The organism is Sabulicella flocculans (genome assembly GCF_045449635.1).
Classification (GTDB): domain Bacteria; phylum Pseudomonadota; class Alphaproteobacteria; order Acetobacterales; family Acetobacteraceae; genus Roseococcus.
In genome coordinates, this window is the sequence record NZ_JBJJBR010000014.1 from 1 (window position 1) to 101,572 (window position 101,572).

The following is a 101,572-nucleotide window of genomic DNA, read 5'->3' on the forward strand; positions in this document are numbered from 1 at the left end:
CGCGCCCACATCCGCGCCCAGGGCGCGCCCATCGTGGTGAAGGCGGACGGCCTGGCCGCCGGCAAGGGCGTCGTCGTCGCCACCACGGTGGCCGAGGCCGAGGACGCCATCACGGAGAGGATGGAGCGCGGCGCCCATGGCGAGGCCGGCCGCCGCCGGGGCCAGCCGCGCCGCCACCTCGCCCAGCGCGCCGCGCTTGGCCGCCAGCACCTCGCGCGGGTGGCGCAGCGCCCCGGCGGCGCGGGCCAGGCGCAGGCGGCGCCCGTCCAGGAAGGCGGGCAGGGCGGCGTCCAGCCGCGCCGCGCGGTCGTCCAGCCGCTGGCGCGCCGCCTCCACCATGGAGGGCAGGTCGGGCAGGGCGGCGGCGGCCAGGGCCAGGCGGCCGCGCACCGCGTCCATCCGCGCCTCCATCCGCCCGTCCAGCCGGCGCGCCAGCTGCGCCACGCCGGCCAGCAGGTCGGCCCGCGCCGGGATGGCCATCTCGGCCGCCGCGGTGGGGGTGGGGGCGCGCCGGTCGGCGGCGAAGTCGATCAGCGTGGTGTCCGTCTCGTGCCCCACCGCCGAGATGAGGGGGATGGTGCATTCCGCCGCCGCGCGCACCACCGCCTCCTCGTTGAAGGCCATCAGGTCCTCCAGGCTACCGCCGCCGCGCGCGACGATCAGCACGTCGGGCCGCGGCACCGCGCCGCCGGGCGCGAGGGCGGAGAAGCCGCGGATGGCCGCCGCCACCTGCTCGGCCGCCGCCGCGCCCTGCACCTGCACCGGCCACAGGATGAGCCGCCGGGGGAAGCGCCGCGCCAGGGTGGTGCGGATGTCCTGGATCACCGCGCCGGACTCGCTGGTGACCACGCCGATCACCGCCGGCAGCACCGGCAGCGGGCGCTTGCGGGCGGGGTCGAACAGCCCTTCCTCGCCCAGGCGCTGCTTCAGCAGCTCGATGCGCTTCAGCAGCGCGCCCTCGCCGGCGTATTCCAGGCGCTCGATCACCAGCTGGTATTTCGAGCGGTCGGCGTAGGTGGTGATGCGCCCGGTGGCGATCACCTCCACCCCGTTCTCCGGCTTCAGGCCCAGCTTGGCGACGGCGTTCTTCCACACCACCGCCTCCACCTTGCCGCGCTCGTCCTTCAGCGACAGGTAGACGTGGCCGGAGCCGCCCCAGACCTTCACCTCCGTCATCTCGCCGCGCACGCGGATGCGGCCGAAGGCGCCTTCCAGGGTGCGCTTGATCGCGCCCCCCAGCTCGCCCACGCCATATTCGGGGATGTTGCTTCCGGCACCGTCCATTCCGTGCTTCTAGCCCGCCCAGGCGCGGTTGCGGAGGGTGAAAGCATGAAGGTGCTGGTGGTCGGCTCGGGCGGGCGGGAACACGCGCTGTGCTGGAAGCTGGCGCAATCGCCGCTGCTGGCGAAGCTGTGGTGCGCGCCGGGCAACCCGGGCATCGCCGCCGTGGCGGAATGCGTGCCCCTGGCGGCCACCGCCATCCCCGCCCTGGTCGCCTTCGCCCGCGACAACGGCGTGGGCCTGGTGGTGGCGGGGCCGGAGGCGCCGCTGACCCTGGGCCTGGCCGATGCCTGCGAAGCCGCCGGCATCCCCTGCTTCGGCCCGGTGGCGGCGGCGGCGCGCCTGGAAGGCTCCAAGGACTTCTTCAAGCAGGTGGCCAACGCCGCCGGCGCGCCCACCGCCCGCCACGCCACCTTCGACGACGCGGCGGCCGCCCGCGCCCACATCCGCGCCCAGGGCGCGCCCATCGTGGTGAAGGCGGACGGCCTGGCCGCCGGCAAGGGCGTCGTCGTCGCCACCACGGTGGCCGAGGCCGAGGACGCCATCACGGAGATGATGGAGCGCGGCGCCCATGGCGAGGCCGGCCGCCGCGTGGTGGTGGAGGAGTTCCTGGACGGCGAGGAGGTCTCCTTCTTCGCCCTGTGCGACGGCGCGCGCGCCATCGCCCTGGCCGCCGCGCAGGACCACAAGCGCGTGGGCGAGGGCGACACCGGCCCCAACACCGGCGGCATGGGCGCCTACTCCCCCGCCCCGGCCTTCACCCCGGCGCTGGAGGCGCAGGTGATGCAAACCTGCATCCAGCCGGTGCTGGCCGAGCTGGAACGGCGCGGCGCCCCCTTCCGCGGCGTGCTGTTCGCCGGGCTGATGCTGACGGCGGAGGGCCCGAAGCTGCTGGAATTCAACGTCCGCTTCGGCGACCCGGAATGCCAGGCCCTCATGCTGCGGCTGGAAAGCGACCTGCTGCCCGCCCTGCTGGCGGCGGCGCGCGGCGACCTGTCGGGCATCAGCCTGGACTGGTCCGCCGAGCCCTCCCTGCTGGTGGTGATGGCCGCCGCGGGCTACCCGGGCCCGCCGCGCGCCGGCACCCGCATCGGCGGGCTGGCGGCGGCGGCGGCGGTGCCCGGCGTGCAGGTGTTCCACGCCGGCACCCGGGCGGGCGAGGACGGCGCCGTGCTGGCCGCCGGCGGGCGCGTGCTGGGCATCGGCGCCCGCGCCCCCACCCTGCGCGCGGCGCGCGACGTCGCCTACGCCGCGGTGGACGCGCTGGACTGGCCGGACGGCTTCTGCCGCCGCGACATCGGCTGGCGCGCCCTGGGCTGAGGGCTCAGGCCGGGGCGGGCAGGGCCTGCCGCGCCCCGCAATGGCGGCGCACCAGCCGCGCCACCTCGGCCGGCTGGTCCCAGTGGATGTAGTGGCCGGCGCGCGGCACCCATTCCAGGCGGGAGCCCGGGAAGGCCGCCTGGGCGCGCGGCGCCTGGGCGGGCAGGGTCACCCGGTCCTCCGTGCCCCACAGCAGCAGCACGGGGGCGCGCGGCGCCTCGTCCGGCTCCAGCCCGGGCTGCATCGGCGCGGTCATCATCTGCGCCAGCATCGGGTCGGTGCCCGGCGCCTCGGCCTCGCCCTTGGCCTCGTCATGCGCCAGGCTGGCCTCCACCGCCCAGGGCCGGGCGCAGAACTGCGCGAACAGCAGGGCGCGCGTGGCCGGCAGGGCTGCGATGGCGGGCAGGGCCGGCTTGGCCGCCCGCACCAGGGACAGCCCGGCGGTGATGTTGCCGGCGATCCAGCCGCGCTCCCACCCCATCCAGAAGCCGCCGGGGGCCAGGGCGGCGGCCGGGCCGGCGGCGCCGCGCCGCACCAGCTCCAGCGCCAGCTGCCCGCCCATGGAGAAGCCGGCCACCGCCGCCCCGCGCAGCCCCTGCGCGTCCATGAAGCCCTCCACCGCGTCGGCCAGCACCGGCACCGACAGCGGCGCCGGCGGCAGCGGCGTCTGCCCGAAGCCCGGCAAATCGGGCACCACCAGGGTGAAGTGCGGCGCCAGCAGCGGCAGCAGCGGCCCCCAGCCGCGATGGGAGGAGCCGAGGCCGTGCAGCAGCAGCAGGGACGGACCCTGCCCGAGGCGGATGTGATGCATGCCTCGCCAACGCCGCAGCCCGCCCGGGTGTTGCCGTCATCGAAGCTTCATCGAACTGTCCGCAGCCTTACCAAGACGTGAAGATGAGCGCGCATTAACCGCGTCCCCGGCCTCCACATCGGGAATGCGCGCCATGCTGACCGGCACCACCACCTTCACCGCCAACCACCTGACCAATGGCGGCGCCGCCGGCAACAGCGAGGTGGTGGCGCATGACGCGGCGCGCGGCCTGCTGTTCGTGATGGGCCAGGGCGGGGTGGACGCGCTGGACGCCGCCACCGGCGCGCTGCGCTTCACCATCGCCAAGTCCGCCATCACCCTGCCCGCCGGCGTGACCGGCCTGGGCACGGGCAATTCCGTCGCCGTCTCGGGCGACAACCTGGCGATGACCTTCGACGGCCCGGCCGCCGGCCAGCCGGGCATCGCCGCCGTGTTCACGCTGGATGCCGCCGGCACCGGCGCCAGCTTCCGCGCCGCCGCCACCGTGGGCGTGGTGCCGGACATGATCACCTTCACCCCGGACGGCACCCGCGCCCTGGTGGCGGTGGAGGCCGAGCCCACCGCCGGCTACGCCACCGACGCGCCGGGCGGGCTGGCGGTGCTGGACGTCGCCACCTGGACCTCCACCTTCCACGGCTTCGGCGCCTTCGACGCCCGCGTGGCGGAGCTGCGCGCCGAGGGGGTGAAGATCGCCAACGGCTTCGGCACCGCCAACACCGCGCTTCCCTCGCTCGACCTCGAACCCGAATACGTCACCGTGTCCGGCACCTGGATGGCGGCGACGGCGACGACGGCGCCTATGGCGGCAGCGGCGCGGACACCTTCCGCTTCCACCCCAACACCGTCTACACCCAGGACTGGATTGCCGATTTCCGCAGCGCCGAGGGCGACGTCATCGACCTCTCGCTGTGGGGGATGGGCCCGGCCGCCTTCAACTGGGACGCCGCCTCCGGCCCCATGCGCCTGGTCAGCTTCGCGGGCGCGACCTTCGACTGGGTGAACGGCTACGTGGACGCCGACGACGTGGCCGAGTTCACCCTGGTGGTGTTCCACGGCGGCACCAGCCTGTCGGCGGGCGACTTCATCCTGTGACCAGCGCCTCCGCCCGCACGAAGCCCGCGAATTCCCAGCGGGCGCCGAGCGGGCGGAACACCCCGAAGCTGCCTTCGGGGAACTCCGCCTGGGCCAGCGGCCGGCCCAGCACCATCCCCAGCGGCACGATGTGGCCGACCATCACGCGGTGGCCACCGGCCACCGGCTGCGCCAGCCGGCGGGACACCGCGCGGGCGTCCGCCGCGGCGTCGCCGGGGGTGTAGTCGTCGGCGATCAGGTCGCGCTCCACCCGCACGCGCTCCGCGCCGAAGGCCAGTTCGGCGGTGTCGCGGGCGCGGAACACCTCGCTGCTCAGCACCTCGGCCACCGGGATGGCGTGGCGGCGGAACGCCTCGCCCAGCGCGCGCGCCTGCGCGATGCCTTCGGCGGAAAGGTTGCGCTGCCCGGCGCGGTCGCCCCGCCGCCCGGTGTCCACCTGCGAACGGTCGGTGATGGCGTGGCGCAGGTAGAGGTTCAGCCCGCCCGGCCGCAGCAGCGCCAGCGCCGCCTCCGGCGGCAGGAAGGCGAAGCCTTGCGCCACGGCCGGCGCGGAAAGGAACAGGGCGGGCAGGGCGCGGCGGCGCATGGCGGAAGCTTCCGGGCGTGGGTTGGTCCGCGCCGCAGATGGCCGGCGCCCCGCCGCCCCGCAAGCCTCGCCGCCGGCGGGCGAAGCCTTGCCGCGGGCGGCCGAAGCCTCGCCGCGGGCGCGCGGCCGAAGCCCCGCCGCGGGCGCGCGGCCGAAGCCTTGCCGCGGGCGGGCGGCGGGGATACCTGCAACGGCAACGAACCGGAGGAACCCCCATGACCGCCATCCCCCGCCGCGCCGCCCTGGCCCTGCCGCTGGCCGGCCTCGCCGCCCCCGCCCTGGCCCAGGCCTTCCCCGCGCGCCCCATCCGCATGCTGGTGCCCTGGGCGCCCGGCGGCACGACGGACGTGCAGATGCGTGCCCTGTGCGACCAGGCCTCCCGCCGCCTCGGCCAGCCGGTGGTGGTGGAGAACCGCTCCGGCGCCGGCGGCGTGCTGGGCGCGCAATCCCTGCTGACGGCGCAGCCCGACGGCTACACCCTGTCGCAGATCCCCATCAGCGTGTTCCGCCAGCCGCTGATGAACTCCCGCCCGCTGTTCGACCCGCTGGCGGACTTCACCTACGTCATCCACGTCACCGGCTACCTGTTCGGCACGGTGGTCCGCCCCGACGCCCCCTGGCGCAGCATGGCCGATCTGGTGGAGCACGCCCGCCGCAACCCCGGCGCGGTGAACTACGGCACGCCCGGCGTCGGCACCTCCCTGCACCTGACCATGGAGCAGATCGCGCAGGACCAGCGCATCGAGTGGACCCACGTGCCCTTCCGCGGCTTCGCCGAGAACGCGCAGAGCCTGCTGGGCGGGCAGACCCACGTGCTGGCCGATTCCTCCGGCTGGAGCCCGATGGCCGAGGAAGGCCGGGTGCGCGTGCTGGCCACCTGGGGCAACGAGCGCGCCAAGCGCTTCCCCAACGTGCCCACCCTGAAGGAGCAGGGCATCAACATCGTCTCCATCAGCCCCTACGGCCTGGCCGGGCCGCGCGGCATGGACCCCGGCGTGGTGCGCGTGCTGCACGACGCCTTCCGCGAGGCGCTGTTCGACCCCACCCACGTCGCGGTGCTGGACCGCTTCGACATGGTGCCCGACCACATGGACCCCGCCGCCTACGCCGCCTCCGTGCGGCGCACGATGGAGGAGGAGCGGCGCCTGATCCAGTCGCTGGGCATCCGCCTGTCGTGACGGCGCGTTGGAAGGGGGCCATGCGCCCCCTCCTGCTATCCGTCCTGCTCCTCGCCGCCTGCGCGCCGATGCCCACCTTGTCGGAGCGCCTGGGCGGCTTCGTCGGCATGCCCGAGGCCGAGCTGGTGGCCCGCCTGGGCGTGCCCGACCGCCAGGCGGAGGTGCAGGGCCGCCGCTTCGTCACCTACGCCACCCAGCGCGACGACCTGGTGCCCACCGGCTTCGGCCCCGGCTGGGGCGGCTACGGCTTCCGCCGCTGGCCGGTGGAGCAGGTGGTCCGCACCCGCTGCGAGGTCACCTTCGAGGTGACGGGCGGCGCGGTGCGCGGCGCCTCGCACCGCGGCGACGGCTGCTGGGGCGGGGCGCTGGGCCCGGCCCAGCGCATCACTACACTTCCGTGAAGCGCAGCGCCCGGCCGGCATCGCCGCGCCAGGGGCCGTGGAACAGCTGCAGCATCCGCTCGGCCTGGGTCATGCCGCTGGCCACGATCTCGTGCAGCGGGGCCAGGTAGGCTTCCTCGCCCAGGCCGCGCGCCTTCAGCCCGGCCTCGCTGATGGCCAGCGCGTCGCGCGCCACGTCGCGCAGCGGCCGCCCGGCGATGGTGGCGGCCAGCGCCACCCGCGGCACCTCGGCGCGCAGGGCGCGGATGGCCTCGACGTCCCAGGGGCGCACCAGCGCCAGCGCCGCCTTCTGCGCCGCGTCGTCGTACAGCAGCCCGGCCCAGAAGGCCGGCTGCGCCAGCAGCATGGCGACGGAGCCCGCGTCGCTGCCGCGCATCTCCAGGAACTTCTTCAGCCGCACGTCGGTGAACACGGTGGTGACGTGGTCCGTCACGTCGCCCATGGTGGCGTGCAGGCCGGGGATGGCGCCGCGCATCAGGTCGCGGAAGCTGGCGCCCGCCAGGTCCAGCAGCCGGCCCTCGCGCGCGGCGAAGTACATCGGCACGTCCAGCACGTAGTCGGCGAAGCGCTCGAAGCCGAAGCCGTCCTCGAACACGCAGGCGGGGATGCCGGCGCGGGCGTTGTCCGTGTCCAGCCAGGCGCGCCCGCGCCCGGACAGGAAGCCCGAGGGCGCGCCGTCCTCGAAGGGCGAGGACGCCCAGAGCGCGGTCGCCAGCGGCTGCAGCGCCAGGCCGATGCGCAGCTTCTCGCGCATGTCCGCCTCGTCGGCGAAGTCCAGGTTCACCTGCACGGTGGCGGTGCGCAGCATCATGTCCAGGCCCCGGGAGCCCACGCGTGGCATGTGCCGGCGCATGATGGCGTAGCGGCTCTTGGGCATCCAGGGCATGGCGTCGCGGGTGGCGGTGGGGTGGAAGCCCATGCCGGCGAAGCCCAGCCCCAGCGGCTGCGCCACCGCGTGCACCTCGCGCAGGTGGTCGGCCAGTTCCTCCTTCACCGCGTGCACGTCGGCCAGCGGCGCGCCCGACAGCTCGAACTGCCCGCCCGGCTCCAGCGAGACGGAGGCCTCGCCGCGCGTCAGGCCGATGACGTTCTCCCCGTCCCGGATGGGGCTCCAGCCCAGGGCGCGCAGCCCCTCCAGCATCGGGCCGATGCCGTCGGCGTAGCCGGGCGGGGCCAGCCCGTCGCGGCGGAAGCCGATCTTCTCGTGCTCGGTGCCCATGCGCCACTGCGCGCGCGGCTTGGCGCCAGCGGCGAACCACGCCGCGAGCTGCCCCGCCCCGGTGAAGGGCGTGGGGTCGGCCTGGCCGGGGTTGCTCATGCGGGCCTTCCCGCGTCCCGCGGGAAGGCCCGCGGCATGTGCTGCGCCCTCAGGCGCCGGGCGGCCGCATCCGCGGCCCTGGCTGGCGCCGCGCCGACGGCGCGCCGGTCGCGCGGGCTCATGGGCGGCGGGCCGCGCCGTGCGCGGCCAGGGCCGGGGCTTCCAGGGGGCACATCATCAATCCGCTTCCACCTCAATCGCGTGGAGCGCGAAGGACAGCGCACCCAGGCCCGCCACCGCCGCCGTCTCCGCGCGCAGGATGCGCGGGCCGAGCGATGCCGACGTAACAAAGGGGCGCCGGGCGAGGTCGTCAAGTTCGGCCGGGTCGAACCCCCCCTCGGGGCCCACCAGCAGGGCGGGCGCGGGCAGCAGCGCGTGCAGCGGCCGCGCCGCGCGCCGCTCCGCCGCCGCCAGCAGCGTGCCGCCCTCCCAGCCGTCCAGCACGGCGTGCAGCAGGCGCGATTCGTCCACCTCCGGCACCTCCAGCCGCTCGCACTGCTCGGCGGCGGCGCGGGCGATGGCCTGCAGGCGCTCCCGGTTGGCGTGGGTGGCGACGCAGCGCCGCGTCAGCACCGGGCTGATGCGGGTGGCACCCAGCTCGGTCGCCTTCTCCACCGCCCAGTCCATCGCCTCGCGCTTCAGGCAGGCCAGCAGCAGGCGCAGCGGCGGCGGCGCGGCGGGGGCGCGCAGGCGCGGGCCCAGGCGCATCGCCCCGCGGTCCTTGCGCAGCGCGGTCAGCGCGGCGGCGAACTCGCCGTCGCGGCCGTTGAAGGCGCGCAGCTCCGCCCCCGGGGCGCGGCGCAGCACGGTGCCCAGGTGGTGCGCCTGGGCCGGCGTCAGCGCCACCTCCGCGCCGTCGGCCAGGGGCGCGTCGTGGAACAGGCGCGGGATGGACATGCGCCCCCATGCCGTGCCTCCTGCGCCCATGCAAGGCTACACGGACATCCGGGCGGCCGGGTGGGTGGCGCGGCTGCCCGCCCCCTGGCGCCCCTACGCGCTGCTGGCGCGCTTCGACCGGCCCATCGGCGCCTGGCTGCTCTACCTGCCCGGGCTGTGGTCCATCACGCTGTTCGCCGCCACGCCGGGGCAGGGGCTGTGGCTGGCCCTGCTGTTCCTGGCCGGCGCCTTCGCCATGCGCGGCGCCGGCTGCGTGGTGAACGACCTGTGGGACCGCGATCTGGACCGGCGGGTGGAGCGCACGCGCGGCCGCCCCCTGGCCTCGGGCGCCGTCACCCCGCTCCAGGCGCTGGGCTTCCTGGCGCTGCTGTGCGCGGTGGGGCTGGGGGTGCTGGTGCAGCTCGGCGGCTTCGCCATCGCGGTGGGCGTGGTGTCGCTGGTGCCGGTGGTGCTGTACCCGCTGGCCAAGCGGGTGACGGACTTCCCCCAGTTCGTGCTGGGGCTGACCTTCGGCTGGGGCGCGCTGCTGGGCGCCGCCGCCGCCACCGGGGCGCTGCCGGCGCCGGCCTGGTGGCTCTACGCCGCCGCCATCGCCTGGATCCTGGGCTACGACACCATCTACGCCCACCAGGACCGCGAGGACGACGCGCTGGTGGGCATCCGCTCCACCGCGCGGCGCTTCGGCGCCGCCACCCCGGCCTTCCTGCGGGGCTGCTACGCCGCCGCCCTGGCGCTGCTGGCCGCCTCCGGCTGGTCGGCCGGGCTGTCCTGGGCCTTCTTCCTGGCGCTGTCGGTGCCCGCGGGCCTGCTGTGGCGGCAGGCGAGGGTGCTGGACATCCACGACCCCGCGCAATGCCTGGCGCTGTTCAAGGCGAACCGGGAGGTCGGGCTGCTGGTGGCGCTGGCCCTGCTGCTGGGCCGGCTGTGAGCGCGGAGGCGTTCATCGCCGCCCACACCGCCATCGCCCGCGCCCCCCTGGTGCCGGAGGTGGCGCTGCACCTGGCCACGGAGATCACCCCGATCTGGCGCGCCTCGGAGGAGTTCCTGGCGCGCCACGGCATCGAGCCGCCCTTCTGGGCCTTCGCCTGGCCCGGCAGCCAGGCCCTGGCGCGCGACGTGCTGGACGGGCCGGCGCTGGCCGGCCGCCGCGTGCTGGACTTCGCCGCCGGCTGCGGCCTCGCCGGCATCGCCGCCGCGATGAGGGGCGCCGCGGTGGAATGCGCCGAGGTGGACCCCATGGCCCTGGCCGCCTGCCGCCTGAACGCCGCGCTGAACGGCGTGGCGCTGGGCACGCCGGAAGGCGACCTGGTGGGCAGCCCGAACCGCTGGGACCTCATCCTGGCGGGCGACGTCTGCTACGCCGCGCCGATGGCGGCGCACATCCTGCCCTGGCTGCGCGCCATGGCGGCGGCGGGGGCCGAGGTGCGCCTGGCCGACCCCGGCCGCGCCTACCTCCCGCGCGAGGGGCTGGCGCCGCTGTCCACCCACCGCGTCCCCACCAGCCTGGAGCTGGAGGACCGGGCGGAGCGCGTGGTCACCATCGCCCGCCTCCTGCCATGAAGAAGCCATGCGGGGCGCGGAGGCTTCCCATCATGTGGCCCGCCTTCCTCGCAGCCCTGCTGCTGTCCATCCCCGAAGCCCCGGCGCAGACCCGGCGGGACTACGACTCCGCCGGCCGGCTGGAGGGACGGGCGGAGGATGGCCGCCGCTACGACGCCCAGGGGCGCTTCCAGGGCCGCAGCGAGACGCGCGGCGACGACCGGCGCGACTACGACGCCCAGGGCCGCTTCCAGGGCCGCACCGAGTTCCGCGGCGACTCCGCCCGCGCCTATGACGCCCAGGGCCGATTCCAGGGCCGCACGGAGTTCCGCGGCGACACCGCGCGCTCCTACGACGCGCAGGGCCGCTTCACCGGCCGCTCGGAGGCGTCGGGCGATTCGGTGCGCCACTACGACGCCCAGGGGCGCTTCATCGGCCGCACCGAGCGGCGCTGAGGTTGCAACCCGGGGTGGGGGACCGCACCTTTCCCCGGGCATGCCCGGCCCCTTCGCTTCCCTGTGGTCCTCCCTGGAGGACGCGCTGTTCACCCGCCGCCCCGGCCCGCCCCCGGCGGCCCAGGCCCCGGTCATCTGGCTGCTGGGCAAGACCGGCGCCGGCAAGACCGCCATCATCGCCGCCCTGACCGGCGATTCGCGCGCCGAGATCGGCCGCGGCTACGCCCCCTGTACCCGCTCGGCCCGGCTGTACGACGTGCCGGAGGACGCGCCCCTGCTGCGCTTCCTCGACACCCGCGGCCTGGGCGAGGCGCGCTACGACCCGGCGGAGGACATCGCCTTCGCCGAATCGCAGTCGCACTTGGTGCTGGCGGTGATGCAGGCCGCCGACCCCGACCAGGCCGCCCTGCTGTCCGTGCTGCGCGAGGTGCGGCGCCGCCACCCCGAATGGCCGGTGCTGGCGGCGCAGACCGGGCTGCATCGCCTCTACCCGCCCGGCGCCGCCCATGCCGAGCCCTGGGACGAGGCCGCCGCCCCCGAGGCGCTGCGCCGCGCCCTGGCCGCCCAGCGCGCCGCCTTCGCCGGCCTGGCCGACGGCTTCGTGCCGCTGGACTTCACCCAGGGCACCCACCAGCCCGCCCTGTACCGGCTGGAGGCCCTGCGCGCGGCCATCGCGCAGCATGGCGGCGAGGTCGCGGCCCGGCTGCGCGGCCTGGGCACGGATGAGGGGCAGGACCGGCTGCGCGCCCGCGCCCGGCGCACCGTCAACGGCTACGCCGCCCTGGCCGGCGGCACCGGGGCGGTGCCCATCCCCATCGCCGGCATCGGCGGGCTGGTGGCCATGCAGGGGCTGATGCTGCGCTCGCTCGCCGCGCGCTTCGGCGTGGAATGGACCCGGCGCGACTTCGCCGAGTTCGCCGGCATGGTCGGCGCCGGCGCCCTGGGCGGATTCGCCCTGCGCTACGGCGCCACCGAGTTGCTGAAGCTGGTGCCCTTCGGCGGCACCCTGGCCGCCGGGGCGGTGAACGCCGCCGCCGCCGCCGCCTTGACCAAGGCGATGGGCGAGGCCGCCATCGCCTTCCTGGCGCACCGACGCCTGGGCGCCGCCGTGCCCGCCGGCACGGTGCGCGCCGCCTTCGCCGAGGCGCTGCAAGGGGCCTGGGCCCGATGAGCGCCTGGCTGCGCCAGTGGTGGCGCGAATCGCTGCTGGTGGCGGTGCTGGCCCTGCCCTGGCTTTCCCTGCTGGCGCTGGGCGCGGTGTGGCTGTGGCAGAGCGGCCACGTGCTGGAATGGGCGGTCGGCGCCGCGCTGCTGGCCCTGCTGGCCTGGCCGCTGCGCCGCGCCGTGCGCGCCCGCGCCGCCGCCCGCCTGGCCGCCACCCTGGCCGCCCGCCGCGGCTTCGACCCCGAGGAGGACACGGCGGAGGACAAGGCCGCCCGCGCCCTGGTGGAGGCGCGCATCGCCGCCGCCGGCCCGCTGGACCTCAGCGACCGCGCCGCGGTGGAGGGCAGCCTGCGCCCGCTGGTGGAGGACGTGGCCCGCCACTACCACCCCGCGGCCCGGCGCCCGGTGCTGGAGGTGACGCCGCCCGAGCTGCTGCTGCTGCTGGAGCGCCTGAGCAACCGCCTGCGCCGCTTCATCCGCGACGTCCCCCTGGCCGACCGCGCCACGCTGGACCGCCTGGCCACCGCCGGCGACTTCTGGACCCGGCACGGCGGCACCCTGACCCGCGCCTACGAGGTGGCGGACGCCGCCTGGCGGATGTCGCGCTTCGCCCGCAACCCGGCCTCCGCCCTGCTGCGCGAGGCGGCGCGCATCGCCGACGTCTCGGCCACCGGCCTGCTGTCCGACGCCGCCGCGCAGCAGGCCCACCGCGCCCTGCTGCGCGAGGCGGGCGACGCCGCCATCGCCCTGTATTCCGGCCGCCTGCGGATGAGCGAGGCCGAGCTGGCCGCCCTGGCCGCGCCCCCGCCGGAGGAGCGGCCGCTGCACCTCGCCATCCTCGGCCGGCCGGGGGCGGGGGTGACCACCCTGGCCGCCCTGCTGGAAGCCCCGGCGCGGGAGCGCGGCTTCGTCCTGCTCGACCGCGGCGACTGGGCCAAGGCCGACGCCGTGCTGCTGCTGACCCCCGCCCTGCGCCCGGACCGCGAGCCCGACCGCGCCGTGCTGGAGGCGGTGCGCGCCGCCGCCGGCGCCGCCCCGCCGCCCATCCTGGTGGCGATGACCCACGCCGACGCCCTGCCCCCGGCCGAGCGCGGCCCCGCCTGCCGCGCGGTGGCCGAGGCGCTCGACGTGGCGGAGGTGCTGCCCCTGGCCCTGCCGCCGGGCGGCGCGCCCCAGGGCTTCGAGGCGCTGCTGCCGGCGCTGGAGCGCGAGAAGCCCGCCGCCCGCCGCGCCCGCGGCCAGCGCCTGCGCGACGGCGCCCGCCGGCTGGACCTGGGCGCGGAGGCCGGCAAGCTGCTGCGCACCGGCCGGGCGCTGCTGGATGGGCTGGCTTCCCGGAAATAGGACCCTTCCGCTTGGTTGCCGCCCCGCAAGCCGTGTGTTAGAGCGCGCCCGCCCGGCGGTTCCCGCCCGGGCACCTCCACGGAACAGGACCGGGACCGCCAGGTGGCCGAGACCATTTCCCAAGACACGCCGGTCGCCACGCGCTACGCGCTGGCCCTGCTGGCCCGCGCCGACGAGCTGCGCGCCGCCGACCCGGGGGCGCTGGACGCCATCGCCGCCGGGCTGGACCAGCTCGCCCGCATGGCGGCCGAGGGCGGCGCCTTCGCGGCCTTCCTCAACGACCCGCGCCTGTCCGCCAAGGACCAGCAGGCCGCCCTGCTGGCGCTGGCCGACAAGGCCGGGGTGCACCCGCAGGTGCGCAACTTCCTGGGCGTGCTGGTGAACAACCGGCGCCTGTCCTCGCTGCCGGCCGTGGCCGCCGCCTTCGGCGCCAAGCTGGCCGAGCGGCGCGGCACCCAGGTGGCCCACGTCACCTCCGCCTTCCCGCTCTCCGACGTGCAGCGCGCCCAGATCGTCGCGCGGCTGACGGAAAGCGGCTACTCCGGCGTCCAGCTGAACGAGACGGTGGACCGCTCCATCCTGGGCGGGCTGATCGTGCGCATCGGCTCCCGCCTCTACGACAACAGCATCAAGTCGAAGCTGCAGCGCCTGCAGTACGCCATGAAGGGGGCCGCCTGACCATGGACATCCGTCCCGCCGAGATTTCCGAGATCCTGAAGCAGCAGATCGCCAGCTTCGACAGCGAGGCCAACGTGGCCGAGGTCGGCACGGTGCTGACCGTGGGCGACGGCATCGCCCGCGTCTACGGCCTGCAGAACGTGATGGCCGGCGAGCTGGTGGAGTTCCCCTCCGCCGGCATCAAGGGCATGGCGCTGAACCTCGAGACCGACAACGTCGGCGTCGTGATCTTCGGCAACGACCAGGGCGTGAAGGAAGGCGACACGGTGCAGCGCACCGGCGCCATCGTGGACGTGCCGGTCGGCAAGGGCCTGCTGGGCCGCGTGGTGGACGGCCTGGGCAACCCGATCGACGGCAAGGGCCCGCTGGTGGACGTGACGCGCCGCCGCGCCGAGCTGAAGGCGCCGGGCATCATCCCCCGCAAGTCCGTGCATGAGCCCATGCAGACCGGCATCAAGGCCATCGACGCCCTGATCCCCATCGGCCGCGGCCAGCGCGAGCTGGTGATCGGTGACCGCCAGACCGGCAAGACCGCCGTGATCGTGGACACCATCATCAACCAGAAGGGCGTCAACGCCCAGGGCGACGAGGGCAAGAAGCTCTACTGCATCTACGTCGCCATCGGGCAGAAGCGCTCGACGGTGGCCCAGCTGGTGAAGCAGCTGGAGGAGAGCGGCGCGCTCGAGTACTCCATCATCGTCGCCGCCACCGCCTCCGACCCGGCGCCGATGCAGTTCCTGGCGCCCTACACCGGCTGCGCCATGGGCGAGTTCTTCCGCGACAACGGCATGCACGCCGTCATCTTCTACGACGACCTGTCCAAGCAGGCCGTCGCCTACCGCCAGATGTCGCTGCTGCTGCGCCGCCCGCCGGGCCGCGAGGCCTATCCGGGCGACGTGTTCTACCTGCACTCGCGCCTGCTGGAGCGGGCCGCCAAGATGAACGACGATTTCGGCGCCGGCAGCCTGACGGCGCTGCCGGTGATCGAGACGCAGGCGGGCGACGTGTCGGCCTACATCCCGACCAACGTGATCTCCATCACCGACGGCCAGATCTTCCTGGAGACGGAGCTGTTCTTCAAGGGCATCCGTCCCGCGGTGAACGTCGGCCTGTCCGTGTCCCGCGTGGGCTCGGCGGCGCAGATCAAGGCGATGAAGCAGGTCGCCGGCAAGATCAAGCTGGAGCTGGCGCAGTACCGCGAGATGGCGGCCTTCGCGCAGTTCTCCTCGGACCTCGACGCCTCCACCCAGGCGCTGCTGGCCCGCGGCGCCCGCCTGACGGAGCTGCTGAAGCAGCCGCAGTTCAAGCCGGTGCCGGTGGAGGAGCAGGTGGTGGCGATCTTCGCCGGCACCCGCGGCTACCTGGACAAGCTGCCGGTGAACAAGGTGGGCGAGTTCGAGAGCCGGCTGCTGGGCGAGCTGAAGTCCGCCGCGCCGGACATCCTGAACAGCATCCGCGCCGACCGCGAGATCAAGAAGGAGACGGAGGCCAAGCTCGTGTCCTTCCTCGACTCCTTCGCCAAGTCCTTCGCCTGACGTCCTGAGCGCGAGCCCGCCATGCCCAGCCTGAAGAGCCTGCGCGTGCGGATCAACAGCGTGAAGTCCACGCGGAAGATCACGCAGGCGATGAAGATGGTGGCCGCCGCCAAGCTGCGCCGCGCGCAGAGCCAGGCGGAGGCCGCGCGCCCCTATGCCGAGCGCATGGAGCGCATGCTGGCCTCGCTCGGCGCCTCGGTCGCCGGCAGCCCGGATGCGCCGCGGCTGCTGGTGGGCAGCGGCGGCGACGCCGTGCACCTGCTGGTGGTGGTCACGGCCGACCGCGGCCTGGCCGGGCCCTTCAACACCAATGTGGGCCGCTTCGCGCGCGCCCGCATCCGGGAGCTGGAGGCCCAGGGCAAGACGGTGAAGCTGCTGACGGTGGGCCGCAAGGGCGCCGCCTACCTGAAACGGGAGTTCGCCTCCCGCTTCGTGGGCGAGATCTCCTTCGCCGGCAAGAAGCGGCTGGAGTTCTCCGACGCCGCCGAGGTCGCCGCCCGCATCACCGCGATGCTGGAGGCGGGCGAGTTCGACGTCTGCGCGCTGGTGTACAACCGCTTCAAGAACGTCATCACCCAGGTGGCGACGGAGCAGCGGCTGATCCCCGCGCCGATGCCCGAGGGCACCGCGTCGGGCGACGCCGGCGGCGCCCTGTACGAGTACGAGCCGACCGAGGAGGAGATCCTCGCGCAGCTGCTGCCGCAGAACCTGGCCATCCAGGTCTACCGCGCCCTGCTGGAAAGCGCGGCCGGCGAGCAGGGCAGCCGCATGACGGCGATGGACAACGCCACGCGCAACGCGGGCGAGATGATCAACAAGCTGACGCTGAACTACAACCGCACGCGACAGGCCAACATCACCAAGGAGCTGATCGAGATCATCTCCGGTGCCGAGGCGGTCTGAGGATGCGATCGCAGAGCGCCGAGGGCGCGGCGCGTGAATCGCATCGCCCCAACGATTAAGGAGCCACGACGATGAAGAACAACGTTGGTCAGGTCACGCAGGTTCTCGGCGCCGTGGTGGACGTGCAGTTCCCCGCCGAGCTGCCGGCCATCCTCAACGCCCTGCACGTGGACGTGAACGGGCAGAAGCTGGTGCTCGAGGTCGCGCAGCACCTGGGCGAGCGCACCGTGCGCACCATCGCCATGGACACCACCGACGGCCTGACGCGCGGCGCCCAGGCGGTGGACACCGGCTCGGGCATCTCCGTCCCGGTCGGCCCGGCCACGCTGGGCCGCATCCTCAACGTCATCGGCGAGCCGATCGACGAGCGCGGCCCGGTGGGCGCCACCCAGTTCTTCCCCATCCACCGCGAGGCCCCGGCCTTCGAGGAGCAGGCGACCAGCGCCGAGATCCTGGTCACCGGCATCAAGGTCATCGACCTGCTGGCCCCCTACCTGAAGGGCGGCAAGATCGGCCTGTTCGGTGGCGCCGGCGTCGGCAAGACCGTGACCATCCAGGAGCTGATCAACAACGTCGCCAAGGCGCATGGCGGCGTGTCCGTCTTCGCCGGGGTGGGCGAGCGCACGCGCGAGGGCAACGACCTCTACCACGAGATGGTGGACGCCGGCGTCATCAAGCTGGGCGAGGGCACCACCGAGGGCTCCAAGGTGGCGCTGGTCTACGGCCAGATGAACGAGCCGCCGGGCGCGCGCGCCCGCGTGGCCCTGTCGGGCCTGTCCATCGCGGAGTACTTCCGCGACGAGCAGGGCCAGGACGTGCTGTTCTTCATCGACAACATCTTCCGCTTCACCCAGGCCGGCGCCGAGGTGTCGGCGCTGCTGGGCCGCATCCCCTCCGCGGTGGGCTACCAGCCGACGCTGTCCACCGACATGGGCGCGCTGCAGGAGCGCATCACCTCCACCAAGAAGGGCTCCATCACCTCCGTGCAGGCCATCTACGTGCCGGCGGACGACCTGACGGACCCGGCGCCCGCCACCTCCTTCGCCCACCTGGACGCCACCACGGTGCTCAACCGCTCCATCGCCGAGCTGGGCATCTTCCCGGCGGTGGACCCGCTCGACTCCACGAGCCGCGCGCTCGACCCGCGCATCGTGGGCGACGAGCACTACCGCGTGGCGCGCGAGGTGCAGCGCATCCTGCAGACCTACAAGTCCCTGCAGGACATCATCGCCATCCTGGGCATGGATGAGCTGAGCGAGGAGGACAAGCTGGTGGTGGCGCGCGCGCGCAAGATCCAGCGCTTCCTGAGCCAGCCCTTCCACGTGGCCGAGGTGTTCACCGGCACGCCGGGCGTGTTCGTGAAGCTGGACGACACCGTGCGCTCCTTCGCCGCCATCTGCTCCGGCGAGTACGACCACCTGCCCGAGGCCGCCTTCTACATGGTCGGCACCATTGAAGAAGCCGTGAAGAAGGGAGAAACCTTGAAGCAGGCCGCTTGAACGGCTTCTTCAATGGTTCGTCTTTAGTGCCCTCAGACGCCGGGCGGCGGCGCCGCCGCCTTGGCTTCCGCGCCTGCCACGGGTGCGCCGGCTGGGAAGCCGGTCTGGGCGCGGCGCCGGCGTTGCCGGCGCATCCTCAGTTCGCGGTGCCGGTCCCGGCCGGCCACCTCATCCGGTAGGTCCTTAGGGGGGCTCTGATGGCCAACTTCCAGCTCGAACTCGTCTCGCCGGAAAAGCTGCTCCTCTCGCGCGAGGTGGAGATGGCGATCATCCCCGCCGCCGAGGGCGAGATGGGCGTGCTCGCCGGCCACGCGCCGATGATCGTGGCGCTGCGCGGCGGCACCATCCGCGTGCGCGAGAACGGCGCCGAGACCGAGCGCCTGTTCGTCGCCGGCGGCTTCGCCGAGATCACCCCCACCCGCGTCACCGTCCTGGCCGACGAGGCGACGCCGGTCGCCGCGCTGAGCCGCGCCGAGGCCGACCGCCGCGTGGCCGAGGCCGAGGCCGCCTACCAGGCCGCCGCCATGGACACGCCGGAGAAGCGCGACGCCGCCATGGCCCGCCTGCTGGCGATGCGCGCCATGCGCGACGCCGCCCAGGCGAACTGAACGCGGCCAGTTGAGCCCGCCCGCTTGATTCGGGCCGCGCTTGGGCGCATGTCGCGCCCATGAAGCACTGGACGATCGAGCAGGTGGCGTGGGATCGCTTCGACCCCGCGAAGGTGGACCCCGGCGTCATCACCCTGGTCAAGTCCGCCGCCATGGTCGAGCGCAACGGCGACGACTACGCCGCCTACCTGAAATCGGTCTTCGTGGGCGACCCCGACTTCGCCGCCGCCGCCGACAACTGGGCGGAGGAGGAGAACCAGCACGGCGACGCGCTGGGCAAGTGGGCGATGCTGGCCGACCCCGCCTTCGACTACCGCGCCGCCTTCGCGCGCTACCGCGCCGGCTTCCGCATCGACGTCACCGCCGACGCCTCCGTCCGCGGCTCCCGCACCGGCGAGCTGATCGCGCGCTGCATGGTGGAGACCGGCACCTCCTCCTACTACACTGCGCTGGGCGAGGCGTCGGAGGAGCCGGTGCTGAAGGAGATCTGCCGCCTGATCGCGGCGGACGAGTACCGCCACTTCAAGCTGTTCTACGACCACATGAAGCGCTACCTGCAGCGCGAGAACCTGTCCTTCCCCCGCCGCCTGCGCGTGGCGCTGGGCCGCATCGGCGAGACGGAGGATGACGAGCTCGCCTTCGCCTACCACTGCGCGAACGAGCCGGAATCCATGGCCTACGACCACGGCCGCTGCTCGGCCGCCTACATGGGCCGCTCCATGGCCTATTACCGCTTCCGCCACATCGAGCGCGGCATGGGCATGATCTTCAAGTCCATCGGGCTGGAACCGCGCGGGCGGATGTCCGCCGTGGCGGCCCGCGCCTCCTGGAAGCTGCTGGAATGGAAGCGCGACCGCTTCCTGCGCCAGGCCGCCGCGCTGCCCCGCGCCGCCTGAGCGCCGCCGGGCGTCAGAACTGCAGCCCGGCCATCCAGAACAGGAACAGCAGGAACCCCATGGAGGCGGCGCCCTGCGCGCTGTAGGACAGCAGCGACTGCTGCTCCTCGCGCCGGCGCGGCAGGGACTTCATCAGGGTCATGTTGGTCTGCATGGCGGCGTCCTTCCGGTGTCGCGGCGGGCCACCATCGGCCCTGCCTGCCCGGGGCAATGCAGGGTCCGTGCCAGTCAATGCCCAGGCGTTGCAAGCCAGGGAAAACACGGGTTTGCCCGCGGCGCGCCCCGCCGGGCCAGCCGCGAAGCGCGAATCAGCCCCGCATTTCGCGAATCGCATCCCGCATGCGCCGCACCGCGCCGGCCAGCCCGCCCTCGAACAGCGCCGCGCCGACCAGGAAGTGGCCGATGGACACCTCCTCCACCTCCGGCATGGCGGCGATGGCGCCCACCGTGTCGAAGCCCAGCCCGTGCCCGGCATGCACCTTCAGCCCCAGCGCGGCGGCGGCGCGCGCGCCCTCGGCCAGGCGGGCGGCCAGGGCGGGGCGGTCCGCGGGGGCGGCATCGGCATAGGTGCCGGTGTGCAACTCCACCGCCTGGGCGCCGATCCGCGCCGCCTCGGCGATCTGCGCGGCGTCGGGCTCGACGAACAGCGCCACCTCGATGCCGGCCGCCGCCAGCTCGCGCACTTGGGCTTCCAGGGCGGGGCCGGCGCGCAGGACGTCCAGCCCGCCCTCCGTGGTCAGCTCCTGGCGCTTTTCCGGCACGATGCAGCAGGCGGCCAGGGCGTGGCCGGCCCGCAGGCGCAGGGCGATGGCCACCATCTCCGCCGTGCCGGCCATCTCGAAGTTCAGGCGGGTGGGCACCTCGGCGGCGATGCGGAACACGTCGGCGTCGCGGATGTGGCGGCGGTCCTCGCGCAGGTGCAGGGTGATGCCGTCCGCCCCCGCGTCCAGGCATGCGCGCGCCGCGCGCACCGGGCAGGGGTGGCCGCCGCCGCGGGCGTTCCGCAGCGTGGCGACGTGGTCGATGTTCACCGAGAGGCGCATGGGCGGGTCCTGAGGAGCTGGTCGGCCAGCCGCAGCGCGGCCAGCAGGGAATGGGGGGAGGCGATGCCGCGCCCGGCGATGTCCAGCGCGGTGCCGTGGTCCGGGCTGGTGCGGATGACCGACAGGCCGAGCGTCACGTTCACCCCGCCCTCCATGTCCAGCGTCTTGAGGGGGATCAGCGCCTGGTCGTGATACAGGCAGATGGCGGCGTCGTAGGTCGGGCGGGCGAGCGCGGTGAACAGCGTGTCCGGCGGGTGCGGGCCGGTGGCGAGGATGCCCTCGGCGCGCAGCAGCGCCACGGCGGGGGCGACGATGGCCTGGTCCTCATGGCCCAGCGTGCCGGCCTCGCCGGCATGGGGGTTCAGCCCGGCGACCGCGAGGCGCGGCTGCGCGATGCCGAAGTCGCGCACCAGCGCGGCATGGGTGATGCGGGCATGCTCCGCGATCAGCTCCGGCGTCAGGCGGGCGATGGCCCGCGCCAGGGGCTCGTGCACCGTCACCGGCACCACGCGCAGTTCCGGGCATGCCAGCATCATCACCGGGGGCACGCCGGTGCCGGCGAGTTCGCCCAGGAACTCGGTGTGGCCGGGATGCGGGAAGCCGGCGGCGGTCAGCACGGATTTCTGGATGGGGCAGGTGACGACGGCACCGGCCCGCCCGGCCTGGGCCAGCGCCACCGCCTCGGCGATGGCGGCGATGACGGCGGGGGCGTTGCGCGGCTCCAGCACGCCGGGCGTGGCGGGGGCGGGCAGGGGGCGGTGCAGCACCGGCAGGGCGTGGCCGAAGGCGGCCGCCGCTTCCTCGATGGATGCCACCCGCGCCACCGGCACGCCGGCATACAGCGCGGCATCGCCCAGCACGCAGAAGGGCGGCGCGCCGGCAAGCCACGCCTTGGCCGTCACCTCCGGGCCGATGCCGACGGGCTCGCCCATGCTCAGCGCGATCACGGGTGCAGCCGCGCCAGCAACGCGTCCACCTCGTCGAAGGTCTGGTAGATCCCGAAGCCCAGGCGCAGCCGGGTGCCGCGGCGGTCGGTCACCACGCCGCGCGACTCCAGCCGCCGGTGCCATGCCTCCGCATCCGGCAGGTCCAGGCACAGGAAGTTGCCGCGCATCGGTTCGTCCACGGGCACCACCAGCCGCGCCCCGTCCAGCCCGGTGCCCGCCAGCCCCGCCACGAAGCGCGCCGCCAGCGCCCGGGCATGGGCGTGGATCTCCGCCACCGTCACGCCGCGCTCCTCCAGCCAGCGCAGCGCCGCCACCTGCCGGAACAGCCCCGAGGGGTCGAAGGTCGCGCCCATGAAGCGCATGCCGTCCGCCGCATAGGGCACGCCGCGCTGCGCGCCGGACAGCGCGCCGAAGGCGGCGTACCAGCCGGTGTCGCGCGGCCGCGGCAGCCAGCCGGGGGGCGCGTGCAGGAAGGCGCAGCCCTCGCCCCCCATGGCGTATTTGTAGCCGCCGGAGAGGTAGAAGGCGCGGTGCGCGACGGCGGAAAGGTCGGTCGGGCGGGCCATGAAGCCGTGGTAGCCATCCAGCACCAGCACGGCGTCCGGCCCGGCGGCCTCGGTCACCGCCGCGGGGTCCACCGCCCAGCCCGAGTTGAAGAACACCTGGGACACCCACACCAGGTCGAAGCCCGCCTTCGCCGCCGTGGCCAGCCGCTCCGGCACCGCAGGGCCGGGCTCGGACTCCACGCGGGTGACGGAAACCAGCCCTTCCTCCTCCAGCCGGGCGATCTGCCGGCCGAAGGAATGGAACTCGCCGGTGGTGGTCAGCACGCGCGGGCGTTCCGGCAGGGCGGACAGGATGCGGCCGACGAACTCGTGGGTGTTGGGCGCGAAGCACAGCGTGCCGGGGTCGGGCAGGTTCAGCAGGGCGGCGATGCGCGCCTGCGCCTCCCGCCACAGCGGGCCCAGCACCTCGTCCCACTTGCCGTCCTGCAGCCGCGCCGCGCAGTCCCACGCCGCCAGCTGGGCGGCGCGCGTGGCATCCGGCCAGGGATGGTGGCTGTGCGCCGCGAAATGCAGCCGCCCCGGCTGGCTGCCGAGGAAGTGGGAAAAATCCGCGCGAAGGTCCAGCATGGCCGCCTCATCATGGAGGCAATCGCGGCATGGGCGAAGGCATCACCACCGATTTCAGCGCGCGGATGTCCTATGGCGACTACCTGGGGCTGGACACGCTGCTGGCCGCCCAGCGCACCCTGTCGGGCCATCACGACGAGCACCTCTTCATCGCCATCCACCAGGTGCAGGAGCTGTGGATGAAGCTGATGCTGCACGAACTCTCCCTGGCGATGGACCGCATCCGCGCCGACGACCTCGGCCCCGCCTTCAAGGCCACCGCCCGCGTCGCGCGCATCCAGCACGAGATGACCGATGCCTGGGACGTGCTGGCGACCATGACGCCCAACGACTTCGCCGCCTTCCGCGGGGTGCTGGGCTCCTCCTCCGGCTTCCAGTCCTGGCAGTACCGGCTGCTGGAGTTCCGCCTGGGCGGCAAGGACCCCGCCAAGCTGGCGCCGCACCGCCACCGCCCCGACCTGCACGCGGTGCTGGAGCAGGCGCTGGCCGCGCCGAGCCTGTACGACGAGGCGCTGCGCCTGCTGCACCGCCGCGGCCACCCCATCCCGCCCGAGGTGCTGGAGCGCGACCCGACGCGGCGCCACGCCCCGCACCCCGCGGTCACCGCCGCCTGGGCCGCCATCTACCGCGCCGGCGAGCGGGAGATGCAGCTCTACGAACTGGCGGAGGAGCTGGTGGACATCGAGGACAGCTTCCAGACCTGGCGCTTCCGCCACATGCGCACGGTGGAGCGCATCATCGGCTCGCTGCCCGGCACCGGCGGCAGTGCCGGCGTGTCCTACCTGAAGGGCGTGCTGGACCACCGCTTCTTCCCCGAGCTGTTCGAGGCGCGGACCATGCTGGGCTGAGGCGCCTCAGCCCCCGTCCTGGCGGTCCAGCCAGGCGCGGATGGTCAGGCCGGGCTCGGGCTCGGCCAGGCCCAGCGCGCGCTGCACCGCGGGCGCCAGCAGGGTGATGCGCCGCCGGCCCTCCACGAAGATGCGCGCCTCCTCCTCCAGGTCGTCCACCTCGGCCGTGGCGTCCAGCGGCAGGGTGTTGGTGCCGTCCGATTTCTGCACGTACAGGCCGACCGCGTGCTCGATGCCGCTGAAATCCGCCGGGGCGGCGGCGCAGACGCGCAGCAGCAGGTCGTAGTCCTCCTCCCGCGTCAGCATCGGCTCCAGGCGCAGCAGCCCCTCGGGCAGCCGGGCGCGGTCCAGCAGCCAGGAGTGCAGGGGGGCGAAGTTGGCGCGGAACAGCTCGCCCAGGCTGCGGCCGGTGAAGGGCTGTCGGCGCCCCTGCGCCAGCAGCAGCGGGCCGCTCACCAGGGTGGGCACCGCGGGGGTGCGGCCGAAGGCGATGGCCGCCCCGCTGGCGCGCAGCCGGCCGATGAGGTGCGCGTGCGCGCCGCCCAGCAGCAGGTCGTCATGGTCCAGGAAGCCCAGGTAGCGCCCGCGCGCCCGGGCGATGCCCAGGTTGGCCAGCACCGCGCGGCCGTCCGGTGGCTCAGGCTCCGGGTGGTTGGCCAGCGTCGCCGTCAGCCCCGACCACGCCAGGATGGGCTCCAGCGCGGCGCGCAGCGCGGCCTGCGCCGCCCCGTCGAAGCGCTGCGTGCAGACCAGGACGTGCTGCGGCCGGTGCTCCTGCGCCGCAACCGACAGCACCGCCCGGCGCAGCTCCTCCAGCCGGGAGGGGTCGTGCAGGCGGATGACGGTGTCCACGCCCTCCGCCGCGTGGCGCGGGTCGGCCGGGGCGGTCATCTCCATCGGGCCCCGGCGGCGCTGCCTCCCGCCGGCGGCGGCGCCAGCAGCAGCGCGTGCGGCACCAGGCGCAGCGCGAAGCCCGCCGCCGCGGCGCGCCGGCCCAGCCCCGCTGCCGCCTCCGGGCCGGCCCAGCCGGCGGCCTCCCAGGCGGCGCGCGGCATGGCCCAGCCGTGCGGGGACAGCCAGGGGATGTCGAAGCGGTCCGGGTCGAAGGGGCGGGGGTTCTCGTCGGGAAAGGCCGTCGCCTCCAGCACCGCCCGGCCCTCCGCCGCCAGGTGCGCCTGCGCCAGGCGCCACAGGCACTGCGTGTCCAGCGCCGCGCCCTCCGGCACGGCCATCGCCAGATCCGCCCCGGCCGCGAAGGCGGCCTCCGGCGCCGGGAAGACGCGCGCCCAGCCCGGCAGGCGCGCGGCTGCCAGCGAGGCATGCAGCCGCGCCGACCCACCCCCCGGCGCCACCAGCCCGACGCCGATGGCGGGCGGCGCGAGGTCCAGCCCCAGCACGCGGCGATGCGCCGCCGCCTGGGCTGGGGTGACGGGCAGCGGGGTCAGGGCCGCCGCCCCTGGCGCCCCTGTTGCCGCCGCCGGGGCCGGGGCGGGCGGCGGCAACAGGGGCGGCAGGGGCGGCGGCGCGGCGGGCTCCGCCTCCGCCCGCAGCCGGCGGGTCAGCGCGCGCAGCGGCGCCGAGAGCCGCCAGGAGCGCGAGGACAGCAGGGCGCGGATGACGGCGTCGCGCTGCTCCAGCGCCGCCTGCGCCTGCTCCAGCGCCGCGCGCAGCTGCAGGATCTCCGCGGCCAGGCTCTCGCGCGGGCGCAGGCGCAGGCGGAAGGCGGCGGTCTTGGCCCCCGCCGGAGCTGGCTCTGCCTCTTGCGGCCCGGTCATGGCGTGCAAGCACCATGTTCCCGGCGCCGGCGCAAGCGCGGCGCGCGCCCGCCCGCCGCGCGGTTTGACGTGGCGCAAGGCGCGGCGGCGGCCGCCCTGCCAGGAAGGCGCATGCTGCTGGATTGCCTGCACGGCCTCGCCGCCCTCGGCCCCTCCGGGGTGCCGGCGCTGATGGGCGCGCTGTTCCTGGCCGGGCTGGCCGGGGGGCTGACCCATTGCGCCGGCATGTGCGGCCCCTTCGTGCTGGCCCAGGCGGGCGCGCGGGCGGATGCGGCGCTGTCAGGCGGGGCGCTGCGGCGGCTGGCCGGGGCGGCGCTGTGGCCCTACCACCTCGGCCGCGCCACCGGCTACGTGGCGCTGGGCGCGCTGGCCGGCGGGCTGGGCGGGGCGCTGGCGGGGCTGGCGGGGCTGCGCTTCCTGGGCGCGGGGCTGCTGCTGCTGGCGGCGCTGCTGATGCTGGCCCAGGGCTCGGCGCGGCTGGCCGCCCTGCTGCCCCGCCTGCCGGCGCCCCGGCTGCCGGCGGCGCTGGACGCGCGCATCGGCCCCCTGCTGGCCGCCCCCGGCCCCTGGGCGCAGTACCGGCTGGGGCTGTTGCTCTCGGCGCTGCCCTGCGGGCTGCTGTGGGGCGCGCTGGCCGGGGCGGCGGCCGCCGGCTCGGCCCTGGCGGGCGGGCTGGCCATGCTGGGCTTCGTGGCCGGCACGGTGCCGGCGCTGGTGGGGGTGGCGGCGCTGGGCGGCTTCTTCCGGCGCCTCGCCGGGCCGCGGGCGCGCGTCGCCGCCGGGGCGCTGTTCGTGCTGAACGGCGCGGTGCTGGCCGGGCTGGCGCTGCGCCTGCTGGCCTGAGGGGAAGCGGGCGCCGCAGGCCTCAGCGCGGCACCAGCTCCCGGTAGGCGTGCCAGGTGGCGTGGCCGATCAGCGGCATCGCCACCAGCAGCCCCAGGAAGAAAGGCACCAGCGCCAGCCCGGTGAACACCACGATCAGCCCGGCCCACAGCGCCATGGCGCGCCAGTTCTCCATCACCGCCTGGATGGACACCGTCACCGCCTCCAGGAAGCTCACCTCCGGCCGGTCCACCAGCATGGGGATGGACACGGCGCAGGCGGCGAAGGCGGCGGAGGCCAGCACGAAGCCGAAGCCGGTGCCGATCAGCAGGAAGGGCAGGATGTGGCCGGAGCGCAGCATGGCCACCGGCAGCTCCGCCAGGGTGGGCGAGAAGTTCATGCCGAAGAACAGCGCGAACAGCAGCCCGGCGATGCGGGTCCAGAACAGGTGGATCACCAGCAGCAGGGCGCCGATCATCGCCAGCTGCACCCCGTTGCGGCGGAAGCCGCCCATGGCGTCGGCCAGGCTCGGCCGCTCGCCCAGCTCCAGCCGGCGCGAGGTCTCGTACAGGCCGGCGGCCAGCAGCGGCGCCAGGATGAAGAACCCCGCCGTGGCCGGCAGGATGGCCCAGGGCGTGCCCACCTCGAACAGCAGCAGGACCAGCAGCCAGCCGAACAGCGTCAGCCCTGCGCCGTAGGCCAGGCTGATGGGGCGCGCCGCCTGCAGGTCGCGCCAGCCCAGGGCCAGCCAGGTCCAGGGGCGGTCGGTGGCGACCAGCCTCACCTTGCTGGGCAGGGAAAGCGGCGTGGGGGTGATGTCGATGCTCATGGCCTGCGTCCTCCCGAGGATCATTGCCCGCCAGCAGACCATCCGCCCTTGATTTCGATCAAGGACGATCGGCGCCAGCGGGTCCAAAGGGCCCCATGCGGGGCGAATTGCGCCCTGGATGGCCTAGAACGAGGAGAGACGCATGGCCAGCGCCGCAACCGCCGCCGGCCCGGGAAGCTGGGCCGGGGCAACAGCAAGGACGGAGGTGGCCTACGTCGAGGCGCCGATCCGCGCCTTCGCCATCGCCACCATGTTCTGGGGGATCGTGGGCTTCCTGATGGGGGTGGTCATCGCCTCCCAGCTGGCCTGGCCCCTGCTGAACCTCGACCTCGAGTGGACGAGCTTCGGCCGCCTGCGCCCGGTGCACACCTCCGCCGTGATCTTCGCCTTCGGCGGCAACGCGTTGATCGGCACCAGCCTGTACATCGTCCAGCGCACCTGCCGCGCCCGGCTGTGGGGCGGCGAGGAGATGGGCTGGTACCTGTTCTGGGGCTACCAGTTCTTCATCGTCACCGCCGCGCTGGGCTACGTGCTGGGCGTCACCCAGGGCAAGGAATACGCCGAGCCCGAGTGGTTCTCCGACCTGTGGCTGACCGTGCTGTGGGTGATGTACCTGGTGTCCTTCGTCGGCACGATCATGCGCCGCGAGGAGCCGCACATCTACGTGGCCAACTGGTTCCTGCTGGCCTTCATCATCACCGTCGCGATGCTGCACATCGGCAACAACATCTCGCTGCCGCTGTGGATGGGCTCCACCTTCTCCTACGCGGCGCCCGCGGGCGTGCAGGGGGCGATGATCCAGTGGTGGTACGGCCACAACGCGGTGGGCTTCTTCCTGACCGCGGGCTTCCTGGGCATGATGTACTACTTCATCCCCAAGCAGGCGAACCGGCCGGTCTACTCCTACCGCCTGTCCATCGTGCACTTCTGGTCCATCATCTTCCTCTACATCTGGGCCGGCCCGCACCACCTGCACTACACCGCCCTGCCCGACTGGGCGCAGACCCTGGGCATGGTGTTCTCCGTGATGCTGTGGATGCCCTCCTGGGGCGGCATGATCAACGGAATCATGACCCTGAGCGGCGCGTGGGACAAGCTGCGCACCGACGCCGGGCTGCGCTTCTCCGTCACCGCGGTGGCCTTCTACGGCATGTCCACCTTCGAAGGGCCGGTGATGTCCATCAAGGCGGTGAACAGCCTGTCGCACTACACGGACTGGACCATCGGCCACGTGCATTCGGGCGCGCTGGGCTGGAACGGCTTCATCACCTTCGGCGCCCTGTACTGGCTGGTGCCGGTGCTGTGGCGGCGCGCGGCCATGTGGTCGCAGAAGCTGATCGCCTGGCACTTCTGGCTCGCGACGCTGGGCATCGTGCTCTACATCACCGCGATGTGGGTCTCGGGCATCATGCAGGGCCTGATGTGGCGCGCGTATGACGAGCTGGGCTTCCTCCAGTACTCGTTCATCGAGACGGTGGCCGCCATGCACCCCTACTACGTCATCCGCATGACCGGCGGGCTGCTGTACCTGACCGGCGCGATCCTGATGGCGTGGAACATGTACAAGACCATCACCGTCGGCGAGGCGGTGGCGGAGGAGCGCTACGCCGCGCCCGCCGCCCAGCCCGCCCCGGCCGAGTGAGGAGGGCGCGGCCCATGTTCAAGAACTTCACCCACGGGCACATCGAGCGCAACGTCATCCTGCTCGCGGTGCTCACCCTCATCACGGTGTCCATCGGCGGCCTGGCGCAGGTCGTCCCGCTGTTCACCGTGGAGACCACGATCGAGCGCGTGCAGGGCATGCGCCCCTACACCCCGCTGGAGCTGCTGGGGCGCAACATCTACGTCCGCGAGGGCTGCTACGCCTGCCACAGCCAGATGGTGCGCCCCTTCCGCGACGAGAACGAGCGCTACGGCCACTTCTCGCTGGCCGCGGAGAGCATGTACGACCGGCCCTTCCAGTGGGGCTCCAAGCGCACCGGGCCCGACCTGGCGCGCGTGGGCGGCCGCTACTCCGACGACTGGCACGCCGAGCACCTGCGCTCCCCGCGCGCGCTGGTGCCTGACAGCATCATGCCGCCCTACGCCTTCCTCGACCGCCCGCTCGACTACGCGGCCATCGAGAACCACCTGCGGGCGCAGGCGGCGCTGGGCGTGCCCTACACGGCGGAGATGATCGCCAACGCCCGCGCCGACCTGGAAGCCCAGGCCCGGCCGGACGCGGACGGCACGGCCTTCGCCGCCCGCTACCCCCGTGCCCGCCAGGGCGCCTTCGACGGCAACGCGAACGCGGTGACGGAGATGGACGCGCTGGTGGCCTACCTGCAGATGCTCGGCACCCTCGTCCAGTTCCGCGACGTGACGCCCGAGCAGCTGGACCAGCATTGAGGGGCGGCCGCGGATGCAAGCCCTTCATGCGCTGCAACCCTTGTTCAGCAGCCTCTGGGTGCTGTGGTTCTTCCTGCTCTTCGGGGGAATCCTGTTCTGGGTGCTGAGGCCCTCCCGCAGGAAGCTGTGGGAGGAGCGGGGCCGGATGGTCCTGCGTGACGACGACGACAATTCCGGCAGGGAAGGCCGAAGCTGATGCCGACCAAGATCGAGAAGGACGCCATCTCGGGCCAGATGACCACCGGCCACGAGTGGGACGGGCTGAAGGAGCTGAACACCCCGCTGCCGCGGTGGTGGCTCTGGACGCTCTACGCCACCATCCTGTTCTCGCTGGTGTGGGTAGTGCTCTACCCCGCCATCCCGGGCACCGGCTGGAAGGGGCTGACCGGCTGGACCGCCCGCGGCGACCTGCCGGCCCAGGTGGCGGGCGAGCGCGCGCGCATCGAGCCCATGCTGGCCCGCCTGCGCGAGGCGACGCCCGAGCAGGTGGCGGCCGACCCCGGCCTGCGCGCCTTCGCCCTGGCCGGCGGCCGCGGCGCCTTCGCGCAGAACTGCGCCGGCTGCCACGGCTCGGGCGGGCAGGGGGCCCAGGGCGGCTACCCCAGCCTCGCGGATGACGACTGGATCTACGGCGGCAGCCTGGAGGCCATCGGCCACACCATCCGCCACGGCGTCCGCGCGGGCGAGAGCGACGAGCAGCGCGGCCTCGCCATGCCGGCCTTCCTGGCCACCGGCATGATGACCGCGCCGCAGATCGCCGACACCGCCGAATGGGTGCTCTCGCTCACCGGCCGCAGCACCGACGCCGCCGCCGCCGGCCGCGGCGAGGCGCTGTTCACCGAGAACTGCGCGAGCTGCCACGGCGAGCGCGGCGAGGGCAACCGCGACATGGGCGCCCCGCGGCTGAGCGACCGCATCTGGCTCTACGGCGGGGACAAGGCCTCCATCGTGCGCTCCATCTCCTACTCGCGCGCGGGCGTCATGCCGGCCTGGGCCACCCGGCTCGACCCGGCCATCGTCAACATGCTGACCGTCTACGTGCATTCGCTCGGGGGCGGGGAGTAACCTGAAGATGTCCGTCATGCAGGCCGAGAAGCCCAAGGCTTCGCTGCCCGAGCCCTCGCTCTACGCGAAGCACGTCAAGGTCCAGCCGCGCGCCGTCAAGGGCACGGTCAGGACCGTGAAGTGGGCGGTGCTCGGCCTGCTGCTGGGCCTTTACTACGTCGCGCCCTGGCTGCGGTGGAACCGCGGCCCGGGCGTGCCGGACCAGATGTTCCTGGCCGACCTGACGAACGCGCGCCTGTTCATCGGCCCGTTCGAGATCTGGCCGCAGGAGATCTACTACCTCGTCGGGCTGCTCATCCTAGGCGCCATCGGCCTGTTCGCCGTCACCTCCCTGTTCGGGCGCGTGTGGTGCGGCTTCACCTGCCCGCAGACCGTCTGGACCGACCTGTTCATGTGGGTCGAGCGCCGGATCGAGGGCGACCGCAACGCCCGCATCAAGCTGGACAACGGCCCGCGCGACGCCGCCTGGTGGCGCAAGAAGGTGCTCAAGCACGCCGCCTGGCTGGGCATCGCGCTCGCCACCGGCGGCGCCTGGGTGATGTACTTCGTGGACGCGCCCACCCTGGTGCGCGACATCGTGACCTTCCAGGCCAGCCTGACGGTGCTGGGCTTCATCGCCCTGTTCACCGCCACCACCTACGTGCTGGCCGGCGCGGCGCGCGAGCAGGTCTGCACCTACATGTGCCCCTGGCCGCGCTTCCAGGGCGCCATGCTGGACCCCGACAGCCTCGTGGTCACCTACCGCGAATGGCGCGGCGAGAAGCGCGGCAAGCCCACCGACCCCACGGCGGGCGACTGCGTGGACTGCAAGGCCTGCGTGCATGTCTGCCCCACCGGCATCGACATCCGCGACGGCCAGCAGCTGGAATGCATCGGCTGCGGCCTGTGCATCGACGCCTGCGACGACGTCATGGGCAAGCTGGGCCGCGACAAGGGCCTGATCTCCTTCGAGACGCTGGCCAACCTCTCGGCCTCCACCGCCGCCACCGCCGGCATGGCGCCGGGCCCGCAGCGCAACGCGGTCGGCATGGCCGCGCGCAAGCCGCTGCACCCGGCGCGCCCGCGCGTGCTGATCTACGCCGGCGTCATCACCGCCGTGCTGGCGCTGATGCTGGGCTCCTGGTTCTGGCGCGAGACGCTGACGCTCTCCGTCCAGCCGGACCGCGCGCCGCTCTTCGTGCGGCTGTCCGATGGCGGCATCCGCAACGGCTACACGCTGAAGCTGGCCAACAAGCTGCGCGACGACGCGACGCTGACGCTGGAGATCGCCGGCCCCGCCGGGCTGCAGGTCACGGTGCCCGACGCGCCGGCCGATCCCGATGGCCGCCCGCTGCTGAAGACGCGCCCGGACGCCATCGCGTCCTACCGCGCCTTCATCACCGCCCCGCCCTCGCTGCGCCTGCCCGAGCACGTGGACATCACCTTCCGCCTGCTGGACTCCCAGGGGCGGGTGCAGGCCTCCCACTCCTCCGCCTTCCAGGGGCCCCGCCCATGAGCCAACGCAAGAGCAACTGGATCCCCTGGGTGTTCGTCGGCGGCATGGCGGTGGTGATCGCGGTGAACGCCGTGCTCATCACCTCCGCCGTCACCACCTTCACCGGCACCACCGTCGGGCGCTCCTACGACCGCGGCCGCGCCTACAACCACGTGCTGGAGGAAGCGGCCCGCCAGGACGCGCTGGGATGGACCGCGCAGGTGACGCAGCCGCGCGCCGAGGCGCTGCTGGTGACGGTGACGGACCGCGCCGGCGCCCCCATCCCCGGCCTGCTGGAAGGCGAGCTGCTGCGCCCGCTGGACGGCGAGCGCGTGCCCCTGGCGCCCGTGGCCGGCCCGGGCCGCTTCTCGGTGCCGCTGCCCGAGGGGCTGCGCGCCGGCCAGTGGGAGCTGCGCGCGCGCCTGGTTGCGCCCGATCAAGGACGGCTGGACATCCGGCACCGCATGATGCTGCCGTGAGCTTCATCGAGACCCCCCGCTGCGCCCATTGCGGCGCCCCTTCCGCCGCCCGCTTCTGCTGCGCGGGCTGCGAGGGGGCGCACGCGCTGGTGCAGGGGCTGGGCCTCGACGCCTTCTACCTGCGCCGCGAATCCGCCACCGGCGCCCTGCGCCCGCAGGAGGCCCCGGCCGCCGACTTCGCCGCCCTGTCGCGCCCGAACCGCGACGGCAGCCGCAGCCTGGAGCTGATGGTCGCCGGGCTGACCTGCGGCGCCTGCATCTGGCTGGTGGAGCAGGCCCTGGCCGCCGAGGGCGACGTGCTGCGCGCCCGCGCCAACCTGTCCACCCGCCGGCTGCTGGTCACCTGGCGCGGCCCGGCGGAGCGCGCCGACGCGCTGGCGGCGCTGGTGGCGCGGCTGGGCTTCCGCGTCGCCCCCTTCACCCCCGCCTGCCTGCGCGCCACCGAGGACGCCGAGGGCCGGGAGCTGACCCGCGCCCTGGGCATCGCCACCTTCGGGGCGATGAACGTCATGCTCGTCTCCGTCGCCGTCTGGGCGGGCGGCGAGGAGATGGGGCCGCAGACGCGCCACCTGATGCACTGGCTGGCCGCCCTGATCGGCGTGCCGGTGGTGGCCTGGGCGGGGATGCCGCTGTTCCGCTCCGCCTGGCGCGGGCTGCGGCAGGGCCGCGTCAACATGGACTGCGCCGTCTCGCTGGGCATCCTGCTCACCACGCTGATGTCGCTCAGCGAGACGTGGCGCAACGGCGACTTCACCTGGTTCGACGGCGCCACCGCCCTGCTGGCGCTGATGCTGGCCGGGCGCGTGCTGGACCGCGCCGCCCGCCGCCGCGCCCGCCAGGGCGTCGCCGAGCTGCTGGCCCTGCAGGATGGCGCCGCCACCCTGGCCGATGGCCAGGTGCTGCCGGTGGACCGCGTGCCGGTGGGCGCCACCCTGCTGGTCGCCACCGGCGAGCGGCTGCGGCTGGACGCCACCCTGCTCTCGCCCGAGGCGCTGCTGGACACCGCCGCCACCACCGGCGAGAGCCTGCCCCGCCCCTTCGCCGCCGGCGCCGCGCTGCCGGCCGGCGCGGTGAACATGGGCGCGCCCTTCGGGGCGCGGGTCACCGCCGCCGCCGCCGACGGCTCCCTGGCCGCCATGGCCCGGCTGCTGGAGCGCGCGGAGCAGGCGCGCAGCCGCTGGACCTCCCTGGCCGACCGCGCGGCGCGGATCTACGTGCCGGTGGCGCATGTGGTGGCGCTGCTGACCTTCCTGGGCTGGATGTGGCTGGGCGGCGCGACGTGGCAGCAGGCGCTGGTGCCGGCGGTGGCGGCGCTGATCATCACCTGCCCCTGCGGCCTGGCCATCGCGGTGCCGGCGGTGCAGGTGGTGGCGGTGGGCGCGCTGTTCCGCCGCGGCGTGCTGGTGGCCAGCGAGACGGCGCTGGAGCGCCTGGCCACCGCCGACCACGCCGTGCTGGACAAGACCGGCACCCTGACCGAGGGCAAGCCCGCCCTGCTGCCCGGCGCCTGGACCGACGGCGACCTGCGCGCCGCCGCCGCGCTGGCCGCCGCCTCGCGCCACCCGCTGGCCCAGGCGCTGGCCGCCGCCTGCCCCGGCGTGCCCCCGCTGCCGGGCGTGACGGAGCACCCGGGCGAGGGCATGGCCGCGCCCGATGGCGCGCGGCTGGGCTCCGCCCGCTTCTGCGGCGTGCCGGCCGGGGGCGGCATGGCGCTGCACCTGCTGCGCCCCGGCCAGCCGCCGGTGGCCTTCCGCTTCGAGGACCGGCTGCGCCCGGACGCCGCCGCCGCCGTGGCGGCGCTGCGCGAGGCCGGCCTGTCGGTGGAGCTGCTGAGCGGCGACCAGCCCGACGTGGTGGCCCGCCTGGCCGCCGAGGCCGGCATCGCCGAATGGACCGCCGCCGCCGGCCCGCAGGACAAGGCCGCGCGCGTCGCCGCCCTGGCGGCGCAGGGCCGGCGCGTGCTGATGGTGGGCGACGGCATCAACGACGCCGCCGCCCTGGCCGCCGCCCACGCCTCCGCCGCGCCGGGCGAGGGGACGGACCTGGCCCAGGCGGCCAGCGACCTGGTGCTGCGCGGCGGCGGGCTGCTGCCGCTGGCGCGCGCCATCGGCACCGCCCGCCGCGCCCAGCGCCTGGCGCGGCAGAACATCGCCTTCGCCTTCTGCTACAACGTGCTGGCGGTGCCGGTGGCCATCGCCGGCTACGCCACGCCGCTGATCGCCGCGCTGGTGATGGCCTCCTCCTCGCTGGCCGTGATCGGCAACGCGATGCGCGCGGGGCGCGCCGGAGAGGAGGGCTGAATGGACATCCTGGTGTACCTGATCCCCGCGGCGCTGTTCCTGGGCGGGCTGGGGCTGCTCGGCTTCCTCTGGGCCATGCGCTCCGGCCAGTATGACGACCTGGACGGCGCCGCCACCCGCATCCTGTTCGACGACGACCACCCCAACCGAAAGAACCGCTGAGATGCCCGGCTTCTTCATCGCCTTCCACGCCCTCACCGCCCTGGTGGGCCTGTTCACCCTCGCCGCGGGGGAGGGCTACCTGGCCACCTTCGGCGGGCTGATGACGCTGTTCGGCCTGCTGATGGCCTATGGCGTGGTGAAGCGCCACTACGACGCCCAGGACGCCGCGGCGCACTGACGCCTTCACGGCTTCTCAACCGGCGCCCCGGCACAAGGGGCATCCGCCCAACCGCCGCGGATGCCCCATGCGCCTCATCAACCTGTCCGGCACGCTGCCGGCCACCCTGGCCGAGAACACCGCCCCGTGGGACTGGTTCGGCCAGCTCCGCCTGTCCATCGACCCCGCGTCCATCCGCTTCGTGGACCTCGTCGGCCCGGGGGCGGACTTCTTCGACGTGCGGCTGAACCGCCAGTTCGGCACGCTGGAGATCTCCCCCTTCGCCCGCGCCGACTTCGAGGCGCTGTCCGCCAGCCCGACCCTGTCCTTCACCCTGCGCTTCTTCATGGCCGACGGCTCCATCGCCGAATCGGCCTCGACTTACGCCGTCACGGTGCTCGACCGCGACGACACCCCGCCACAGGCGCTGTGGTTCGCCAGCGGCGGCACGGTGAACGTGGGCGCGCAAGGGGCGGTGATCGGCACGCTGGCCGTCTCCGACCCCGACACCGCCTCGGGCTTCACCTTCCGCCTGCGCGACGACGACGCCTGGATGTTCGAGGTGTCGGGCAGCACGCTGCGGCTGAAGCCGGGCCTGTCGCTCTCGGCCTATGACGGCCCGGTGCGCTCCCTGTTCGTCGAGGCCTCCGACGGCACCCAGTCGGCGGGGTTCGAGCTGCGCATCAACGTGGCCAACCCCGCGCTGCCCGGCGCGCCCCTGGCCAACCTCGTGCTGCCCGGCGAGGAGGCGACGGGCTTCTCCTGGTCCGGCGGCCGGCTGAAGGTGGACTGGGCGCTGGCCGACATCGCCGGCCTGCGCGACTTCGGCCCCAACCTCCGCTTCACCCTGCGCGACGGGCGGGAGCTCTGGGCGCCGCAGCCGCAGCGGCTGGACCTGCTGGACGTGGACGTCGTCTTCGACCCCGCCGCGCCCGAGTCGCGGCTGTGGGCCATCTTCGAGACCGGCCTGAACCGCGAGCCCGACCCGGTGGAGCTGGCGCGGGAGGCGGCGCTGTTCGCCGCCGGCTGGTTCACCGAGCTGGACTACGCGCGCTGGATCGCCAACGGCCCGGTGTTCCGCGCCAGCTTCGGCGCGCTGGACGACGCGGCCTTCGCCCGCCGCCTCTACTCCAACGTGGTGGACTGGGACATCGGCCAGGCCACCGTCACCTGGCACGCCGCGCGCCTCGCCGCCGGCCTCCCGCGCGAGGCGCTGCTGCTGGAGGTGACGCAGTGGCGCCGCGACATCGGCTCGGTGGACGCGCGGCTGGAGCGCGGGCTGGTGACGGGCGACCCCACCATGCGCTCGGTGGACGTGCTGCTGCGCGCCGGGCTGAACGAGCAGCCGAGCGACCACTACCGCAAGCTCGACGCCCTGCTGGACGCCGGGGCGCTGAGCACCCTGTCCCTGTCGCAGCTGGTCACCAGCATCGGCGCCTTCCAGCAGAAATGGGGCTGGATGGACAACGCCACCTTCGCCCGCGCCTGGTACGCCGAGGCGCGCGGCGGCACCCTGACCGCGCACGAGCAGGGCGTCATCGCCGGGCTGCTCGACTCCGGCGCCTGGAGCCGCGCCGACTACATGAACGCCAGCCTGTCCTGGTGGGGCCCCGACGCCTATGTGCGGCTGAAGCCGCAGGGCGACTTCGACTTCGGCTGGTAGGCCGCGCTCACGCCGGGGCGGGGGTGAACACCTGCTTCAGGCAGCGCAGCCCGAAGGCGGTGCGGGTGTGGCGCACCCCGGGCAGGCGGTAGATCTTCTCCCGCAGCAGCTTCTCGTAGCCCGCGGTGCCGCCCACCGCGGCCTTGAGGATGTAGTCGTACTCCCCCGTCGCCAGCCAGGCCTCCACCACCTCCGGCATGGCGGCGATGGCCTCCTCGAAGCGCGCCAGCTGCGCCTCGTCGTGCTTCTCCGTCATCACCTCGATCCACACGGTGTCGGGCAGGCCCAGCGCCGCCTGGTCCAGCTCGGCGCGGTAGCCGCGGATGACGCCCGCCGCCTCCAGCCGCCGCACCCGCGCCCAGCAGGGGCTGGCGGACAGGCCCACCCGCTCGGCCAGCTCGGCGTTGGTCAGCCGCGCTTCCCGGTGCAGGGTGCGCAGGATGCGGCGGTCAATGGCGTCCATCGCGGAAGATCCTTCTGCCCTTTCGGCGGTGCACACCAGAATACGGGATGAAACACGGGGCAGGACAGGCCATCCTTCCCCCAACGAACCAGCCGGAGGTGTCCCCATGACCCGCATCACGCGCGAGGGCCTGTCCCTGGAGGACCGTTGGGAGGCCGCGGGCCAGGAAACCCTGCTGACCGGCACCCAGGCCCTGGTCCGCCTGCCGCTGATCCGCCGCGCGCTGGACGCCCAGGCGGGGCTGGACACCGCGGCCTTCATCAGCGGCTACCGCGGCTCGCCCCTGGGCGGCTACGACCGCGAGCTGTGGAAGCAGAAAGCGCGGCTGGCGGCCGCGCGGGTGCATTTCGAGCCCGGGCTGAACGAGGACCTGGCTGCCACCGCCTGCTGGGGCACGCAGCAGGTCGGCCTGCTGCCCGGCGCGCGGCAGGACGGCGTCTTCGCCATCTGGTATGGCAAGGGGCCGGGGGTGGACCGCTCGGGCGACGTGCTGCGCCACGCCAACGGCGCCGGCACCGCGCCGCTGGGCGGCGTGCTGGCCCTGGCCGGCGACGACCCGGCGTCGAAGTCCTCCACCGTCACCTCCGGCAGCGAGCACGCCTTCGCCGACCTGGAGATGCCGATGCTCGACCCCGCCGACGTGGCGGAGGTGCTGGAATACGGCGTCAAGGCCATCGCGATGAGCCGCCACGCCGGCACCTGGGTCGGCATGAAGTGCGTGGCCGAGACGATGGACGCCACCATGTCCCTGGTGGTGGACCCCGCGGCGCTGGCCAGCGTGGCGCCGGAGGCGGCGGGCGACGTGCACATCCGCCTCAAGGACACGGCGCTGGAGCAGGAGCGGCGGCTGCGCCACGTGAAGCTGCCCGCCGCCCTGGCCTTCGCGCGGCTGAACGGCTTCGACCGCCTGGTGCAGGACAGCCCGCAGGCCCGCTTCGGCATCGCCGTGCGCGGCAAGGCGTGGTCCACCCTGAAGCAGGCCCTGGCCGAGGCCGCCATCACGCCCGAGCTGGCGCGCATCGGCGGGCTGCGCATCTGGAAGGTGGGCCTGGCTTGGCCGCTGGACGCCCAGGGCGCGCGCGCCTTCGCCGCCGGCCTGGAGGCCGCCCTGGTGGTGGAGGACCGCCGCGCCTTCCTGGAGCCCCAGCTGCGCGAGGCGCTGTACGACCTGCCCGCCCGCCCGCGCCTGCACGGCAAGGACGTGCTGAGCGACCTGGCCGAGCTGGACGCCGCGCAGCTGCTGCGCGCCCTGGCCGCCGTGCTGCCCGAGGCGCTGCAGACCGACGCCCTGCGCGCCCGCCTGGCCGAGCTGGACGCCCTGGCCGCCGCCCAGCGCGAGCCGGTGGCGCTGCGCACGCCCTTCTTCTGCCCCGGCTGCCCGCACAACACCTCCACCCGCGTGCCCGAGGGCTCGCACGCGCTGGCCGGCATCGGCTGCCACTACCTGGCCAAGGACATGGGCCGCGACAGCGACCTGTTCACCCAGATGGGCGGCGAGGGCACGCCCTGGATCGGCCAGCGCCCCTTCACCACGACGCGCCACGTCTTCGCCAACATGGGCGACGGCACCTATGCCCATTCCGGCAGCCTCGCCATCCGCGCCGCCGTGGCGGCCCGGGCGGACATGACCTTCAAGGTGCTGGTGAACTCCGCCGTGGCGATGACCGGCGGCCAGGCGCCCGACGCCGAGGTGAGCGTGCCGCGCATCGCCGCCCAGGCGGCGGCCGAGGGCGTGGCGCGCATCGCCATCGTGGGCGACGACCCGGACCGCCACCGGGACGATCCGCTGGTGCCCGCCTTCGCCACGTTCCACCCCCGCGCCGGGCTGGACGCGGTGCAGCGGGAGCTGCGGGAGGTGCCCGGCGTCTCCGTGCTCATCTACGACCAGCAATGCGCCACCGAGCGCCGGCGGATGCGCAAGCGCGGCACCGCGGCCGCGGCGGTGCGGCGCGCCGTCATCAACCCCCGCGTCTGCGAGGATTGCGGCGACTGCTCGCGCGCCTCCAACTGCATCGCGGTGGAGCCGCTGGAGACGCCTTGGGGCCGCAAGCGCCGCATCGACCAGAGCGCCTGCAACCAGGACCTGTCCTGCCTGGAGGGCTTCTGCCCCTCCTTCGTGACCATCGAGGGCGCCGAGCCGCTGCGCCCCGCCCTGCCTGCGCTGGACGGCGAGCCGCCGGAGCCCGCCCTGCCCGAGCCGGCGGCGGACGGCACCTGGAACCTGCTGCTGGCGGGGGTGGGCGGGCAGGGCGTCACCGCGCTGGCGCAGATCCTCGCGGTGGCGGCGCAGATGGAGGGCCGCCCGGTGCGCACGCTGGACATGCTGGGCCTGGCGCAGAAGGGGGGCGGGGTCTACGCCCAGCTCCGCCTCGGCCGCCCGGGCGGCGCCGTGCCCTCGCCGCGCATCGGCGCCGGGCAGGCGGACGCCGTGATCGCCGCCGACCTGATCGGCGCCCAGGGCCGGGTGGCGCGGCCGATGCTGGGGGCGCGCACGCGGGTGGTGGTGAACGCCGACGTCTCGCCCACCGGCGCCTTCGTGCTGGACCCCGAGACGCGGCAGGACCCGGCGGCCATGCTGGACAGCCTGCGCGCCACCGGCGCGGCGGTGACGGCGCTGCCCGCCGCCCGCGCGGTGGAGGAGGGCTTCGGCGACCTCATCTTCCTCAACGTGTTCCTGCTGGGCGCCGCCTGGCAGGCGGGGATGCTGCCGCTGGGCCGCGACGCGCTGCGCCGCGCCATCACGCTCAACGGCGCCCAGGTGGAGCGCAACCTCGCCGCCTTCGAGGCCGGCCGCCGCGCCCGCCCCGCCGCGCCGGAGGCGCCGGAACCGCTGGAGGCGCTGCTGGCCCGCCACGCCGCCGACCTGCGCCTCTACCAGTCCGCCCGCTACGCCGCGCGCTTCGAGGGCGCGATGGCCGCCCTGCGCGCCGCCACCGGCAACGAGGCGCTGCTGCGCGAGGCGGCGCGCCAGGCCTGGCGCGCCATGGCCATCAAGGACGAGTACGAGGTGGCGCGGCTGCACGCCGACACCTCCTGGCTCGATGGCCGCTTCGCCGGCGCGGTGCGCCCCACCTTCCACCTGGCGCCGCCCTTGATGGGCACGCGCAAGCGCGCCTTCGGCCCCTGGATGGCGACGGCCTTCCGCGCCCTGCGCCACGGCAAGGCGCTGCGCGGCACCTGGCTGGACCCCTTCGGCCACACCGCCGAGCGCCGCGAGGAGCGCGCCCTGCGCGAGGAGTTCCTGTCCACCTTGGCGGAGTTCACCCGCCACCTGCACCCGGCCAACGAGGCGCTGCTGCTGGCCTGGCTGCGCGCATGGGCGGGCATCAAGGGCTTCGGCCACGTCAAGGCGCGCCACATCGCCGCCGCGCGCCCGCGCATCGCCGCCGCCGGGCGGGCTTTCCTCGCTTCGGCCGGGCGCTAAGCTGCGGGCGACAGGGAAGGAAGGACCGCCGCATGTTCGAGCTGCCCGAGGCGACGCGCGCCCTGCAGGGCGTGGCGCTGGACTTCGCGAAGGAGCGCATCGCCCCCCACGCCCTGCGCTGGGACGAGGAGCGCCACTTCCCCCTGGACGTGCTGCGCGAGGCCGCGGCGCTGGGCATGGCCGGCCTCTACGTGCGCGAGGAATCCGGCGGCGCCGGCCTGACCCGGCTGGACGCCGCGGTGGTGTTCGAGGCGCTGGCCACCGGCTGCCCCGCCATCAGCGCCTTCCTGAGCATCCACAACATGGTGGCCTGGATGGTGGACCGCTGGGGCAGCGACGCGCAGCGCGCCGCCCAGTTGCCGACGCTGCTGACCATGGAGCGCATCGCCTCCTACTGCCTCACCGAGCCCGGCTCGGGCTCCGACGCCGTGGCGCTGTCCACCCGCGCGGCGCGCGACAACGCGGGCTGGGTGCTGGACGGCGCCAAGCAGTTCATCTCCGGCGCGGGGGCGTCGGACCTCTACCTCACCATGGTGCGCACCGGCGGCGTGGGGGCGGACGGCATCTCCGCCGTGCTGGTGGAGAAGGGGACGCCCGGCCTCTCCTTCGGCCTGAACGAGAAGAAGATGGGCTGGAACGCCCAGCCCACCCGGCAGGTGGTGTTCGAGGGCTGCCGCATCCCCGCCGACGCCCTGCTGGGCGAGGAAGGCCAGGGCTTCCGCTACGCCATGGCCGGGCTGGATGGCGGGCGGCTGAACATCGCCGCGTGCAGCCTGGGCGGCGCGCAGGCGGCGCTGGACATCGCCCTGGCCTACGTGAAGGAGCGCCGGGCCTTCGGCCGCCCCGTGGCCGATTTCCAGTCCACCCAGTTCCGCCTGGCCGAGATGGCGACGGAACTGGAGGCCGCCCGCGCCTTCCTGTGGCGCGCCTGCGCCAAGCTGGACTCGCGCGCCCCCGACGCCACCGCCTTCTGCGCCATGGCCAAGCGCTTCGTCACCGACGCCGGCTCGCGCATCGCCGACGAGGCGCTGCAGCTGCTGGGCGGCTACGGCTACCTGCACGACTACGGGGTGGAGAAGATCGTGCGCGACCTGCGGGTGCACCGCATCCTGGAGGGCACCAACGAGATCATGCGCGTGATCACCGCCCGCCACCTGCTGCGGGGCTGAGGCGGGCGGGGAACCCATGCGCGGCATCTCCCCGGCGCGGATGACGCCGGGGCACGGCACGACCAGGACACCCCCTTCCGCGCCCTTGATTCGCGCCCGCCGTCCCGGCTAGATGCACGCATGCGTTGCATCGCTGCTCTCCTGCTCGCCATGGTCGTCCTGCCGGCGCAGGCCCAGCAGCGCGTGGTGGTGGTGCCCGCCGAGGCCGCGGTCGCCGTCCCGGCCCGCGGCGCCGCCGCCCCGCCCATGGTCGCCGCCACCCGCCCGCGGCTGACCCGCCAGGGGCGGGAAGGCGGGCGGGTCGCCCGCGCCCCGTCCGGCGGCGACGTGACGGTGCAGAACCTCGCCGTGCCCGCCCTGATCGGCCTGCCGCTGCTGGCCGCCGCCGGCGCGGCCACCGCCGCCGCCGTGGCCAATGGCGGCGCGGCGGGCGGCGGCGCCGGCACCGCCCCCGGGGTGTCCGCCCCCGCCAGCACCAGCGCGCCCGTCCGCACGCGCTGATTCAGCGGGGCTTAACCCCGCCGCCGCCATGGTGCGGCGCATGCCCCCCCCGCACCCCGAACCCACCCGCGCCGCCTTCCACGGCACGGTGGAGGAGCGCCGCGCCATCGCCGCCCTGCCCGGCCAGAAGCCGGAGATCCTGGTGCTGCTGGCCGCCGACGCCGATGCCGGGGTGCGCCGCGCGGTGGCGGAGAACGCCGGCGCCCCGCCCCATGCCGACCGCCTGCTGGCGCAGGACGCCGATGCCGGCATCCGCGCCCCGCTGGCCCGCAAGCTGGCCGCCCGCGCGCCCGAATTGCTGGCCGACGAAACGGAGGGCGCCCCCCGCCGCGGCCGCCTGGCGCGCGACGCCCTGCTGCTGCTGGCCCAGGACGTCGAAGCCTGCGTGCGCGCCGCCCTGGCCGACGTCCTGGCCGACCTGCCCGACGCCCCGCGCGAGCTGGTGCTGCTGCTGGCCCGCGACACCGCGCTGGAGGTGTGCGAGCCGCTGATCCGCCTGTCGCGCGCCCTGACGGAGGAGGACCTGGAATCCCTGGTGGAGGACCCCCCCGGCCCCGCGACCCGCGAGGCGGTGGCGCGACGCCTGCACCTGCCCGCCCGGATCGCCCGCGCCCTGGTGCGCTGCGGCGAGCCCGCCCCGGTGGCCGCGCTGCTGCGTAACGGCACCGCCCAGCTGACGCCGGAGATGCTGCATTCCCTGGCCGCCCGCGCCCGCGCCGTGCCCTGGCTGGGGGAGGCCATCTGCGCCCGGCCCGGCCTGCCGGCCCCGCTGCTGTCCGCCCTGCTGCCTGCCCTGGCGAAGGAGGCGCTGGAGCGCCTGTCCCGCCGCCCCGACCTGCCGCCCGCCCTGCGCGCCACGGTGAAGGAGCGCCTGTCGGGCTGCGTGGTCTGGAGCCATTGATGTCACGGAACGGTCACTGAACTGCAACACGGGGGTCGCGACCGCGGCCTACCTCCCGCCGCAACCCTGCCGGAGAGGTCTTCCGTGAACCGCCGTACCCTGCTCGCCGCCACCGCCCTGCTGCCCTTCGCGCCCGCCGCGCGCGCCCAGGGCGTCACCATCACCGGTGCCGGCGCCTCCTTCCCCCGCCCGGTCTATGAGCGCTGGGGCCAGGCCGCCCGCGCCGAGGGCATCCAGCTCAACTACCAGAGCATCGGCTCCGGCGGCGGCATCAACCAGATCACCAACCGCACGGTGGATTTCGGCGCCACCGACGCCCCGCTGCCCGAGGCGCAGCTGCGCGAGCGCAACCTGCTGCAGTTCCCCACCGTCATGGGCTCGGTCGTGCTGATCGTGAACCTGCCGGGCGTGGCGGACAACGCGCTGAAGCTGACGCCCGAGGTGGTGGCGGACATCTTCGCCGGCCGCATCACCCGCTGGAACGACGCCAAGCTGGCCGAGCTGAACCGCGACCTCCGCCTGCCCAACCTGCCGGTCTCGCCCGCCTATCGCGCCGATGCCTCGGGCACCACCTTCGTCTTCACCACCTACCTGTCCCGCGTGTCGGAGGCGTGGAAGAACGGCCCCGGCGCCGCCACCTCCGTGCAGTGGCCGGTGGGCAATGGCGCCCGCGGCAACGAGGGCGTGGCGAATGCCGTGCGCAACACCCCGGGCGCCATCGGCTACACCGAGAACGCCTACGCCACGGTGAACCGCCTCATCACCACGCAGCTGCGCAACAAGGCCGGCGCCTTCGTCACGCCGACCATGCCGGCCTTCGAGGCCGCGGCCCGCGCCGCCGACTGGACGCGCCCGGGCTTCGCCGCCGACCTGGTGGACCTGCCGGGCGCCGACGTGTGGCCCATCGTCTCGCCCACCTTCATCCTGCTGCCGACCAACCCGGTGGCGGAGCGGGTGGAGGCGTCGCGCACCACCATGCGCTTCTTCGACTGGGCCTTCCGCAACGGCGCCGACGCCGCCCGCCGCCTGGAATACATCCCGGTCCCGGATGCGGTGCAGAATGCGGTGCGCGGCGCCTGGGCGCAGGTGCGCACGCCGGCCGGCGCGGCGATCTGGAACGCTTGACGTTCCGCGTGGCGGCGGGCCATCCCGCCGCCGCGACCACCCCGGGGGAGTGCAGGGCTTGTCATCCACCACCATGCCGGCGGCAACTTCCCGCCGGCGCGTCTCCCCCACCGGGGACCGCGTCTTCGAATGGCTGTGCCGCGGCGCCGGGCTGCTGGTGCTGGGCATCCTGGGCGCCATCATCCTGACGCTGTTCATCGGCGGCCTGCCGGCCTTCCGGGAATTCGGCATCCAGTTCCTGTGGTCCGCCGAATGGAACCCGGTCGAGGGGCGGGAGCGCTACGGCGCGCTGGTGCCGGTGATGGGCACCCTGGTCACCGCCGTGCTGGCCATCCTGTTCGCGGTGCCGCTGGCCTTCGGCATCGCCTTCACCCTGACCGAGCTGGCGCCGCCCTGGATGCGCCGCCCGCTGGGCACGGCGGTGGAGCTGCTGGCGGCCATCCCCTCCATCATCTTCGGCATGTGGGGCCTGTTCGTGCTGGTGCCGCTGATCCAGCGCCACATCCAGCTGCCCTTCGGCGAGACGCTGGGCGCGCTGCCCCTGGTGGGCTTCCTGTTCGAGAGCAACAACTTCGCCGGCACCTCGGTCTTCGCCGCCTCGCTGGTGCTGGCCATCATGATCCTGCCCTTCATCGCCGCCACCATGCGCGACGTGTTCGAGCAGGTGCCGCCGGTGTTCAAGGAAAGCGCCTACGGCCTGGGCGCCACGCGGTGGGAGGTGATGACCGGCGTGGTGGTGCCCTACACCCGCGTCTCGGTGGTGGGGGGCATCATGCTGGGCCTCGGCCGCGCCTTGGGCGAGACGATGGCGGTGACCTTCGTCATCGGCAACGCCAACCGCCTGGCCACCTCGCTGTTCGACCCCTCGACCACCATCGCCTCCGTGGTGGCGATGGAGTTCCCGGAATCGCTGATGGGCAGCCTCAAGCAGTCCTCGCTGCTGGCGCTGGGCTTCCTGCTCTTCGTCATCTCCTTCTGCGTGCTCGCGCTGTCGCGCTACCTCCTGCGGTCGAGGCTGAAGTGATGAGCGCCACCACCATCCCCGCCGCGCCCGCGCGCAGCGCCGAGACGGCCCACGCCCTGGGCCGGCGGCGGCGCCGCAAGGACGCGCTGATCCGCTGGCTCTGCCTGGCCGCCACGCTGCTGGGCCTGGCCTTCCTCGCCTCCATCCTGCTCACGCTGCTGTGGCGCGGCCTGCCGGCGCTCGACGGGCTGATCTTCACCCGCGACTTCGAGCCCACGACCTATGGCGACGACACGCTGCCCCGCGGCGGGCTGCGCCACGCCATCCTGGGCACGCTGATGCAGACGGCGCTGGCCACCGCCATCGGCACGCCGATCGGCCTGCTGGTGGGCACCTACCTCAGCGAGTACGCGCGCAACTCCGCGCTCGGCCAGGCGGTGCGCTTCGTGTCCGACGTGCTGCTCTCCGCCCCCTCCATCCTGATCGGCCTGTTCATCTACCAGCTGGTGGTGCTGCCGATGGGCGGCTTCAGCGGGCTGGCCGGCGTGCTGGCGCTGGCGGTCATCGTCATCCCCGTGGTGGTCCGCACCACGGAGGACATGCTGAGCCTGCTGCCCAACACCCTGCGCGAGGCGGTGGTGGCGCTGGGCGCGCCCAAGTGGAAGATGATCACCCTGGTGGCCTGGCGCGCCGCGCTGTCGGGCATCGTCACCGGGGTGCTGCTGGCCTTCGCGCGCATCGCGGGCGAGACGGCGCCGCTGCTGCTCACCTCCTTCGGCAACGGCGTGCTGTCCAACGACCTGGGCCGGGCCATGGCCTCGCTGCCCATCGCCATCTACCAGCAGGCCAACAGCGGCTTCCCCGACCTGATCGCCATCGCCTGGACCGGCGCGCTGCTGGTGACGGCGGGCGTGCTGCTGATCAACATCCTCGCGCGCGTGCTGCTGCGCAAGAAGGGCTGAGAGCCGATGAACGACGCCACCACCGCGAGCATGAGCGGCATCGAGACCCGGCCCGACCGCGGCGCCGCGCCCTCGCGCATCTCCATCCGCAACCTCGACTTCTTCTACGGCCCTGGCATGCCCAAGGCGCTGAAGGGCATCAGCCTGGAGGTGCCTGACCGGCGGGTGACCGGCATGATCGGCCCCTCGGGCTGCGGCAAGTCCACGCTGCTACGGGTGCTGAACCGCATGTACTCCCTCTACCCCGGCCAGCGGGCGGAGGGCGAGGTGATGATGGACGGGCGCAACCTCATCGGCCCGGAGGTGGACATCAACGACCTGCGCGCGCGCATCGGCATGGTGTTCCAGAAGCCCACCCCCTTCCCGATGACCATCCACGAGAACATCGCCTTCGGCGTGCGCCTGCACGAGAAGCTCTCCAAGGCGCAGATGGACGAGCGCGTGGAATGGGCGCTGTCGCGCGCCGCCATCTGGAACGAGGTGAAGGACCGCCTGCACACCTCCGCCATGGGGCTGTCGGGCGGGCAGCAGCAGCGCCTGTGCATCGCCCGCTCCATCGCCGTGCGCCCGGAGGTGATCCTGCTGGACGAGCCGACCAGCGCGCTCGACCCCATCTCCACGCTCAAGATCGAGGAGCTGATCGACGAGCTGAAGCGCGACTTCACCATCGTCATCGTCACCCACAACATGCAGCAGGCCGCCCGCTGCGCCGACCAGGTGGCCTTCTTCTACCTGGGCGAGCTGATCGAGGTGGCGCCGGCGGCGCAGATGTTCACCGCGCCCAGGCACCCCAAGACCCAGGAATACATCACCGGCCGGTTCGGCTGAGGGAGCACGCCATGCCGCAGGACACCCCGGGCCACATCGTTAAGTCGTACGAGGGCGAGCTGAAGCGCCTGCGCGAGATGATCGCGCGCATGGGCGGCCTGGCCGAGCGCCAGGTGGCCGACAGCGCCGAGGCGCTTGTGCGCCGCGACACCGACCTCGCCGCCGAGGTGGTGCAGCGCGACGTCCAGCTCGACGCCATGGAGCGCGAGGTGGAGCAGTTCTGCGTCCGCCTGCTGGCGCTGCGCCAGCCGATGGCGCAGGACCTGCGCCTGATCGTCGCCTGCATGAAGATCTCGCAGGACCTGGAGCGCATCGGCGACTACGCCCGCAACGGCGCCAAGCGGGCCATCGTCGTCTCCCAGCAGGCGCTGACCGGCAGCCTCAACGGCTTCGAGCGCATGGCCGAGCTGGTGCAGGAGAACCTGCAGGGCGCCATCGACGCGCTGGTGGGCGACGACGCCGCCAAGGCCGACGCGGTGTGGCGCAACGACGAGCCCATCGACGGCATCTACAACGGCATCTTCCGCGAGCTGCTGACCTTCATGATGGAGGACCCGCGCAACATCACCGCGGCCACCCACCTGCTGTTCATCGCCAAGAACATGGAGCGCATCGGCGACCACGCCACCAACATCGCCGAGCGCGTGCACTACGCCGTGCTGGGCGAGATGCCGGGCGAGGAGCGGCCCAAGGGCGACAACTCCCATTCCGCCGTGGCGGGTGCGCGATGAGCCCCTCCATCCTGGTCGTCGAGGACGAGGCGGCGCTGCTGACGCTGCTGCGCTACAACCTGGAGAAGCAGGGCTTCCAGGTCGAGGAGGCGACGGACGGGCAGGAAGCCCTGCTGCGCATCGCCGAGAACCGGCCCGACCTCGTGCTGCTGGACTGGATGCTGCCCTCGCTGTCCGGCATCGAGGTGTGCCGCCAGATCCGCCGCCGCCCCGCCACGCGCGACCTGCCGGTGATCATGGTCACCGCCCGCACGGAGGACGCCGACGCGGTGCGCGCCCTGGACACCGGCGCGGACGACTACATCGCCAAGCCCTTCGCGGTGGACGCGCTGCTGGCGCGCATCCGCGCCCTGCTGCGCCGCTCCGCCACCGTCGCCGCCAAGGGGACGCTGGCCTTCGGCGGCCTGTCCATGGACCAGGACGCCCACCGGGTGACGCGCGAGGGCCGGCCCATCCACCTGGGCCCCACCGAGTACCGCCTGCTGGAGCACTTCCTGTCCCACCCGCGCCGCGTCTTCTCGCGCGAGCAGCTGCTGGACGCGGTGTGGGGCCGCGACATCCACGTCGAGCTGCGCACGGTGGACGTGCACATCCGCCGCCTGCGCAAGGCCATCAACGGCGAGGGGGAGGCGGACCTGGTCCGCACCGTGCGCTCGGCCGGGTACGCGCTGGACGTGGATTGACGGGGCTGCCCTGCGGCGGGATGCTCCCTCCCAAAATCCAAGGAGGGATCCGGCCGTGGAGGAAAGCTTCGTCGAGCACGCACGGGATGGCGACATCCACGTGCTGCGCATCGCCAACCCGCCGGTCAACACGCTGCGCACCGGGGTGCGCGCCGGGCTGCACGCGGGCATCGCCGCCTGCCTGAAGGAAGGCGCGCGCGCCATCGTGCTCATCGGCGCGGGGCGCATGTTCTCCGCCGGGGCGGAGATGACCGAGTTCAGCAAGCCCCGCCAGCCGCCCTCGCTGCCCGAGGTGTTCGACGCCATCGAGACCTCGCGCGTGCCGGTGATCGCCGCCATCCACGGCTCGGCGCTGGGCGGCGGGCTGGAGCTGGCGCTGGCCTGCCACGCGCGGGTGGCCGCGCCCACCGCCACGCTGGGCCTGCCCGAGGTCAAGCGCGGCTTCGTGCCCGGCGCCGGCGGCACCCAGCGCCTGCCGCGCCTGATCGGCGGCGAGGCGGCGCTGCGGATGATCGTGACCGGCGAGCCGGTTTCCGCGGCCGAGGCCCAGCGCCTGGGCTTCGTGGACGCGGTGCTGGACGGCAAGCTGGAGCAGGCGGCCATCGCCTGGGCGCGCGAGAACGCCGGCCGCAGCTTCACCCTGGCCCGCAAGCGCGAGGACCGCATCCAGGGCGCCGACATGGCCGCCTTCGACGCCGCGGCCGCCGCCCTGCTGAAGCGCAGCCGCGGGCAGGAAAGCCCCAAGGGCTGCGCCGTGGCGGTGCGCGCCGCCCTGACGCAATCCTTCGAGGACGGGCTGATCGTCGAGCGCGAGCAGTTCCAGCGCCTGGTGGCCGGCGAGCAGAGCCACGCCCTGCGCCACGTCTTCTTCGGCGAGCGCGAGGCGGCCCGCGTGCCCGGCATGCCCGCCGACACCCTGCCCCTGCCGGTGAAGCGCGCGGTGGTGATCGGCGCCGGCACCATGGGCGGCGGCATCGCCATGTGCTTCGCCAATGCCGGCATCCCGGTGACGGTGCTGGAGCAGGACGAGGCGGCGCTGGCCCGCGGCCTGAAGAAGTGCGAAGCGAACTGGGAGCGCACCGTGGCCTCCGGCAAGCTTTCCGCCGAGGAATACGCGAAGCGCCGCGCCGCCCTTTCCGGCACCACCGACTGGGACGCGGTGAAGGAGGCCGACATCGTCGTGGAGGCGGTGTTCGAGGATATGGCGGTGAAGAAGGAGATCTTCGCCAAGCTGGACGCGCTGGCGCGGCCGGGCGTGGTGCTGGCCTCCAACACCTCCACCCTGGACATCGACGCCATCGCCAGCGCCACCAAGCGGCCGGAGCTGGTGGTGGGGATGCATTTCTTCTCGCCCGCCAACGTGATGAAGCTGCTGGAGATCGTGCGCGGCCAGGCATCGTCGTGGGAGGCGATCGCCACCGCGATGGATGTGGGCAAGCGCATCGGCAAGGTGAACGTCGTCGTCGGCAATTGCGACGGCTTCGTGGGCAACCGCATGACCGGCAAGCGCGGCTTCCAGCTGGAGCGCCTGTTGCTGGAAGGTGCCCTGCCGCAGGATGTGGACCGGGTGATGGAGGCCTATGGCATGGCCATGGGGCCCTGCGCGACCGGCGACCTCGCCGGCCTCGACATCGGCGCCGCCGTCCGCAAGGCGCGCGGCACCGTGGCGCCGATCGCCGATGCCATCGTCGCCAAGGGTCGCTTCGGCCAGAAGACCGGCAAGGGCTGGTACCTGTACGACGAGAAGCGCCAGCGCCACCCCGACCCCGAGGTGACGGCGCTGATCGAGGAGGCCAGCGCCCAGCACCAGGTGACGCGCCGCAGGATCGAGGACGCGGAGATCCTGGAGCGCATGCTGCTGCCCATGGTGAACGAGGGCGCGCGCATCCTGGAGGAAGGCATCGCCTCGCGCGCCGTGGACATCGACGTGGTGTTCTGCAACGGCTTCGGCTGGCCCGCCTTCCGCGGCGGGCCGATGTTCTGGGCCGACCGGATGGGGCTGAAGGCGGTGCGCGACAAGCTGGCCCACTACGCCGCGGCGACGGGCGACGCCAACCTCAAGCCCGCCGCGCTGATCGAGAAACTGGCCGCCGAGGGCGGCACCTTCGCCGCGATGGCGCAGAAGAAGGCCGCGTGACCGCGATCGCCGGGCGGCGACGCCCGGCACCCATCGCCGTCAGCAGGGAGACGATCCAATGGAGCTGAAGTTCACCGACGCCGAGCGCGCCTTCCGCCAGGAGGTGCGCGACTTCCTCGCCGCCGAGCTGCCGCAGGAGGTGCGCGACCACATGATCGCCGGCAAGTCCCCCACCAAGCAGATGGTGGTGGACTGGCAGCGCAAGCTGAACGCCCGCGGCTGGGCCGCCCCCGAATGGCCGGTGGAGCATGGCGGGCCCGGCTGGACGCCGGCGCAGAAGTACATCTTCCGCGAAGAGCTGCAGATGTGGCCCGCGCCCTCGCCGCTGGGCTTCAACATCAACATGTGCGGCCCCGTGATCATCCAGTTCGGCACGGAGGCGCAGAAGCAGCGCTTCCTGCCGCGCATGCGAAACCTGGACGACTGGTGGTGCCAGGGCTTCAGCGAGCCCGGTGCCGGCTCCGATCTCGCCGGCCTCAAGACCAGGGCGGTGCGTGACGGCGACGAATGGGTCATCACCGGCCAGAAGACCTGGACGACGCTGGCGCAATACGCCGACTGGATCTTCGTCCTCGCCCGCACCAACCCGGAGGCGAAGAAGCAGGAGGGCATCTCCTTCTTCCTGGTGGACATGAACACGCCCGGCATCACCGTGCGCCCGATCATCACCATCGAGGGCGGGCACGAGGTGAACGAGGTGTGGTTCGACGAGGTGCGCGTGCCGGCGGAGAACCTGGTGGGCGAGGTGGACAAGGGCTGGGACTGCGCCAAGTTCCTGCTGGGCAACGAGCGCTTCGGCCAGGCCCGCGTCGGCGCCTCGCGCGAGCGCATCCGCCGCCTCAAGACCCTGGCGCGCGAGACGGAGGATGGCGGCCGCCCGCTGATCGAGGATCCCGAGTTCCGCCGCCAGGTGACGGAGATGGAGGTGGAGCTGAAGGCGCTGGAGATGACGGTGATGCGCGTCATCGCCAACGAGACCAAGCGCGCCGGCTCCGGCAAGCCCGACCCCGCGACCAGCGTGCTGAAGATCAAGGGCACCGAGATCCAGCAGGGCGTCAGCGAGCTGCTGATGAAGGCCGCCGGCCCCTATGCCTGGGTGGATGGCGACCCCGAGGCGGAAGGCAGCAACGACTGGGACGTGGCGCCGGACTGGGCCTTCGGCCTGGCGGGCATCTACTTCAACTGGCGCAAGCAGAGCATCTACGGCGGGTCCAACGAGATCCAGCGCAACATCATGGCCAAGGCCTTCCTGGGACTCTGACGCACCATGGATTTCGACCTGAACGAGGAGCAGACCCTGCTCCAGGACTCCATCCGCCGCACGCTGGCCGACCGCTACGGCTTCGAGCAGCGCAAGAGCTACATGGCCAGCGAGACGGGCTGGAGCCGCGAGCTCTGGGCGCAATACGCCGAGCTCGGCCTGCTGGGCCTGCCCTTCGCCGAGGAGGATGGCGGCTTCGGCGGCGGCGCGGAGGAGATGCTGATCCTCGCCGAGCAGATGGGCCGCGCCCTGACGCTGGAGCCCTGGTTCGCCACCCTGGTGCTGGGCGGCGGCTTCCTGCGCCACGGCGCCGGTGCCGCCCTGCGCGGCGAGCTGGTGCCGGCCATCGCCGGGGGCGAGTGCCTGCTGGCCTTCGCGCAGGTGGAGCGCGACAGCCGCTATTCCCTGCATGACGTCCAGACCGTGGCCAAGCGCGACGGCAGCGGCTGGGCCATCACCGGCCGCAAGGGCATGGTGTGGCACGGCGACACGGCCGACCACTTCATCGTCACCGCCCGCACCGGCGGTTCGCGGCGCGACCGCGGCGGGGTGGGCGTCTTCCTGGTGCCCAAGGACCAGGCGCAGGTGCAGGGCTTCCGCACCGTGGACGGCCAGCGCGCGGCGGAGGTGGCCTTCGACAACGCCCGCGCCAGCCACTGCCTGGGCGAGGACGCGCTGCCCCTGGTGGACCGCGTGGTGGACGAGGCCATCGCGGCCCTGGCCGCCGAGGCGGTGGGCGCCATGGACGTGGCCCAGGCGATGACCGTGGACTACATGAAGACCCGCACCCAGTTCGGCAAGCCGATCGGCTCCTTCCAGGCCTTGCAGCACAAGGCGGCGGACATGCTGGTGGCGATCGAGCAGGCGCGCTCCATGGCCTTCTTCGCCGCCATGGCCAGCCGCGGCGAGGATGCGGCGGAGCGGCGGCGCGACATGCACGCGGTGAAGGTGCAGACCGGCCGGGCGTCGCGGCTGGTGGGGCAGCTGTCCATCCAGCTGCATGGCGGCATCGCCATGACGATGGAATACGCCGCCGGCCACTACTTCAAGCGGCTGACGGTGAACGAGGCCACCTTCGGCGACACCGACTTCCACCTGCGCCAGCTGGCCGACATGGGCGGGCTGATCGCGGCGTGACCCCGCGCCCGATCGCCGCAGGGCACAGCCCTGCAGCGTGAATCGGCTGCATGAAGCCCATTGCGGCGCGCCGCCGCGCTTGCTTTGCTGTCGCCTCACATTCCGGGGCATGACGGCGATGGCGATCGGGCGGCGTGGGGCGATCCTGGCGGGTGGGGCGGTGCTGGCCGCCCCCGCCGTTCACGCGCAGGGCGAAGGCCCCATCCGCATCGGCGAGATCAACTCCTACTCCTCGCAGCCCGCCTTCCTTGCCCCGTATCGCAACGCCTGGACCCTGGCGCAGGAGGAGGTCAACGCCGCCGGCGGCATCAACGGCCGCCGGATCGAGACGGTGTTCCGCGACGATGCCGGCCGGCCGGAGGACGCGGTGCGCCACGCCGGCGAGCTGCTGAACAACGAGCGCGTGCACCTGCTGTCCGGCGGCTTCCTGAGCAATGTCGGCCTGGCGGTCAGCGACTTCGCCAACCAGAACCGCCGCCTCTTCGTGGCCAGCGAGCCGCTGACCGACGCGCTGGTCTGGTCGCGCGGCAACCGCTTCACCTTCCGCCTGCGCCCCTCCACCTACATGCAGTGCGCCATGCTGGTGGAGGAGGCGGCCAAGCTGCCGATCCGCCGCTGGGCCACGGTGGCGCCCAACTACGAATACGGCCAATCCTCCGTGCGCTGGTTCAAGGAGCTGCTCTCCCGCGCCAAGCCCGACGTGCAGTTCGTGGCCGAGCAGTTCCCCGCGCTGGGCCGCATTGACGCCGGCGCCACGGTGCAGGCGCTGGCCGGTGCCAACCCCGAAGGCATCTTCAACGTCACCTTCGGCGCCGACCTGACCAACTTCGTCCGCCAGGGCTCCACGCGCGGGCTGTTCGAGCGGCGCCGCGTCGTTTCCGTCCTCACCGGCGAGCCCGAATACCTCGACCCGCTGGGCGACGAGGCGCCGGAGAACTGGATCGTCACCGGCTACCCCTGGCAGGAGCTGAACACCGAAGGCCACCGCCGCTTCCGCAGCGCCTACCAGGCGCGCTTCCGCGAGCCGCCGAAGCTGGGCTCCGTGGTGGCCTACGACACCGTCACCGCCATCGCCGCCATGCTGCGCCGCGCGGGCGGCACCGACACCGAGCGCATGGTGGAGGCGATGCGCGGCCTGCGCTTCCCCACCGCCTTCGGCGAGGCGGAGGTCGAGTTCCGCGCCATCGACCACCAATCCACCCTGGGCGCCTATGTCGGCCGCACCGCGCTGCGCAACGGCCGCGGCACCATGGTGGACTGGCGCTACGCCGATGGCCGCAGCTACCTGCCGCCCGATGACGTGGTGCGCACGCTGAGGCCGCAAACCTAGCCTTGCTGGAGAACCTCCTCGTCCAGGGCCTGTCCGGCCTCGCCTCGGCCTCCTCGCTGTTCCTGGTGGCCTCGGGGCTGACGGTGATCTTCGGCGTCACCCGCATCGTCAACTTCGCGCATGGCTCCCTCTACATGCTGGGCGCCTACCTGGCCTGGACGCTGGTGACGGCGCTGCCGCGCGGCCACCTGGGCTTCTGGGGCGGCGTGCTGGGGGCGGCGCTCATCGTCGGCCTCATCGGCGTGCTCATCGAAATCCTGGTGCTCCGCCGCATCTACAAGGCGCCGGAACTGTTCCAGCTGCTCGCCACCTTCGGCGTCGTGCTCATCGTGCAGGACGTGGCGCTCAAGCTCTGGGGCCCGCAGGACCTGCTGGGGCCGCGCGCCCCCGGCCTGCGCGGCGCCACCGAGGTGCTGGGCGTGCGCTTCCCGCTGTATGACCTGTTCCTGATCGCCGTCGGCCCGGCGGTGCTGGCGCTGCTGTGGCTGCTGTTCCACCGCACCCGCTGGGGCATCCTGGTGCGCGCGGCGACGGCAGACCGCGAGATGGTGGGCGCGCTGGGCGTCAACCAGCGCGGCCTGTTCACCACGGTGTTCTTCCTGGGCTCGGTGCTGGCGGGCCTCGGCGGGGCGCTGCAATTGCCGCGCGAGAGCGTGAACCTGCAGATGGACCTCGCCATCATCACCGAGGCCTTCGTGGTGGTGGTGGTGGGCGGGCTGGGCAGCCTGGGCGGCGCCTTCCTGGCGGCGCTGCTGATCGGGCTGCTGCAGGCCTTCGGCATCCTGGTGTTCCCCAAGATCACCCTGGTGCTGGCCTTCCTGGTGATGGCGGTGGTGCTGGTGGTGCGCCCGCACGGGCTGCTGGGGAAGGCGCCCTCCACCCAGCACGCCGCCCACGGCCCCCAACCGCCGCTGGAGGCGCCGCCCGCGTGGTCCCGCCCGCTCTGGCTGGCGCTGCTGGCCGGCGCGGTGCTGCTGCCGCCCTTCGCCGGCGACTTCACCCTGATCGTGCTGACCGAGATGGCGATCATGGTGCTGTTCGCCGCCTCGTTGCACTTCATCATGGGGCCGGGCGGCATGGCCTCCTTCGGGCATGCCGCCTATTTCGGCCTGGGCGCCTATGGCGCGGCGCTGCTGGCCAAGCACCTGGGCGCGCCGATGGAGGCCGGGCTGGCCATCGCCCCCATCGCCGCCGGGCTGGCGGGCGTGGTGTTCGGCTGGTTCTGCGTGCGCCTCTCGGGCGTATATGCCGCGATGCTCACCCTGGCCTTCGCGCAGATCGCCTGGTCCGCCGCCTTCCAGTGGGTGGAGGTGACGGGCGGCGACAACGGCATCCTGGGCGTCTGGCCCTCGCCTTGGGCGCAGGGGAAGCTCGCCTTCTACTACCTCACGCTGCTGCTGTGCGCGGCCGGCGCGTTCCTGCTGCGCCGGGCCATCTTCGCGCCCTTCGGCTTCGCGCTGCGCGCCGGGCGGGACTCGCCGCTGCGGGCGGAGGCCATCGGCATGGACGGCTTCCGCATCCGCTGGGCCGCCTTCGTGCTGGCCGCGGTGATGGCGGGCGTGGCGGGCGGGTTGTTCGCCTATTCCAAGGGCTCGGTCTTCCCCACCATGCTCGCCATCCCGCGCAGCGTGGACGCGCTGCTGATGGTGCTGCTGGGCGGCGTGCAGACGCTGTCCGGCCCCGTGGTCGGCGCCCTGGCCTATACCTGGGTGCATGAGCAGCTGATGCGCCTGTTCGAGCTGTGGCGCCTCATCCTGGGCGGCGTCATCCTCGCGCTGGTGCTGTTCTTCCCGCAAGGCCTGGCCGGCGCGTTTCGGAGGCGCGCGTGACGCTGGAGGTGGAAGGGCTGCGCAAGTCCTTCGGCGGCGTGCAGGCCGTGAAGGGCGTGTCCCTGCGCGTCGCCGCCGGGGAGCTGCTGGCGCTGATCGGCCCCAATGGCGCGGGCAAGTCCACCTGCTTCAACATGCTCAACGGGCAGATCCGCCCGGATGGCGGCACGGTGCGGCTGAACGGGCAGGACATCACCGGCCTGCCGCCGCGGCGCATCTGGCGGCTGGGGGTGGGCCGCACCTTCCAGATCACCGCCACCTTCGGCTCCATGAGCGTGCTGGAAAACGTGCAGATGGCGCTGCTCTCCCACCGCCGTCGCCTGCTGGACCTGTGGCGCCCGGTGTCGCGGGAGGACCCGGCGGAGGCCCTCGCCCTGCTGGAGCGCGTGGGCATGGCCGGGCAGGCCGCGCGGCCCTGCGGCGTGCTGGCCTATGGCGACCTCAAGCGGGTGGAACTCGCCATCGCGCTGGCCAATGCGCCATCGCTGCTGCTGATGGACGAGCCGACCGCCGGCATGGCCCCGGCCGAGCGCGTGGCCCTGATGGAACTCACCGCCGGCATCGCGCGCGCGGGCGGCATCGCCGTGCTGTTCACCGAGCACGACATGGACGTGGTGTTCCGCCACGCCGACCGCATCCTGGTGCTGGACCGCGGCACCCCCATCGCCGAGGGCGCGCCCGCCGCCGTGCGCGCCGACCCGCGGGTGCGCGAGGTGTATCTCGGCACGGGCGCCACGCATGACCACTGAGATGCTGGCGGTGCGCGACCTGCACGCGCATTACGGCCGCGCGCACATCCTGCAGGGCGTCTCCTTCACGGTGGGCGCGGGCGAGGTGGTGGCGCTGCTGGGCCGCAACGGCGCCGGCAAGAGCACGACGATGAAGGCGGTGATGGGGCTGGTGCCGCCCACCTCCGGCTCCGTGCGCTTCCTGGACCGGGAGGTGGCGGGGCGCGAGCCCTTCGAGGTGGCGCGGCTGGGCCTGGGCTACGTGCCGGAGGAGCGGCGCATCTTCACCGACCTCACGGTGCGCGAGAACCTGGAGGCCGGCCGCCGCGGCACCGGCTGGACCGCGGCGAAGGTGGCGGACCTCTTTCCGGCGCTGGGCGCCATGATGGACCGCCCCGGCGGGCGGATGAGCGGCGGCGAGCAGCAGATGCTCACCATCGCCCGCACCCTGATGGGCAACCCGCGCCTGATCCTGCTGGACGAGCCGAGCGAGGGGCTGGCGCCGGTCATCATCGAGCGCATGGCCGAGGCCATCGCGCGGCTGAAGCGCGAGGGCCTGTCCATCCTGCTGAGCGAGCAGAACCTCCATTTCGCCCGGCTGGTGAGCGACCGCGCCCTGGTGCTGGAGAAGGGCGCCATCCGCTGGGAAGGCACCATGGCGGCGCTGATGGCGGATGCGCGGGCGCGGGCGGCGTATCTGAGCGTCTGAGCGGCGGGAAGGAGCCGGGGGTGAAGCAGCCGCAGGGATGCGTCCGGTCGTCGGGCGCCAGTTCCGGGTCCACCAGCCGCCTGGCAGCGTCTGGCCTCCGGGCACCGGCCCGGCGCGGCTCAGCCGCCCGCCAGCGCCCGGGGCAGCGCCGCCGGCTCACCCGCCACCGCATCCGCGCCCTCGCCCGTGCCATAGCCCCAGCCGGCGAACACCGTGCGCACCCCGGCACCGCGCCCGGCGCGGATGTCGTTCTGGTGGTCGCCGATCATCACCGCATCGGCGGGCTCGCAGCCCAGCGCCGCCAGCACCCCGCGCACATGGCCGGGGTCGGGCTTGCGTACCGGCAGGCTGTCGCCGCCCAGCACGGCGGCGAAGCGCCCCTCCAGCCCCAGCGCCGCCAGCAGGGCGCGGGTGGCGGCGATGGGCTTGTTGGTGCAGACCGCCAGCCGCCAGCCCGCCGCCGCCAGCGCATCCAGCGCCGCGGGGATGCCGGGGTAGGGAGCGGTGAGGATGGCGCTGTTCGCCTCCAGATCGGCCAGCAGGGCGGGCAGGGCGTCCTCCGGCACCGCCACGCCGCGGGCGGCGCAGGCCTTGTCCAGCAGCACCTTGGCGCCGTCGCCGATCATGCGCTCCACTTCCGGCAGGGCGAAAGGCGCCAGGCCGGCGGCGGCCATGCGCCGGTTCAGCGCGGCGGCGATGTCGGGGGCCGAATGGACCAGCGTGCCGTCCAGGTCGAAGATCGCGAGGCGCATGGGCCCCGCTAGCCCGGAAACGCCCGGCAAGAAAGCGTCGGGATTGCCCTGGCTTGCGGCGGCGCGGCATGGCCCATAGGAACATGGGCATGCGCGCCGCCATCATCCTCGCCGCCGGTCAGGGCACCCGCATGAAGTCCGGCCAGCCGAAGGTGATGCACGCCCTGGCCGGCCGGCCGATGATCCGCCACCTGCTGGCGGCGGCCGAGGCGGTGTTCGACCGCATCGTGGTGGTGGTCGGCCCCGGCATGGCGGCGCTGGAGCGCGCGGTGGCGCCGCACGCCGCCGTGGTGCAGGCCGAGCGCCTGGGCACCGGCCACGCCGCCCGCCAGGCCGAGGCCGCGCTGGCCGGCTTCGCAGGCGACGTCGCGGTGCTGTACGGCGACAACCCCCTGGTCACCGAGGCGACGCTGCGCCGCCTGCTGGCGGCCCGCGCCGAGGCGGAGCTGGTGCTGCTGGCCATGCGCCCGGCCGAGCCCGGCCGCTACGGCCGCGTGGTGACGGAGGGCCCGCAGGTGCGCCGCATCGTCGAGCACGCCGACGCCACGGAGGCGGAGCGCGCCATCGGCCTGTGCAACGCCGGCGTGGTCTGCGCCGAGGCGCGCCACCTGTTCCGCTGGCTCGGCGCCCTGGGCAACGCCAACCGCCAGAACGAATACTACCTGACCGACGTGGTGGCCCAGGCGGATGCAGAGGGCCTGCGCGTGCGCGCCGTGGAGGCGCCGGAGGCCGAGCTGCGCGGCATCAACAGCCGCGCCGAGCTGGCGGTGGCCGAGGCCGAGATCCAGGCCCGCCTGCGCCGCGCCGCCATGGAGGGCGGCGCCACACTGGTGATGCCCGACAGCGTCCACCTCTCCTGGGACACCCGGCTGGGCCGCGACGTGCTGGTGGAGCCGCACGTGGTCTTCGCCCCCGGCGTGATGGTGGAGGACGGCGCGACGATCCGCGCCTTCTCGCACCTCGAAGCCTGCGCCGTGGGGCCGGGCGCCGTCATCGGCCCCTATGCCCGGCTGCGCCCGGGCACGCAGGTCGGCGCCGCGGCGCATGTCGGCAATTTCGTCGAGCTGAAGGCGACCACGCTGGGCGCCGGCGCCAAGGCCAACCACCTGAGCTACATCGGCGACGCCATGGTGGGCGCGGGCGCGAACATCGGCGCCGGGACCATCACCTGCAACTACGACGGCGTGGCCAAGCACCGCACGGAGATCGGGGAAGGGGCCTTCATCGGCTCCGACACCGCGCTGGTGGCACCCGTGCGCGTGGGCGCGCGCGCCGTCACGGCGGCGGGCTCCGTCATCACCGAGGACGTGCCGGCGGAAGCGCTGGCCATCGCGCGCGGACGGCAGGTGATCAAGCCCGGCCGCCCCGCCAAGAAGAAGGATTCCTGACATGTGCGGCATCGTCGGCATCATCGGCAAGGACGACGCGGCCCCGCGGCTGGTGGAGGCGCTGCGCCGCCTGGAATACCGCGGCTATGACAGCGCGGGCGTGGCCACGCTGGTGGAGGGCCGCATCGAGCGCCGCCGCGCCGAGGGCAAGCTGGGCAACCTGGCGGCGGTGCTGGAGCGCGACCCGCTGCCCGGCGCCACCGGCATCGGCCACACCCGCTGGGCCACCCACGGCGCCCCGGTGGAGCGCAACGCCCACCCGCACGCCACCGCCCGCGTGGCCGTGGTGCACAACGGCATCTTCGAGAACTACGCCGAGCTGCGCACCGAGCTGGAGGCGGAGGGCGCGCGCTTCGAGACCGAGACCGACACCGAGACCTTCTGCCGCCTGGTGGACCACCTGCTGGCCCAGGGCCTGCCCCCGCGCGAGGCCACGGCCGCCGCGCTGGGCCGCGTGCACGGCGCCTTCGCCGTGGCGCTGGTGTTCGCCGGGCATCCGGGCATGATGATCTGCGCCCGCCACGGCGCCCCCCTGGCGGTGGGCTTCGGCGAGGGCGAGATGTTCGTCGGCTCCGACGCGCTGGCCCTGGCGCCGCTGACCCGGCGCATCGCCTACCTGGAGGAAGGCGACCACGCGGTGCTGGACGCCCAGGGCGCGCGCTTCTTCGACGCCGCGGGCGCCGAGGTGGCGCGCGAGGTGCGGGTGACCAGCGTCTCGGGCGCGGCCACCGGCAAGGGCAACTACCGCCACTTCATGGAGAAGGAGCTGCACGAGCACCCGGCGGTGCTGGGCGACACGCTGCGGCAATACCTGGACCCCCGCACGCTGGAGGTGCGCCTGCCGCGCCTGCCCTTCGACCCCGCCAGCGTGCCGCGCCTGACCATCTCCGCCTGCGGCTCCGCCTTCCTGGCCGGGCAGGTGGGCCGCTACTGGATCGAGCAGCTGGCCCGCATCCCGGTGGACGCCGACGTGGCGAGCGAGCTGCGCTACCGCGACCCGCCGCTGGCCAAGGGCGGCGCCGCCATCCTGGTGAGCCAGAGCGGCGAGACGGCGGACACCATGGCGGCGCTGAAGCTGCTGCGCGCGCGCGGGCAGCAGGTGCTCAGCGTGGTGAACGTGCCGGAATCCTCCATGGCGCGCGAGAGCGACGCCACGGTGCTGACGGTGGCGGGGCCGGAGGTCGGCGTCGCCTCCACCAAGGCCTTCACCGCGCAGCTGGCGGTGCTGGCCTGCCTCGCCATCGGCTTCGGGCGCGCCCGCGGCCACCTGTCCGCCACCGACGAGGCGAAGCTGACCCAGGCCCTGCTGGACGTGCCGGAGAACGCCGCCCGCGTGCTGGAGAAGGACGCCCAGATCCGCGCCCTGGCCCAGCAGGTGGCGCAGGCGCGCGACGTGCTGTTCCTCGGCCGCGGCTCGCTGTTCCCCATCGCCATGGAAGGCGCGCTGAAGCTGAAGGAGATCAGCTACATCCACGCCGAGGGCTACGCCGCGGGCGAGATGAAGCACGGCCCCATCGCGCTGATCGACAAGGACGTGCCCGTCATCTCCCTCTGCCCCTCCGGCCCGCTGTTCGAGAAGACGCTGAGCAACCTGCAGGAAGCCGCGGCGCGCGGCGGCCGCGTGATGGCCTTCACCGACGCCAGGGGCGCGCCCGCGCTGTCGCGCTTCGCCGAGGCGGTGGTGGAGCTGCCGGAGGTCGGCGCCTTCGCCCAGCCCATCCTGCACGCCATCCCGGTGCAGCTGCTGTCCTACCACGTGGCGGTGCTGAAGGGCACCGACGTGGACCAGCCGCGCAACCTGGCCAAGAGCGTGACGGTGGAGTGAGCCGCCCTCAGGGCACCAGGCGGTAGTAGTCGTGCGCCACGGCGCGGCCGCCGAAGCCCTCCTTCTGGTCGATCAGGCCGGCGTTCAGCCAGCGCCCCTCCTGCTCGGTGGAGTTGCCGAAGTCGAACCAGCGCTTGCCGGCGAACACCTCGTCCAGCAGGTGCAGGAACAGGCGGTCCAGGCAGCCGGAGGCGAAGCCCGCCGCGGTGGCGGCGGCATATTGCAGGTGCGCCACCTCGTGCGTCTCGTAGATGACGACGCCGCCCTGCAGCGCGCCCGCGGCGTCGCGGCCGGTGAACAGGCGGATGGATTGCGGGAACCGCCCCTGCAGCAGCCGGATCTCCTCCAGGCTGTGCACCGGGCGGCGGTTGAAGCGCGACACCAGGTGGTGCTCCAGCAGGGCCCAGAACTCCTCCCAGCGCGGGTCCTCCTGCACCTGGACGCCGTGCTTCGCCGCCTTCGCCGCGCCGCGCCGGCGGCGCTCCTGCGGCGGCGGGCGGCGCGCCATGTCGATGGTGCTCAGCAGGTCGCGGCGCACCAGCACCGCGTCGTGGCGGAACAGGGCGTAGCGGTCCTCCTCGGCCGGCAGGCGGTGGTAGATGTGCGGCACCGTCTTGTAGGTGAGGCTGCCCACCCCCTCGGCGGCCAGCCGGCGCCGCGTCTCGGCGAAGACCTCCAGCATCAGCGGTGTGGTCATGCGGGTGGACACCAGGAAGCCGCCATAGGTCAGCCCGTCATGGCTGCCGATGCCCCCGGCGGTGCGGTGGGCCGGCAGCAGCGCCACCAGCTCCCCCTCGCGGCGCACCATCAGCGAGGCGTCGGGGAAGCGGTCGGCGTGGTAGTCCATGTAGCCGCGGTGGTGCAGGAAGGTGGCGTTCTTGCTGCGCGCCACGAAGTCGTTCCAGGCCGCGGCCTCGGCCGGGGTGTAGGGCTCGACGAGGATGCCGCTCACGCGCTCAGCCCTGCTCCAGCACGGCGGCGCCCAGGCCGGTGCGGCCGTAGCCGTCGCCGTTGTAGAACATCACGACCTGCCCGTTGATGTCCTGCGTCGCCGCGTAGCACTGCATGCCGCCATCCCAGTCCTCCGCCGCGCCGTCCAGCCCTTCGGCGTCGTCGCGGCGCGCCCAGCCCGTTCCCTCGCGCACCGCGTGGCCGATGCGGTAGCCCCGCGGGCCGCGCGCCGAATACCACAGCACGTCGGCCTGCCCGGCGCGGGGCATCACCCAGGGGCGGCCGAAGCCGATCTCGCCGGGGGCGGGCTCCAGCACCGCCTCCCCGCGCGCCGGCCAGGCGAGGCCGTCGGCGGAGAAGGCGCGGCGGATGCCGTAGCGCGGCTGCAGCCGCCCCGCCGCCTCGGCGAACTGGCCGCCGCCGACGTAGAGCGCCTCCCACCCGCCGGGCGCGGGGCGGACGAGGGCGGCGGTGCGGAAGAAGCGCTCGCCCGGGCCGCGGTCCAGCACCGGCACGTCCTGCACGCGCACGAACGGGCCGTCCGGGCCATCGGCCTCGGCCACGCCGGTGAACAGGGTGTAGGGCACCTTTCCCGGCCGCTGGTAGCCCACGTAGTACAGGCGCAGCCGGCCGCCGGGCAGCGCCACGATGCTGCACGGGTTCACCCCGTTGTCGTCGAAGCAGCCGGCCTCCCCGATGTCCAGCACCGGCTCGCGCGCCCAGCCCAGCACGCGCGATGGGTCGTCCGCCTTCACGTCCACCCAGCCGATGCGCGAGACGGTGCCGGCGTCGCAGCACGCCAGGTAGAGGCGCAGCCGCCCGTCCCCCAGCGGCAGCGGCGTGGGCAGCATGGCGTGGCTGCGCGCCCAGGGCAGGCTGCCATCCGGCGCCCACACGCGCCCCAGGCGCCGCCACCTCACGGCGCGTCGCCCAGGCGGAAGAAGCGCCGGGTGCCGACGCGCGAGGGCGCGGTGTCGGCCGCCCGGAACATCTGCCCCGGCGCGACGGCGCCCGACAGCACGCTGCCCGGCCCCACCCAGCAATCCGCCCCCAGTTCCGTCCGGTCGGCCAGGGCGCTGTTGACGCCCAGGAAGCAATGGTCGCCCACCGTGCACAGGCCGGAGACGACGACGTGGGAGGAGACGAAGACGTGGTCCCCCAGCCGCGAGTGGTGGCCGATGTGGTTGCCCGACCACAGCACCGCGTTGCGCCCGATCTCCACCCCGGTCTGGATGACGTTGTCCTCGAACACGAAGCAGTGCTCGCCCAGCCGGGCGCTGGGCGCCACGAAGGCGCGCGGGCTGACGAAGGAGGCGAGGCGGTAGCCCATCCCCGCCGCCGCCGCCACCAGCCGGGCGCGCAGGCGGTTGAGCTGGGTGTAGACGATGGCGACGTGGACGTGGTGGCTGTCCGGCGGGTGGGTCTGGGCCAGGGTCTCGAAGGGCACCACGGGCAGGCCCAGCAGGGTGTCGCGCTTCAGGTGCGCCGCTTCCACCGCGAAGGCGCGCACCCGCCAGGGGGTGAAGGCGGTGAAGTATTCGTGCGCCACCTCGGCGAAGGCGCTGTCGCCCACCAGCACCAGGTCGCCGCCCGCCGCGCTCATGGCCGGCGCACCAGGATGTCCTCGCGCCGGTTGGCCATCGGCAGGCCGGGCGGCTGCGGCAGCACCCAGGCGTCGAAGCCCAGGGCGCGGGCGCGCGTCACCAGCGAAAGCAGCACGCTGTCGTCCATCTCGCCCTCCGTCGCGGGGTGGGTGGCCAGCACGGGGTCCTCGTCGCGCCCGGTGTAGGCGCGGTGGAAGGCGCGCCCCGCCGCGCCGGCCAGGAAGCGCCGGCGCATGGAGGCGTTGGGCAGGTCCCCCAGCAGCAGGGCGCCGCCGGGCTTCAGCAGGGCCAGGGCGGCGTCCAGGAAGGGCACCAGCGGCTGCCCGGCGAAGACGTAGTGCAGCACGGAATAGCACAGCACCGCGTCGGCCTGCCCAGCCAGCTCCGGCAGCGGGCCGGTGCCGTCGGGGAAGCGCCCGGCGCGCTTGGTCAGGCCGGGGCCCTCGGGCAGGGCGGCCAGCATCTCGGGCGAATCCAGCAGCCACAGCGCGTGGCCCTGGGCGCGGCAGGCGGCGACCAGTGCCTGCGCCAGCGGGCCGGCGCCCGGGCCGATGTCCACCACCAGCCCCGGCGCGGCGCCTTCGGCCAGGGCGGGCAGCTTGGCGCGGATGTCGGCCAGGATGGCCGCCTCCCGCCCGCCGCGCACGCTGTCGGGGAAGCCGATGCGCTCGTTGGCGGACAGGTCGGCGCGGCCGGCCAGGGCGCGGAAGCCCTCGTAGTCCAGCCCGGCGAAGCTGCGCGCCAGGGCGCGCTCGCGCTCATCCATGGGGGCCTCCCTCGCCTGCGCCGGGGCCGTGCGGCCGCGGGGGCAGGGCCGGCGCGCGGCGCCTCATGGCTGGGCCACCCCGCGGGCGGCCGCTTCCCAGCGCTCGGCCTGGATGCGGAACCAGTCCCGCGCTTCCTCGACCTGCCGCAGGTAGTCGGCCAGCTCGTGCTCGCGGGCGGCATGCCGCTGCTCCGCCGCCTGCAGGCGCGCGGTCCCGCTGGGGTCCACCTCGGCGAGGACGCGGAAGAAGGCGGGGTTGCCCCAGCCGGCGGCTTCCAGCCGCGCGGCCTCCGCGGCGTCGCCCAGCCCGCGGTACAGCGCCTCGACGCCGAAGGCGCGCATCCAGGGGTGCGGCTGCGCCAGCGCCAGCAGCCCGACCGCGCTGGCCGGCGACAGCCCGGCATCCAGGTGGGCCGCCGTCTCAGGGAAGGCGGCGCGCAGCAGGGCGGCGTCGCAGCCCAGGTAATGCTCCAGGATGCGCGGCAGCTCCCAGTGCAGCCGCGCCGCCTTGGCGGGCGTGTTGGCATCCATGTTGGCCTGGGCGTCGCGGATGCGGTAGGCGACCAGCGGCTCCTCCACCATCGCGACCTCGTGGCGCAGGCACAGGCGGATCCAGAAGTCGAAGTCCTGCGTCTGCAGCAGCCGCGCGTCGAAGCCGCCCAGCGCCAGCATCTCCCGCCGCCGCAGCATCGCCGTCGGCGCGGCGAAGCAGTTGCCCTCCAGCAGGAAGGTGCGCAGGGCGCGCTCGCGCGTCACCCCGCGCGGCAGCGCCAGGGCGGCGGGCTCGCGCGCCAGCGGCGCGCCGCGCTCGTCCACGTAGCGCATGTGGCTGAACACCGCCGCCACCTCGGGCCGCGCCCGCAGCACCTCCAGCTGCCGCGCCAGCTTGCCGGGCTCGAACATGTCGTCCGAGGGCAGGAGGGCGACGAACTCCCCGCGCGCCTGCTGGACGTTGTGGTTCGCGGTGACGCTGGGCCCGCGGTTGCGCGGGCTCCGGAACAGGCGGATGCGCGGGTCGCCGATGGACTCGATCACCTCCGGCGTGCCGTCCGTGGAGGCGTCGTCGGTCACCACCACCTCCAGCCCGCCCGGGACCTCCTGCGAGAGGACGCTGCCGATGGCCTCGCGGACGTAGGCGGCGTGGTTGTAGGACGGGATGCAGACGGACACGGCGGGCGGGGTCATGCCACGCGTCCCGCCTCGCACTGCGCGTCGAACAGGCGCTCGTAGTCGTCCAGCATCCGGCTCCGGTCGAAGCGCTCCTCCGCGATGCGGCGGCAGCGCAGGCGCGTCTCCTCCAGCGCGGCCGGGGCGGCCAGCCAGGAGGCGATGACGCCCGCGGCGTGCCCGGCCGCGTCCGGCCGCAGAAGCCAGCCATTGGCGCCGTCCTCGATCAGCTCGGGGATGCCGCCGACCGGCGCGCCGAACACCGGGACGCCGCAGGCGTTCGCCTCCATCACCACGTTCGGGCGCCCGTCCACGCGGGAAGGGAGCATGACGGCGTCCACCGCGTGCAGCGCCTCCCGCACGTGGTCCACGTAGCCGCGGTACTCGATGACGGCGGCGGCGCTGCCGCCGGCGATGCGCGCGCGCACCTCGCCCTCCATCGCGCCCTCGCCGTACATGGCGAAGCGCAGCTCCGGCAGCTTCCGGTGCAGCGCCTCCGCCAGGGCCACGAAGCGCAGCGGGTCCTTCTCCGGCGACATGCGCCCCACGTAGCCCAGGGTGAGCGGCCGCGGGGGCTGGTCCCTGGCAGGGCGGAAGGCGTCGAGGTCCACGCCGCTGAGCATGACGTGGATGCCGGGCTCCGCCTTCGCGGTCTCGCGCGCGACGAAGGCGCGCATCGCCTCGCTCTCGACCACCACGCCGTCGAAGGCGTTCTCGTGCAGGAAGTGCGCGACGGTGTGCCCGACCTCGTTGTAGAGGACGTCGAGCGTCCGCAGCCCGGGGCGCCGCTCCTTCAGGCGGCCGACATGGCCGTAGGCCTGCGGCGCGCCGAACTGCACCGCGAGGGGGATCCGCCGCTCGGCGATCGCCCCGGCGAGGCGCTGCACCGCTGGCGGCGCCCGGTCGGCGCTGAGGTCGAGCAGGCGGCCCTCCTGCGCGAAGTCCTCGCAGGGGTCCCATGTGTAGCCCACCGCCTCGGGGAAGAAGTAGGCCAGGGTGACGTCGAAGCCGCGCCCGCGCATCTCCCGCAGCACGGAGAGCGACAGCGCCCCCCTCACGAGGAACGGAAGAAGCGCCAGAATCGCCCGGCCGGCCGGTGGATGGGCCGCTGTGCTGGTTCGCATGACTTCCCTTGCTCCAATGCGGCGACCGCATCCTTCGCCGCCTGTTCCCATCGCCCGGCCTGCGCGATCCAGTAGTCGCGGGCGCCCACATAGGCGTTGATGTCCTTGAGGAGGTCACCCAGCGGCTCCCGCGCGGCCAGCGCCATGGCCAGCACGCGCCGCCCGGCGGCCTCCAGGGAGGCGTCGGGCGTCTCCACCAGCTGGCGGAAGGCAGTGAAGTCCGCGGCTGGCCGGTCCAGCACCAGCAGGCCGAACAGGCGCTCGCGCTCGCGGGCGCGCAGCAGGGCCAGCGCCAGGCTGCCGCCGAGCCAGTCCAGGATGGCGGGCCACTCGTTCCACACGCCGCGGGCCTCCATCGCCGGCAGCAGGTTGCGGCGCAGCGCCCAGGTCATTTCCAGCAGCGTCCCGCGCGGGTCGGCATGGGTGACGCCGCGCGCGTGCAGCCGGTAGCAGGTCAGCGGCTCGGCCACCATGCCGAAGCGGCTGCCCTGCGCCAGGAAGCGGGTCCACAGCTCGTAGTCCGGCGCGCGGACCATCGCCTCGTCGTCCAGCCCGGCGCGCAGGTGCGCGTCGCGCCGCACCATGGTGGAGGAGCGGCACAGCCGGTTGTGCCCGATCCAGCTGGAGACGCTGTTCAGCTCCACCGCCGCGTTCACCGCGGCCTCGATCTGCGCGGCATCCGGATGGGGCAGCCCATCGGCGCCCACCAGCTTCACCCAGGTGCCGATGATGTCCAGGCTCGGGTCCGCCTCGGCGGCGGCGAGTTGCGCGGCGGCCTTGCCGGGCTCGATCCAGTCATCGGCGTCCAGGTTGACGAGCCAGGTTCCCCGCGCCGCCGTCACCGCGCGGTTGTAGCTGCCGGCGCCGCCCAGGTTGCGCTCGTTGCGCAGCAGGCGGATCCGCGGGTCGCCGAAGCCTTCCACCACGGCGCAGGAGGCGTCGGAGGAGGCGTCGTCCACCACCACCACTTCGAAGTCCTGGACGTCCTGGGCCAGGATGCTGGACAGGGTCTGCCCGATGAAGCCCGCGTAGTTGTAGGACAGCACGATGTAGGAGAGCAGCGGCGCGCTCATGGCAGGCACGCCACCACGCGGTCCATGTCGTCCTCCTGGAGGGCGGTGTGGAAGGGCAGCCCGACCACGCGCGGCGCCAGGGCTTCCGTCGTATCCAGGGCGGTGCGCGGCAGGTCGCTGAAGGCGGGGTGGCGATGGGTGCCCAGCCCCCACCAGCGCCGCCATTCCACGCCGGCGGCATCCAGCCGCGCCGTCGTGGCCTCCGCCTCGCCTTCCGGCAGCAGCACGTTGAGCGTCATGGTCTGCCAGGCCTCGCCCGCGCCGTCCTGCAGCCGGCTTCGCCGGCCCTGGAGGCGCCTGCGGTAGCCGAGCGCCAGCTCCCGCAGATGCGCCAGCCGCCCGGGCAGCGCGTCCAGCGCCGCCAGCCCGACCGCGGCGGCGTATTCAGACATGCGGAAATTGCCGCCCCGCACGGTGGAGACCCGTTCCCGCCCGGCGAAGCCGAAGCCGGTCATCGCCGTCATGCGGCCCGACAGGGCGGTGTCCCGCGTGAGGATGGCCCCGCCCTCGCCGATGCCGAGCACCTTGGTGGCGTGCAGCGACACGCAGGCCGGCGCGTCCCCCGCGCCGTGCAGCGCCGTCGCCGCGGCAGCGGCGTCGTGCACCACGGGGATGCCGTTCTCGGCCCGGAACGCCTCCCAGCCGGCGAGGTCCGGCGGGGCGCCGAAGGCGCTGACCGGCAGGATGGCGGCCGGGGCCTGCGGCAGCGTGGCGATGGCGGCCCTGGCGACCGCGGGGGTGAGCATGAGGCTGCCCGCGTCCACGTCCGCCAGCACGGGGGACAGCCCGGCGTTCACCACGGCGTGTGCGGTGGCGATGAAGGTGAAGGACGGCATCAGGCAGGTGCCGCCGGCCGGCGCCACCGCCCGCAGCGCGACCTCGATGGCGGTGGTGCCGCTGGAGGTCAGGGTGACGCCCGGCGTGCCGGTCAGCTGCCCCAGCCGGGCGGCGAATTCCAGCGCCAGCGGGCCGTGATTGCTGTAGATCCCCGAGGCGTCGATGCGCCGCAGGTAGGGCAGCAGCGCCTCTGCCGTGGGCAGGGCCGGGCGAAGGACGCGCACCGGGGGGCGCTCAGGCTCGCTCAATGGTGGAAACCTCCCTTGTCGCGGGCAGCCGCCCGCCGTCCGGCGGCAGAGCTACCGGATGCGGCCGTGGCTGAACACCCCGCGCGCCTCACCGCCCGCCCGCCCGCAGCGGGCGCGCCGGCACCCCGGCCACCACGGCGCCCGCCGGCACGTCGCGCGTCACCACCGCGCCGGCGCCGACCACCGCCCAGGCGCCGACGCGCACCCGCGGCAGCACCACCGCGCCGGTGCCCAGCTCGGCCCCTTCCTCCAGCTCGGCGCCGCCGGCGAGCTGGCAGCCGGGGCCCAGGGAGCAGAAATCGCCCACCCGCACGTCATGGGCCAGGCCGCAGCCGGGGTTCACCAGCACATGCGCCCCGACCCGCACGTCCACCGACACCGTGGCCGGGCCGATCAGCATGGCGCCTTCCCCCAGGATGCTGCGCGCGCCCAGGGTGACGCCGGGATGGCGGGCCTGCGCGAAGCGCCGCCCGGCCAGCAACGCGGCCAGCCGCCGCCGCGCGCGGCCGTCGCCGATGGCCAGCACCAGCGCCCCGGCCGCCGCCCAGCTGGCGGCGTCGTCGCGCACCGGCAGGCCGGCGCAGGTCCCGGCGGCGTGCGGCGGCTCCACCAGGAAGCCCGCCGCGGGGGTGCCGCCCAGCTCCAGCGCCCAGGCCACCTCCCGCCCCAGCGCGCCGGCGCCGACGATGTGCGGCAGGCCCGCCCCGGCCTCGCCGCCGCTCACCGCGCCGCCAGCCCCAGCGCGGCCACGAAGCGCCCCAGCACAAAAGGCAGGTCGGGCGGCGGCGGGCGGATGCCCAGCGCGTGCAGCCGCGACGGGTCGCCCCAGTGGCGGCGCACCGCGGTGACGCCGTGCCGCCCGGCCTCCTCCTCCAGCGCCACGGGGAAGGGGCAGCGGCGCAGCAGCTCCTCCACCACCGCGCGCATGGCCGTCGCCTGGCCGGAGCAGACGTTCACCACCCCCTGCGCGGCGGGGTGCAGGGCCAGGTCCAGCATCGCCCCGGCCACCGCCTCCACCGGCAGGATGTCGCGCTCGCCCGACAGGTCGCCGGTGCGCAGGGTGCCGCCAGTGGGGGGCATGGCGGCCAGCTGCCGGCCGAAGGCGCCCAGCGCCAGGTGGGCGGGCATGCCGGGGCCGATGAAGTTGAACAGCCGCGCCACCACCACGCGCTGCCCGCGCTCCAGCGCCGCCAGGGCATGGTGGGTCTGGGCCAGCTTGCTGATGCCGTAGGCGTCGCGCGGGCGGGGCGCCGCGTCCTCCCTCAGCGGCATCTCCGCCTCGGGCAGCGGGCCGCATTCGGCGGCGGAGCCGGCCAGCACCAGCCGCGCCGCCGGGGCGGCCTCGGCCGCGGCGGCCAGCAGGTGGGCGGCGAACACCGCGTTGGCGGCGTAGAGCGCCGCCGGCCCGCCGGTGGCCGCGCCGGCGGCGTGCAGGATGGCGTCCGGCGCCGCGGCGGCCAGCGCGGCGCGCAGGGCAGGGGCGTCCTCCGCCGTGTCCAGGGGAAGCCAGCGATCCGGCGCCAGCCCGTCCGGCCGGCGGCGGGACAGCGCCCAGGCCTCCAGGCCGCGGGCCCGCAGCGCCGCCAGCAGGTGGGTGCCCAGGAAGCCGTTCGCCCCGGTGAGGAGGAAGCGCGGCCCGGCCATGCTCAGCCGCGCGGCAGGAAGGTGTCGCGCGAGGTCTGGAACAGTTCCTGCGCCAGGGCGTAGTCGTCGGGCCGCCCGATGTCGAGCCAGCGGCACTCGGGCGCGTGGCACAGCACCTCCTGGCCGGCCGCCACCATGGCGCGCATCAGGTCGGGCATGTCGAGGTAGCGGTTGGGCGCCACGTGCGCGCGCACCGCGTCGCGCCGCAGCACGTAGCAGCCCATGGAGACGAGGTGCGGGTAGGAGGGCTTCTCGGTGTAGCCCGTCATGCGCATGCGCGCGTCCGTCTCCAGCAGGCCGAAGTCGATCTTCACCTCGCGCCGGAAGCTGGCCACGGTGGCGTCCGCCCCGGCGGCGTCGTGGGCGCGCAGCATGGCGCCGAAGTCCAGCGTGGTCAGCAGGTCCCCGTTGGTGACGAAGAAGCGCTCGCCCAGCCGGTCCAGCACGGCGCCCAGCGGGCCGGCGGTGCCCAGCGGCGCGTCCTCCAGGCTGTAGGAGATGCGCATGCCCAGGCGCTCGCCCTCGCCGAAGAAGGCGCGCAGCAGGTGGTGCAGGTGGTTCACCGCCAGCACCACCTCGTCCACGCCCGCGGCGCGCAGCTGGCGCAGCAGCAGCTCCAGCACCGGCATGCCGTCGCCCAGCGGCATCAGCGGCTTGGGAAACAGGGCGGTGTAGGGGCCCAGGCGCGTGCCGCGCCCGCCCGCCATGATGACGGCCTGCATCGCGCTCAGACCGTGTAGGTCGCGGGGCGGTACAGGTGCGGGTGGCGCTCGATGAAGGCGATGGTCTCGCGCAGCCCCGCCTCCAGCCCCACCCGCGGCTCCCAGCCCAGCAGGCGCCTGGCCTTGCCGTTGTCGGACACCAGGCGCATCACCTCGCTCAGCGCCGGGCGCATGCGGCCGGCCTCCTGCACCAGCGGCTTGCTGCAGCCCATCAGGCCCAGGATGCGGCCGGCGATGGCGCCGATGGAATCGGTGCGGCCGGTGCCTAGGTTGATGGTCTCGCCCGCGATGCCTTCCGTCACCCCGGCCAGGATGAAGCCGGCGGCGGTGTCGGCGACGAAGGTCATGTCGCGCTCGGGGTCCAGCGCGCCCAGCCGGATCTCCGGCTGCGGCGCCAGCGCCTGGGAGATGACGGTGGGGATGAAGGCGCGCGCCGACTGGCAGGGGCCGAAGGTGTTGAAGGGCCGCAGCGTCACCACCTCCGTCCCGAAGGAGCGCCAGTAGCTCTCGGCCATCTTGTCCGCGCCGATCTTGGAGGCGGAATAGGGCGACTGGCCCTGCAGCGGGTGGTCCTCGTCGATGGGCACCCGGATGGCGGTGCCGTAGACCTCCGAGGTGCTGGTGTGCACCACGCGGGGCACCCCCAGCCGGCGCGCCGCCTCCAGCACGTTCAGCGTGCCCTCCACGTTGGTCCGCACGTAGGAGCGCGGGGCGACGTAGGAGTAGGGGATGGCGATCAGCGCCGCGAGGTGCAGGATGATGTCCTGCCCCTGGGCGACGGAGAACACGTAGTCGCCATCCTCCACGTTGCCGGCCACCACCTCCACCTCCGACAGCACCTCCCGCGGGAGGAAGTCGAGGTTCCCCCAGGAGGACAGGGCGTTGTAGCGCACCATGGCCCGGACCTTGGCCCCGGCCCGCACCAGCCGGCCCACCAGGTTGGAGCCGATGAAGCCGCCCGCGCCGGTGACCAGCACGCGGCGTCCGGCCACGCGGCGCTCGGCTTCGAGCAGGTCCAGGTCCATCCGGGTTCACCTCCGCTTCACGTGCCGTCCACGCTGCGGGAAGGCGGCGCTTCTTTCGCCGCAAACCCATGGCCGGTCAAGCAAGCGCGGCGGTAGGCGGGCCCGATGGCCTGGGCTATAGCGCCCCCATGCAATCCCCGAGCCCCGCGCGGGCGGAGCACTACGTCCGCGACGCCGCCGACCCCCGCATGCTGTCCCGCGCGCTGGCCGACCTGGGGGGCGGCTGGCGGCTGCGCCGGCTCGCCTGGGCGCTGGCCTGGCTGGACACCCGCAACCGCTACCGCGGCTCGGTCTTCGGGCCGTTCTGGCTGACCTTCACCACCGCCGCCATGGTGGGGGGGCTGGGCCTGCTCTACTCCACCCTGCTGAAGCTGGAGCTGCGCGACTACCTGCCCTTCCTGGCGGTGAGCCTGATCCTGTGGAACATGCTGGCGCAGATCGCCAACGAGGCGTGCCTGACCTTCACCAACGCGGAGGCCATCATCCGCCAGATGCGCCTGCCCTACACGGTGCACGTGCTGCGCATCGTGTTCCGCAACGCCATCTCCGCCGCGCACAGCCTGCCGCTGATCCTGCTGGTGTTCCTGCTGTGCGGGCACCTGCCGGGGCCCGAGGCGGTGCTGGCGGTGCCGGGGCTGATGCTGGTGGCCGTGTGCGCGCTGTCCGGCGCGCTGCTGCTGGGGATGCTGTGCGCGCGCTTCCGCGACATCCCGCCCATCGTCGCCAACGTCATGCAGCTGGCCTTCTTCATGTCGCCCGTGCTGTGGAAGCCCGAGCTGCTGGGCGCGGGGCAGCGCTGGCTGTTCCTCAACCCCTTCTACGTGGTGATGGAGGTGGTGCGCGGGCCGCTGGTGGAGGGCGGCGCGCCCCTGGCCATCTGGGCGGCCGCAGTGTTCTTCACCGCCGCGCTGGCGGTCCTGGCGGGGGTGTTCTTCGTGCGCTTCCGCGCCCGCCTGGCCTTCTGGATCTGAGGGGCGCGCCGATGGCCTTCATCCGTTCCGAGGCGATGAGCGTGGAGTTCCCGCTCTACCACCTCGGCGCCCGCTCCCTGAAGAAGCGCATCCTGGCCGGCTCCTCCGCCCGCCTGCGCGACGAGGCGAACCGCATCGTCGTCTCCGCCCTGCGCGACCTGTCCTTCCACATCTCGCCGGGCGAGCGCGTGGCGCTGGTGGGCAGCAACGGCGCCGGCAAGACCACCCTGCTGCGCTGCCTCGCCGGCATCTACGAGCCGGTGCGCGGCCGGCTGGAGATGGAGGGCACCGTCGGCGCCCTGATCGACCCCGCCGCGGGCATGGATTCCGAGGCCACGGGCCGGGAGAACATCATCCTGCGCGGCATGTTCCTCGGCCGCACCCCGGCGGAATGCGAGGCGATGGCCGAGGAAGCCGGCCGCTTCAGCGGCCTGGGCGAGTTCCTGGACGTGCCGGTGCGCACCTACTCCGCCGGCATGGGCATCCGGCTGGCCTTCGCCGCCGCCACCCTGATGGCGCCGCAGATCCTGCTGATGGACGAGTGGTTCCTGGCCGGCGACGCCGACTTCATGGCCCGCGCCACCGAGCGTCTGGAGCGCCTGGTCTCCGACGCCGAGATCCTGGTCCTCGCCACCCACGACATGGGCATCGTGCGGCGCTGGTGCACGCGCGTCATCCGCATGGATGGCGGGCGCATCGTCTCTGACCTCCCGCTCGCGGAGCACTTCGCCGGCTGAGGGCTCAGCCGCCCTCGAAGATGCGGCGCACCCCGGCGGCGTGCGCGGCGGCGCCGTGCTGGCGCCGCACCAGCCCCCACGCGGCGGCGCGCAGGCTGCGGCGCAGCTCCGACTCGGCCAGCAGGCGCCGGATGGCGGCGACGTAGCGCGCGGCGTCCGCCTCGTCGTCGCCGGTCATCGGCAGCAGCAGCCCGGTCTCGCCGTCGCGCACCACCTCGCCGATGGCGCCGACGTCGGGCGCGACGATGGGCAGGCCGGCCGCCGCCATCTCCAGCAGCACCACCGGGATGCCGTCATAGGCGGAGGTGTAGAGGAACACGTCGTGCTCCTCCGGCCGGACGTCCGCCAGGCTGTCGAAGGGGCCGTGCCAGGTGAAGTTGGGCTGGGCGGCGAACATGGCGGGGTCCACCTGGCCCAGCGAGGCGGCGCCGTGGGCGGCGATGGCCACCTCCGGCGCCTCCTCGGCCAGCCGGGCGGCGATGGCCAGCAGCAGGCCCGGCCGCTTCTCGCTGTCCAGGCGCGAGAGCCACAGCACCCGCCCGCGCGACGCCGCGTGGAAGGGCGGCAGCGGGCCGGGCGCGAGGCGCGAGCGCAGCACCTGCCACTTCCCGGCCGGCGCGCCGATGCGCCGCCGGTCCTGCGCCACCGTCGCCTCGTTGTCCGAGACGATGGTGGCCAGCACCTTCGCGTGCTCGGACACGAAGCCGAACAGGAAGCCGTCGTTGATGGTCAGCGGCCCCAGCATCTCCTTGGGCTCGGAGAAGCGGTAGAAGACGGCGCGGTGGCCCGGCAGGCTGGCGTGGTAGCGGCTGAAGAAGCGCTGGGCGAAGTCGCTGGGCTTGATGTGCAGGCGCGCGCCGCGGGCGCAGCCCTGCAGCAGCCGAAAGCAGACCAGGTCCATCTGCTCCGCCGTGAGGCCGGGGCACAGGGCGGGCATGTCCAGGTGCAGGGCGTTGGGCGGCAGCTGGTCCAGCCAGTAATGGGCCTCGCGCCGGTGGCCCAGCAGCAGCAGGAAGCGGCGGGACGGGTCCAGCCGCGCGATCTCCGCCATCACGTCCAGCAGGTAGCGGTCCGCCCCGCCGCGGGTGAGGTAGGGCAGCAGGAAGACCTCGTCGAACTCGCGCTCGCCCACGATGTCGCAGATGCGCAGATAGGCGAGGGCGGGCGCGAGGTCGGCGTGGAGGTAGGTCACGCTGCCGCCGGCGGCGATGGCGCCGGGCTTGATCATCGGCTCATGCCGGTTGGCGGCGGCGATCATCTCGCAGGCCGCGGGGTCCTCCAGCAGGGCGGCGCCACGTCGGGGCATGGCGGCCCGCCAGTCCCCTTCCTGCGCCAACCGCTCGGCGAAGGGGGCGCAGATGCGCCGGAACACGGGTGGGGAGAACAGGCGCGAAGGTGGGATGTCCCGCCCGGTGGAGGAGTGGAGCATGCCGTCGCTGCGGATGCGGTAGAACAGCATCGCCCCGGGCGCGGCGAGAAAGGTCCGGCCCAGCGCCACCGCCTCGCAATTGAAGTGCCAGTCCTCGTACGCGTAGGGCGAGGTCCGGAGGCTGGTGTCCGCGAAGGACAGCTCCGCCGCCAGGCTGCGGTGGAAGCAGATGCGCGAGACGTAGGGGTGGTCCGCGAAGAGGGCGAGGGGCGTCACCACCTTGAGGTCGAAGAACTGCGCGATGTGATGCTTGCCCCCGAAGGCAAGCAGGAACTCGGGGACCGTCACCGCCAGGGGACCGGCCGCGCGTGCGCACTCCACCAGGGCGGCAACGTAGTTGAAGGAAACCAGGTCATCCGCGTCGGCGGTGATGATCCATTCCCCCCGCGCCATGGCGATGGCTGCGTTGCGGGTCAGGCCGAGCGAGCCGTGGTCCACCTCGATCACCCGGACGTCGAGGAAGGTCGTCCTGTTCATGCGACGAAGGACGCTGCGGGTCGCCTCGTCGCCGCGGTCCAGGGCGATGACCAGCTCGGTGTGCAGGCCGCAGGCCTCCGCGAAGGCGACGGCCTCCCGCAACGAGGCCAGGGTGCGCGGGAGCAACTCCGCCTCGCGATGCACGCTCATCACGAGCGTCGCATCCGGCTTCAAGGGCGCTGTCATCGCCGCAGCGAGGACGAGATGGCACTGCGCACCCGGTTGACCGCATCGCGCGCACCGGACTCGACATACAGGCGCCAGACCGGCAGCAACGGGTGGCGCAGCGGGGAGCGGAGCAGCCGGTCCTTCACGCGACGCCCGATGGTGTCGGGCCGTCCGCCAGGCAGGAGATGCGGCGCCGACGCGTTCTGCCTTCCGGCCCCGGTGCGCGCCTGCGCCAGGGACGCCAGCCGGCGTGCCCGCTGCGGCGGTGACAGCCCTGCATCGCCGTGGATCTGCGTCAGGAGCTCCAGCTCCCGCATCTGCTGCATCTGCCGCAGCCGCAGAGCGGCGAGTTCCCGGTGCAGTTCGGCTGTCTCTGCTTGGGCATCCGCCAGCGCGCGGTGCAACTCGTCCGGGGTGAGCGCGTCTGCCGCGGACGGCCTGGACTCATTCATGAGGGCAATCCATGTCCCGTCTCGGCCAGTGGTAGGCCGGGCGGTCCCTGTGCCATTCGGGTAATCGGGTGGCAAGGCCAGCCCGGCGCGGCCCTCCCCTGCGTCCCGCCAAGGGCGGTCGCTGGCAGCGGGGTTCCCCGCCAGGGACGGCGCTACTCCGGCCGCACCCCCAGCTGCGGCAGGATGGTGCCGAAGGCCGCGTATTCGTCGGCCACCATCCGCGTGAACTCGGCGCGGCTGCGGAAGCCGGCCACCACGTTCAGTCGCGCCGCCACCTCGCGGAAGGCCGGCGTTTCCATGCTGTCCCGGCAGGCGCGCTCCAGCACGGACAGCGCCGCCTCAGGCGTGTCGCGCGGCGCGTACATCCCCACGAAGGAAAGCTGCACCGCATCCAGCCCCTGCTCGCGCGCCGTGGGCACCTCGGGGTAGTCCGGGTGGCGGCGGTCGCTGAACACGCCCACCAGCCGCATCCGGCCCGAGGCGATCTGGCCGCTCGCGCTCGCCACCACCACGGCGGCGAAATCCAGCCGCCCAGCCAGCACCTCGGTCATGGAGGGCGGGTCGCCGCGGAAGGGCACGTGCTCGAACTGGCCGCCCGCCGCGCGCTGCATCCGCCACACGCCCAGGAAGGGCAGGGAATTGGGGCCGGGCGAGCCATAGCCCAGCGAGCGCTCCTTCGCCGCCGCCACGATGTCTCCCAAATTGCGCCATGGGCTGTCGGCGCGCACCACCACGCCCAGGATGTTCTCGGCGATGCCGCAGACCGGGGCGAAGCTGTCGGGCCCGATGCCGAGGTTGCGGACCATGTGCGGCTGCACCGCCACCGGCGTCATCGGCGTGATTCCCAGTGTCAGCCCATCCGGCGCGGCATTCGCCACGCTGCGCATACCCACCGTGCCCGAGGCGCCGTCGCGGTTCACCACCGTGACCGGCTGGCCCAGCGCGCGGGTGAAGTGCTCGCCCATCGCGCGCGAATAGCCATCCGCCGCGCTGCCGGGGGCATAGGGCAGCACGATCGTGAAGGGCCGCTCGGGCCGCCACTCTCCCCCCTGGGCCTGCGCCGCCGCCGGCAGCGCCAGCAGCAGCAGGGCGAGGACCGCGCGCCTCACTGGTCCAGGATCGCCACGGCGCGGCACCAGCCGGCGGAGCCGCGATGCACCTTCACCGGGAAGCAGGCCACGGTGAAGCCGGTGGCGGGCAGCGCCTCCAGGTTGCTCAGCTTCTCCATGTGGCAATAGGCGATGTCGCGCCCCACCCGGTGCCCCTCCCAGATCAGGGAGGCATCGCCCGTCTCCTTCACGCGCCTCGCGGTGTGGGAGAAGGGCGCATCCCAGGACCAGCCATCGGTGCCCACCACGCGGATGCCGCGCTCCACCAGGTACAGCGTCGCCTCGCGCCCCATGCCGCAGCCGCTGTCGAGGAAATCCTCCTCGCCGTAGCGCGAACCGGCGCGGGTGTTCACCAGCACGATCTCCATCGGGCTCAGCCTGTGGCCGATGCGGGCGAGTTCTGCCTCCACCTCGGCGGCCGTCACCACGTGGCCATCCGGCAGGTGTCGGAAATCCAGCTTCACGCCGGGGTTGAAGCACCACTCCAGCGGCACCTCGTCGATGCGCCAGGAGGGCTCGCCGCCCGGCACCGTGCGCTCGTTCATGCGCGAGAAGTAGTGGTAGGGCGCGTCCAGGTGGGTGCCGTTGTGGGTGGACAGCGTGACGCGCTCCACCGCCGCGTATTCGCCCTCCGGCAGCGCGGAAACCGGCACTCCCATCTGCTGCGCCATCAGCGCGGCGGTCTGGTGGTGGTCCACGTATTCGATGGTGGGGAGCATGTGCGGCGGGTCGCTGCGGATGCCCGCGGTGAGCGCCACCGAGATGTCCACGATGCGCCGTGCCATGTCCGTTCCCTCCTGGTCCTTGCGGGCAGTCTGCCCCTGCGCATGCGGCGCTGACAATCCGCCGCCGGGCGCCTATCTTGCCCGCAACGGAGGAGAACACCCATGCTCGACACCATGGCCAAGCTGCCGCTGAAGGACCCCGACCTGCTGCGGCAGGCCAATTGCATCGGCGGCGAATGGGTGCAGGCCGACAGCGGCAAGCGCATCGCCGTCCGCAATCCCGCGACCGGCGAGGTGGTGGGCGAGGTCCCCGCCATGGGCAAGGCGGAAACCGCCCGCGCCATCGCCGCCGCCCAGGCCGCGCTGCCGGCGTGGCGCAAGATGCTGGCGAAGGAGCGCGCCGCCATCCTGCGCCGCCTGCACGACCTGATGCACCAGCATGCCGACGACCTGGCGGCGATCATGACCGCCGAGCAGGGCAAGCCGCTGGCCGAGGCGAAGGGCGAGGTCGCCTACGCCGCCAGCTTCCTCGAATGGTTCGCCGAGGAAGGCAAGCGCGTCTATGGCGACGTCATCCCCACCCACGCGCAAGGCCGCCGCGTGCTGGTGATGAAGGAGCCGATCGGCGTCTTCGCCGCCATCACGCCCTGGAACTTCCCCGCCGCGATGATCACCCGCAAGGCCGGGCCGGGCTGGGCGGCGGGCTGCACCGGCGTCATCCGTCCCGCCAGCCAGACGCCGTTCTCCGCCCTGGCGCTGGCCGTGCTGGCCGAGCGCGCGGGCATGCCGCCGGGCGTGTGCAACGTCATCACCGGCCCCTCGGGCGAGACGGGGGGCGAGCTGACCTCCAACCCCGCCGTGCGCAAGCTCTCCTTCACCGGCTCCACCGAGGTCGGGCGCATCCTGCTGGCGCAGTGTGCGCCCACCATCAAGAAGACCTCCATGGAACTCGGCGGCAACGCGCCCTTCCTGGTCTTCGACGACGCGGACCTCGATGCGGCGGTGCAGGGCGTGATGGCGTCCAAGTACCGCAACACCGGGCAGACCTGCGTCTGCGCCAACCGCATCCTGGTGCAGGAGGGCGTGTACGACGCCTTCGCCGCCAGGCTGAAGGACGCGGTGGCGAAGCTGAAGGTCGGCAACGGCATGGAGGAGGGCGTCACCCAGGGCCCGCTGATCAACGCCGACGCCGTGGCGAAGGTGGAGGAGCACATCGCCGACGCCACCGGCCGCGGCGCGCAGGTGATCGCCGGCGGCCAGCGCCACGACAAGGGCGGCAACTTCTTCCAGCCCACCATCCTGGCCAACGTGCCGAAGGAGGCGCTGATCTTCCGCGAGGAGACCTTCGGCCCCGTCGCCCCGCTGTTCCGCTTCTCCACCGAGGAGGAGGGCGTGGCGATGGCCAATGACAGCGAGTTCGGCCTCGCCGCCTATTTCTACGCCCGCGACGTGGGCCGCATCTTCCGCGTCGCCGAGGCGCTGGAGGCCGGCATCATCGGCATCAACGAGGGCATCATCTCCACCGAGGTCGCGCCTTTCGGCGGCGTGAAGCAGTCCGGCCTGGGCCGCGAGGGCAGCAAGTACGGCATCGAGGACTACCTGGAGATCAAGTACCTGGCGCTGGGCGGCATCTGAGCCGGTGCGCCTGGCCTGGGTGATCCGCTACGTGGCCGACGCCCAGGCCAGCGCCGCCTTCTACCAGGGCGCCTTCGGGCTGGCGGTGCGCTTCGACGCCGGGCCGGATTTCGTGGCGCTGGAGACCGGCGCCACCTGCCTGGCCTTCGCGCGCGATGGCTTCGTGGCGGGGCAGGGCCTGCCGGTCGGCGGGGCCGCGCCGCCCTGGTCGCACGAGGTGGCGCTGGAGGTGGACGACCTGCCCGCCGCCCATGCCCGCGCCCTGGCGGCCGGCGCCGTCGAGGTCTCGGCGCCGGTCGGGAAACCCTGGGGCCAGCATGTCTCCTACCTGCGTGACGCGGATGGCGCGCTGGTGGAACTCTGCACCGCACTCCCCATGTCGGAGGGATGATGAGCACCTACGACCATGACCTGTTCGTGATCGCCACCGGCCCGCTTGCAGGCCGGACGGGAGGCCGCCGCCGATGACGGCTCACGATTACGACCTCTTCGTCATTGGCGGCGGCAGCGGCGGCGTGCGCTGCGCGCGCATCGCCGCAGGCCACGGCGCCCGCGTGGCGGTGGCGGAGGAGCGCTTCTGGGGCGGCACCTGCGTCAACGTGGGCTGCGTGCCGAAGAAGATCATGGTCAACGCCGCCGAATACGGCCAGTGGATCGAGGACGCCGCCGCCTTCGGCTGGCAGGTGAGCAAGGGCGCGCATGACTGGTCCGTGCTGAAGGCGGCCCGCGACGCCGAGGTGGCGCGGCTCTCGGGCATCTATGGCCGCATGCTGCAAGGGGCGGGCGTCACCACCTTCGACGCCCGCGCGACCTTTTTGGACGCGCACACCCTGGATGTCGGCGGGCAGCGCGTCACTGCCGGACGCATCGTCATCGCCACCGGCGGCCGCGCCACGAGGCCCGACATCCCGGGCGCCGAGCTCGGGCTGATGTCCGACGACCTGTTCACGCTGGAGGCCCTGCCGAAGCGCGTGGCCGTGGTCGGCGCCGGCTACATAGGGCTGGAATTCGCCTGCCTGCTGCGCGGCCTGGGCGCGGAGGTGGAGGTGATCTTCCGCGGCGACCTGCCCCTGCGCGGCTTCGACCGCGACCTGCGCGCCGATGTCATGGAGGCGATGACGGCGCAGGGCATCACCATGACCGCCGGCACCAAGCCCACCCGCATCAGCGAGATGGAGGACTGCAAGCTGGTCACGCTGTCCACCGACTACACGCGGGAGGTGGATGCGGTGTTCTTCTGCACCGGCCGCATCCCCAACGTGCAGGGCCTGGGGCTGGAGGCCGCCGGCATCGCGCTGGACCAGCGCGGCGCCATCCCGGTGGACGAGGACCACGCCACCGGCGCGAAGCATATCTTCGCCATCGGCGACGTGACGGACCGGCTGAACCTGACGCCCATGGCCACCGCGGTCGGCCACGCGCTGGCGGACACGCTGTTCGGCAACAACCCGCGCAAGGCCTCCTACGACAACGTGCCCACCGCGGTCTTCACCTCGCCGCCCATCGGCACGGTGGGGCTGACGGAGGAGCAGGCGGCGGCCAGCGGCCCGGTGGACGTGTACGTCACGCGCTTCACGCCGATGCGCCACACCATCAGCAAGCGCGAGGGCCGCAAGACCCTGATGAAGCTGCTGGTGGACCAGGCGAGCCAGCGCGTGGTGGGCGCCCACATGCTGGGCGAGGACGCGGCGGAGATCATGCAGGGCATCGGCATCGCGGTGGCGATGGGCGCGACCAAGGCGGATTTCGACCGCACCATCGGCATCCACCCCACCGCGGCGGAGGAGTTCGTGACGCTGCGCACCCGCACCCGGGTGGCGGGCGTCCCCGAGGCGCCGGCCCACGGCTACGCGGCGGAATAGGCGCGCCCGCATGGTCGAGGCCTGTGTGATGATGGCAGTCACCGGCCTGCGCTTAATCGGCGGACTTGGATAGACGTATGGTCCGATGGCTCCTTATGGCGACTATGGTGGCCGCGGCACCGGCACCGGCGCAAAGCGTGTTCGACCGAAGCGCTGCGTTTCGCGCCGAGCAAGAAGAGCATCGGGCGCGTGGGGAAGCCGCGCAAAGGCCGGACAGTCGCCAACAATCGGCGTGGCAAAGCTACGAGCGATGTGTGCGGGATGCTGCCAGGAGTGGATCGTCAGAGATGCACGCTGTCTGTCGGCGCGTTCTCGAGCGCAAACTGACCGCCGCCCGCGCAAACGCTGAACAGTAATGTCTCCGTATGGCCTGCGTCAGAGGGGGCATGGCGGCCCCCGAGCCCCGCGCCGCCGGCATAGGCAAGGGGCCGGGCCCGGTCTATCCTGCCGCCCCTTTGCAGAGTGAGGACGCCCACACCATGGCGCGCGGCTGGAGCCCATCCTCCTGGCGGAACATGCCGATCCGCCAGGTGCCCGAATACCCCGACCAGGCGGCGCTGGCCGCCATGGAGGGCAAGGTCGCGCGCTTTCCCCCGCTGGTCTTCGCCGGCGAGTGCGAGCGCCTGAAGGCCGGGCTGGCCGATGCCGCCGCCGGCCGCGCCTTCGTGCTGCAGGGCGGCGACTGCGCCGAAAGCTTCGCCGACTTCAACACCAACGCCATCCGCGACACCTTCAAGGTGCTGCTGCAGATGGCCGTGGTGCTGACCTTCGGCGCCGGCACCCCGGTGGTGAAGCTGGGCCGCATGGCCGGGCAGTTCGCCAAGCCGCGTTCGTCCGACAGCGAGACGGTGGATGGCGTCACGCTGCCCTCCTACCGCGGCGACATCATCAACGGCGCCGCCTTCACGCCGGAAGCACGCAACCCCGACCCCCAGCGGATGGAGTTCGCCTACCTGCAATCGGCCTCCACGCTGAACCTGCTGCGCGCCTTCGCCACCGGCGGCTTCGCCGACCTGCACCAGGTGCACCGCTGGAACCTGGAATTCGTCAACCGCTCGCCGCTGGCCGATCAGTATGAGGGGCTGGCCCGCCGCATCGACGAGACGCTGGGCTTCATGGCCGCCTGCGGCATGAACAGCGACAATGCGCCGCAGATCCGCGAGACCGCCTTCTACACCTCCCACGAATCCCTGCTGCTGCCCTATGAGGAAGCGCTGACGCGCGAGAGCAGCACGCACCACCGCACCTATGCGTGCTCCGCGCACTTCCTGTGGATCGGCGACCGCACGCGCCAGGCGGATGGCGCGCATGTGGAGTTCCTGCGTGGCGTGGCCAACCCGATCGGCATGAAGGTCGGCCCCTCCATGGAGGCCGCCGACCTGCTGCGGCTGATCGAGATCCTCAACCCCGCCAACGAGCCAGGGCGGCTGACGCTGATCTCGCGCATGGGCGCGGCGAAGGTGGCCGAGAAGCTGGCGCCGCTCGTGCGCGCGGTGGAAGGCGCCGGCCGCAAGGTGGTGTGGCTCTGCGACCCCATGCACGGCAACACCACCACCCAGGCCGGCTACAAGACGCGCGACTTCACCGCCATCATGGACGAGGTGCGCGGCTTCTTCGACGTGCTGCGCGGCGAGGGCGCGACGCCCGGCGGCGTGCACGTGGAGATGACCGGCCGCAACGTCACCGAATGCACCGGCGGCGCGCATGGGCTGACGGCGGCCGATCTGGGCGAGAACTACGCCACCTTCTGCGACCCCCGCCTGAACGCCGAGCAGTCGCTGGAGCTGGCCTTCCTGATCGCCGAGGAGCTGAAGGCGCAGCGTCCCGTGCACGCCCTGGCGCGGGCGGCGCAATGACCGAGGCGGAGATCCGCGCGCGCACCGACAGCTACTTCAACCGCACGCGCGAGGTGGTGGAGAAGTTCGGCGATTGCCGCGTCACCTACGCCGTGTTCCTGCGCCGGCCGGTCATCTCCGCGCCGCGGCTGGCGCTGGACTTCCTGGCCGAGGTGTCGGCGGCACGCGGCACCCCCTTCGAGGTGGAGCTGAAGTATCCCGAGGGCGCATGGGTCGGCGCGGGCGACCCGATCTTCTACCTCTCCGGCCCGATGGCCGCCCTGTCGGACCTGGAGACGCTGTATCTCCAGCGCCTCGGCCCGCCCTGCGTGGCCGCGCACAACGCCTTCCAGATGTGCCTGGAGCTACCGCAGGCCTCCTTCCTGGCGATGGAGGCGCGCCACTGCGCCGGCCAGGAGATGCAGGAGATGATGGCCTATGCCGCCAGCGTCGGCTCGGCGGCGGCGCGCAAGGAAGGCGCCAAGGGCTTCATCGGCAACGCCAACGACGCCACGGCGCATTGGTTCGGCAACGAGGCCGGGCGCGGCACCATGCCGCACTCGCTGATCGGCTATGCCGGCTCCACCCTGCGCGCGGCGGAGATGTTCCACGACACCTTCCCCGGCCAGGACCTGACGGTGCTGGTGGACTACTTCGGGCAGGAGGTGACGGATGGGCTGGCGGTGTGCCGCCGCTTCCCCGACCTCGCCGCCGCGGGCCGGATGGCGCTGCGGCTGGACACCCATGGCGGCCGCTTCCTGGAAGGGCTGGACCCGGCGGAATCCTACGCGGTGCTGGAGCGCCACGTGCCCGGCGCCATCCGCCGCTACCGCTCGGAGACGGAGCTGCGCCACCTGGTCGGCACCGGCGTCTCCGCCGCCGCGATCTGGCGGCTGCGCGAGGCGCTGGACGAGGCCGGGTTCCCCAAGGTGCGCATCGTCGCCAGCAGCGGCTTCGGCGTGACCAAGTGCCGGGTGATGGCGGAGGCGAAGGCGCCGGTGGACGTGATCGGCACCGGCTCCTTCATCCCCAACACCTGGAGCGAGACCTACGCCACCGCCGACATCGTCGAGTATGACGGCGTGCCGCGGGTGAAGGTGGGGCGCGAGTTCCTGCTGCGGAAGAACGGCAAGCGTTGACCACCACGGGACCCGCCCCTACCTCGCCCGCCATGAGCTTGCGCATCGCCCTGGCCCAGATGAACCCCCATGTGGGCGAGGTGCGCGCCAATGCCGCGCGCATCCGCGCCCTGCGCGCCCAGGCGGCGGCGCTGGGCGCCGACCTGCTGGTGACGCCCGAATTCTCCATCGCCGGCTACCCGCCGGAGGATCTGGTGCTGAAGCCAGCCTTCCGCGACGCCTGCGCCGCCGAGATCGCGGCCCTGGCGGCCGAGACGGCGGATGGCGGGCCGGGCGTCATCCTCGGCGGGCCGTGGATGGAGGGGGGCAAGCTGTTCAACGCCGCCTTCCTGCTGGATGGCGGCGCCATCGTGGCCCGCCGCGCCAAGCACGAGCTGCCCAATTACGGCGTCTTCGACGACAAGCGCGTGTTCGACGCCGGCCCCGCCCCCGGCCCGGTGGTGTTCCGTGGCGTGCGCCTGGGCATGATGGTCTGCGAGGATTGGTGGTTCCCCGCCGTCTCCGAGACCTTGCAGGAAAGCGGCGCGGAAATCCTGCTCTCCATCAACGGCTCGCCCTTCGAGCTGGACAAGGGCGAGGCGCGGGTGGATTTGGCGGTGGCCCGCGTGGTGGAGACCGGGCTGCCCTTCGTCTTCCTCAACCAGGTCTGCGGCCAGGATGAGTTGGTCTTCGAGGGCGCGAGCTTCGTGCTGAACGCCGACCGCACCCTGGCCGTGAAGGCGCCCGCCTTCACCGAGGCGCTGGTGCTGACCGAATGGGGGCGCGGGCCGGAGGGCTGGCGCTGCGCCCCGCAGGAGCCGGCGCCGCCGCTGGGGCGCGAGGCGCAAATTTACGCCGCGATGATGCTGGGCCTGCGCGACTACGTGGCGAAGAACCGCTTTCCCGGCGTGGTGCTGGGGCTGTCGGGCGGCATCGATTCCGCGCTGTCCGCCGCCGTCGCCGCCGATGCGCTGGGCCCCGACCGCGTGCGCGCGGTGATGCTGCCCAGCCCCTACACCAGCGCCGAGAGCCTGGAGGACGCGGCCGCCTGCGCCCGCCTGCTGGGCATCCGCTACGAGAGCGTGCCCATCGGCCCGGCGATGGAGGCGTTCGCGGCGATGCTGGCGCCCGCCTTCGGCAACCGCCCGCCCGACATCACCGAGGAGAACATCCAGTCGCGCATCCGCGGCGTGACGCTGATGGCGATGAGCAACAAGTTCGGCGACATGCTGCTGACCACCGGCAACAAGAGCGAGATGAGCACCGGCTACGCCACCATCTACGGCGACATGTGCGGCGGCTATTCCGTGCTGAAGGACGTGTACAAGACCGACGTCTTCGCCGTCTGCCGCTGGCGCAACGCGCATCGCCCCGAGGGCGCGCTGGGCCCGGACGGCCCGGCGATGCCCGAGCGCGTCATCACCAAGCCGCCGTCGGCCGAACTCAAGCCCGACCAGAAGGACCAGGACACCCTGCCGCCCTACGACGTGCTGGACGCGCTGCTGCACGGGCTGGTGGAGGAGGAGCAGGGCGTGGACGCCATGGTGGCGCGCGGCTTCGAGCGCGACCTGGTGCTGCGGGTGTGGCGCATGCTGGACCGCGCGGAATACAAGCGCCGGCAGGCGCCGCCGGGCGTGAAGATCGGCCGCCGCGCCTTCGGCCGCGACCGCCGCTACCCCATCACCAACGGCTTCACCGGGTTGATCGCATGAGCATCGAGGTTCGCATCATGGACCTGTCCGGCGGCAATGGCGCCGAGCCGGTGGAGGTGGTGCGCGGCTTCGCCAACCTCGCGCATGCCAACCTGTTCGCCCGCCGCCGCGTCCGCGACAGCATGGAGTTCTGCCGCGCCCCGGGGATGAGCGCGGCGCAGGTGCGCGACGCCTGGTTCGCCTTCGGCGAGGACGCGGTGGTGGAGACGGCGGAGGACGGCGCCTGGAGCAGCGCCAGCGAGATCGCCGACTTCGCCGGCCGCCCCTGCGAGGAAGCCGAGCAGCGCGACTGGCGCGCGGTGGACCCGCGGCGGGATGAGGCAGATGGGGAGGAGGACGAGGCATGAAGCTCCGCTTCGCCCCCAGCCCCACCGGCCACCTGCATGTCGGCAATGCCCGCGTGGCGCTGGCCAATTGGCTGGTCGCGCGCCGGCAGGGCGGCCGCTTCGTGCTGCGGCTGGACGACACCGACACCGGGCGCTCGCGCGAGGAATTCGCCCAGGCGATCCAGGAGGACCTGCGCTGGCTCGGCCTGGATTGGGACGAGATGTTCCGCCAGAGCGACCGCCTCGCCCGCTACGCCGCCGCCGCCGAGGCGCTGAAGGCCTCGGGCCGCCTCTACCCCTGCCTGGAGACCGAGGAGGAGCTGAACTACAAGCGCGAGCTCGCCCGCAAGCAGGGCCGGCCGCCCCTGTATGACCGCGGCGCGCTGAAGATGACCGCCGAGCAGCTCGCCCGCGCCATGGAGAACGGCAAGCGGCCCTACTGGCGCTTCCGCCTCTCCGGCGGTTCCGTGGCGTGGGAGGACGCGGTGCTCGGCCCGCGCAGCGTCAAGCTGACGGCGATCAGCGACCCGGTGCTGGTGCGCGCCGACGGCTCGCCGCTCTACACCTTCACCTCTGTGGTGGACGACCTGGACACCGGCGTGACCCACGTGGTGCGCGGCGAGGACCACGTCACCAACACCGGCGTGCAGCTCGACATCTTCGCGGCGCTGGGCGGCGACCCGGCCAGGCTGCGCTTCGCCCACCTGCCGCTGCTGACCGACAGCGACGGCGGGCCGCTCTCCAAGCGCATCGGCTCGCTCTCGCTGCGGCAGCTGCGGCGCGACGGGGTGGAGGCCGCGGCCATCACCGGCTACCTGGCGGCGCTCGGCACCTCGCACGACCCGGTGCCCGGCGCGCCGCGCGAGCTGCTGGAAAGCTTCGACTTCGCGGCGATCAGCCATTCCTCGCCGCGCTTCGACCTGCGGCAGATGCTGGCGCTGAACAAGAAGCTGCTGCACGGCCTGCCCTTCGAGGCGGTGCGCCCGCACCTGCCCGAAGGCGCGACGCCCGAATTCTGGGAAGCGGTGCGCGGCAACCTGGACCTGCTGCCCGAGGCGAAGCACTGGCACGAGGTGGTGGCCGGCCGCATCGCCCCGCCGGAGCTTGAGGGCGAGGGCGACTTCCTGCGCGCCGCCCGCGCCTGCCTGCCGCCCGAGCCCTGGGACGGCACCACCTGGGCCGCCTGGACCGATGCCCTGAAGGCGCAGACCGGCCGCAAGGGCAAGGCGCTGTTCCTGCCGCTGCGCCTGGCCCTGACCGGCGAGGACCATGGCCCGGACCTCAAGGCGCTGCTGCCGCTGATGGGCCGCGCGCGGGTGCTGGAGCGCCTGCCGGGTTGACGCCGGGCCGGCGCCGCCCGATGCAGCGCCCATGCCCAGCCTGCACCTGCACAACAGCCTGACCCGCCAGCGCGAGAAATTCCGCCCGCTCGTCGAAGACCACGTGCGGATGTATGTCTGCGGCCCCACGGTCTATGACCTCGCGCACCTGGGCAATGCCCGGCCGGTGGTGGTGTTCGACGTGCTGGCCCGGCTGCTGCGGCGGCTGTATCCGCGCGTCACCTACGCCCGCAACATCACCGACGTGGACGACAAGATCAACGCGCGCGCGCTGGAATCCGGCGAGCCGATCGGCGCCATCACCGCCCGCACCACGGCGGATTTCCACCGCGACATGGCGGCGCTGAATTGCCTGCCGCCCGACGTCGAGCCGCGCGCCACCGCCCACATCCCCGAGATGATCGCGCTGTGCGAGCGCCTGATCGCCAAGGGCCACGCCTATGCCGCGGAGGGCCACGTGCTGTTCAGCACCGCGAGCTTCGCCGAATACGGCCGCCTCTCCGGCCGCTCGCCCGACGACCTCCTCGCCGGCGCCCGGGTGGACGTGGCGCCCTACAAGCGCGAGCCGGGCGACTTCGTGCTGTGGAAGCCCAGCGAGGACGGGCTGCCCGGCTGGGACAGCCCCTGGGGCCGCGGGCGCCCCGGCTGGCACATCGAGTGCTCGGCCATGGCGTGGAAGCACCTGGGCGAGACCTTCGACATCCATGGCGGCGGCCATGACCTGCTGTTCCCGCACCATGAGAACGAGGTCGCGCAGTCGCGCTGCGCCCATGGCACGCCGATGATGGCCCATACCTGGCTGCACAACGGCATGCTGCTGGTGGATGGCGAGAAGATGTCCAAGTCGCTGGGCAATTTCCGCACCGTGCAGGACGTGCTCTCGCATGGCGACTGGGCCGGCGAGGCCTTCCGCCTGCTGCTGCTCCGCACCCATTACCGCGGCGACCTGGACTATTCCGAAGCCGGGCTGCACGAGGCCAAGGCCGAGCTCGACGACCACTACGCCATGCTGTCCCGCGCGCCCGAGGCGGCGGCGCTGCCCGGCGCGGCGGACTGGGTGCTGGAGCCGCTGCTGGACGACCTCAACACTCCGCTCGCCCTGTCGCGCCTGCGCGACCTGCGCACGCTGGAGAACGCGGTGACGGTGGGCGGCAGCGCCGCCACCGTGCTGGCCCGCATGAACCGCACCGCCGAGCCGCTGCCCGGCGAGGCCGCCGCCGCCTTCCGCGAGGCCGCCGCGGTGCTGGGAATCTGCGCCGCCGATGCGGTGGCGTGGATGCAGGGCGGGCTGGACCCCGCGGTGGTGGAGGCCGCCATCGCCGCCCGGCTGGAGGCGCGCAAGGCCCGCGACTTCGCCCGCGCCGACGCCATCCGCGCCGCGCTGCTGGCCCAGGGCGTGGTGCTTGAGGACGGGCCCGGCGGCACGACGTGGAAGCGCGGATGAGCGCGCCGCACGGCCGCCCGAGCCCGCTCCTCTTGGCCGCGCCCGGCGCGGCCCGCCGCCCAACCGTTCTTCCGGCTCGGCGCACTCGCGGCGCGGCGCAAGCCAAGCGGCCGGATGGCCGCGCCCGGCGCCCGAGGGCACGAAGAAATCACTTCACCCCGCTGCGCGGGTTGAAGCGATGAGGGACGAGGACGGCGCCGTCGCGCTGGAACCGCCGCCGGGTGAATCCCCCATCGTGGTTTTGGTGCGCCCACAGCTGGCGGAGAACATCGGCGCCGCCGCCCGCGCCATGGCTAATGGCGGGCTGTTCCACCTGCGCCTGGTCGCCCCGCGCGAGGGCTGGCCCGGGCCCGGCCAGACCAACCGCGCCTGGGCCACCGCCTCCGGCGCCAGCCGCATCCTGGAGGCCGCGCAGGTCTTCGCCACGCTGGACGAGGCGGTGGCCGACTGCCAGCGCGTGCTGGGCACCTGCCCACGGCCGCGCCACGTCGTCATCCCGCTGCACACCGCCCGCGACGCGGCGCGGGAGCTGCGGGCGGCCGGGGCGCGCGGCCTGCGCCACGCCGTGCTGTTCGGGCCCGAGCGCGCCGGGCTGGAGGCGGAGGACCTGGCGCGCTGCGACGCCCTGGTGCGCTACCCGCTGAACCCCGGCTTCTCCTCGCTCAACCTGGCGCAGGCGGTGATGGTGATGGCCTACGAATGGTGGGTGGCCGCCGACGCCACGCCGCCCCGCCAGCTGCAGACCCACAAGACCCGCGTGGCCACCCGCGGCGAGCTGGAAGGGCTGATGGCCCACCTGCTGGCCGAGCTGGACGCCTGCGGCTTCCTGCGCAACGCCGCCAAGCGCCCCGGCATGGTGCGCAACCTGCGCCACTGCTTCACCCGCGGCGAGATCACCGAGCAGGAGGTGCGCACCCTGCACGGCGTGGTGGCCGAGCTCTCGCTGGGCCGGATGCGGCGCGGGAGGCCTGAGGGCTGACGCGGCCCGCCCTCAGGCCTCCCGCGCCTCCGCCAGGATCAGGCGGCGCAGCCAGGCATGGCCCTGGTCGGCCTCGAAGCGGCGGTGGAACACCAGCGACAGCCGCGTGTGCCGCACCTCCACCGGCGGGTCGCGCAGCAGCAGCCCGTGCGCCGCCGCCAGCGCCCCGGCGAGGCGGGCGGAAAGCGAGATCACCAGGTCGGTGCCCAGCAGGATGGCCGGCACGGCGGACAGGTGCGCCACCACCGCCCCCAGCCGGCGCTGGCGCCCCTCCTGCTCCAGCGCCCAGTCCATGGCGCCGTCGCGCGAGCCGTTGGGCGAGTGCAGCAGGTGCGGCACCGACAGGAAGCGCTCCAGCGTCAGCTCGCCTTCCGCCAGCGGGTGGCCGGGGCGCATCAGCGTCAGGAAGCCCTCGGGCAGCAGGCGGATGCGGGTGTAGAGCGCGGTGGGCTCGGGCAGCACGGCCACCGCCATCGCCGCCTCGCCGCGCTCCAGCAGGGCCTCGGCGTTGGTGCGGTCGGCGTGGCGGAAGGCCAGCAGGCAGCCCGGCGCCTCCGCGCCCAGCCGCGCCACCAGCCGCGGCGCCAGCACCGCCTCGGCGTATTCGCTGACGCCGACGGAGAAGACGCGCCGCGCGGTGGCGGGGTCGAAGGGGGCCTGGGCGGCCAGGGTCTCGGCCAGGCGGTCCAGCGCCTCGGCCACCGGGGCGGCCAGCGCCTGGGCGAAGGCGGTGGGCTCCACCCCGCCGGGGCGGCGCAGGAACAGCTCGTCGCCCAGCGCGGCGCGCAGCCGGGCCAGGGCGTTGCTCACCGCGGGCTGCGACAGGTGCAGCCGCTGCGCCGCGCGCGTCACGTGGCGCTCGCGCGCCACCGCGTCGAACACCCGCAGCAGGTTGAGGTCGAGCTGGGACAGGTCCGTCATTGCCGCCGGTGATGATGGCGGTTCCGTCCGGCGATTGGAAGCGCGGCGGCGGCGGGGGCAGCTTGGGGCCACCAACCAGAGGAGTTCTTTCCGATGACCCAAGACAACACGGCGCTCGGCGCCTTCCTGCTGCGCATCACCCTGGGCGGGGTGATGCTGGCGCACGGCCTGGTGCTGAAGCTGATGACCTTCGGCCTCGCCGGCACCATGGGCTTCTTCGGCTCGCTGGGCTTCCCGCCGGTGCTGGGCGCGGTGGTGGCCCTGGCCGAGACGGCGGCCGGCATCGCCCTCATCCTCGGCATCTGGGTGCGCCCGGTGTCGCTGCTGCTGCTGCCCATCCTGCTGGGCGCCACCTGGCAGCACCTGGGCCAGGGCTGGCTGTTCAGCGCGCCGGGCGGCGGCTGGGAGTTCCCGCTGGTGCTGGTGATGATGGCGCTGGCCCAGGCGGCGCTGGGCGCCGGCGCCTTCGCGCTGCGCCTGCCCGCCGCCGTGCGGCCGAAGGCGGCCTGAAGCCGCCTCAGCCCTTCTTCGGGCGCGGCACGAAGAAGGGCGTGGTTTCCAGTTCCGGCTCGTCGAAGGCTTCCAGCTCGGCGCGCATGGCCGGCAGCTCCTCGCGGAAGAAGCGGCCGACCAGGGCGGTGGCCAGGCGCTCCGCCGCCACCGCCACCCCGGGGATGTCGCTGGCGATGCCGCCGTGGCTGGCATGGGCGCCGTAGTTCAGCAGGTGGATGCGCCCGAGCTCCGGCGGCGCCTCCGGGCCGCGCGGCACCAGCTCGAAGGCCGGGCCCAGATAGGGGAACTCGGCCATCTCCGGCCGCTCCAGCCCCGGCGCGGGCTGGTGGCGGTGCTTCCACTTGGCGGCGTGCGGCGCGAAGGCCGCCAGCTCCGGCGCGTGGTCCAGGTCCACCCGGAAGCCGGTGCCGACGATGAGGTGGTCGGCCCGCACCTCGCGCGGGTCGGCGCCGCCCAGGGTCAGCACCACCTCCTCGCCCTCGCGCCGGGTCGCCAGGGTGGGGCTGCCCAGGTGGATGCGGAAGCCGGGCAGGCGCAGGGCGCGGTGCACCGTCTCGTGCGGGGGCGGGGCCTGGTGGTCGTGCATGTAGGCGATCAGCGCCCACTTCTGGGCGTCGTCCAGCTCGCCCCAGCCCCAGTGGAAGGCGGGGCCGGAGGAGCCGCGGCCCTTGTTGACCTGCGGCAGGGTGGCGCGGCGCACGAACATCTCGGCGCTGGCCGCCCCGCGCTCCAGCGCCGTGGCCGCGTTGTCCCAGGAGGAGGCGCCGCCGCCGATGACGGCCAGCCGCTTGCCGCGCAGCGCCGCGAAATCCACCGGCGCCGAGGCGTGGGACACCAGCGGGCCCAGCGCCGCGCGGTCCACCAGCCCCTCCGGCCAGGCCAGGCCGCCGGCGCCGGCGCGGCCGGTGGCCCAGACCACGCGGCGGGCCAGCAGGGCGGCGCCGTCCTCCAGCACTAGGCGCAGCAGCCCTTCCGCCGGCTCCAGCCGCGCCACCCGGGCGCGGTGGCGCACCGGCAGGGCCAGGGTGCGCGTCACCCAGCCCAGGTAGTCCTGCCAGACGGCGTTGGGGATCTTGTACAGCGCCTCCCACCCCGCCTCGCCGTGCAGCGCGGCGTAGTAGGCGCGGAAGGTGAGGGAAGGCAGGCCGAAGCACGGCCCCGGCAGCGTCTTGGGCGAGCGCAGCGTGTCCATGCGCGCCCAGGTGACCCAGGGGCCTTCCTGGCCCGGGGCGTTCTCGTCCAGCATCAGCACCTGGCCGATGCCCTTCAGCAGCAGGGAGCCGGTGGCGGCGATGCCGTTCATGCCCGCGCCCACCACCGCCACGTCCAGCACGCGCTGCCCGGCGCGCTCCATCGCCGGCACCCAGGGCCGGGGCGGCAGCATCAGCGCCTCCAGGTCGGCCGCCACCCGGGCTTCCAGGGCGGCCAGTCCGGGCGGGGAAATGCGGGTGGTCTGGTTCATCGCCGTCGGGTCCTGGATGCGGCAGGGAGGCTGCCCCACTTGCTGCGCCGCGGCAATTGCGCTGGCGCAAGCTTCCGGGGCAGCATGACGCCCAACGCCGCCCGAAGGAAGCCGATGCCCTTCCCCTCCCGCCGCCTCCTGCTGTCCCTGCTGGGCGCCGCGCCGGCCGCCGCCGCCGCGCAGGAGCTGCCGCCCGGCTGGCCGGAGCGGCCGATGCGCCTGGTGGTGCCCGCCGCCGGCGGCGCCGGCACCGCCGACACCATCGCCCGCCTGCTGGCCAGCGAGCTGGACAAGCGCCTGCCCCAGCGCACCCTGGTGGAGAACCGGCCCGGCGCCAACGGCAATGTCGGCGCCAGCGCGGTGGCGCGCGCCCCGGCGGACGGGCATTCCTGGCTGTTCTCCTGGTCCGGCACGCTGGCCACCAGCCCGGCGCTGTACCGCGACCCCGGCTTCGACCCGCGGCGCGACTTCGAGCCGGTGATCCTGCTGGGCAACGTGCCCAACATCCTGGTGGTGAACAACGCCCTGGGCGTGCGCACCCTGGAGGAGCTGACGGCGCGGTTGCGGCGGGAGCCGGGGGCGCTGAGCTTCGGCACCTCGGGCAACGGCTCCTCCATGCACCTGGCGGCGGAACTCTACCGCCAGCGCACCGGGGTGGAGATGGTGCACGTGCCCTACGCGGGCATCCAGCAGGGCTTCACCGACCTGTTCACCGGCCGCATCCAGCTGATGTTCAACCTGGTCACCGGCGCGGCGCCGCAGGTGCGCGGAGGGCAGGTGACGCCCATCGCCATCCTGTCCGACCGCCGCTCCCCCGTGCTGCCGGAGGTGCCGACCACGGCGGAGATGGGCATGCCGGGGCTGGAGTTCGGCTCCTGGTTCGGCATCCTGGCGCCGCGCGGCACCCCCGCCCCGGTGCGCGCGGCGATGAACCGGCTGGTGAACGAGGTCCTGCAGCAGCCCGAGAGCCGGCAGCGGCTGGAAGGCCAGGGGCTGGACATCATGGGCGGCCCGCCCGAGCGCCTGGGGGCGCTGCTGGAGGAGGACCTGCGCCGCCACGCCGAGTTGGTGCGCTTCGCCGGCATCAGGCTGGAGTAGGGCGCAGGGCGGCGGCCTCGGCCAGCACCGCCTCCTCCGGCCAGGGCCCGAAGGCGGCGGGCAGGTCCACCGCCGCGGCCAGCCGCGCCTTGTAGGCGGCGCGCGGGATCTCCAGCGTGCCGAACTGCGCCAGGTGGTCGGTGGTGAACTGCGAATCCAGCAGCGCGAAGCCGCCCAGCCGCAGCCGCGCCACCAGGTGCACCAGCGCCACCTTGGAGGCGTCGGTGGCGCGGGAGAACATGCTCTCGCCGAAGAACACCCCGCCGATGGCGACGCCGTAGAGGCCGCCGACCAGCTCCCCCTCCTGCCAGCACTCCACCGAATGGGCGTGGCCGCCGGCGTGCAGCGCGGTGAACAGCGCCGCGATCTCCGCGTTGATCCAGGAATCGAAGGAGCCGCGGCGCGGCGCGGCGCACAGCGCCAGCACGCGGGCGAAGCCCTGGTCGGCGGTGACGCGGAAGCGGCGCTGGCGCACGGTGCGGGCCAGCCGGCGCGGCAGGTGGAAGCCGCCATCCAGCGGGATGATGCCGCGCATCTCCGGGTCCAGCCAGTACAGCGTGGTGCTGTCCCGGCTCTCCGCCATGGGGAACAGGCCCAGGCGGTAGGCCCGCAGCATCATCTCCGGCGTGATCTCGACGCGGCGGCGGCTCATGCGGCCGCCGCCGGAGGGCCGCCCGCCGCGGCGATGCAGGGCTTCATCCCGCCAAGCTAGGGCGCGCCCGGCCGCCGCGCCAGGGCGGCGGGCCCTGGATCATGTTCCGCAAACGCGGACCATGACCCAGCCTTTGCTAAGAGGACGATTCACCGCCTTGATGATTCCATCAAGGCGGATCGTGCTCTACCGGCTGACGAAGCGCTCCAGCCAGTGGATGGTGTAGTCGCCGGCCTGGAACTCCGGGTCGGCCATGATGCGCCGGTGCAGCGGGATGGTGGTGCGGATGCCGTCCACCACCATCTCGTCCAGGGCGCGGCGGGCGCGGGCGATGGCCTGGGCGCGGGTGGGCGCGTGCACCACCAGCTTGGCCACCAGGCTGTCGTAGTGCGGCGGCACCGCGTAGCCGGAGTACAGCGCGCTGTCCACGCGCACCCCCAGCCCGCCGGGGGCGTGGAAGGTTGTGACCCGCCCGGGCGAGGGCGCGAAGCTCTCGGGGTCCTCGGCGGTGATGCGGCACTCGATGGCGTGGCCCTGGAAGCGCACCTCCTCCTGCCCGTAGCCCAGCGGCTCCCCGGCGGCGATGCGGATCTGCTCGCGCACCAGGTCCACGCCGCAGACCATCTCCGTCACCGGGTGCTCCACCTGCAGGCGGGTGTTCATCTCGATGAAGGCGAACTGGCCGTCCTGCCACAGGAACTCCAGCGTGCCGGCGTTGCGGTAGCCCAGGCCCTTCAGGGCGGTGGTCACCTGCGCGCCCAGGGCGTCGCGCTCCGCGGCCGACAGCACGGGCGAGCCCGCCTCCTCCACCAGCTTCTGGTGGCGGCGCTGGAGCGAGCAGTCGCGCTCGCCGAAATGCACCACGTTGCCGTGGGTGTCGGCCAGCACCTGCAGCTCGATGTGGCGGGGGCGGTCCAGGTACTTCTCCAGGTAGACCGCGTCGTCGCCGAAGGCGGCCTTGGCCTCGGTGCGGGCGACGCGCCAGGCCTCCTCCAGCTCCTCCTCCGAGCGCGCGACCTTCATGCCGCGCCCGCCGCCGCCGGCCGCGGCCTTGATCAGCACGGGGTACTTCACCTGGGCGGCGACCTCGCGCGCCTCCTCCAGGCTTTCCAGCGCGCCCAGGCTGCCGGGCACCAGCGGCACGCCCAGGCGGCGCATGGCGTCCTTGGCGGCGATCTTGTCGCCCATCATGCGGATGTGCTCCGCCGTCGGGCCGATGAACACCAGCCCGTGCGCCTCCACCATCTCGGCGAAGCGGGCGTTCTCGCTCAGGAAGCCGTAGCCGGGGTGGATGGCCTCCGCCCCCGTGATGGTCGCGGCGGACAGGATGGCCGCGACGTTGAGGTAGCTCTCGCGCGCCGGGGCGGGGCCGATGCACACGCTCTCGTCGGCCAGGCGCACGTGCATGGCCGAGGCGTCGGCGGTGGAGTGCACCGCCACGGTGCGGATGCCCATCTCCTGGCAGGCGCGCAGCACGCGCAGGGCGATCTCGCCGCGGTTGGCGACCAGGACCTTGCTGAAGGGGCGGCTGCTCACTCCACCACCACCAGCGGCTCGCCGTACTCCACCGGGGCGCCGGCCTCCACCAGGATGCGCGTCACGGTGCCGGCCCTGGGCGCCTTGATCTGGTTGAAGGTCTTCATCGCCTCGATCAGCAGCAGGGTCTGGCCGGCCGCGACCCGGGCGCCGACGGTCACGAAGGGCGCGGCCCCCGGCTCGGGCGCCAGGTAGGCGACGCCCACCATGGGCGAGGTGACGAGGCCCGGGTGGCTCGCCTCCACCTCCGGCGCGGCCGGGGCGGCGGCGGGCGCGGCGGCCGGCGCGGCCATGGCGGGGGCCGGCTGCGGCATCATGGCCGGGGCGGCCATGGCGGGGGCGGCGAAGTACTGCGCCGGGGCCGGGGCGGGGATCACCCGGGCCACGCGGATGCGCGCGTCCTTCTCCGCCACCTCGATCTCGGTCAGGTCCGTGTCGCGGAGGATCTCCGCCAGCTTGCGGATGGCTTCCGCGTCCACCGTCACGCCGTTGCTCATGGTCAGTCGTCCTGCTCCTCGTCCCCGCCCAGCATGCCGGCCATGGCGCGCAGCGCGAGCGCGTAGCCGCCGATGCCCAGCCCGCAGATCACGCCGGTGGCGATGCGGGAGACGTAGCTGTGGTGCCGGAATTCCTCCCGGCGATGGATGTTGGTGATGTGCACCTCGACCACCGGCAGCCCCACGGCCGCCAGCGCGTCCAGGATGGCGACCGAGGTGTGCGAGTAGGCGGCCGGGTTGATGACGATGCCCGCCGCCCGCCCCCGGCACTCCTGGATCCAGGAGACCAGCTCGCCCTCGATGTTGCTCTGCCGGAAGTCGATGGCCAGCCCCAGCTCCTCCGCCGTCTCGGCGCAGAGCGTCTCCAGGTCGTCCAGCGTCGCGGCGCCGTACTTCTCCGGCTCGCGCGTGCCGAGCATGTTGAGGTTGGGACCGTTCAGGACGGCGACGAGCTGCATGGGGTCTGTCCGGGGAATCCCCGCGCGGTAGCACCGCCGGGGCGGGGGGGCAAGCTGCGCCGCCCGCCCTTGCCCGCTCGCCGCGCGCGGTCCACATCCTCCCCCATGCAACAGGCCACCGCCATCCGGCTGCGCGTGAACGGGGAGGGGCGGGAGCTGCCCGCCGGCACCACCGTCGCCGCCCTGCTGGAGCGCATCGGCCTCGCCGCCCGCAAGGTGGCGGTGGAGCGCAACGAGGAGATCGTGCCCCGCAGCCTGTACGCCGCCACCGTGCTGGCGGAGGGCGACGCGGTGGAGATCGTCCACTTCATCGGGGGCGGCTGATGGACGACGACAGCTGGGAAGTCGCGGGGCGGCGCTTCCGCTCGCGGCTGGTGGTGGGCACCGGGCGCTACAAGTCGCTGGAGGAGACGCGCGACAGCATCGCCGCGAGCGGCGCCGAGATGGTGACGGTGGCGGTGCGCCGCGTGAACCTGAGCGACCCCGCCGCGCCCATGCTGCAGGACTTCGTGGACCCCGGCCGCTACACCTACCTGCCCAACACCGCGGGCTGCCACACGGCGAAGGACGCCGTGCGCACCCTGCGCCTGGCGCGCGAGGCCGGCGGCTGGAACCTGGTGAAGCTGGAGGTGCTGGGCCCGCCCCCCTTTCTGTACCCCGACATGGCCGCCACCTTCGAGGCCGCCCAGGCGCTGCTGGCGGACAATTTCGAGGTGATGGTCTACTGCGCCGACGACCCGGTGGCGGCGAAGCGGCTGGAGGAGATGGGCTGCGTCGCCATCATGCCGCTGGGCGCGCCCATCGGCTCGGGCATGGGGGTGGTGAACCCCTACATGATCCGCGCCATCAAGCAGAACGCCAGGGTGCCCGTGCTGGTGGACGCCGGCATCGGCACCGCCTCCGACGCCGCCCTGGCGATGGAGCTGGGCTGCGACGCCGTGCTGCTGAACAGCGCCATCGCCCATGCGCGCGACCCGGTGCGCATGGCGGAGGCGATGCGGCACGCCGTCATCGCCGGCCGCGCCGCCTTCCTGGCCGGGCGCATGGGCCGCGACTACCGCGCCGACGCCTCCAGCCCGATGGCCGGCCGCATCGGCTGACGCCGCGGCCAAGGCCCCGCGGCGCGGGCCGGGGAGAGCATCCGGCCGCGCCGCGGGGGAACACCCGCTCAGCCGGGGGCAGTCAGGGGGGGGACCGGCCGGGCGGGACGCATCCGCGCCAGCAGCAGGCGCGCAAGGATGAGCGTGGCGCCCGCCACCGCCGGCGCCGCCGCGGGGGCGGCGGGCCGGGCGCCCAGCCGCAGCGCCTGGGCGATGCGGGCGGAGCGGAAGGGCAGGGCGTTGCTCATGCCCCGCAGCTTGCGCCCCGCCCCATGGCGGCGGATGCGGCGCCATCATGACAAGCGCGTCACAGCAGCCCGGCGAAGCAGGGCGTCTCCGCCGCCGGCTTCTGGTCGCCCAGCACCGCCAGCGCGTCGCCCAGGAAGGCGCAGAAGCTGTCGGCGTGCCAGGCGCCGGAACCGCGCCGCGTCTGCACCAGCCCCCAGGGGTCGGTCGCGTCGCGCGAGGGGCGCAGCGAGCCGGCATTGTAGGCGATGGCCACCAGCGGCGGGTCGTAGCCGGTGGGCAGCCGGGCTCGGATGGCCTGGCCGCGGATATAGGCCGCCCCCGCCATGGCCGAGGTGCGCGGGTCCAGCAGCGCCGCGCGGTCCAGCCCCGGCTCGCCCAGCGCCTCCCGCGCGGTGGAGATCAGCGTCTGCATCAGGCCGGGCGAGACGCGGTGCGGCGTCTCGCGGTCGCCCAGGAAGCCCGGCTCCTCGCGCACCGCCCCGGCGCGTCCGCCGGATTCGGTGCAGGCGGTGGCCAGCAGCAGCTCCACCGGCACGGCGTAGCGCTGGGCGGCGGCCTCCAGCGCCGCGCGGTGCTGCGCCCAGCACAGGGCGGCGGTGCGCGGCTGCCCCGGCGAGCGGCGCGGCGCCGCCTCGCCTTCCAGCAGCACGCCGCCCGCCGCCAGCCGCCAGCGGTGCCGGCCCGCCCCGGCCGGCGGCCCGTGCGGCACCAGCAGCGCGCCCAGGAAGGGGCGCAGCGCCTCCGTCCAGGGGGCGGCGCGGCGCAGGGCGGGGCCGCGCAGCAGCCGTTCCCACAGCAGGGCGCCCAGGGTGCCGTCCTCCGCCAGCCCCTCGCGGCGCTGCAGGGCCAGCACGGCGGCGCGGGTGGCGGGGCCGAACACGCCGTCGGCCTCGCCGGCCAGCACCCCGGCGCGAATCAGCGCCTGCTGGGCGGCGCGCACGTCCTCGCCGCGCTGCAGGGGCAGGGTGAAGGACAGGGGGCGGTCCAGCGCGATCATCGGGGGTCTCCTTCGCAGTCCAGGGCGATGCGCCGCGCCAGGTCGGCGGCCTCGCGCAGCGGGGCCAGCGGCAGGGCGGCGCGGGCGATGGCGCAGCGCTCGGCCGGCGGGGCGGGGGGGCGGGCCAGCGCCAGGGCGGCGCGGGCCATCAGCAGCGGCTCCCCGGCCTCGCGCGCCGCCAGCGCGGCGCGCTGCGTGGCGGCGCGGTGGCCGGACAAATCGCCCAGGCACAGCGCCGCCTGCGCCTCGCCGGCCGCCAGGCGTGGGTCGGGGCGCAGGGCGCGGGCGGCGGCGTAGCCCGCGGCGGCGCAGTCCAGGTGGTCGGACCGGGGCGGGCAGGCGGCGCCGGGGGCGCGGGCGGCCATGGCCAGCGCCATGCAGGCCTCGGCGCGGCGGGCGTGCAGGCGGAAGCAGGCCGGGTGGCCGGGCGGGCAGCGCGGGGCCTCCGCCGCGATGGCGGCGTCGGTGGCGGATTCCCAGCGCGCCAGCTGCGCCAGCGGCGGGTCCAGCACCGCCGCCACCGGGGCGCAGCCCCCCAGCAGCAGCGCCAGGGCCGCGCCCCTCACGGCCGCACCCCGGCCAGCAGCGGGGCGGGGTCCAGCCGGGCCTCGCGCAGCTCGCCCAGCAGCAAGGCCAGGGCCTGCATGGCGGCCTCGGCCTCCGGCGCGCCGCGGCCGGGCAAGGCGGGGGCCAGGCCGCGCGCCGCCAGGTCGCGCTCCACCTCGCCGTCCAGCAGGGCGCGGCGGAACTGCACCAGCGCCTCCGCCGCCTCGGCGGGCGAGGCGAAGCCGGGCCAGCGCGTCCACAGCCGCTCGGCCGCGTCCTCGCGCAGGCAGTCGTCCAGCAGGCGGGCCAGGGCGCCGGGCGCGGCCAGCTGCGGGGCGACGACGCGGCGCAGCAGCGGCGCCTCCGCCAGCCGCAGCTCGGCCGAGGCCGGGGTGATGGCGCCCGGCTCGAACAGGCGGGGGTCGTGCGGGGCGTCCAGCAGGCGGGCGCGGAAGCGGCGCCAGGCCTCGGCGCCCAGCATCCAGCCGGCGGAAAGCAGGGCGGCCACCGCGGCCACCGGCCCGCCGGCGGCGGCGGGCAGGAGGGGGGCGGCGGCGCGCACCAGCGCCGGCAGCGGGCCGGCGGCGCCTTCCAGCGCGGCGGCGGCGGCGTCCAGCTCGGCCGGG

General features: G+C 73.9%; 102 protein-coding genes and 2 pseudogenes. 64 read left to right on the forward strand and 40 right to left on the reverse strand.

Translation table 11 applies throughout. The features are described 5' to 3' along the window. Nucleotides 1-153: pseudogene (locus ACI6QG_RS13200) on the forward strand (phosphoribosylamine--glycine ligase); the annotation flags it as partial. Here ACI6QG_RS13200 and xseA read toward each other — a convergent pair. Next, nucleotides 145-1,284: pseudogene (gene xseA, locus ACI6QG_RS13205) on the reverse strand (exodeoxyribonuclease VII large subunit); the annotation flags it as partial. The pseudogenes ACI6QG_RS13200 and xseA overlap by 9 nt on opposite strands. Before the next feature lie 45 nt (nt 1,285-1,329). Between xseA and purD the strand changes: the two are divergent. Beyond that, the gene (purD, locus tag ACI6QG_RS13210) at nt 1,330-2,601 is read left to right on the forward strand and encodes a phosphoribosylamine--glycine ligase (protein WP_407025134.1); all 1,272 of its coding nucleotides are present in this window, start codon (nt 1,330-1,332) and stop codon (nt 2,599-2,601) included. Between the two features lie 4 nt (nt 2,602-2,605). Here the strand turns inward: purD and ACI6QG_RS13215 are convergent, their stop codons facing one another. Continuing rightward, a complete protein-coding gene (locus ACI6QG_RS13215; protein ID WP_407025039.1) occupies nt 2,606-3,412 on the reverse strand; it encodes an alpha/beta fold hydrolase in 807 nt (268 codons plus the stop codon). Nucleotides 3,413-3,545: 133 nt separating this feature from the next. Between ACI6QG_RS13215 and ACI6QG_RS13220 the strand changes: the two genes are divergently transcribed. Further along, entirely contained in the window at nt 3,546-4,412 is an 867-nt protein-coding gene (locus tag ACI6QG_RS13220) for a choice-of-anchor I domain-containing protein (protein WP_407025040.1), read from the forward strand. Then, nucleotides 4,370-4,504: a hypothetical protein gene (locus ACI6QG_RS13225; RefSeq protein ID WP_407025041.1), complete on the forward strand. Its 135-nt coding sequence runs from the start codon at nt 4,370-4,372 to the stop codon at nt 4,502-4,504. The genes ACI6QG_RS13220 and ACI6QG_RS13225 overlap by 43 nt, the downstream gene beginning before the upstream one ends. On the opposite strand, the gene ACI6QG_RS13230 is transcribed toward ACI6QG_RS13225, so the two are convergent. Then, nucleotides 4,494-5,090: a histidine phosphatase family protein gene (locus ACI6QG_RS13230; RefSeq protein ID WP_407025042.1), complete on the reverse strand. Its 597-nt coding sequence runs from the start codon at nt 5,088-5,090 to the stop codon at nt 4,494-4,496. The genes ACI6QG_RS13225 and ACI6QG_RS13230 overlap by 11 nt on opposite strands. Before the next feature lie 215 nt (nt 5,091-5,305). Between ACI6QG_RS13230 and ACI6QG_RS13235 the strand changes: the two genes are divergently transcribed. Both ACI6QG_RS13235 and ACI6QG_RS13240 read left to right on the forward strand, forming a co-directional pair. Continuing rightward, nucleotides 5,306-6,268 carry a tripartite tricarboxylate transporter substrate binding protein gene (locus ACI6QG_RS13235; protein WP_407025043.1) on the forward strand — a complete coding sequence of 321 codons (963 nt, stop codon included), beginning with the start codon at nt 5,306-5,308 and terminating at the stop codon, nt 6,266-6,268. 20 nt (nt 6,269-6,288) lie between these two features. Next, the gene (locus ACI6QG_RS13240; RefSeq protein ID WP_407025044.1) at nt 6,289-6,669 is read left to right on the forward strand and encodes a hypothetical protein; all 381 of its coding nucleotides are present in this window, start codon (nt 6,289-6,291) and stop codon (nt 6,667-6,669) included. Here the strand turns inward: ACI6QG_RS13240 and ACI6QG_RS13245 are convergent. Together ACI6QG_RS13245 and ACI6QG_RS13250 are read right to left on the reverse strand one after the other, a co-directional pair. After that, nucleotides 6,656-7,987, reverse strand: coding sequence for a glutamate--cysteine ligase (locus tag ACI6QG_RS13245; protein WP_407025045.1), 1,332 nt, complete (start codon nt 7,985-7,987; stop codon nt 6,656-6,658). The genes ACI6QG_RS13240 and ACI6QG_RS13245 overlap by 14 nt on opposite strands. Before the next feature lie 177 nt (nt 7,988-8,164). After that, a complete protein-coding gene (locus tag ACI6QG_RS13250) occupies nt 8,165-8,884 on the reverse strand; it encodes a 16S rRNA (uracil(1498)-N(3))-methyltransferase (protein WP_407025046.1) in 720 nt (239 codons plus the stop codon). Nucleotides 8,885-8,912: 28 nt separating this feature from the next. Between ACI6QG_RS13250 and ubiA the strand changes: the two genes are divergently transcribed. The 11 genes from ubiA to ACI6QG_RS13305 all read left to right on the forward strand — a co-directional run bounded on the left by ubiA (nt 8,913) and on the right by ACI6QG_RS13305 (nt 19,505). Next, nucleotides 8,913-9,812, forward strand: a complete 900-nt coding sequence (gene ubiA, locus ACI6QG_RS13255; protein WP_407025047.1) for a 4-hydroxybenzoate octaprenyltransferase — start codon at nt 8,913-8,915, stop codon at nt 9,810-9,812. After that, nucleotides 9,809-10,444 (forward strand): class I SAM-dependent methyltransferase, encoded by a 636-nt coding sequence (locus tag ACI6QG_RS13260; protein ID WP_407025048.1) that lies wholly within the window; start codon nt 9,809-9,811, stop codon nt 10,442-10,444. The genes ubiA and ACI6QG_RS13260 overlap by 4 nt, the downstream gene beginning before the upstream one ends. 32 nt (nt 10,445-10,476) lie before the next feature. After that, entirely contained in the window at nt 10,477-10,878 is a 402-nt protein-coding gene (locus tag ACI6QG_RS13265) for a type IV secretion protein Rhs (protein ID WP_407025049.1), read from the forward strand. Nucleotides 10,879-10,918: 40 nt separating this feature from the next. Continuing rightward, on the forward strand, nt 10,919-12,049 hold the full coding sequence (locus tag ACI6QG_RS13270) for a GTPase family protein (protein ID WP_407025050.1): 1,131 nt from the start codon (nt 10,919-10,921) through the stop codon (nt 12,047-12,049). Next, nucleotides 12,046-13,386 (forward strand): hypothetical protein, encoded by a 1,341-nt coding sequence (locus ACI6QG_RS13275; RefSeq protein WP_407025051.1) that lies wholly within the window; start codon nt 12,046-12,048, stop codon nt 13,384-13,386. The genes ACI6QG_RS13270 and ACI6QG_RS13275 overlap by 4 nt, the downstream gene beginning before the upstream one ends. 102 nt (nt 13,387-13,488) lie before the next feature. Then, the gene (gene atpH, locus ACI6QG_RS13280; RefSeq protein ID WP_407025052.1) at nt 13,489-14,064 is read left to right on the forward strand and encodes an ATP synthase F1 subunit delta; all 576 of its coding nucleotides are present in this window, start codon (nt 13,489-13,491) and stop codon (nt 14,062-14,064) included. A gap of 2 nt (nt 14,065-14,066) precedes the next feature. Beyond that, nucleotides 14,067-15,599, forward strand: coding sequence for a F0F1 ATP synthase subunit alpha (gene atpA / locus ACI6QG_RS13285; RefSeq protein ID WP_407025053.1), 1,533 nt, complete (start codon nt 14,067-14,069; stop codon nt 15,597-15,599). A 21-nt stretch (nt 15,600-15,620) separates the two neighbouring features. Then, entirely contained in the window at nt 15,621-16,502 is an 882-nt protein-coding gene (locus ACI6QG_RS13290; protein WP_407025054.1) for a F0F1 ATP synthase subunit gamma, read from the forward strand. A 71-nt stretch (nt 16,503-16,573) separates the two neighbouring features. After that, nucleotides 16,574-18,001, forward strand: a complete 1,428-nt coding sequence (gene atpD, locus ACI6QG_RS13295; protein ID WP_407025055.1) for a F0F1 ATP synthase subunit beta — start codon at nt 16,574-16,576, stop codon at nt 17,999-18,001. 197 nt (nt 18,002-18,198) lie between these two features. Beyond that, nucleotides 18,199-18,609, forward strand: coding sequence for an ATP synthase F1 subunit epsilon (gene atpC / locus ACI6QG_RS13300; protein WP_407025056.1), 411 nt, complete (start codon nt 18,199-18,201; stop codon nt 18,607-18,609). Between the two features lie 59 nt (nt 18,610-18,668). Then, on the forward strand, nt 18,669-19,505 hold the full coding sequence (locus tag ACI6QG_RS13305) for an acyl-ACP desaturase (protein ID WP_407025057.1): 837 nt from the start codon (nt 18,669-18,671) through the stop codon (nt 19,503-19,505). Between the two features lie 13 nt (nt 19,506-19,518). On the opposite strand, the gene ACI6QG_RS13310 is transcribed toward ACI6QG_RS13305, so the two are convergent. From ACI6QG_RS13310 to ACI6QG_RS13325, 4 genes are all read right to left on the reverse strand, one after another. After that, nucleotides 19,519-19,659: a hypothetical protein gene (locus ACI6QG_RS13310; protein WP_407025058.1), complete on the reverse strand. Its 141-nt coding sequence runs from the start codon at nt 19,657-19,659 to the stop codon at nt 19,519-19,521. 154 nt (nt 19,660-19,813) lie between these two features. Further along, entirely contained in the window at nt 19,814-20,548 is a 735-nt protein-coding gene (locus ACI6QG_RS13315; RefSeq protein WP_407025059.1) for a pyridoxine 5'-phosphate synthase, read from the reverse strand. Continuing rightward, nucleotides 20,533-21,480, reverse strand: coding sequence for a 4-hydroxythreonine-4-phosphate dehydrogenase PdxA (gene pdxA / locus ACI6QG_RS13320; RefSeq protein ID WP_407025135.1), 948 nt, complete (start codon nt 21,478-21,480; stop codon nt 20,533-20,535). The genes ACI6QG_RS13315 and pdxA overlap by 16 nt, the downstream gene beginning before the upstream one ends. An 11-nt stretch (nt 21,481-21,491) precedes the next feature. Continuing rightward, nucleotides 21,492-22,628, reverse strand: coding sequence for an aminotransferase class V-fold PLP-dependent enzyme (locus ACI6QG_RS13325; RefSeq protein ID WP_407025060.1), 1,137 nt, complete (start codon nt 22,626-22,628; stop codon nt 21,492-21,494). 29 nt (nt 22,629-22,657) lie between these two features. Between ACI6QG_RS13325 and ACI6QG_RS13330 the strand changes: the two genes are divergently transcribed. Beyond that, complete coding sequence (locus ACI6QG_RS13330) at nt 22,658-23,476, forward strand: tryptophan 2,3-dioxygenase (RefSeq protein WP_407025061.1); 819 nt, start codon at nt 22,658-22,660, stop codon at nt 23,474-23,476. A 6-nt stretch (nt 23,477-23,482) separates the two neighbouring features. Here ACI6QG_RS13330 and ACI6QG_RS13335 read toward each other — a convergent pair whose 3' ends face one another. Both ACI6QG_RS13335 and ACI6QG_RS13340 read right to left on the reverse strand, forming a co-directional pair. Then, nucleotides 23,483-24,367, reverse strand: coding sequence for a glycosyltransferase family 2 protein (locus ACI6QG_RS13335; protein WP_407025062.1), 885 nt, complete (start codon nt 24,365-24,367; stop codon nt 23,483-23,485). Further along, nucleotides 24,364-25,251 carry a hypothetical protein gene (locus tag ACI6QG_RS13340; protein ID WP_407025064.1) on the reverse strand — a complete coding sequence of 296 codons (888 nt, stop codon included), beginning with the start codon at nt 25,249-25,251 and terminating at the stop codon, nt 24,364-24,366. Before ACI6QG_RS13340 ends, ACI6QG_RS13335 begins: the two co-directional genes overlap by 4 nt. A 111-nt stretch (nt 25,252-25,362) precedes the next feature. Here ACI6QG_RS13340 and ACI6QG_RS13345 point away from each other — a divergent pair, with 111 nt between their 5' ends. Next, nucleotides 25,363-26,094 carry an urease accessory protein UreH domain-containing protein gene (locus ACI6QG_RS13345; protein WP_407025065.1) on the forward strand — a complete coding sequence of 244 codons (732 nt, stop codon included), beginning with the start codon at nt 25,363-25,365 and terminating at the stop codon, nt 26,092-26,094. 22 nt (nt 26,095-26,116) lie between these two features. On the opposite strand, the gene ACI6QG_RS13350 is transcribed toward ACI6QG_RS13345, so the two are convergent. Continuing rightward, on the reverse strand, nt 26,117-26,902 hold the full coding sequence (locus ACI6QG_RS13350; RefSeq protein ID WP_407025066.1) for a DUF2189 domain-containing protein: 786 nt from the start codon (nt 26,900-26,902) through the stop codon (nt 26,117-26,119). Between the two features lie 142 nt (nt 26,903-27,044). Here ACI6QG_RS13350 and ccoN point away from each other — a divergent pair, with 142 nt between their 5' ends. The 10 genes from ccoN (at nt 27,045) to ACI6QG_RS13400 (ending at nt 36,590) form a co-directional block, all read left to right on the forward strand. Continuing rightward, on the forward strand, nt 27,045-28,544 hold the full coding sequence (gene ccoN / locus ACI6QG_RS13355; protein ID WP_407025067.1) for a cytochrome-c oxidase, cbb3-type subunit I: 1,500 nt from the start codon (nt 27,045-27,047) through the stop codon (nt 28,542-28,544). Nucleotides 28,545-28,558: 14 nt separating this feature from the next. Beyond that, complete coding sequence (ccoO, locus tag ACI6QG_RS13360) at nt 28,559-29,290, forward strand: cytochrome-c oxidase, cbb3-type subunit II (protein WP_407025068.1); 732 nt, start codon at nt 28,559-28,561, stop codon at nt 29,288-29,290. Nucleotides 29,291-29,303: 13 nt separating this feature from the next. Beyond that, nucleotides 29,304-29,486, forward strand: a complete 183-nt coding sequence (locus ACI6QG_RS13365) for a cbb3-type cytochrome oxidase subunit 3 (protein ID WP_407025069.1) — start codon at nt 29,304-29,306, stop codon at nt 29,484-29,486. Further along, nucleotides 29,486-30,355, forward strand: coding sequence for a cytochrome-c oxidase, cbb3-type subunit III (gene ccoP, locus ACI6QG_RS13370; protein WP_407025070.1), 870 nt, complete (start codon nt 29,486-29,488; stop codon nt 30,353-30,355). The genes ACI6QG_RS13365 and ccoP overlap by 1 nt, the downstream gene beginning before the upstream one ends. A 7-nt stretch (nt 30,356-30,362) precedes the next feature. Continuing rightward, nucleotides 30,363-31,850, forward strand: a complete 1,488-nt coding sequence (ccoG, locus tag ACI6QG_RS13375) for a cytochrome c oxidase accessory protein CcoG (protein WP_407025071.1) — start codon at nt 30,363-30,365, stop codon at nt 31,848-31,850. Beyond that, complete coding sequence (locus ACI6QG_RS13380) at nt 31,847-32,308, forward strand: FixH family protein (RefSeq protein ID WP_407025072.1); 462 nt, start codon at nt 31,847-31,849, stop codon at nt 32,306-32,308. The genes ccoG and ACI6QG_RS13380 overlap by 4 nt, the downstream gene beginning before the upstream one ends. Next, nucleotides 32,305-34,608, forward strand: coding sequence for a heavy metal translocating P-type ATPase (locus ACI6QG_RS13385; protein WP_407025073.1), 2,304 nt, complete (start codon nt 32,305-32,307; stop codon nt 34,606-34,608). Before ACI6QG_RS13380 ends, ACI6QG_RS13385 begins: the two co-directional genes overlap by 4 nt. Beyond that, complete coding sequence (ccoS, locus tag ACI6QG_RS13390) at nt 34,609-34,770, forward strand: cbb3-type cytochrome oxidase assembly protein CcoS (RefSeq protein ID WP_407025074.1); 162 nt, start codon at nt 34,609-34,611, stop codon at nt 34,768-34,770. Nucleotide 34,771: 1 nt separating this feature from the next. After that, nucleotides 34,772-34,948 carry a hypothetical protein gene (locus tag ACI6QG_RS13395; RefSeq protein ID WP_407025075.1) on the forward strand — a complete coding sequence of 59 codons (177 nt, stop codon included), beginning with the start codon at nt 34,772-34,774 and terminating at the stop codon, nt 34,946-34,948. Nucleotides 34,949-35,015: 67 nt separating this feature from the next. Continuing rightward, nucleotides 35,016-36,590, forward strand: a complete 1,575-nt coding sequence (locus ACI6QG_RS13400; RefSeq protein WP_407025076.1) for a hypothetical protein — start codon at nt 35,016-35,018, stop codon at nt 36,588-36,590. A gap of 7 nt (nt 36,591-36,597) precedes the next feature. Here the strand turns inward: ACI6QG_RS13400 and ACI6QG_RS13405 are convergent, their stop codons facing one another. Continuing rightward, nucleotides 36,598-37,053, reverse strand: a complete 456-nt coding sequence (locus ACI6QG_RS13405; RefSeq protein WP_407025077.1) for an Lrp/AsnC family transcriptional regulator — start codon at nt 37,051-37,053, stop codon at nt 36,598-36,600. Nucleotides 37,054-37,159: 106 nt separating this feature from the next. Between ACI6QG_RS13405 and ACI6QG_RS13410 the strand changes: the two genes are divergently transcribed. The 17 genes from ACI6QG_RS13410 (at nt 37,160) to ACI6QG_RS13490 (ending at nt 57,472) form a co-directional block, all read left to right on the forward strand. Further along, nucleotides 37,160-40,477 carry an indolepyruvate ferredoxin oxidoreductase family protein gene (locus ACI6QG_RS13410; RefSeq protein WP_407025078.1) on the forward strand — a complete coding sequence of 1,106 codons (3,318 nt, stop codon included), beginning with the start codon at nt 37,160-37,162 and terminating at the stop codon, nt 40,475-40,477. A 32-nt stretch (nt 40,478-40,509) separates the two neighbouring features. Further along, on the forward strand, nt 40,510-41,646 hold the full coding sequence (locus ACI6QG_RS13415; RefSeq protein ID WP_407025079.1) for an acyl-CoA dehydrogenase family protein: 1,137 nt from the start codon (nt 40,510-40,512) through the stop codon (nt 41,644-41,646). A gap of 150 nt (nt 41,647-41,796) precedes the next feature. Next, a complete protein-coding gene (locus ACI6QG_RS13420; protein WP_407025080.1) occupies nt 41,797-42,147 on the forward strand; it encodes a hypothetical protein in 351 nt (116 codons plus the stop codon). A 40-nt stretch (nt 42,148-42,187) separates the two neighbouring features. Then, nucleotides 42,188-43,048, forward strand: coding sequence for a DUF2336 domain-containing protein (locus tag ACI6QG_RS13425; protein WP_407025081.1), 861 nt, complete (start codon nt 42,188-42,190; stop codon nt 43,046-43,048). Nucleotides 43,049-43,132: 84 nt separating this feature from the next. Next, entirely contained in the window at nt 43,133-44,173 is a 1,041-nt protein-coding gene (gene pstS / locus ACI6QG_RS13430; RefSeq protein WP_407025082.1) for a phosphate ABC transporter substrate-binding protein PstS, read from the forward strand. A gap of 73 nt (nt 44,174-44,246) precedes the next feature. Beyond that, nucleotides 44,247-45,197, forward strand: a complete 951-nt coding sequence (gene pstC / locus ACI6QG_RS13435; protein ID WP_407025136.1) for a phosphate ABC transporter permease subunit PstC — start codon at nt 44,247-44,249, stop codon at nt 45,195-45,197. Continuing rightward, the gene (pstA, locus tag ACI6QG_RS13440; RefSeq protein ID WP_407025083.1) at nt 45,197-46,099 is read left to right on the forward strand and encodes a phosphate ABC transporter permease PstA; all 903 of its coding nucleotides are present in this window, start codon (nt 45,197-45,199) and stop codon (nt 46,097-46,099) included. The genes pstC and pstA overlap by 1 nt, the downstream gene beginning before the upstream one ends. A 30-nt stretch (nt 46,100-46,129) precedes the next feature. After that, nucleotides 46,130-46,927 carry a phosphate ABC transporter ATP-binding protein PstB gene (gene pstB, locus ACI6QG_RS13445; RefSeq protein WP_407025137.1) on the forward strand — a complete coding sequence of 266 codons (798 nt, stop codon included), beginning with the start codon at nt 46,130-46,132 and terminating at the stop codon, nt 46,925-46,927. Between the two features lie 11 nt (nt 46,928-46,938). Next, nucleotides 46,939-47,658, forward strand: a complete 720-nt coding sequence (phoU, locus tag ACI6QG_RS13450) for a phosphate signaling complex protein PhoU (protein ID WP_407025084.1) — start codon at nt 46,939-46,941, stop codon at nt 47,656-47,658. Next, nucleotides 47,655-48,341: a phosphate regulon transcriptional regulator PhoB gene (phoB, locus tag ACI6QG_RS13455; protein ID WP_407025085.1), complete on the forward strand. Its 687-nt coding sequence runs from the start codon at nt 47,655-47,657 to the stop codon at nt 48,339-48,341. Before phoU ends, phoB begins: the two co-directional genes overlap by 4 nt. Before the next feature lie 55 nt (nt 48,342-48,396). After that, on the forward strand, nt 48,397-50,478 hold the full coding sequence (locus ACI6QG_RS13460; RefSeq protein ID WP_407025086.1) for a 3-hydroxyacyl-CoA dehydrogenase NAD-binding domain-containing protein: 2,082 nt from the start codon (nt 48,397-48,399) through the stop codon (nt 50,476-50,478). A gap of 58 nt (nt 50,479-50,536) precedes the next feature. Then, a complete protein-coding gene (locus tag ACI6QG_RS13465; RefSeq protein ID WP_407025087.1) occupies nt 50,537-51,739 on the forward strand; it encodes an acyl-CoA dehydrogenase family protein in 1,203 nt (400 codons plus the stop codon). Between the two features lie 6 nt (nt 51,740-51,745). Then, nucleotides 51,746-52,876 carry an acyl-CoA dehydrogenase family protein gene (locus ACI6QG_RS13470; RefSeq protein ID WP_407025088.1) on the forward strand — a complete coding sequence of 377 codons (1,131 nt, stop codon included), beginning with the start codon at nt 51,746-51,748 and terminating at the stop codon, nt 52,874-52,876. Nucleotides 52,877-52,985: 109 nt separating this feature from the next. Further along, the gene (locus ACI6QG_RS13475) at nt 52,986-54,206 is read left to right on the forward strand and encodes an ABC transporter substrate-binding protein (RefSeq protein WP_407025089.1); all 1,221 of its coding nucleotides are present in this window, start codon (nt 52,986-52,988) and stop codon (nt 54,204-54,206) included. A 2-nt stretch (nt 54,207-54,208) separates the two neighbouring features. Beyond that, nucleotides 54,209-56,035 (forward strand): ABC transporter permease, encoded by a 1,827-nt coding sequence (locus ACI6QG_RS13480; RefSeq protein ID WP_491630734.1) that lies wholly within the window; start codon nt 54,209-54,211, stop codon nt 56,033-56,035. Then, the gene (locus tag ACI6QG_RS13485) at nt 56,032-56,784 is read left to right on the forward strand and encodes an ABC transporter ATP-binding protein (RefSeq protein ID WP_407025090.1); all 753 of its coding nucleotides are present in this window, start codon (nt 56,032-56,034) and stop codon (nt 56,782-56,784) included. The genes ACI6QG_RS13480 and ACI6QG_RS13485 overlap by 4 nt, the downstream gene beginning before the upstream one ends. Beyond that, complete coding sequence (locus tag ACI6QG_RS13490) at nt 56,774-57,472, forward strand: ABC transporter ATP-binding protein (RefSeq protein WP_491630735.1); 699 nt, start codon at nt 56,774-56,776, stop codon at nt 57,470-57,472. The genes ACI6QG_RS13485 and ACI6QG_RS13490 overlap by 11 nt, the downstream gene beginning before the upstream one ends. Nucleotides 57,473-57,591: 119 nt before the next feature. Here the strand turns inward: ACI6QG_RS13490 and ACI6QG_RS13495 are convergent, their stop codons facing one another. Beyond that, complete coding sequence (locus ACI6QG_RS13495) at nt 57,592-58,224, reverse strand: HAD-IA family hydrolase (protein ID WP_407025091.1); 633 nt, start codon at nt 58,222-58,224, stop codon at nt 57,592-57,594. Between the two features lie 89 nt (nt 58,225-58,313). Here ACI6QG_RS13495 and glmU point away from each other — a divergent pair, with 89 nt between their 5' ends. Together glmU and glmS are read left to right on the forward strand one after the other, a co-directional pair. Further along, the gene (gene glmU, locus ACI6QG_RS13500; RefSeq protein ID WP_407025092.1) at nt 58,314-59,612 is read left to right on the forward strand and encodes a bifunctional UDP-N-acetylglucosamine diphosphorylase/glucosamine-1-phosphate N-acetyltransferase GlmU; all 1,299 of its coding nucleotides are present in this window, start codon (nt 58,314-58,316) and stop codon (nt 59,610-59,612) included. A gap of 1 nt (nt 59,613) precedes the next feature. Further along, nucleotides 59,614-61,437 (forward strand): glutamine--fructose-6-phosphate transaminase (isomerizing), encoded by a 1,824-nt coding sequence (gene glmS / locus ACI6QG_RS13505; RefSeq protein ID WP_407025093.1) that lies wholly within the window; start codon nt 59,614-59,616, stop codon nt 61,435-61,437. A gap of 7 nt (nt 61,438-61,444) precedes the next feature. Here glmS and ACI6QG_RS13510 read toward each other — a convergent pair whose 3' ends face one another. The 12 genes from ACI6QG_RS13510 to ACI6QG_RS13565 form a co-directional block, all read right to left on the reverse strand. Beyond that, nucleotides 61,445-62,389 (reverse strand): hypothetical protein, encoded by a 945-nt coding sequence (locus tag ACI6QG_RS13510; RefSeq protein ID WP_407025094.1) that lies wholly within the window; start codon nt 62,387-62,389, stop codon nt 61,445-61,447. 4 nt (nt 62,390-62,393) lie between these two features. Next, complete coding sequence (locus ACI6QG_RS13515) at nt 62,394-63,308, reverse strand: glycoside hydrolase family protein (RefSeq protein WP_407025095.1); 915 nt, start codon at nt 63,306-63,308, stop codon at nt 62,394-62,396. Beyond that, nucleotides 63,305-63,991, reverse strand: coding sequence for an acetyltransferase (locus ACI6QG_RS13520; protein WP_407025096.1), 687 nt, complete (start codon nt 63,989-63,991; stop codon nt 63,305-63,307). Before ACI6QG_RS13520 ends, ACI6QG_RS13515 begins: the two co-directional genes overlap by 4 nt. Further along, nucleotides 63,988-64,758 carry a class I SAM-dependent methyltransferase gene (locus ACI6QG_RS13525; protein WP_407025097.1) on the reverse strand — a complete coding sequence of 257 codons (771 nt, stop codon included), beginning with the start codon at nt 64,756-64,758 and terminating at the stop codon, nt 63,988-63,990. The genes ACI6QG_RS13520 and ACI6QG_RS13525 overlap by 4 nt, the downstream gene beginning before the upstream one ends. 63 nt (nt 64,759-64,821) lie before the next feature. Then, entirely contained in the window at nt 64,822-65,943 is a 1,122-nt protein-coding gene (locus ACI6QG_RS13530; RefSeq protein WP_407025098.1) for a glycosyltransferase family 2 protein, read from the reverse strand. After that, nucleotides 65,940-66,983 (reverse strand): glycosyltransferase family 4 protein, encoded by a 1,044-nt coding sequence (locus tag ACI6QG_RS13535; protein ID WP_407025099.1) that lies wholly within the window; start codon nt 66,981-66,983, stop codon nt 65,940-65,942. The genes ACI6QG_RS13530 and ACI6QG_RS13535 overlap by 4 nt, the downstream gene beginning before the upstream one ends. After that, nucleotides 66,980-68,122, reverse strand: a complete 1,143-nt coding sequence (locus ACI6QG_RS13540; protein ID WP_407025100.1) for a glycosyltransferase family 2 protein — start codon at nt 68,120-68,122, stop codon at nt 66,980-66,982. Before ACI6QG_RS13540 ends, ACI6QG_RS13535 begins: the two co-directional genes overlap by 4 nt. Next, nucleotides 68,119-69,207, reverse strand: coding sequence for a DegT/DnrJ/EryC1/StrS family aminotransferase (locus tag ACI6QG_RS13545; RefSeq protein ID WP_407025101.1), 1,089 nt, complete (start codon nt 69,205-69,207; stop codon nt 68,119-68,121). Before ACI6QG_RS13545 ends, ACI6QG_RS13540 begins: the two co-directional genes overlap by 4 nt. A gap of 88 nt (nt 69,208-69,295) precedes the next feature. Continuing rightward, complete coding sequence (locus ACI6QG_RS13550; RefSeq protein ID WP_407025102.1) at nt 69,296-69,931, reverse strand: NeuD/PglB/VioB family sugar acetyltransferase; 636 nt, start codon at nt 69,929-69,931, stop codon at nt 69,296-69,298. Next, nucleotides 69,928-70,851, reverse strand: a complete 924-nt coding sequence (locus ACI6QG_RS13555; RefSeq protein WP_407025103.1) for an NAD-dependent epimerase/dehydratase family protein — start codon at nt 70,849-70,851, stop codon at nt 69,928-69,930. The genes ACI6QG_RS13550 and ACI6QG_RS13555 overlap by 4 nt, the downstream gene beginning before the upstream one ends. 2 nt (nt 70,852-70,853) lie before the next feature. Then, entirely contained in the window at nt 70,854-71,573 is a 720-nt protein-coding gene (locus ACI6QG_RS13560) for a sugar phosphate nucleotidyltransferase (RefSeq protein ID WP_407025104.1), read from the reverse strand. A gap of 5 nt (nt 71,574-71,578) precedes the next feature. Further along, nucleotides 71,579-72,598, reverse strand: a complete 1,020-nt coding sequence (locus ACI6QG_RS13565) for a GDP-mannose 4,6-dehydratase (protein WP_407025105.1) — start codon at nt 72,596-72,598, stop codon at nt 71,579-71,581. A 128-nt stretch (nt 72,599-72,726) separates the two neighbouring features. On the opposite strand from ACI6QG_RS13565, the gene ACI6QG_RS13570 reads away from it, so the two are divergent. Next, nucleotides 72,727-73,569 carry an ABC transporter permease gene (locus ACI6QG_RS13570; RefSeq protein WP_407025106.1) on the forward strand — a complete coding sequence of 281 codons (843 nt, stop codon included), beginning with the start codon at nt 72,727-72,729 and terminating at the stop codon, nt 73,567-73,569. 11 nt (nt 73,570-73,580) lie between these two features. Then, nucleotides 73,581-74,306, forward strand: a complete 726-nt coding sequence (locus ACI6QG_RS13575; RefSeq protein ID WP_407025107.1) for an ABC transporter ATP-binding protein — start codon at nt 73,581-73,583, stop codon at nt 74,304-74,306. A gap of 4 nt (nt 74,307-74,310) precedes the next feature. Here ACI6QG_RS13575 and ACI6QG_RS13580 read toward each other — a convergent pair whose 3' ends face one another. From ACI6QG_RS13580 to ACI6QG_RS13595, 4 genes are all read right to left on the reverse strand, one after another. Continuing rightward, nucleotides 74,311-76,362, reverse strand: a complete 2,052-nt coding sequence (locus ACI6QG_RS13580) for a glycosyltransferase (RefSeq protein ID WP_407025108.1) — start codon at nt 76,360-76,362, stop codon at nt 74,311-74,313. Nucleotides 76,363-76,394: 32 nt separating this feature from the next. Then, nucleotides 76,395-76,832, reverse strand: coding sequence for a hypothetical protein (locus ACI6QG_RS13585; protein WP_407025109.1), 438 nt, complete (start codon nt 76,830-76,832; stop codon nt 76,395-76,397). A 152-nt stretch (nt 76,833-76,984) separates the two neighbouring features. Further along, a complete protein-coding gene (locus tag ACI6QG_RS13590) occupies nt 76,985-77,941 on the reverse strand; it encodes a tripartite tricarboxylate transporter substrate binding protein (RefSeq protein WP_407025110.1) in 957 nt (318 codons plus the stop codon). Next, a complete protein-coding gene (locus ACI6QG_RS13595) occupies nt 77,938-78,726 on the reverse strand; it encodes a cyclase family protein (RefSeq protein WP_407025111.1) in 789 nt (262 codons plus the stop codon). Before ACI6QG_RS13595 ends, ACI6QG_RS13590 begins: the two co-directional genes overlap by 4 nt. 102 nt (nt 78,727-78,828) lie before the next feature. Here ACI6QG_RS13595 and ACI6QG_RS13600 point away from each other — a divergent pair, with 102 nt between their 5' ends. The 10 genes from ACI6QG_RS13600 (at nt 78,829) to ACI6QG_RS13645 (ending at nt 90,917) form a co-directional block, all read left to right on the forward strand. Then, a complete protein-coding gene (locus tag ACI6QG_RS13600) occupies nt 78,829-80,301 on the forward strand; it encodes an NAD-dependent succinate-semialdehyde dehydrogenase (protein WP_407025112.1) in 1,473 nt (490 codons plus the stop codon). A gap of 4 nt (nt 80,302-80,305) precedes the next feature. Beyond that, complete coding sequence (locus ACI6QG_RS13605) at nt 80,306-80,692, forward strand: VOC family protein (protein ID WP_407025113.1); 387 nt, start codon at nt 80,306-80,308, stop codon at nt 80,690-80,692. Between the two features lie 73 nt (nt 80,693-80,765). Continuing rightward, nucleotides 80,766-82,163: a glutathione-disulfide reductase gene (gorA, locus tag ACI6QG_RS13610; RefSeq protein WP_407025114.1), complete on the forward strand. Its 1,398-nt coding sequence runs from the start codon at nt 80,766-80,768 to the stop codon at nt 82,161-82,163. Between the two features lie 515 nt (nt 82,164-82,678). Further along, nucleotides 82,679-84,019 carry a class II 3-deoxy-7-phosphoheptulonate synthase gene (locus tag ACI6QG_RS13615; protein ID WP_407025115.1) on the forward strand — a complete coding sequence of 447 codons (1,341 nt, stop codon included), beginning with the start codon at nt 82,679-82,681 and terminating at the stop codon, nt 84,017-84,019. Further along, a complete protein-coding gene (locus tag ACI6QG_RS13620; protein ID WP_407025116.1) occupies nt 84,016-85,137 on the forward strand; it encodes a beta/alpha barrel domain-containing protein in 1,122 nt (373 codons plus the stop codon). Before ACI6QG_RS13615 ends, ACI6QG_RS13620 begins: the two co-directional genes overlap by 4 nt. Nucleotides 85,138-85,169: 32 nt before the next feature. Next, complete coding sequence (locus ACI6QG_RS13625) at nt 85,170-86,828, forward strand: NAD+ synthase (RefSeq protein WP_407025117.1); 1,659 nt, start codon at nt 85,170-85,172, stop codon at nt 86,826-86,828. Further along, nucleotides 86,825-87,175, forward strand: a complete 351-nt coding sequence (locus ACI6QG_RS13630; protein ID WP_407025118.1) for a hypothetical protein — start codon at nt 86,825-86,827, stop codon at nt 87,173-87,175. Before ACI6QG_RS13625 ends, ACI6QG_RS13630 begins: the two co-directional genes overlap by 4 nt. Then, nucleotides 87,172-88,494 carry a glutamate--tRNA ligase gene (gltX, locus tag ACI6QG_RS13635; RefSeq protein WP_407025119.1) on the forward strand — a complete coding sequence of 441 codons (1,323 nt, stop codon included), beginning with the start codon at nt 87,172-87,174 and terminating at the stop codon, nt 88,492-88,494. The genes ACI6QG_RS13630 and gltX overlap by 4 nt, the downstream gene beginning before the upstream one ends. A 31-nt stretch (nt 88,495-88,525) precedes the next feature. Further along, nucleotides 88,526-89,938, forward strand: a complete 1,413-nt coding sequence (gene cysS / locus ACI6QG_RS13640) for a cysteine--tRNA ligase (RefSeq protein WP_407025120.1) — start codon at nt 88,526-88,528, stop codon at nt 89,936-89,938. A 178-nt stretch (nt 89,939-90,116) separates the two neighbouring features. Next, nucleotides 90,117-90,917: an RNA methyltransferase gene (locus ACI6QG_RS13645; protein WP_407025121.1), complete on the forward strand. Its 801-nt coding sequence runs from the start codon at nt 90,117-90,119 to the stop codon at nt 90,915-90,917. A 12-nt stretch (nt 90,918-90,929) separates the two neighbouring features. On the opposite strand, the gene ACI6QG_RS13650 is transcribed toward ACI6QG_RS13645, so the two are convergent. Beyond that, nucleotides 90,930-91,838 carry a LysR family transcriptional regulator gene (locus tag ACI6QG_RS13650; protein WP_407025122.1) on the reverse strand — a complete coding sequence of 303 codons (909 nt, stop codon included), beginning with the start codon at nt 91,836-91,838 and terminating at the stop codon, nt 90,930-90,932. Between the two features lie 93 nt (nt 91,839-91,931). On the opposite strand from ACI6QG_RS13650, the gene ACI6QG_RS13655 reads away from it, so the two are divergent. After that, nucleotides 91,932-92,348: a DoxX family protein gene (locus tag ACI6QG_RS13655; RefSeq protein ID WP_407025123.1), complete on the forward strand. Its 417-nt coding sequence runs from the start codon at nt 91,932-91,934 to the stop codon at nt 92,346-92,348. Nucleotides 92,349-92,355: 7 nt separating this feature from the next. Here the strand turns inward: ACI6QG_RS13655 and ACI6QG_RS13660 are convergent, their stop codons facing one another. Beyond that, nucleotides 92,356-93,813: an NAD(P)-binding domain-containing protein gene (locus ACI6QG_RS13660; protein WP_407025124.1), complete on the reverse strand. Its 1,458-nt coding sequence runs from the start codon at nt 93,811-93,813 to the stop codon at nt 92,356-92,358. A gap of 114 nt (nt 93,814-93,927) precedes the next feature. On the opposite strand from ACI6QG_RS13660, the gene ACI6QG_RS13665 reads away from it, so the two are divergent. After that, nucleotides 93,928-94,911 carry a Bug family tripartite tricarboxylate transporter substrate binding protein gene (locus ACI6QG_RS13665; protein WP_407025125.1) on the forward strand — a complete coding sequence of 328 codons (984 nt, stop codon included), beginning with the start codon at nt 93,928-93,930 and terminating at the stop codon, nt 94,909-94,911. On the opposite strand, the gene aat is transcribed toward ACI6QG_RS13665, so the two are convergent. From aat to aroQ, 4 genes are all read right to left on the reverse strand, one after another. Further along, complete coding sequence (aat, locus tag ACI6QG_RS13670; protein ID WP_407025126.1) at nt 94,898-95,563, reverse strand: leucyl/phenylalanyl-tRNA--protein transferase; 666 nt, start codon at nt 95,561-95,563, stop codon at nt 94,898-94,900. The two genes, ACI6QG_RS13665 and aat, sit on opposite strands and share 14 nt — an antisense overlap. 186 nt (nt 95,564-95,749) lie before the next feature. Next, nucleotides 95,750-97,099, reverse strand: a complete 1,350-nt coding sequence (gene accC, locus ACI6QG_RS13675) for an acetyl-CoA carboxylase biotin carboxylase subunit (protein WP_407025127.1) — start codon at nt 97,097-97,099, stop codon at nt 95,750-95,752. Continuing rightward, a complete protein-coding gene (accB, locus tag ACI6QG_RS13680) occupies nt 97,096-97,596 on the reverse strand; it encodes an acetyl-CoA carboxylase biotin carboxyl carrier protein (protein WP_407025128.1) in 501 nt (166 codons plus the stop codon). The genes accC and accB overlap by 4 nt, the downstream gene beginning before the upstream one ends. A gap of 2 nt (nt 97,597-97,598) precedes the next feature. Then, entirely contained in the window at nt 97,599-98,054 is a 456-nt protein-coding gene (aroQ, locus tag ACI6QG_RS13685; RefSeq protein WP_407025129.1) for a type II 3-dehydroquinate dehydratase, read from the reverse strand. Nucleotides 98,055-98,159: 105 nt separating this feature from the next. Here aroQ and thiS point away from each other — a divergent pair, with 105 nt between their 5' ends. Beyond that, on the forward strand, nt 98,160-98,378 hold the full coding sequence (gene thiS / locus ACI6QG_RS19760; protein ID WP_491630736.1) for a sulfur carrier protein ThiS: 219 nt from the start codon (nt 98,160-98,162) through the stop codon (nt 98,376-98,378). Then, nucleotides 98,378-99,154 (forward strand): thiazole synthase, encoded by a 777-nt coding sequence (locus ACI6QG_RS13690; protein WP_491630737.1) that lies wholly within the window; start codon nt 98,378-98,380, stop codon nt 99,152-99,154. The genes thiS and ACI6QG_RS13690 overlap by 1 nt, the downstream gene beginning before the upstream one ends. A gap of 68 nt (nt 99,155-99,222) precedes the next feature. On the opposite strand, the gene ACI6QG_RS13695 is transcribed toward ACI6QG_RS13690, so the two are convergent. The 4 genes from ACI6QG_RS13695 to ACI6QG_RS13710 all read right to left on the reverse strand — a co-directional run. Next, nucleotides 99,223-99,402, reverse strand: a complete 180-nt coding sequence (locus ACI6QG_RS13695; protein ID WP_407025130.1) for a hypothetical protein — start codon at nt 99,400-99,402, stop codon at nt 99,223-99,225. 59 nt (nt 99,403-99,461) lie between these two features. Beyond that, complete coding sequence (locus tag ACI6QG_RS13700) at nt 99,462-100,400, reverse strand: peptidoglycan-binding protein (protein ID WP_407025131.1); 939 nt, start codon at nt 100,398-100,400, stop codon at nt 99,462-99,464. After that, complete coding sequence (locus tag ACI6QG_RS13705; RefSeq protein ID WP_407025132.1) at nt 100,397-100,966, reverse strand: hypothetical protein; 570 nt, start codon at nt 100,964-100,966, stop codon at nt 100,397-100,399. The genes ACI6QG_RS13700 and ACI6QG_RS13705 overlap by 4 nt, the downstream gene beginning before the upstream one ends. Then, nucleotides 100,963-101,572, reverse strand: a 610-nt coding sequence (locus tag ACI6QG_RS13710; RefSeq protein WP_407025133.1) for a hypothetical protein, incomplete at its 5' end; no start/stop codon positions are given. The genes ACI6QG_RS13710 and ACI6QG_RS13705, both read right to left, overlap by 4 nt.

Excerpts from the sequence above, each read along its gene's own strand:
- purD (WP_407025134.1), top strand. The coding sequence starts at position 1,330 with ATGAAGGTGCTGGTGGTCGGCTCGGGCGGGCGGGAACACGCGCTGTGC.
- ACI6QG_RS13215 (WP_407025039.1), bottom strand. The coding sequence starts at position 3,412 with ATGCATCACATCCGCCTCGGGCAGGGTCCGTCCCTGCTGCTGCTGCAC.
- ACI6QG_RS13220 (WP_407025040.1), top strand. The coding sequence starts at position 3,546 with ATGCTGACCGGCACCACCACCTTCACCGCCAACCACCTGACCAATGGC.
- ACI6QG_RS13225 (WP_407025041.1), top strand. The coding sequence starts at position 4,370 with ATGCGCCTGGTCAGCTTCGCGGGCGCGACCTTCGACTGGGTGAACGGC.
- ACI6QG_RS13230 (WP_407025042.1), bottom strand. The coding sequence starts at position 5,090 with ATGCGCCGCCGCGCCCTGCCCGCCCTGTTCCTTTCCGCGCCGGCCGTG.
- ACI6QG_RS13235 (WP_407025043.1), top strand. The coding sequence starts at position 5,306 with ATGACCGCCATCCCCCGCCGCGCCGCCCTGGCCCTGCCGCTGGCCGGC.
- ACI6QG_RS13240 (WP_407025044.1), top strand. The coding sequence starts at position 6,289 with ATGCGCCCCCTCCTGCTATCCGTCCTGCTCCTCGCCGCCTGCGCGCCG.
- ACI6QG_RS13245 (WP_407025045.1), bottom strand. The coding sequence starts at position 7,987 with ATGAGCAACCCCGGCCAGGCCGACCCCACGCCCTTCACCGGGGCGGGG.
- ACI6QG_RS13250 (WP_407025046.1), bottom strand. The coding sequence starts at position 8,884 with ATGTCCATCCCGCGCCTGTTCCACGACGCGCCCCTGGCCGACGGCGCG.
- ubiA (WP_407025047.1), top strand. The coding sequence starts at position 8,913 with ATGCAAGGCTACACGGACATCCGGGCGGCCGGGTGGGTGGCGCGGCTG.
- ACI6QG_RS13265 (WP_407025049.1), top strand. The coding sequence starts at position 10,477 with ATGTGGCCCGCCTTCCTCGCAGCCCTGCTGCTGTCCATCCCCGAAGCC.
- ACI6QG_RS13270 (WP_407025050.1), top strand. The coding sequence starts at position 10,919 with ATGCCCGGCCCCTTCGCTTCCCTGTGGTCCTCCCTGGAGGACGCGCTG.
- ACI6QG_RS13275 (WP_407025051.1), top strand. The coding sequence starts at position 12,046 with ATGAGCGCCTGGCTGCGCCAGTGGTGGCGCGAATCGCTGCTGGTGGCG.
- atpA (WP_407025053.1), top strand. The coding sequence starts at position 14,067 with ATGGACATCCGTCCCGCCGAGATTTCCGAGATCCTGAAGCAGCAGATC.
- ACI6QG_RS13290 (WP_407025054.1), top strand. The coding sequence starts at position 15,621 with ATGCCCAGCCTGAAGAGCCTGCGCGTGCGGATCAACAGCGTGAAGTCC.
- atpD (WP_407025055.1), top strand. The coding sequence starts at position 16,574 with ATGAAGAACAACGTTGGTCAGGTCACGCAGGTTCTCGGCGCCGTGGTG.
- atpC (WP_407025056.1), top strand. The coding sequence starts at position 18,199 with ATGGCCAACTTCCAGCTCGAACTCGTCTCGCCGGAAAAGCTGCTCCTC.
- ACI6QG_RS13305 (WP_407025057.1), top strand. The coding sequence starts at position 18,669 with ATGAAGCACTGGACGATCGAGCAGGTGGCGTGGGATCGCTTCGACCCC.
- ACI6QG_RS13310 (WP_407025058.1), bottom strand. The coding sequence starts at position 19,659 with ATGCAGACCAACATGACCCTGATGAAGTCCCTGCCGCGCCGGCGCGAG.
- ACI6QG_RS13315 (WP_407025059.1), bottom strand. The coding sequence starts at position 20,548 with ATGCGCCTCTCGGTGAACATCGACCACGTCGCCACGCTGCGGAACGCC.
- pdxA (WP_407025135.1), bottom strand. The coding sequence starts at position 21,480 with ATGGGCGAGCCCGTCGGCATCGGCCCGGAGGTGACGGCCAAGGCGTGG.
- ACI6QG_RS13325 (WP_407025060.1), bottom strand. The coding sequence starts at position 22,628 with ATGCTGGACCTTCGCGCGGATTTTTCCCACTTCCTCGGCAGCCAGCCG.
- ACI6QG_RS13330 (WP_407025061.1), top strand. The coding sequence starts at position 22,658 with ATGGGCGAAGGCATCACCACCGATTTCAGCGCGCGGATGTCCTATGGC.
- ACI6QG_RS13335 (WP_407025062.1), bottom strand. The coding sequence starts at position 24,367 with ATGACCGCCCCGGCCGACCCGCGCCACGCGGCGGAGGGCGTGGACACC.
- ACI6QG_RS13340 (WP_407025064.1), bottom strand. The coding sequence starts at position 25,251 with ATGACCGGGCCGCAAGAGGCAGAGCCAGCTCCGGCGGGGGCCAAGACC.
- ACI6QG_RS13345 (WP_407025065.1), top strand. The coding sequence starts at position 25,363 with ATGCTGCTGGATTGCCTGCACGGCCTCGCCGCCCTCGGCCCCTCCGGG.
- ACI6QG_RS13350 (WP_407025066.1), bottom strand. The coding sequence starts at position 26,902 with ATGAGCATCGACATCACCCCCACGCCGCTTTCCCTGCCCAGCAAGGTG.
- ccoN (WP_407025067.1), top strand. The coding sequence starts at position 27,045 with ATGGCCAGCGCCGCAACCGCCGCCGGCCCGGGAAGCTGGGCCGGGGCA.
- ccoO (WP_407025068.1), top strand. The coding sequence starts at position 28,559 with ATGTTCAAGAACTTCACCCACGGGCACATCGAGCGCAACGTCATCCTG.
- ACI6QG_RS13365 (WP_407025069.1), top strand. The coding sequence starts at position 29,304 with ATGCAAGCCCTTCATGCGCTGCAACCCTTGTTCAGCAGCCTCTGGGTG.
- ccoP (WP_407025070.1), top strand. The coding sequence starts at position 29,486 with ATGCCGACCAAGATCGAGAAGGACGCCATCTCGGGCCAGATGACCACC.
- ccoG (WP_407025071.1), top strand. The coding sequence starts at position 30,363 with ATGTCCGTCATGCAGGCCGAGAAGCCCAAGGCTTCGCTGCCCGAGCCC.
- ACI6QG_RS13380 (WP_407025072.1), top strand. The coding sequence starts at position 31,847 with ATGAGCCAACGCAAGAGCAACTGGATCCCCTGGGTGTTCGTCGGCGGC.
- ccoS (WP_407025074.1), top strand. The coding sequence starts at position 34,609 with ATGGACATCCTGGTGTACCTGATCCCCGCGGCGCTGTTCCTGGGCGGG.
- ACI6QG_RS13395 (WP_407025075.1), top strand. The coding sequence starts at position 34,772 with ATGCCCGGCTTCTTCATCGCCTTCCACGCCCTCACCGCCCTGGTGGGC.
- ACI6QG_RS13400 (WP_407025076.1), top strand. The coding sequence starts at position 35,016 with ATGCGCCTCATCAACCTGTCCGGCACGCTGCCGGCCACCCTGGCCGAG.
- ACI6QG_RS13405 (WP_407025077.1), bottom strand. The coding sequence starts at position 37,053 with ATGGACGCCATTGACCGCCGCATCCTGCGCACCCTGCACCGGGAAGCG.
- ACI6QG_RS13410 (WP_407025078.1), top strand. The coding sequence starts at position 37,160 with ATGACCCGCATCACGCGCGAGGGCCTGTCCCTGGAGGACCGTTGGGAG.
- ACI6QG_RS13415 (WP_407025079.1), top strand. The coding sequence starts at position 40,510 with ATGTTCGAGCTGCCCGAGGCGACGCGCGCCCTGCAGGGCGTGGCGCTG.
- ACI6QG_RS13420 (WP_407025080.1), top strand. The coding sequence starts at position 41,797 with ATGGTCGTCCTGCCGGCGCAGGCCCAGCAGCGCGTGGTGGTGGTGCCC.
- ACI6QG_RS13425 (WP_407025081.1), top strand. The coding sequence starts at position 42,188 with ATGCCCCCCCCGCACCCCGAACCCACCCGCGCCGCCTTCCACGGCACG.
- pstC (WP_407025136.1), top strand. The coding sequence starts at position 44,247 with ATGCCGGCGGCAACTTCCCGCCGGCGCGTCTCCCCCACCGGGGACCGC.
- pstA (WP_407025083.1), top strand. The coding sequence starts at position 45,197 with ATGAGCGCCACCACCATCCCCGCCGCGCCCGCGCGCAGCGCCGAGACG.
- pstB (WP_407025137.1), top strand. The coding sequence starts at position 46,130 with ATGAGCGGCATCGAGACCCGGCCCGACCGCGGCGCCGCGCCCTCGCGC.
- phoU (WP_407025084.1), top strand. The coding sequence starts at position 46,939 with ATGCCGCAGGACACCCCGGGCCACATCGTTAAGTCGTACGAGGGCGAG.
- phoB (WP_407025085.1), top strand. The coding sequence starts at position 47,655 with ATGAGCCCCTCCATCCTGGTCGTCGAGGACGAGGCGGCGCTGCTGACG.
- ACI6QG_RS13465 (WP_407025087.1), top strand. The coding sequence starts at position 50,537 with ATGGAGCTGAAGTTCACCGACGCCGAGCGCGCCTTCCGCCAGGAGGTG.
- ACI6QG_RS13470 (WP_407025088.1), top strand. The coding sequence starts at position 51,746 with ATGGATTTCGACCTGAACGAGGAGCAGACCCTGCTCCAGGACTCCATC.
- ACI6QG_RS13475 (WP_407025089.1), top strand. The coding sequence starts at position 52,986 with ATGACGGCGATGGCGATCGGGCGGCGTGGGGCGATCCTGGCGGGTGGG.
- ACI6QG_RS13490 (WP_491630735.1), top strand. The coding sequence starts at position 56,774 with ATGACCACTGAGATGCTGGCGGTGCGCGACCTGCACGCGCATTACGGC.
- ACI6QG_RS13495 (WP_407025091.1), bottom strand. The coding sequence starts at position 58,224 with ATGCGCCTCGCGATCTTCGACCTGGACGGCACGCTGGTCCATTCGGCC.
- glmU (WP_407025092.1), top strand. The coding sequence starts at position 58,314 with ATGCGCGCCGCCATCATCCTCGCCGCCGGTCAGGGCACCCGCATGAAG.
- glmS (WP_407025093.1), top strand. The coding sequence starts at position 59,614 with ATGTGCGGCATCGTCGGCATCATCGGCAAGGACGACGCGGCCCCGCGG.
- ACI6QG_RS13520 (WP_407025096.1), bottom strand. The coding sequence starts at position 63,991 with ATGAGCGCGGCGGGCGGCGACCTGGTGCTGGTGGGCGACAGCGCCTTC.
- ACI6QG_RS13525 (WP_407025097.1), bottom strand. The coding sequence starts at position 64,758 with ATGGATGAGCGCGAGCGCGCCCTGGCGCGCAGCTTCGCCGGGCTGGAC.
- ACI6QG_RS13530 (WP_407025098.1), bottom strand. The coding sequence starts at position 65,943 with ATGACCCCGCCCGCCGTGTCCGTCTGCATCCCGTCCTACAACCACGCC.
- ACI6QG_RS13540 (WP_407025100.1), bottom strand. The coding sequence starts at position 68,122 with ATGAGCGCGCCGCTGCTCTCCTACATCGTGCTGTCCTACAACTACGCG.
- ACI6QG_RS13555 (WP_407025103.1), bottom strand. The coding sequence starts at position 70,851 with ATGGCCGGGCCGCGCTTCCTCCTCACCGGGGCGAACGGCTTCCTGGGC.
- ACI6QG_RS13560 (WP_407025104.1), bottom strand. The coding sequence starts at position 71,573 with ATGCAGGCCGTCATCATGGCGGGCGGGCGCGGCACGCGCCTGGGCCCC.
- ACI6QG_RS13565 (WP_407025105.1), bottom strand. The coding sequence starts at position 72,598 with ATGGACCTGGACCTGCTCGAAGCCGAGCGCCGCGTGGCCGGACGCCGC.
- ACI6QG_RS13570 (WP_407025106.1), top strand. The coding sequence starts at position 72,727 with ATGCAATCCCCGAGCCCCGCGCGGGCGGAGCACTACGTCCGCGACGCC.
- ACI6QG_RS13575 (WP_407025107.1), top strand. The coding sequence starts at position 73,581 with ATGGCCTTCATCCGTTCCGAGGCGATGAGCGTGGAGTTCCCGCTCTAC.
- ACI6QG_RS13580 (WP_407025108.1), bottom strand. The coding sequence starts at position 76,362 with ATGAGCGTGCATCGCGAGGCGGAGTTGCTCCCGCGCACCCTGGCCTCG.
- ACI6QG_RS13585 (WP_407025109.1), bottom strand. The coding sequence starts at position 76,832 with ATGAATGAGTCCAGGCCGTCCGCGGCAGACGCGCTCACCCCGGACGAG.
- ACI6QG_RS13595 (WP_407025111.1), bottom strand. The coding sequence starts at position 78,726 with ATGGCACGGCGCATCGTGGACATCTCGGTGGCGCTCACCGCGGGCATC.
- ACI6QG_RS13600 (WP_407025112.1), top strand. The coding sequence starts at position 78,829 with ATGCTCGACACCATGGCCAAGCTGCCGCTGAAGGACCCCGACCTGCTG.
- gorA (WP_407025114.1), top strand. The coding sequence starts at position 80,766 with ATGACGGCTCACGATTACGACCTCTTCGTCATTGGCGGCGGCAGCGGC.
- ACI6QG_RS13615 (WP_407025115.1), top strand. The coding sequence starts at position 82,679 with ATGCCGATCCGCCAGGTGCCCGAATACCCCGACCAGGCGGCGCTGGCC.
- ACI6QG_RS13620 (WP_407025116.1), top strand. The coding sequence starts at position 84,016 with ATGACCGAGGCGGAGATCCGCGCGCGCACCGACAGCTACTTCAACCGC.
- ACI6QG_RS13625 (WP_407025117.1), top strand. The coding sequence starts at position 85,170 with ATGAGCTTGCGCATCGCCCTGGCCCAGATGAACCCCCATGTGGGCGAG.
- ACI6QG_RS13630 (WP_407025118.1), top strand. The coding sequence starts at position 86,825 with ATGAGCATCGAGGTTCGCATCATGGACCTGTCCGGCGGCAATGGCGCC.
- gltX (WP_407025119.1), top strand. The coding sequence starts at position 87,172 with ATGAAGCTCCGCTTCGCCCCCAGCCCCACCGGCCACCTGCATGTCGGC.
- cysS (WP_407025120.1), top strand. The coding sequence starts at position 88,526 with ATGCCCAGCCTGCACCTGCACAACAGCCTGACCCGCCAGCGCGAGAAA.
- ACI6QG_RS13645 (WP_407025121.1), top strand. The coding sequence starts at position 90,117 with ATGAGGGACGAGGACGGCGCCGTCGCGCTGGAACCGCCGCCGGGTGAA.
- ACI6QG_RS13650 (WP_407025122.1), bottom strand. The coding sequence starts at position 91,838 with ATGACGGACCTGTCCCAGCTCGACCTCAACCTGCTGCGGGTGTTCGAC.
- ACI6QG_RS13655 (WP_407025123.1), top strand. The coding sequence starts at position 91,932 with ATGACCCAAGACAACACGGCGCTCGGCGCCTTCCTGCTGCGCATCACC.
- ACI6QG_RS13660 (WP_407025124.1), bottom strand. The coding sequence starts at position 93,813 with ATGAACCAGACCACCCGCATTTCCCCGCCCGGACTGGCCGCCCTGGAA.
- ACI6QG_RS13665 (WP_407025125.1), top strand. The coding sequence starts at position 93,928 with ATGCCCTTCCCCTCCCGCCGCCTCCTGCTGTCCCTGCTGGGCGCCGCG.
- aat (WP_407025126.1), bottom strand. The coding sequence starts at position 95,563 with ATGAGCCGCCGCCGCGTCGAGATCACGCCGGAGATGATGCTGCGGGCC.
- accB (WP_407025128.1), bottom strand. The coding sequence starts at position 97,596 with ATGAGCAACGGCGTGACGGTGGACGCGGAAGCCATCCGCAAGCTGGCG.
- aroQ (WP_407025129.1), bottom strand. The coding sequence starts at position 98,054 with ATGCAGCTCGTCGCCGTCCTGAACGGTCCCAACCTCAACATGCTCGGC.
- thiS (WP_491630736.1), top strand. The coding sequence starts at position 98,160 with ATGCAACAGGCCACCGCCATCCGGCTGCGCGTGAACGGGGAGGGGCGG.
- ACI6QG_RS13690 (WP_491630737.1), top strand. The coding sequence starts at position 98,378 with ATGGACGACGACAGCTGGGAAGTCGCGGGGCGGCGCTTCCGCTCGCGG.
- ACI6QG_RS13695 (WP_407025130.1), bottom strand. The coding sequence starts at position 99,402 with ATGAGCAACGCCCTGCCCTTCCGCTCCGCCCGCATCGCCCAGGCGCTG.
- ACI6QG_RS13700 (WP_407025131.1), bottom strand. The coding sequence starts at position 100,400 with ATGATCGCGCTGGACCGCCCCCTGTCCTTCACCCTGCCCCTGCAGCGC.